This window comes from Capnocytophaga felis (genome assembly GCF_009684755.1).
In the GTDB taxonomy this organism is placed as follows: Bacteria; Bacteroidota; Bacteroidia; order Flavobacteriales; family Flavobacteriaceae; genus Capnocytophaga; species Capnocytophaga felis.
Genome location: NZ_BLBC01000005.1, coordinates 403,701 through 519,043, shown reverse-complemented (window position 1 = coordinate 519,043; position 115,343 = coordinate 403,701). Strand labels below are relative to the sequence as shown.

Here is a 115,343-nt window from a genome sequence, read left to right as displayed (position 1 = left end):
ATTAGACTTTTCAGCTTCATTTCTGGCTTTCTGCATATATTCTTTAGCCGAATTGGAGTTCTTTATGGCGAAAAAATACTTCACATATTCCGAGTAAACCTGCGGTAAATAATCTCTATGTTTGTTTTTAGCCTTTGATTCGGCTTTTTTAAGGGCATTGTAAACTTCTTTTAGCTTTCCTTCTCCTCGGAATGTTTCACTATCTTCCAGATAACTCTCAATTTCTTTCGAGAAATCTTGTCCGTAAATAGGTTCAGCCAAAAAAAGTATCAATAATGCGATAACTTTATATAAAACAGCTATTCGGAGTCTCTTTTTCATTTCTTTTTAAATTTGTAATGGCAAATATAGTAATTTGAAATGTAGAAATAATTTCAAGAGTAGCTTTTTTACTTCTTTTTTGGTAATAAATCAAATGAAAAGATGATAAAAAGTAATCTTTTATGGGATAAACAAAATCAATTCAGCTTAAAAAGAAAACAAGATTTCCTGAATTATTTTCCTTTTGCCATTCTGAGGAGCCTAAAATTAATGAAAGCAAGTGCCAAATAGTACAAAAACCCGAAAATAATAGCTTCGTGAGGTGTATCGACGAAAGCTCCCTTCATTTTTTTCACGTTTTGATATGCATCGGAGTTGAAAAAGAACTCATCTAAGGAAAAATAAGGTAAAATGGGAGAAAAAATGAGACTAAAAAACGTCAAAATAAAGTAAGCCAAAGCACCAAGCACAGAAAATAGTATCAATCTGTTTTTGATGTCCTTATCTGTATTGAAAAAAGCAAATCGCATTCTGTGAAAGACGGTCACTAAGTACAAAATCAGTATCTGATTATCTCCCAAATTCAAAGAAAGATTAAAAACTAATGCAAAAATTCCATAAAAGGGAAAGAAAATCAGTAAAGAATACTTGGCAGGAATTATAGCCATAAAAATTCCCGAATGCACCATAATAAATTCAAATATGATAAGCATAGCCAAGCTATATACTTTGTACGCATCGGAAATATCGGCGAAAAGCCAGAAGTACAAGTACGTCCCTGCAAAAACCAGATACTGAAAAATGCTGAAATATTCTAACGGTTTGTCAAATTGCTCTATTACCGGAATGCTTTTTTGTGTCTTTGTTTTTCTCTTTGCCATTTCGGACAACTTTTCTGCAAATATATTCATTTAAAAATACATAGAATAAAAACATTATCCTTTTCTTATGAAAATATTTTTATGAAAATACCACTACGCAAGGTTGTTTTCATTTTGTTTCTCATAAAAATACTACTCCGCAACGTTGTTTTCATTTTGTTTATCATAAAAATACCACTACGCAAGGTTGTTTTCATTTTGTTTCTCATAAAAATACTACTCCGCAAGGTTGTTTTCATTTGGTTTCTTACAAAAATACAACTACGCAAGGTTGTTTCCATTTTGTTTCTCATAAAAATACCACTCCGCAAGGTTGTTTTCATTTGGTTTCTTATAAAAATACCACTCCGAAAGATTATTTCCATTTGGTTTTATGTAAAAATACATCTCCGACGGGTTGTTTCTATTTTACTTCAAATAAAAATACTCCTCCGATGAGGAGTATTAATTTTATTTTTATCTGAAATATTACTACGATAGGTATTTTTAAAATAAATAGACTCTTTATAGCCTGTCAGCTTCCTCCAAATCACTTTGGTGAGCGGTTTTAGAGCTTTGTTTTCCAAGTTTGTAAGTTACATAGAACTTAACTTGACGCGATTCGGCATATCCCCAGATGTAATTATCCAAATTGGGCAAGTGACTTTCTGAATCCCAACGACGTGTATGGAAAATGTCAGTGAAAGAAAAGGCTACACTAAGTTGATTCTCCCAAAAACTGCGTTGTAATCCAATGTCAATACCTCCCGAAGGTTTAGAAATTTCATTAACATTGGCGATTTGTTTTGTGGTATAGTCAGCATTGATTTCGCCGGTAAGTTTCCAAGGAAGTTGAAACTGATGTTGTGAGTTGCAGGAGAAAGTCCATTTGCTGGGACTGAAAGAGGCATAATTTTCTATCTGAAATGAATTTCGGACATAGAATAAGGAAGGATTTATGTGCATTTTGTACCACGAAGACCATCGGATTTCTTGCAGAATGCTTGCCGAGAAATGATTTTGGTATCCAATGTTACGCGGAATCATTATCACACGTTCATTTGGCTGTTTCTCGGTAATTTGTCCGCTGAAATCATTTGTATAGGCGTAAGAAAGTATTGCAGTAGTATTCCCCCAAGTTCCGGAACCGCTGATTTTATATGTTTTTTGGGGTTCCAAAAACGGATTTCCCACCCAGTCCGAAAGTCCGTCGAGAGCCAAAATAAAGGGACTCAAATCCTGATATGCAGGACGGGCAATTCGGCTGCTGTAATTCAAACTGTATGCTATTTTTTCATCTTTTTGATACGTGAGGCTCGCGGAAGGGAAGAAGTTAATGTAATTTCGTTTGTTTTCTTGATATTTTTGATTGCTTCCTTGGCGTGGGAATAATTTCCCGAGAGAAAAAGTATATTCACTACGGATTCCTACTTCTGCGGAAAGCTTTTCGTTTATCCGGATAGCGTATTGCAAATATCCGGCAAGTAAACGTTCTTTATAATCGAAAGTATTGGAACGATTTACATTCAGCAGGTTGCCCGATGGTAATACGGTGAAAAAATCGGATATGTTGTTGGAAGAAACTTGTGAGAATTTAATTCCGGACAACCAATTTCCTTTCCATAACGGGAATTTTTGATGAAAGGCGATGGCAAAAATATGTACTTTTCGGTTGCTGTCAGCCAAAAATACATCATTAGCGATACGATTTCCTCCCAAATCTTTGTGCCAATTCGGTTGGTTTACTCCTGATAAGCCGTCGAAAAACACATAATCAATATCAAGATTGTATTTTTCATTCTCCGAAGGTTCAAAGGCGTAAAAAGTACTCAACGCATAGCGTGCATTTCTTTGTTTGAAGTAATTGCTTTGCCCGTAAAGGGTCTTTTCATAGTTGAAATTCTTATCGAAGATATCATTTTGTGTGTCGATGCCTCCTTTACCGAAATGTGAGTTTACGGAAAGGTTCATCCCGATTGTATTTTTCTTATTCAGAAGATAATCCAGCCCGAAATTACCTGAAACGGAACTGCGTCGGTCTGTATCTGCCGACGAACTGATGTACCACTTATCATCTAACTTTCTTTCCGAGCCGTAATCATAATTTATATACCCAAAATGGTGGCTATATGAGGCGTTTATGTTTAGTTTCTCGGTATTGTGTTGCAGAGAAACGTCCGTTGCATTTCGCAGATGATTCCAATAAGATATGCCACTACCTGCGGAAATGTACGTACCTTCAATGTTGTGTTTGGAAAGCACGATGTTGATTATTCCGGCTCCTCCTTCGGCATCATATTGTGCGGACGGATTTAGCATAACCTCAATGTTTTTAATTTGTGATACCGAAACGGATTTAAGGAAGTTTGCCAAGTCCTCCGATTGCATATATGTAGATTTCCCATTGATAAAAACCATTGCTCCTTTCTTCCCGAGAATTGAAATTGCGTAAGAATTGTCTATCAATACGCCGGGTGTTTTTCGCAAGGCTTCAAGAGCGTTTCCTCCTGAGGTTATACTGCTTTCTTTGGGCGAAAAAATGATTTTGCCTTCCTCCAACTTAATGGCAGGTTTCTTTCTGTCTGCCGACACAACCACGCCACTTAATTCAGTAATCAAAGGTTTTAGCTTTATGACGCTCAGCGAGATGTTTTTATCCCATTTTAGAGGTGTTTTTTCCTCGTAGGTTTCAAATCCGGTGGCAAAAACTATTAATTTTATGGTTTCAGCATTTCCTTTCAGGGTGAAATTTCCCTCCGAATCGGTGCTTGTTTGTGAAATCATCACAGATTTGTCATACGATAACGCCGAAACAATTGCATAAGGCACTGCTTCGTTGTATTCATCAATCACACGCCCTGAAATAGTGTAAGAATTTTGTGAAAAAACGTTGCCGGAAATTAAAAAGAACAAAAGTTGGATGATTTTTTTCATCTTTTAAAGTATTTTGATTGTTTTGAAGTTGTAGTATTGCGAAAAATGAATAAAAATGATTCAAATTTTGTACAAAATTAAAAATTAAAAATTAAAAATTAAAAATTAAAAATTTTATTCTTAAATGTAAATTTAGAATTAATGTAAAATAGTTTCGATGTTTAAGTGTGGAAAAAATGTCGCAATAAAGTCAAAATCAATAAACTTGGATATATATTTGCGTTTTAGTTGATTTTTTCAATATATTTGCATAGCACTAAAAATAAAAGAAACAATGATTCTATCCGATTTAAGTCAAAGTGGTCGTTATGAGGGTTTGCATCCTGCCTTCCCGAAAGTTTTCGAGTATGTAAAAAGTCATAATTTACTAAATGCCGAACTGGGAAAAATAGAAATTGACGGTGAAGATGTATTTATAATTAATTCAGAACCTGAATGCTTAACAAAAGAAAATCAGGTACTTGAGTATCATCAAAAATACTTGGACATTCATATTCTTCTTGAAGGTCAAGAAACCATTGGTTGGAAAAATCTGTCCGATTGCAAGCAAGAAAAGAAACCTTTTGATGCGGAGAATGATTTCGGGCTTTATGACGATGTGCCAACGAGTTACGTTACACTACATCCCAATGAATTTGCGATTGTTTTTCCGGAAGATGCACACGCCCCGATTATCGGTGAGGGAAAAATACGTAAGTTGGTGGTGAAAATCAAGGTGGATGAGTCTGTTTTTAAGGGATAGAACGTTATGAAAGTAATTTCACAAATCAAGGAACCCATTCGTGATGAAATGGAGCTTTTTGAACAGAAGTTCCGAGATTCGATGTCGTCCAAGGTGGCGTTGCTCAACCGCATTACGTACTATATTGTAAACCGAAAAGGCAAGCAAATGCGTCCGATGTTCGTGTTTCTGGTCGCGAAAATGGTTTCAGGTGGCAGGGTAGAGGAACGTACTTATCGAGGAGCTTCCGTTATTGAACTTATCCATACGGCAACTTTGGTTCACGATGATGTGGTTGATGACAGTAACAAACGTCGCGGTTTTTTTTCAATAAATGCCTTGTGGAAGAACAAAATAGCTGTTTTGGTGGGAGATTATCTGCTTTCCAAAGGATTGTTGCTTTCCATTGATAATTCGGATTTTGATTTGCTGCGGATTATTTCGGTGGCGGTGCGTGAAATGAGCGAAGGAGAGCTTCTTCAAATCGAAAAAGCCCGACGATTGGATATTGTTGAAGCGGTTTATTATGAAATTATCCGTCAGAAAACAGCTACGCTCATTGCTGCTTGTTGTGCTATGGGAGCTTGCTCGGTAGTCCCCGATGCCGAGGAGATTATTGAAAAAATGCGTCTTTTTGGGGAATATATCGGGATGGCTTTTCAGATAAAAGATGATTTGTTCGACTATACGGAAGAAAGCATCGGGAAGCCAACCGGAATTGATATTAAGGAGCAAAAAATGACTCTTCCGCTGATTTATACACTGAATAATTGTACTGAGAAAGAGAAAAAATGGATTATCAATTCCGTTAAAAATCACAATAGGGACAAGAAACGCGTAAAAGAAGTTATCAATTTTGTTAAACAGAGTGGAGGGCTTTCGTATGCTGAGCAGAAGATGCGTGAATTTCAGCATAAAGCATTGGAAATTCTTTCTACTTTTCCTGATTCAGAGTATAAAACAGCATTAACCTTGATGGTAAATTACGTTATTGACCGAAAAATTTGATTCTCATACATATAAAAAAAGAGCCTATATTAGGCTCTTTTTTTATCTTTAAATCTGATTGATTATTCTCCAAGAATTCTGAATTCTGTTCTACGGTTTTTGTGGTGTTCTTCTTCTGAACATTGAACGCCATTAGCACATCTGTTGATAAGGCGACTTTCCCCGTATCCTTTGGCAATCATTCTTGAACGTTGAATTCCTTTGTTTGCCAAGTAATTAACTACCGCATTGGCTCTTTGTTGAGAAAGAGACATATTGTATTGGTCGTTTCCTCTTGAATCAGTGTGCGACATAATTTCCACGCTTGTGTTTTTACCTCTTAGTAAAGGTAATAACATTTCGTCGATAACTTTTTCAGAAGCTTTTGTTAATTTAGCACTGTTGTACTCATAAAGAATAGGCAATAAAGTAGGTTCTAATAATTTACAATCAACCTCTTCCCAAACGGTAACTCCTCCTTTTTTGGCAAGTACTTGCTTTGTAACAGTTTTGTACTCGGCAGGTACTTCCACTTTGCGGGTTGTTGCCGGAGTGTCAATCACTTCACGCTTGATGGTGGCGTACTCAGCAGGGATTTCAATTTCATCAACACGGGCAGGAGTTTTGATTACCTGACGTTTGAAATTTGCCGATACAGCAGGGATTTCAGTTTCAGTCGTGTGAGCATCTTTTGTTAAAGTAACGATGTTAACACTCTCAAAACGAGCCGGTCTTTCAACAAAACACGCAGTAACACAAGCATCTTTATTAATTGAAGGGCAGTTGTCAAGATGTTTATATTCCCATCCGGATGTTTTAGGGAATACTTCAATCGTTTTTACATCATTTCCAAAAGCAGCAGGAACGACTTTCAGAACGGTACCTTGTTCTTTTTTCTCATAAGGAACATCAACTGTTTCAAAAACAGCAGGTACGTAAACCAACTTTTTGCTTGCTTCTTTTACAAGAACACGCTCTTCGATGGTTTTGTACTTAGCAGGAACTACCTCTAATTTGCTGTACGCAGGAGAAATTTGGATAGTTTCTGTCTCTTCACGGAATTCGTCCTTAGTGATACATTTCACGTAACATTTCCCTGGAGCAGGATTTGCCGGTAAATCTTGGGCAGATACATATCCCCCAACCGATAAAATAGCTACTAAGCTTAGGGTTGTTTTTTTCATATGAAAAATAATTATTGGTTTAAAACAGTAGCAAAGGTACAAATTAATACTACATTTCAAAAAAATTAACAATACTTTGGGATTTAATTTGATTTAAAACCCGATTATGTTAAGGATTTATTTACAAAAGCTATATAAAAAGATGAGAATTTTCTTTTTTAAAGTAAAAAATGGGGCTATTATTAATTATTTTCTACCTTTGCCCCTATGCAAGAAAAGAAAGACATACGAGCGTTAAGCAAAGAAGAATTACGTCAGTTTTTTGAGACGAACGGAGATAAAGCATTTCGTGGGAATCAGGTATATGATTGGCTTTGGGGCAAAGGATTACATTCTTTTGAAGAGATGACTAATTTGCCTAAAAGAACGAGGGAAATACTTGATAATAATTTCGTTATCAATCATATTGAGGTTGATGTAATGCAACGCAGTTCGGACGGAACAATCAAAAACGCAGTTCGGTTGCACGATGGTTTATTGGTAGAATCTGTTTTGATTCCAACCGAGACAAGAACAACTGCCTGTGTTTCAAGCCAAGTTGGGTGCAGTTTGAACTGTACTTTTTGTGCTACGGCTCGTTTGAAACGTATGCGAAATTTGCTCCCTGATGAAATTTTTGATCAAGTAAAGGTTGTTGATAATCAGAGTCGTATGTTTTTTAACAGACCGCTTTCAAATATCGTTTTTATGGGGATGGGAGAGCCTTTGATGAATTACAACAATGTGCTGGCTGCCATTGAAAAAATTACTTCAGAAGAAGGTTTGGGAATGTCCCCAAAACGTATAACAGTTTCAACCTCAGGTATCCCGAAGCTTATAAAGAAGATGGCAGATGATGAAGTTAAATTTAAACTTGCCGTGTCATTGCATTCAGCCATAGATGAAGTGCGAACTTCTATTATGCCTTTTAATGAAAAATTTCCATTATCTGAACTTCGTGAAGCGTTGGAATATTGGTATAAAAAGACAAAAAATAAAATTACTTATGAATACGTAGTTTGGAAAAATATCAATGATAAGAAAAAGGATGTAGAAGCATTGATAAAATTTTGTCGTTTTGCTCCCTCAAAAGTAAATCTTATAGAATACAACCCAATTGATGGTGGAGGTTTTGCTCAGGCAGATAGTGCAGCAATTGATATGTATCAAAAAATGCTTGAAGAAGCAGGAATTACCGTAACGGTCAGAAGGTCAAGAGGAAAAGATATTGATGCTGCGTGTGGGCAATTGGCAAATAAAGAGGCGAAAAATTAGAAAATATTGTAATTATTTCAGATAATTTGGTTCGAAATAAGCAATATCTTCAAAATTTCTATTCTTAAACTTCTCAAAAGCGTGTGGAATCATATCTTTTGCTTGAGGATAAGCATTTTTAACAAAAAAAGCATTTGGATGACGACAAATCTCTGAGAATTTATCCACTCCATCGCCTAAAAAAACTACTTTTCCTTTGGAAAGCCATTCCGTGTAACTATTTTCGTCTAAAATTTTAGCTTCGGTTTTCTCAATTTCGTTGAAACTCTTATCGAAAACTGCACTGTACACTTCCATACGCCGAGCATCTAACATCGGGATAATGAATTCATTCTCTGTTATTTGTGATGCTAAGATTTGAAGTGTAGAAATGGCAATTAACGGTTTGTTTAAAGCAAAACACAAGCCTTTAGCCGTTGAAACTCCAATTCGCAAACCTGTGTAAGAACCAGGTCCGCCACTCACGGCAATAGCGTCAAGTTCATTGATAGAAATGTTTGCTAAATCAAGGACTTCATTTATGAAAACGTGCAGGCTTTCCGCGTGTGTGAATTTTCCTTTGTTTTCAGCTTTTTCAGCCAGAAGAGAATTTTCTTCCGAAATTGCTACGGAACAGTTTATACCAGAGGTTTCTATGCAAAGAATTTTTGTCATAAAATCAATTTGAGAATGTTTTTTGAGGAGATTACTCTTTTGAAATTTCTCTTTTTTCCTTTGTTGTTTTTCCTTCAACAATCATCACAATTTCTCCTTTTGGAGCCTTTTTTTCATAATACTGTAATAATTCTTCAAGAGTTCCTCGTTGTGTTTCTTCGTGTAATTTAGTGATTTCCCGAGAAATAGAAGCTCTTCTCTCCTTTCCGAAAATGTGAATAAAGTCCGAAATAGTTTTGATTAGCTTGTGGGGAGAAACGTAAAAAATCATCGTTTTTTTCTCGTCAGTAAGTAAAGATAAGCGAGTTTGTCTCCCTTTTTTATCCGGCAGAAAGCCTTCAAAAACAAAACGGTCATTGGGCAAAGCACTATTAACCAATGCCGGTACAAAAGCTGTAGCTCCCGGAAGGCATTCTACTTCAACTCCTTGTTCAACACATTCCCTAACAAGCAAAAAACCGGGGTCGGAAATGGCGGGAGTTCCTGCATCTGTGATTAAACCCACGTTTTCTCCGTTTTTGATTCGTTGTACCCAATGCCCAACTACTTGATGCTCATTATGCATATGATAACTTTGCATCGGGGTGAAAATTTCGTAATGTTTCAGAAGTTTACTGCTTGTTCGGGTATCTTCTGCCAAGATAAAATCAACTTCTTTTAGAACTCGTAAAGCTCTGAGAGTGATGTCTTCCAGATTTCCAATAGGAGTGGGGATAAGGTAAAGTTTACCCATTAAATTTCAAATCGCTTAAGCATTAAACCTAAAAATCGTTCTTCATAATCTTCTTTTCCTCTCCAATGGTTGTAGATAGGTTTTATTTCTTGCTCTATGTAGAGGGCGATTTCTTCTACACTTTGAAGGTCATTAATGTGTTGAACCACAGTGTTATATTCGCTTTCGCTTCCGAAGAATAATTGACGGATAAATGCAAGCCTATCGTTTAATCCAATTTGAGCAGTTTTTCCGAGGCGGTCATTTAAAGATGGAGTTTTTGCAGGTTCGTTTTCCTCTTTTTTCTCAAACACAGGATGTTGCGTTTGAGAAATGAAATCTTCTAAAGACTGCTTTTGCGTTACTTGCTTTGTTTCTGTTGTTTTACTTTGTTCTTCAGCAAGATGCTCGTTATGAGTGTGTTGTTTCTCTATCTCTTGGTGAGTATGTGCTTTTTGAACAATATCCTGATATGCCTTGTAAGCAGATGTTTTATGTGATTCGGCAGAGGTATGGTTTGTTTTTGCTACCTGACTTTCTTCATTTTTAGAAGGAGTTTTTTCCGTTTGAGACAGAACAATTTTCTGAACCTTAGTGGTTTCTACAGGAAGGTTAAAGATGTCATTTTCATCTTGTTCCTCTTCGATGAAATCTGCAACCTTTTTCATTGTGTATTGTAAACGATCTTCTGATGAACCAACAGAATTGTAATATTTCTCTACAAAATTTAAAATAGACACCTTTTCAAGTAACTTCTCAAGTTCTTTTTTTAATTCGGGTAAATCTAAATTGTCCTTTGTCGAGATGATATTTTGTGCTAATTCCTGTAATTCTTTTTCAAGTTGCTTTTTCATAATTTCAAAACATTAATTTAATGTGACACAAATGGGCTTCAAAGGTATAAAATATTATTCTAAAAATAAAAAATGATTCGAAAAAAATATATAAAAAAGTTAGAAGGACAAGAATGTTAATAGGGGGTTAAGTTCTGTTCAGAAAAAAATGTTTATTATTTTTGTTTATTCTAAATAAAAATAATACTTTTGCATCTGTTATTTTAAATTTTATATTGTATGAATAGAGGTATTTTATCCGCTCTTTTGGTAGGAGCGTTAGTATTAGGGGCTTGTAAAAAAGAAGATAATAGCCCGGAACCACCAGTTATAGATAAAGGTTACAAGGAAATTAGCGACTTAGATGCAAGTAAAACAGGTGCTTGGGTGTATTTTTCTTTTTCACAAGGAAAAGAAGTTTCTGTTACTGAACCTGCAACAGACCTTTCGTGGGACATCGCTTTCAGTCGTTATAATGTCAAAACCAACGGAGGAACTTCAGGTAAAGGGCAAGCAGGAGTCATAAATACAAACAATAAGGAATTTGATTCGGTGAAAGAATCGCCGGCAGACGGTTATGTGGCAGATACAGAGGTAACAAGCTCTCCACGACCGGGGCAAGAATCCGTTTCTATTTCAGTAAATACTGCTATCACAGGAACTGTAATGGTTAAAGAATCAAAAGGTTGGTGGAATTATGCTCCGCCCACTCCGCCGGAAACAACTCCAAAACAAGAAATTACAAAATGGGTATATGTAGTTAAAACTGCTGATGGGAAGTTTGCTAAAATTCAGCTTACAGGATATAACCATAGTAAAACTGATAAGTCCGGATTCTTGACATTTAAATATAAATACAGTACTAATGGGAAATTTTAATCATAAAATGATAATGCAATGAAAAGAATTTTTATTACAGCTATTTTGGTAGCAGCCGGAGTATTAATGTCTTGTAAAAAAGATGAAATCAAAAAAGATGACGAAAAACCAACTGCAGAAGCCAAGGAGGTGAAAAATTTGGATGTTACCACATCTAAAGATTGGGTGTATTTCTCTTTTGAGAAAGGAGAAAAGATTGAGGTTACAAATCCGAAAGAAAGCACCGATTGGGATATTGCTTTTTCTGAATTTTACGTAAAAACCAACGGAGGCGAGTCCGGAGGTGGAAAAGCAGAAGTAGTAAGGGCTGAAAGCAAAGAATTTGATGCTGTAAAAGAAGCTCCTTCAGAAGGATACGTAAAAGATACGGAAGGAGATATGATGTATGGCTATCCGCCGACCACCAAAAAAGGCACGTTTTCTTCCTTAATGTCAGGCGGGTTTGAATCAAAAACGGGGCATATAAGCCTTTCTCCTAAAAATATGAATACTTGGCCAAGTGTGTACGCTCCTACCAAATGGGTGTACGTGCTGAAAACAGCCAAGGGAAAATTCGTAAAAATCCAAGTTACTGATTTTTACAACGAGAAATCGAAACCGGGATATTTGACATTCAAGTACATAACAAGCCAAGACGGGAAATTCTAACTCAAAATTATGAGATAAGAGTCTGCGTAAGGGTGGGAGCATTTTTCCGCCCTTACAATTTATAGCTAATACAATGAAACGAGTTTATTTATCATTTCTATTTTCTTTATTTATTGCCAATTTGTTTGGGCAATATTCTATTTCAGGAAAAATAATTGACTGCCAAACAAATAAAAGTATTTCAAATGCTTCCGTAGAAATACAAGGCATTGAAAAACAAGTCTTTTCTGATAAAGACGGAAACTTTATTTTTCATAATATGCCCAAAGGCAAGTACATTCTTTACTTAACTAAAGATGGCTTTAAGGGAACTTTTACTGCAATTCGTCTGACAGAAAAAACAAACACGCTAACCCTTGCCATTTGCAGAGATAAAGATATTGAAATTGAAGAGGTTATCGTTACCGCTACTCGTACGCCTAAAAACCTTAAAAATGTTCCTATTACGGTTCAGGTAATTACTTCTGAGGAAATCAGAAAATCGCAGGCAACTGATTTTCAGAACTTTTTGGAAACCGAATTTTCAGGAATTAATTTTACTTATCACGGCGGAATGCCTAACATTAATATGATGGGATTTGGCGGGAAGTACGTTCTTTTCCTGATGAACGGAGAGCGAATGGCTGGCGAAACATTCGATAATGTTGATTATGACCGTATTGACCTTGATAATATTGAACGAATTGAAATTATTAAAGGAGCTTCATCGTCTTTGTACGGCTCAAATGCCTTGGGAGGAGTTATAAATATCATTACCAAAGACGCACAAAACCCAATTGATATCACGGCAAGTTATCTTTATGATACAAATCAAGACCATAAAATTAATCTTTCGTTAGGGACAAGGCAAAATTGGGGAAGTTTGGGCGTGGCTTCTTTTTACAAACAGCGAGAGCCTTATATGCTGACAGATACAAGCCCTTTGCAAAGAATTTATGCTGACGGAACTGTCAAGGAAACAGAATTATCTCAAATGAACGTAGCCGGATTTACCAATTACGGTGCCTCTCCGAAGCTGAAATTCAATATTATTCCGCAGAAAATGAGTCTTGAACTTACGCCAAGTTACTACTTTAGTGAAAGAAATAGCGGAACGCAAGCAGCCGAAAAAGTGCGAGACCATTATCACAATTACACAATGGGGGCAAAAACGGATTTTTCTTTTGGCGAAAACAAAACGCTCAGTTTGTCAGGGGCTTTTGACCAATATAATAAATCTAATTACTACAGACTACTCAATGAAAGAGAGAAAAATTACGAAAATATCATTTGGCGAGTTGCGGCTCAATACAATCAAATCATAAATAAAAAGCATACATTTGTTGCTGGTAGTGAGGTTTTTATGGATAAATTGCTCAGTTTCCGATTTAACAGCAAAGGAACAGAAACTACCGAAAGTGCCAAGAATTACACTTTGTTTGCACAGCAAGATTGGGTTTTGAGCCCGAGTTTTACGTTAGTTACAGGGATTCGTATGGACTATCATTCTTTCTTTAAGGAGCATTTCACGTATCGTCTTTCGGGAATGTACAAAGTAAACGATTTAACTTTTAGGCTGGGCTACTCTACCGGATTTCGTTCGCCTACACTTAAGGAGTTGTATACCAATTGGTTTCATCCGTGGGGAGGAGGTTTTCAGATAATGGGAAATAAAAAACTAAAACCCGAAAGTAACAACAATATCAATTTTTCAGTGGATTACAACACGAAAAAATGGAACGTAACCGCAATGACGCAAGTTTCCGTGATGAAAGATAAAATTGATAATGATTGGAACAATTCCCGAGACACAATTCAATATACCAACTTTGACGGTAAAACCCGCATTATAGGGTCAGAGCTTTCGGCAACATATCGATTGAGTAAATCTTTCCGAATCAAAGGTTCATATTCTTACTACAATGCCGAGAAAAGAAAATCCACTAACCGACCACACACATTTACTTTCAAAGCAGAATATATACCAAAACCGGACGTGAAATACATTCCCAATGTTATCCTGAGCGGAAAACACGTTAGCTCTTCCGAATTATTCGGGCTTGACAATGATGACCAAGAATTTTATATTCCTTACGAAGGTTACACAATATGGCGACTGCAAACCTCCATACGATTACCGTACTATTTGACGCTCAATGCAGGAATAAACAACTTATTTGATTATACCACCAAAACGACAAGTTTTTATTCGAGTATTTCGCCAGGGAGGACGTATTTTGTTGGGCTGAGATGGTCGCTTTATTAGGTTGAAAATCAGATAATCAAGAAAATATATTAATATGAAAACTAAAAAAATCTTTTTACTCAGTTTTGTATTGTTGCTGTTGGTAGCGATAGGGATTTTTGGCTGGAAAAAATGGGTGGCACCCACTCGTATTGCTTTGGTGAATTTTCCGTCGTTTCAGGCATCAAACATCGCTCTGTCCAATACAGATGATTTTATCACTTACGAAGCCGTTTCGGTTGACGAAATGGACAAACTCAAAAATTATGATTTTATCCTGACTTGGGCTATGGGTTTGAAAATCAATGAAGAACAACGAAGTAAATTCATTGAAATATCGCAGAAAGTACCCACACATTTTTTTGTGGTTACATCGCCTGAAAATAAAATAAGCAGTTTGGATTCGTTGCATCTTAAAAATATAACGGATTATTTGGATAGCGGAGATAAGAAAAATTATCAGAATTTAGGGAGATACGTCCGTCAGTCGATAGACAAGAAAAAGCTGTTCGTTACAACGCCCGAAGCTCCTTCCGTAAGCAAAAAAGATGTGCTTTTTCACATTGATGAAAATGTGGATTTTCCTGATGTTTCTTCATTTGAAAAATATTTAAAAGAAAATAATTGTTACAAGGAAAACGCTCCGAAAATTGCCATAATTTCTGGAATACATTCTCCTTTTGGCGGTAATCGGGAATATATTGATAATGTCATACGTTCGTTTGAAAGCCAAGGAAATAATGTATATCCTATTTTTTCTTTCGATAAGAGGCTGGAATTTTTGCAAGAAATTAATCCTGATGCGGTTGTTTATTTTCCGCACGGAAGGCTTTCTATGATGAACGGAGATGTATTTGTTGAATATTTGAAGCAGAGGAACATCCCTATTTTTGCCCCGATTTCGATATTGCAATTGGAAGAAGATTGGCTTAAAGACAAAATGGGAATGTTCGGAGGATTTATGGGGCAGACCATAGTGATGCCAGAGCTTGACGGAGCCATCTATCCGCACGTAATTATCGCTCAGGAAAAGAACGACAAGGGATTTTTCGCTTTCAAAACCATTCCGAATCGGCTTGATAAGTTTACCCAAATTGTGCAGAATTTCATCCAATTAAAACATATCCCAACTTCTGAAAAAAAGGTGGCGATTTATTATTTTAAAGGTATAGGTTCGCACGCTTTGGCAGGACAGGGTTTGGAAGCAGGGGCATCGCTTTATAATTTGCTCAAACGTATGAAAGCGGAAGGTTTCAAAGTAGAAAATCTTCCTGAAAATGTGAGAGAATTTGAAGCGTTATTGGACAGAAGCGGTAGCGTTATTCCTGATAAAGCCTTTGGTGTGTTTGATAAATTCATCAAAGAAGGTAATCCTGCACTTGTTGAAACTTCTCAGTACAAACAATGGATGGAAAAATCTTTGACAAAATCAGCTTATGACAATGTGATTAACACTTACGGAGCTCCCGAAGGCGGATATATGTCAGTAAATCAAAACGGGAAAGATTATCTGGCGGTAGCTCAAATCACATTTGGCAATGTGGTAATATTGCCTCAGCCTGCTGTTGCTTTGGGAGAAGATGATTTTACAATGGCTCACGGAGTTGAAGAACCGCCCACACACGCTTATTTGGGAAGTTATTTTTGGGTTCGGAATACTTTTAAAGCCGATGCCTTGTTGCATTTCGGTACACACGGAAGCCTTGAGTTTACGCCCGGAAAGCAAGTTGCATTGTGTAGCGATGATTGGAGTGATGCTTTGGTGGGAGCCATACCGCATTTCTATTATTACACCATTGCAAATATCGGAGAGAGTATGATGGCGAAACGGCGTTCGTATGCCACAACACTGTCGTATCTGACGCCTGCTTTTGAGGAAACGGATATGCGTAATACTTTTAACAGATTACAAGATTATATTCGCAACTATCTGAAAGCTCCTGATAACCAGAAAAGAGAGGCTTCTTTGTTGGTAAAAAAAGTTGCGGTTGATATGGGCTTGCATCGTGATTTGCGTCTGGATAGCATTCGTTCAGTTCCATACAGTGAGGAAGATATAATGAAGTTGGATAATTTCGCTGAGGAGATTTCCACCGAGAAAATCAACGGAACGCTTTACATTACAGGAGAACCATATACGACCGACCAGATGCTTTCTACCGTATTGGCTATGGGAGCTGATCCCATTGCGTATAGCTTGGCAGCTCTTGATAAGCAAGAAGGAAAAGTATCGGATAAAGAACTTAAAAGTCAAGTTTTTTTTACGCAGAAATATTTGAATCCTGCTAAGCAATTAATTCGTCAGATTTTGGCAGGGAAGGAAACTTCTTCTGAATTAACAGCTTCATTTGCCAAAATTTCTGTGGAAGAAATTGAAAAATCAAAACAAATGCTTACTCCAATGCGAATGCCTTTTGTGATGGATTCATCGGGTAGTTCGGACAAAAAAAACGATGAAAAAATAACCTCTCAAGGAAAACCTGATAAAGAAAACCAATCAAAAGGGGATTTTACAGGCAAAAAATCATCTATTCCGGATAGTGTAAAAAATAAAATGCCTTCTATGACAAATATGGGAGGAATGCCACAAAAGGGTAAAAAGCCTGTTTACACAAAAGCTGAAAAAGAACGGGCAAGGGCTATTGTTGAAATTGACAAAACCATTAACAATATTGTCAAATATCGGAAAGCTTTGCAGGAAAGTCCTGATTTGGAGATGCAAACGCTTTTTAATGCAATGAAAGGTGGATATGTAGCACCTTCATCGGGAGGAGACCTTATTGCCAATCCGCGTTCCATACCCACAGGACGTAATTTGTATTCCATCAATGCAGAAATCACGCCCACCGAAGTAGCTTGGGACAGAGGAGTCGCTTTGGCACAAAATACCATAGATACCTATTTCAAACAACACGGTAAATATCCGCAGAAGATAGCCTATACTTTTTGGAGCAGTGAATTTATTGAAACTGAAGGCGTGTCAATTGCTCAAGCATTGTATATGTTGGGCGTGGAGCCTATGCGTGATAGTTTTGGTAGAATTACTGACCTTCAGCTTATTCCGTCAGAAAAACTTAACCGACCTCGTATCGATATAGTGGTGCAAACTTCGGGGCAATTCCGCGATTTGGCAGCCTCACGATTGTTCTTGCTCACGCGAGCCATTGAATTGGCATCTTCGGCTTCCGATGATGAAGAATATGAAAATTATATCAATAAAGGAAACCAAGATATAGAAAAAACACTTGTCGATAAAGGAATTTCGCCCAAAGAAGCTCGTGAACTCTCAAAACAACGCATTTTCGGAGGGCTTGGAGGTGGTTACAGCACAGGAACCAAAGATTTGATGCTTTCAGGAGATAAATGGGAAACACAAAATGACATTGCCCAAGTGTATATCAACAATATGGGGGCGGTTTATGGTCTTGAAAAAGAGTGGGGTGAACATAGAGCAGCTCTGTTTGAGGCTTCCTTACAAAATACCGATGTGCTTATACAACCTCGACAAAGCAATGTTTGGGGAGCTTTGAGCCTCGACCACGTTTTTGAGTTTATGGGAGGAATGAACACGGCAATTAAAAAAGTTACCGGCAAAGACCCTGATGCTTATTTAGCGGATTATCGCAACCACAATCGTATGCGTATGCAGGAACTTAAAGAAGCTGTGGGAGTTGAGTCGCGGGCAACGATTTTCAATCCAAAATATGTTAAAGATGTTTTGAAAGGAGGTAAAACCAGTGCTGAAGGAATTACGGAATTGGTAACCAACGCTTTTGGTTGGGAGGCTACTCGTCCTGAAGTGATTGATGATGCTTTTTGGAATCAAGTACACGATTTGTATGTTCTTGATAAAGAGAACTTAGGCATACGAACTTTCTTTGAAAGAGAAAATCCGGCTGCAATGCAGGAAATTACGGCAGTAATGATAGAAACCGTTCGTAAAGGACTTTGGAAAGCTACTGACAGTCAGCTTAAAGCCTTGACCGATTTACATTTGCAGTTTGTAGAGCGTTTTGGATTGGAACCTTCCGGATTCAGCGGTAATAATGCTAAGTTGCAGGAATATATAGAAAAACAAGTTTCTCCGCAGCAAGCTGCCACGTATCGTCAGAGAATTGCAGAAGCCAAGAACAGCTCAACCGATACAGAACGCAAAGACAGTAAAGTGTTACGCAAGGAAGAGTTATCACAAGAGAAAGAAAAAGTAATACTTGACGGGCTTTGGATAGGCATTGGCGTTGTTGCTGTATTTGTCGCGATTGTTATTTTTGTCAGAATAAGAAAACGAAGCCGATAAAAATGAATGAGATTGCTTTGTTTTATAATTCTTTGATTGGAAGACAAACGCTGACAAAAAATCCGTAAGACAAGCAAAAGGGTTAAAAATAGTTATTTGATTTACAAACAAATGTAATAATTGTAATGGAGGTTCTCATTTCTATTTTATTGGCAGGCATTGTTCTGAATACTGTGTTGAAAATCAGCTTTTGGCAAGCCAAATATCGTTTGCTTTTTTCCGTACTTGTTGGTCTTTTTGTAATGTATGTATATCCCATCGCTACTGAGCAATCGCAAACCGAGTTGAAATGGTGGCTTGAGGATACACACATTCTTAGCACAATCGCCGTAATAGTAACAATAGAGTCAATGTTGTACATAGGTTTTTGCTTTCTTTCGCTTAAAGACTTGTACATTCCTCAGAAAAGCAAACGCTTTGCAATGCTGAAGGCTTATTCGGGATTGTTAATCTTCCCGATGGTGTTTTATGTTACAGCACAATCGATGTTTTACTTTACGGGTATCGACTTTTTCATACTTGCCGTTCTGATAGCTTTGGGAGTAACTTTGGGGATTTTTATAATGAGTTATTTTGTACGATGGCTGTTGCCTGAAAAAGACATTCGTTTGGAGATGTTGTTTTTAGCAAGCCTGTTGGTTACGGGATTGGGACTGATAAGTACGGCTAACGGAAATATTGTGTATGTTCCTAAAAATCAGTCTGTAAATTACAAAGAACATTTGTTTACATTTTTGCTTTTCATTGTTGTTTTTGCAATCGGATTTGTCGTAAACCGAATTAAATGGAAATATTTTCGCAATCGGAAAAACCTGAAAAAAGTGTAATAATAAAAAGAAATAATCAATACATAAAGGAAGATGGAAACCATTTCTAAAATATTATTCTGGGTAGCCAATAGCTTACTCATACCCGATATTATTGTGTTATTGTACCTATTTGTAAAATCTTTGCTGATGGTGGGAAGTTCCTACAATCGGTTTATCAACAAGCAAAAGAATGACAAATTATTGAATGAAACCATTAAAAACAGCTCTCCCGATACCGTAGAAAGCATCAAGGAAATACTCCCTGAGAGAGATAATTCGCTGTACATAAAATATTTGAGAGATATGCTGTTACATAAACCCGACATCGCTTATGCTGAGTATCTTATTACCAATTTTGAAATTGATGCTGATAAGGACATCGCTGCTTCGAAACTTTTAGCGAAGATAGGTCCTGTGCTGGGACTTATCGGAACGCTTATTGCGATGAGTCCTGCTTTGGTGGGGCTGTCATCGGGAGACATTTCAGGTATGGCTTATAATATGCAGATTGTATTTGCTACAACTGTTGTGGGATTGGTCATTAGTATGGTGGGGCTTGTTACACAACAAATTAAGCAAAGATGGTACACGCAAGAATCAAATAACCTATATTATATTTCACAAGTTCGTAATCAAAAAATTGACCAATGAAGTCCAAAAAACGAATATCTCTTCTGTTGAGTAGTAAGGAAGAAAGCGACCCGCTGAGTGTTGTGGTCAATCTTTTTGATGTGGCAATGGTTTTTGCTGTGGCATTGATGGTTGCGATGGTAATGAATATGAATATGACGGAAATGTTTACCAATGAGGATTTTACTATTGTTAAAAATCCGGGTAAGGATAATATGGAAATCATTACCAGAGAAGGAAAAAAAATTAATAAATACGTACCTTCAAATACCAATGGTGATTCTCAAAAGCGTGGCAAACGCATCGGGACGGCTTACCAATTGGAAAACGGAGATATCATCTACTTGCCAGAGTAGTTTGCTAAGGTACGAAAAACAAAAAAGGCTTGGAGAAATTTTACCCAAGCCTTTTGATGTTATTTTCAAATAATAATTATGCTTCAAAAGGAACTACTGAAACATACGATTTATTATTTTTCTTTTTCTCGAACTTAACAACACCGTCAATTTTTGCGTGTAGTGTATGGTCTTTACCTATGTACACGTTTTCACCTGCATTATGTTGAGTTCCTCTTTGTCTTACGATGATATTACCTGCAACAGCAGCTTGTCCACCGTAAATTTTCACTCCCAATCGTTTTGAGTGAGATTCTCTTCCGTTCTTCGAACTACCGACACCTTTCTTGTGAGCCATTTTCTTTAATTTTTAAGTTTTAAAATTATTTTACAATACCACCATTAAGCTCGTCTTGCCATTTTTTCAACTCATCCCATTTACCGTCAGCGGCTAATTGAGCTTGTGCAGCCCAAGTTTGAGGATCTAAGTGAGCCAATGTTGAACTTGCTTCTGTCAGAATGGTTTTGATTTCGTCTGCTGATTTTTTGGCTAATTTAGCAAACGTGTCCACACCAGCAGCTACAAGAGCCTCTGATGCTTTTGGTCCAATTCCTTCAATTTTTTTCAAATCGTCAGCTTTTCCTGACTTTGTCGAAGGTTTTTCTTCTTTTTTCTCAGTTTTTGCTGGTTTTGCAGCTCCTGATGCGATGATGTTTTCAATAAGGATTTCTGTTAAATATTGTCTGTGACCATTTTTAACTTTGTATCCTTTACGTCTTTTCTTTTTGAAAACAATGACTTTGTCTCCTTTAAGATGTTTTACCACTTTGGCTTCAACTGAAGCTCCGTCTATAGCTGGGGCGCCTATGGTGATTGCACCGTTGTTATCCAAAAGAAGAACATTGTTGAACGCAACTTTCTCTCCTTCTTCATTTTGCAAACGATGAACAAACACTTTTTGGTCTTTTGAAACTTTAAATTGTTGCCCTGCTATCTCTACAATTGCATACATAGCTTGTTGTTTAAAATGTTAAAATTGGGTGCAAAAGTAAGCTTTTTTTTTCAAATGACAAAGTTATTTTCAGGAATTTTGTAGTTTCAAAAAAAATAACTACCTTGCGAAACTTATTTTTGGGCTTTTATGAAGAGATTTTATTTTTTGTTAATACTTGTAATGATAACAGGTTGTGGTGTTTATAACTTTACGGGAGGAAGCACAGGAGAAGCAAAAACATTTCAGGTGAACTTTTTTCGTAATGATGCCGCTTTAGTGGAGCCGGGTTTAGATAGGGATTTTACCATTGCATTGCAAGATTTGATTAATAATCAAACGAATCTTTCTTTAACCGATAGAAACGGAGATTTGGTGTATGAAGGTGAAATAGTGGAGTTTAACATTGCTCCAATGACGGCAACAGCACAGCAAACGGCTGCTCAGAACCGGCTTACAATAGCTGTGAATGTACGTTTTACTAATAATGTAGAAGAAAATAAGGACTTTGAAAAACGTTTTTCTTTTTATTATGATTATCCCGGGTCTTCCCAGTTGAGTTCGGTGAAAGGCACGGCAATCCCTGAAATTTTTGAACGAATTACTCAAGATATTTTTAACGCATCGTTGGCTGATTGGTAAAAGAATGACAGTAAAAGAGTTTGTTGAAATATTAAAGAATCCTTACGCAATTGGGGAAGAACAAGCACACGAATTAGATCATATCGTGAAGGAATATCCTTATTTTCAGGCTGCTCGTGTGTTACAACTTAAGGTGCTTCATTCTGAGGGGAATTATCGTTACAATAAGGCTTTAAAGCTTGCTGCGGTTCACGTTTTGGATCGTTCGGTTTTGTATGAATTCATACATTCCAAAGCTGTTGTGCCTGATGTTTCGGCGTTAAAGCAGGATTTGAACGAGATAAAAAAAGCGGTACAACGACAGGAAGCGAAAGAAAATACCGAAGTTGTTAGCGTGAATTATCAATCTTCGGAAACATTTACAACGCCTCAAGTGCCAAAATCTATTTTTGATGAAGATATTTTTTCAGAAAAATTTATTCGCCAAGGAGATATAGAGTCTATCCTCGTTTATAAGGAAGAAATGAATGACTTAGTTCCTGAAAAGGCAGCAGAAAAAGAAGGTGCTGTTTTGGGTAATAAAGTGGATTCTATCTCGGAGTGGTTGAAAAATATTTCAGAGGATAAAGAAGTGCAATCTTCTGAATATAAGGATGATAATGTAGCTAAAAAATTCCATTTGATAGATAAATTTCTGGAGACAAACCCTAAGATTGAACCCACGAAAGATTATTCTTCAAACGTGAATTTGGCAAACGAAGTTAAGACTGACCCACGCCAGTTAATGACCGAAACATTGGCCCAGGTTTACGTAAATCAGAAAAAATACAAGCAGGCAATTCAAGCTTATGAAATATTAATTTTGAAAAATCCAGAAAAAAGTGCTTACTTTGCATCCCAAATACAAGAAATTAAAAATTTACAACAACAAAAATAATTTATTTAAATGACAACATTCAACATTTTTTTAATCCTTATTGTGGTAGTATGCTTGCTCCTTGCATTGGTTATTATGGTTCAAAATCCTAAAGGAGGAGGACTTTCTTCTTCTTTTGGCGGAAATACGCAAGTCGTAGGAGGAGTTAAAAAGACAGGAGACTTTTTGGAGCGTAGCACTTGGACGTTTGCAACTCTTTTGGCAGTGTTGATTTTGGTGGCTAATACGTTATTGCAATCAAGTGCAACAACGGGTTCTGATTCAAAATTATTAGATGGAGGAGCTCCTGTGCAAAATAACATTTTGAATACACCGGCTTCTACAAACGGAGCACAACAACCAGGAACAACTTCAAATACAGCACAATAATAACTGAGAAATTAGGATTAAAAAATTGAGAATTGAGTATCGAGGGATTGTCAATTCTCAATTTTTGTTTAGAAATGAAGTGTGACATAATGTCAGTTTTCTTTATTTGGCATACTTTCTGAATTGTTTGAATGAAAAAATATAAAAGAAGTTTTTTAGATAACTTCTTAATTGGTTTATCAAGTTTTTGAAACTGAATTATAAATTTAATAAAGACATAAAATATGGCAAAAGTGAAAATTAAGCCTTTGGCTGACAGAGTATTAATAGAGCCTGCAGTAGCTGAGACTACTACGGCATCGGGTATTATCATTCCTGATACTGCAAAAGAAAAACCACAAAAAGGAACTGTAGTTGCCGTAGGTGCGGGAACAAAAGACAATCCGATTACTTTGAAAGTTGGAGATGTAGTTCTTTACGGAAAATATGCAGGAACCGAACTTAAATTAGAAGGAAGGGATTATCTCATTATGAGAGAGAATGATGTTTTGGCAGTAATTTAAACATTGCTGTTAGCTGTTGGCTTTTAGCTATTAGCAAGAACCAAAATAAAATGAGAGATTTCAAAAAATTTGTAGTTTGGCAGTTTAAGCCACAGCTTGGTTTTAAATATTTATCAAGTAACTAAAAACTTTCCAAAAGAAGAAATTTTTGGACTCACTTCACAAATAAGAAGAGCTTTTGCATCCATTTCGTATAACATATCGGAAGGAGCGGGCAGAGTTTCCGAAAAAGAATTCGCAAATTTTATCAACATTGCTCTTGGTTCATCAAATGAAGCTGAAAATCAATTATTATTAGCAAAGGATTTGGGTTACATCAGCCAAGATAATTTTGAAATCTTGAATAATGACTTAATCTTAATCAAAAAACAATTAGTATCATTACGTAATAAATTAATAAAATAATCTGCGGAAAGCTAATGACCAAAAGCTAACCGCTAAAAGCAAAGAAATAAAAAATGGCAAAAGAAATTAAATTTGATATAGAAGCACGCGAAGGTTTAAAGCGTGGTGTTGATGCGTTAGCAAACGCAGTAAAAGTAACTTTAGGACCCAAAGGACGTAACGTAATTATCAGTAAATCATTTGGCTCTCCTCATATTACCAAAGATGGTGTAACCGTTGCAAAAGAGGTTGAATTAGAAGACGCTCTTGAAAATATGGGAGCTCAAATGGTAAAAGAAGTTGCTTCAAAAACCAATGATTTGGCTGGTGACGGAACAACCACAGCGACCGTTTTGGCTCAAGCTATCGTTAAGGAAGGCTTGAAAAACGTAGCGGCTGGTGCAAATCCGATGGATTTAAAACGAGGAATTGATAAAGCTGTTAGCAAAATTGTTGAAAATTTAGCAAAACAAGCCAAAGAAGTAGGTTCTTCTTCTGAAAAAATCCGTCAAGTAGCTTCAATTTCAGCAAATAATGACGATACTATCGGTGAATTGATTGCAGCTGCTTTCGAAAAAGTAGGAAAAGAAGGTGTTATCACTGTTGAAGAAGCTAAAGGTACTGACACTTATGTAGATGTAGTGGAGGGAATGCAATTTGACAGAGGATATCTTTCTCCATATTTTGTAACCGATTCAGAAAAAATGGTTGCTGAGTTAGACCGTCCGTATATTTTACTTTACGATAAGAAAATTTCCACAATGAAAGATTTATTGCCTGTGTTAGAGCCAGTTGCCCAATCAGGTAAACCGTTATTAATCATTGCGGAAGATATTGACGGAGAGGCATTAGCTACTTTGGTTGTCAATAAATTACGTGGAACGCTTCGCATTGCTGCTGTAAAAGCTCCAGGATTTGGTGACAGAAGAAAAGCAATGTTGGAAGATATTGCCATTTTGACAGGTGGAACTGTAATCGCTGAAGAGCGTGGCTTTACGCTTGAAAATGCCACTATCGAAATGTTGGGTACAGCTGAAAAAGTTTCTATCGACAAAGATAACACTACAATTGTAAATGGAGCAGGCGATGCTGAGCAAATTCAAGCACGTGTAAACCAAATTAAGGCTCAAATTGAAGTGACAACCTCTGATTATGACCGTGAGAAACTGCAAGAGCGTTTGGCGAAATTGTCAGGTGGTGTGGCGGTTCTTTACGTAGGAGCTGCTTCGGAAGTGGAAATGAAAGAGAAAAAAGACCGTGTTGATGATGCTCTTCACGCAACTCGTGCTGCTGTTGAAGAAGGAATTGTTGCCGGAGGAGGGATTGCACTTATCCGTACCAAACCTGTTTTAGCGAAAATTAAACCTGTAAACGCCGATGAAGCAACAGGAGTTCAAATTGTTGCAAAAGCATTGGAAGCTCCTCTACGCACTATCGTTGAAAATGCAGGTGTGGAAGGTTCTGTTGTAGTGGCTCGTGTACAAGATGCAGCACGTGATACGTTTGGTTACAATGCTAAAACTGGTCAGTATATTGATATGTTTAAAGCAGGAATCATTGACCCTAAGAAAGTTACACGTGTAGCTTTGGAAAATGCAGCTTCAGTGGCAGGAATGATTTTGACTACTGAATGTGCTTTGGTTGATATCAAAGAAGAAAAAGGAGCAGGAATGCCTCCGATGGGTGGCGGAATGCCAGGAATGATGTAATATCACGAAAGTATAAATATTTCTTGAAGAAAGGCTACCAACTTAAAAAGGTAGCTTTTCTGTTTTATATACAAATTTTATGGCAAAAGAGAGAAACACAGAATGGAAGAGTACACTAATTTATAAAAAAATTAAGCAAGAAAATTACATCACAAAACTTACCTATCCAAAATTTGTTGAAGTTTGTTTGGATTTTGTGTCCTATGTTGTGTTACCTTCTTCTGAGAAGGAAATTTTTCATACCGATTTGCAATATGCTCGTGATTTTTTACGGGGGAAAATCAATAATGTTGCCCGATTTGAACAAGAAAAGAAAGCATATCAAAATCTTTCGCAGTTGCACGGTTTGGATAAAGAAATCCAATGCCTTACAAAATTTTGTTTAACATATAATTTCCTGACAATTGAATACTTGGAAACTTCTGAAAAATCGAAGAGTAAACTGGGCTTCAAGCGTGTTGTTCATTCGGTTTTTAATAGCCCTCTGATTTTTTTACAATGTTTGGAAGAAATTGACGCCAAGTACTGCGATCAATTTTATGAATATCTTCAAGAGTGTATTTAGAAGTTAAAGTTGCGAAAACTTCATAAAAGATTGATTTTTGAAATAATATTTGTATTTTTGGAAAGATATTTTTTGATTCGTGAAGTTATGAAATACGTAAAGAAAATTTTCATAGGATTGGTTATTCTGCTTTTACTGGTGGTAGCGGGAATGTATGCAAGCGGATACGGATATATTATTAAGGCTGTTTGTATTATTTATGGTTCGGGACATAAAACGGCTTTTTTGTCTGATTACGAGAAGTTTGATAATAGAACTGTCAGTAAAGGAACAGAATCCCAACCTTGGGCATTGCACAAAAGCTACAACAGAGTAAAGCCTACAAAAGATTTGGAGCGTTTGCACGAAAAATATAAATCCGTAGCTTTTCTTATCTTTAAAAATGACAGTATTTGGCACGAACAGTATTTCGATGGATATTCTGAAAAATCGAAAAGTAATTCATTCTCTATGGCGAAGTCGTATGTTTCTGCTTTGCTCGGAAAGGCTATTCTTGACGGATATATTAAAAGTTTAAACCAACCTGTGGCGGAATTTCTCCCTGAATTTTCGGAAGGATTGGCATCAAAACTTACTGTGGGTGATTTGGCTTCAATGGCTTCAGGTTCTGATTGGGATGAGTCGTATTACAGTCCGTTTTCAATTACCACGCAGGCTTATTTTGATACGGATTTGAGAGAGGTGATGCAACGAGTGAAAATTATTGAAGAGCCGGGAAAAAAATATGTGTATCAAAGTGGAAATACACAGTTATTGGCAATGATACTTGAGAAAGCCACAAGTAAAACACTTTCCGATTATTTGTCAGAATCGATTTGGAAGCCATTAGGGGCGGAAAGCGATGCTCTTTGGCAGGTTGATAGTGATACGAATGGAATGGAAAAAGCCTACTGTTGCATAGCTTCTAATGCCCGTGATTTTGCCCGACTTGGCAAACTTTATCATAACTATGGAAAATGGAACGGACGACAGGTTTTGGATTCTGTCTTTGTAGCTAAATCAATTCAGTCGCGATTTCCTGAAAGTCCGGAATATGGTTACGGAATGTGGCTTTTAACCCATAATGGCAGAAAGTTTTTTATGATGCGGGGACATTTAGGGCAATACGTTATCGTTCAGCCAGAAGATAACATAATGATTGCCAGACTTGGGCATTTGAAAGGAATAGAAGAGGAGGGAGGAGACCCTTTTACTGAGGACATCTACGGATATATTGATGAAACTTATAAAATGTTAGAAAATAATGCTCAATAAAATCAATTTAGAGGATATTCTTTTTCTGGATATTGAAACAGTTCCTCTTTTTGAAGATTATGAGGAACTTTCACAAATTGAACAAGAATTGTGGGAAGAAAAAACAAAGTATCAACGAAAAGATGACTTTACTGCCGAAGAATTTTATGAACGAGCCGGAATTTGGGCAGAGTTTGGTAAAATTGTTTGTATATCAGTTGGTTATTTTTCTTTCCGAAACGAACAACGCACCTTTAGAGTTACTTCCTTTTTTGGTGATGAAATAAAGATTTTAAAGGGATTTTCTCAACTTATAGACCAGCATTTTTCTCGCCCCAATAAATTACTTTGTGCACATAATGGCAAGGAGTTTGATTTTCCGTATATTACAAGACGTATGATAATCAATAAGATACGTGTTCCTCAAAAAATGCAATTGTTCGGGAAAAAACCTTGGGAAGTTCCACACTTGGATACGTTAGAAATGTGGAAGTTTGGTGATTATAAGCATTTTACTTCATTGAAGTTATTAACACACGTTTTGGGGATTCCTTCGCCGAAAGATGATATTGATGGAAGCCAAGTTCGAGATGTGTATTATAATGAGAAAGATATCGACCGTATTGTTACTTATTGTGAAAAAGACACGGTAACAGTAGCACAAGTGCTGCTGCGTTTTCGAGGTGAAGAATTACTGACAGAGGATGAGATTTTATTCGTCTGAAAGAAAAAACGTTGCAAACACATAAGGGTTCGCAACGTTTTTTTGTTTTATATTTATGAAATTTTTTTGCTTTGCTCGTTGTTTCGGTCTAAAATCTCGAAAATTGAATTATTACTCTTAAATTCCTTAACAATTTCTTTCAAGATACGAACTACTTCAATCTTATCGCCTAACTTAGCAGCCGCACTGATTTTATCCGATAAGGCATCAATTTCATTAAAAGGCATTGTTGGGTCTTTGGAAACCATTATCTTTTCGTGGTGAGTAGGAAGCGTTCTCGTATCATCACTTAAAAGTTCTTCATAAAGTTTCTCACCCGGTCTTAAACCTGTGTAAACAATTTTTATATCTACATTTGGCTCGTATCCAGATAGTTTAATCATTCGGGTAGCCAAGTTCAAGATTTTAACAGGTTCTCCCATATCAAATACGAAGATTTCTCCTCCTTTACCCATAGTTCCTGCTTGAAGAACCAGTTCGCAAGCTTCAGGAATAGTCATAAAGTAGCGAACAATATCGGGGTGTGTAATGGTAACAGGACCGCCTTTTTCTATCTGTTTTCTAAAATGAGGAATTACAGAACCGTTAGAACCTAACACGTTTCCGAAACGCGTTGTGATGAATTTGGTTGTGTTACCTTCTTCATTCTGAAGTGCTTGTACGAAAAGCTCTGCAGCCCTTTTGGAAGCTCCCATAACGTTAGTTGGGTTTACCGCCTTGTCTGTGGAAACCATCACAAATCGGTTTATTTTATACTTGCTTGATAGTAATGCTAAGTTCTTACTTCCTTGGATGTTTACCAAAATAGCTTCGTGTGGGTTTTCTTCTATCAAAGGCACGTGCTTGTAGGCAGCAGCGTGGTAAACCATAGAAAAGTTATATTCCATAAATACACTCTCTATTCGCTCTTTGTTGGAAATATCCGCCAAAACAAATTTAAAATTAGTATTGGGGAACTTTTCTCTCATTTCAAGCTCAATATCGTATAATGGTGTTTCGGCTTGGTCTAAAACCACGATTAACGATGGATTGAATGAAGCTACTTGACGAACAATTTCACTTCCGATGGAACCGGCACCTCCTGTAACCAATACATTTTTCTGGAAGTGACGTTTTTTAACCTCATCGTTTTGGATTACAATAGGCTTTCTGTTGAGTAAGTCCTCAATTTGTACTTGGTGAATTTTGATATTTTCATCAGGACGCAGCTTTTGCAATGATGGAGTTTTAAGAATCATCAATCCTCTCTCCAAGAAGAAGTTTACCCATTGGTTTAATTCTTCTTTGGAAAAATTATTTTTATTGATAAGCACCCCGTGTATGTTCAGATATTCCTTACGATATTTCATAAGTTTATCTTTACTGTAGATGGTTTTGCCTAAAAGTACAGCGTGGTTGGAGTCAGTTCTTTGAGTCAAGAAACCGGCCACATCATAAGGTAGTTTCGGGTTGCCCATAATCGCTTTTGCCATTGATATGGATTCCTCATCAATTCCCAAGATAAGAATACGTTTTTTCAATGCACTTCTTCGGAATTCTTTCAATTGCTCAAAAATTTCTTTAACGAACAATCGGAAGAAAGACATCAACACGAATGAAATAGCAAAATAAAGTATTAAAGGAATGTTCAGTAACAGCTTGTCTCCCACAGCAATAATATTAGCTATGTTAAAGAGCCAAAGTATAAATACCGTGCAGATGTTAGCTAATAGGATTTTAATCAAATCAGTAAATGTAGAGTGGCGAATAATACCGGAATAGGTACGAAACACCAACATAAAAATGATATTTACTCCAATGATTAACAGGTACTTCTGGTAAAGAAGTAGATTGTCATTATCTTTTACCTCCAGTCCATTTAAAAGATAAAAGGAAATGAACAGAGAAAAAATAGATAGGCAAATGTCAATAATCAGAACAATCCATCTGGGTAGGTATCTTAGAGTTGAGAGGTCAATGGTATTACGCTCATTGTATGTTCTTTTATTCATTATCAATCATTATTTTACTCCACAAGGAATACTTGTGCGAAAGTTCGACAATTAAGTTAGATAGTAATATTTATATTTTTGTAAATTATTTAGAAAAAATTTTCACGATTCGTTCTCTATCTTCACTAGTCATATTAGAACCGGAAGGAAGACAAAGTCCTTTATCAAACAGAGTTTCAGAAACATTTCCTCCGTAGTAAGGAGCGTTAGCAAATACAGGTTGCAGATGCATCGGTTTCCAAAGCGGACGAGTTTCAATATTATCCTCAAGGAATTTCAATCGCAAGTCTTCTCTGTCAAATCCTGTTTTTTGGCTGTCAATTGTGATTGCAGAAAGCCAATGATTTGAGAAGAAGTCAGAATTCGGTTCCGTAAACAGAGTTATTCCATCAAAATTTTTGAATAATTCTTGATAGAAAAAGTGGTTTTGGCGTCTTTGAGCGATTCTTTCATCAAGTACTTCCATTTGTCCACGACCAATTCCAGCTGTTATGTTGCTCATTCGGTAATTGTATCCAATGTGAGAGTGTTGGTAATGAGGTGCGTTGTCTCTCGCTTGAGTTGAAAGAAACACAACTTTTTCCTTTTGTTCAGCTTTTTTACAAACTAAAGCCCCTCCTCCTGAGGTAGTTATGATTTTATTACCATTAAAGCTAAGTACTGACATTTCGCCAAAAGTACCACATTTTTGTCCCTTAAAAGTACTTCCTAAAGCCTCTGCAGCATCCTCAACTACAGGGATTTCATATCGGTTTGCTATTTGAAGTATTTCGTCCATTTTTGCCGGCATTCCGTAAAGATGCACAACAATGATGGCTTTTGGTTTTTTCCCTTTTGCTATACGAGCTTTTATTGCATCTTCCAACGCTTGTGGACAGATGTTCCAAGTTTGTGGTTCACTGTCAACAAAAATAGGTGTAGCTCCTTGATAAACAATAGGATTCGCTGAGGCTGAAAAAGTAAAACTCTGACAGATAACCTCGTCTCCTGATTTTATGTCAAGAGCGACCAAAGCCAAATGCAAAGCCGCAGTTCCGGCAGACAGTGCAGCTACTTTCACATTCTGCCCCAAATATTTTTCTAAATCCTCTTCAAATCCATTTACGTTAGGACCAAGTGGAGCAACCCAATTTTGATCAAATGCTTCGTGGATATACTTAAGTTCACCTCCTCCCATATGAGGGGATGATAACCATACTTTTGAATTCATTTTTATTCTTTTATTTTTATTATTCTTCCTGGATTTCCTACGACCGTTGTAAAATCAGGGACATCTCTAATTATTACAGCACCTGCTCCTACAATAGCCCATTTTCCTATTTTTACTCCCTGAATTACACAAGCTCCAATACCTATGTGTGTTCCTTCTCCCACTTCAACATTTCCTGCTAATGAAGCATTTGGAGAGATGTGTACAAAATCTGATATTTTACACTCGTGTTCCACCACAGCACTCGTGTTGATAATACAATGTTTGCCTATTTCAGAGCTTGAATTGATTACTGCATTCGCCATTACAACTGTTCCTTCTCCGATTTTTGAGAAATCAGAAATAACAGCCGTAGGGTGGATAGCTGTTTGGTAATCAAAAGTATATTTTTCTGATATGCTTTTTCTAATTTCGTTACTTCCTATTGAAATTATCATTTTCTCACTACTGTCTTCTTTTGAAAGGAAAGCTTTTTCGACAGGAATGTTGAAAATTTCAATATTTTTGGGACTATCGTCAAGTATTCTATTCACTTCTACACCGTTTTTGAGTAGAATGTCAATAATCACCTTTGCGTGCCCACTTGCTCCATATAAAATCATCTCTCTTTTAGTTTTTTTATAATTTAATTCTTAAAAGGCTTGTTTTTTGAAAGCCGATTATATGTCTATGGGATTTTGTGCTTTGGGTTTATGTTCAATAATCTATCACATTTAGAAAACATTACACCTTCTTTATAATTGCAAAATTGCGAAATGTCATTCTTTCCTTTTAGCCATTCGATATAAATTGCAGCTGTATTAATCCCTGCTTCGTGTGAGAAAGGATAACCTCCCCCGAAACGTGGGTTCAATTCCAAAACATATAACTCTCCATTGCTTTCAAAAACATCACAATCTAAATTCCCTATGTGCTTGAGATTTTCTCCTATGATTTTCCCAATACGATTAAATTTTTCATCTATTACAGAAATGGCTTTATCTGTTTCGCCAGCTCTCATAGATAATTTCTCACGAACAAACGTATCCACATAGTTTCCGTCAAAATCATTCAAAACGTCCATTCCATATTCTGTTCCTGATACTTTTTCTTGAATGATAATGGCACTGCTAAGACATTTTTCACTGATTATTTCCGCAAGAATACTTCTTTTCAAACGAATCATTTGCAACCGATAAGCTAAATCTAATTCTTCAACAGATTCTATAAAATCAATACCTACAGAAGCACTGCCCCATCTGGGTTTTAACACTAAAGGAAAATTTAATTTTCCCTCTTGAATAGCTTTTTTAACTTCGACCAGTGATATAAAAGTTTTTGGAGATTTTAGCCCGATTTTATTTAAGAATTTTACAGTTTCCCATTTGTCAAATGAAATGTCGATAACATTCTCATTGGAAACAATTACCTTTGTGCCATATTTTTCTATCTTGTCCTTTTTTGCGGAAAGTATAGGTAATTCCAAGTCATTCAAAGAAATAATGGCTTTAATGCTGTGTTTTTTTACGATATCAATTATTGTTGGGATGTAATTTTTGTCATATATGTTCGGAACCTGAATCGCTACATCAGCATCAACCAATGCGGGAGCGTTTGGTTGCTTATCAGTAGCAAAGACTTTTCCCATACCCTGTAAAGCCTCTTTAAAGTAGTTAATGAGGTAGTTTCTTCGTCCTGCACAAGTGAAAAGAATATTCATATCATTGTGTTTTAAGTATTATTATTTTGACTGCTTCTCAAAATATCTAAATCATTACTTTCACAACTAGCTACGATTATATCTTTTTGAGAAACAACATTTTGTATTGTTTTTAGTAGTATTTTCAAGTCATTGACGAAAGAAATTTCTTCAACATATTTTACATCCATTTCCAACTTGTCATCCCAGCTAACATTGTTTCTCCCGTTCACTTGTGCAAGTCCCGTAATGCCAGGTCTTACAGTGTGTCTTAGTTTTTCTCTTTCAGTATAATAGGGTAAATATTTCACCAAAAGGGGTCTAGGACCTATTAGCGACATATCTCCTTTTAAAACGTTAATCAATTGAGGTATTTCATCTAAAGATGTTTTTCTTACAAAAGAACCTATTGTGGTAAGTCTTTCAACATCAGGAAGTAACTTTCCGTTTTGGTCTTTTTTGTCATTCATTGTTTTGAATTTGATAATCTCAAATATTCGATTGTTTAAACCCGGTCTTTTTTGAAAGAAAAAAGGCTTACCTTGATTGGCAAAGAACAATCCAATCATTACTATGATGAATATTGGAGATAGAAGAATCAGTCCGAATAATGCTGCAAAGAAATCAATTAAACGTTTTATATAATTTTTATACATATTGTAATTTTATTTTGTCAAACTTTTGAAATTATGAACTTTCTTTTTCCGGTTTTTTCCACAGGAATTTCAGAAACTTCTTCTATTTTTATAGTTGTTTGATTTCCAAAAACATCAAGTAACCTGTTTTCAATTTGTTTGAAGATTTCATTTTTATTTTCAAACTTATGTACTAATTTCAGATGTACCAGATGTAAATTTTCTTGTATCAATTGAAATTGAACGATGCTCTTAAAGTGCCATAGGACATATATTATAAGATAAGGAGGTAATAATTCTCCATTATTATTTTTTAAGAGGTCATTGGCTCTTCCTTGTATTGTTTTGATGTATTTTCTGTTGTTTTTTATTCCAAATGTACACAAATCTCCAGTTTCATAACGAATCAAAGGCACAGCTTTGTTGAATAAATCCGTGATTACAATGCGTGCAAGTTCATCTTCTTGTGCCTCCTCATCGCTGTCTAATTTTAGAAATTCAAAATGATAACTCGCTTCATTGGTTAAGAAATAATCCTCTCCGGAGGCAGGTTGTTGAGCAAACATTCCCATTTCTTGATTAGAGTAACGGGAAACGACAGGGCATTTGAATATGTCAATTAATTCCTTTTTAGTGTGTAAAAGCAATTCTTCAGCCATTGATATTATGGATTTTATTTTCCATTTTTTTGCTCCTGAACGGCTTTTTTTATCCATATTATTTACTAATTCCGCAAAAGAAGAAGCATAGCCTGATAACACTTTAACACCTTTGTCTTGTTTCATTATTTTTTCAAGAGAAAGAATGCCTTCTTTACTTAAATTAGAAGTATCATACATTCTGAAATTTTCCTTAAATAACGAAAACCAATTTTTACGATTGATATTCGTCCATATTCGTAGGGAATACATTCTGTCCCCGATATCATAATTAGCAATATGGTAGAAAAACAATATGTCCATTTTGTTTCTCAAAACCTTTTCGGGATTTTGATATATTCTGAAAGTGATTCCTGTAGAACCACTCGTTGTCATTACTCGAAGAGAATCTTTTTTATCGGCATAATCTTCAGAGAAAAAACTATCATAATTTTCGTTAACGTCCTTTTTGCTTATTATAGGGAAACTTTTTAGGTTATTAGGATTAAAACTCTTATAAAAAGATGTTTTTTTACAAGCATAAGTCAAAATTTCACTTAGCCTTTTAGCTTTGATTGCTTCATAATCTCCTTTTTGATTATAAATTTTTGCAATCTCATTATAGTGTTTTCTCTTGCTTCCTCCTGTTAGATAATCTATCCCCCAATAGAGGTAATATCGAACGTTTTTCATATGGTTGGTAGAAAGTATATTTGCTTTTCTTTCAGTTAGTTTTTGTAGTAATTTGAGCTAAATCAAATTTCCTGCAAAGGTAGAAAATTATTTAATACAGGTTAGCGTGAAAATCAATTTTATGATATTTTTCACATTATTATGTCGATTAGATTTGTTAGGTTTTCAATCCTATACTTTGGAAGGAAATCCTCTTCGAGATTGAAATTTTGAGGGTGGATATTCCAGCCTCTATCAAGTAGACATACGGATGTCCAATTCAACTTATTAGGAATTATAAAATCCTTTTTGGGATTGTCCGCAATATAGAAATATTTATCAATGTCTTCTTCTTGAAAGGTTGTGAAATTTCTCCGGTTTGGTTTGGTAGAGCCAAATTCTTCTGAAATAATAATTTTGTCAAAAATATTTTCAATGTCCAAGGCTTTGAGCTTGTTCCTTTGAGTTACTGAACGTCCGTCGGTAATCAATCCTAATTTGTAATTTTTTGATTTGCAGAAATTTAAAATAGATTTGACGTCTTCACTTAATTTCAGATTAGGAAAATGATTTCTGTATATTTCCAACAACTTTTCCTTGGTAAGATGTGGAAATTTGTTCGTTAAAAAAGAAAATGTATCCTCTCCTTGATGATAAATTTCAAGCATTTTGTTGTGAAGAGGCTTGTAATTTTCGGAATTGGATACAAACTGAGCAATCTCTTTATATGCTGATTTTAAGAAGTCTATTTCATAAATCAGCGTATCGTCTAAATCAAAAATGACATATTTATTCCTCATAATTGCGTACTAAAACTTCATTATCATAACGAAGCATTAATAAATTATCTTCCCAATTATCAAAAGGTTGGACTTCTTTGTTTAAAATGTATTCGTCAATAATGAACTTAGGGAAATTAGCACCCGCCAAATAGCTTAGGGGATAACCGCCTCCAAATCGTGGGTTAATTTCGATGCCAATAACGTGTTTGGTTTCAGGATTGAAAAAGAATTGCATTGTAAGGCAACCAACGGCTCCGTCAATTTTGCCTAATCTGTCTTTAATGAAATTGATGAGTTCATTTTTTCGGGTAACGCCTTTGCTGATTTCTCCCGCACGAACAAAAATTCTTTTACGAGGAACTAAGCACTTTAATGTATTGTGTTTGTCATAATAAGCATCAATGGTGAATTCTTCATACAATGTTCGGTCGATGTACTCCATAAATATTAATTTCGGGTCATTCAAGTAATGTTCTGTAAGTTCCGAAGCATTGTTGATTAGAAATGAGCCTTTACTGGCTGAGCCATCATAAGGTTTTACAAATAGAGGAAATTGTGGATTATTTTTGTCAATAATTTTTGGAATATTAATTCTGTTATTGATAAAAAATTGATTGATTTCGCGTTTGTCCCTGCATTTTTTTATGAAATCTAATGATGAAATTACGGGTGTAATTCTGTGATTTATAAATAATTCCTTGTTTTTTGACAAGATATAAAGTTCCGTATCAATGGTGGGGATAATTATTTTGATATTCCATTCCAAGCAGATTTTTAGCAAATTATCAATGTATTGGCTGTCAGTAACTTTTTCAACTTGTTTGTATCCATCGGAGACAATACACGCGGGAGCCAATACGGGATTCAAATCAACCGTATATACTTTGTTTTTCGGATTTAGTTTTTTTATCTCTTTTTGGAAAGCTTTCACTAAAGAAACTCGTTGTCCGGCAGAGGTAATAAGAATATTGTTCATTGTGAATGTAAAAGTAGTAGTTGAAATTTTTTTATTTAATAAGTCCTAAAATGTGATTAATGTTAATAATGGTTTGCAAAAGTAATCTATTATTGAAACATTTTATCAATAATTTATCTCTTTTGTTATATCCTTTGAAATTATGAATGGGATATGCCGGAAATCTGCCCTTTTCTAAGTTAAGTAAAATAGTAGCTAATTCAGAGTATTTTCTTTTACTTCTGATAAATCGAACGATAGCAAAGTAAACGTATGATTCTTGCCGAGCTTTCAAACGCGAAAAGGCTTTTGGATTTTTTTCAAAGTTAGCTTTACATATAATTTCACCGAGTCGTTCAGAGGTATAAAACATATCGTTGTTTATCTTTCTTAAACGTTCAGGATTCTTGGTTTTAATTGTTGAATCATTGTTTGTGAAATACCCATAAATACGATTTTTATAAACTCTTCCTTTCTTTACTTTTAATAGTAATTCTGTTGTAAATATGACATCTTCACACACTCGTCCTTCTTCAAAAGAGAGATTTTCAGCGATAGCTTTTTCAAAAATGAACCAACAAGACCCGTTATAATAATTGTGATTGTCGATGATATTCATACCATCACCCTCAACCTCAATTTTCAGTACTTCTGTTTTGATATAGGGAGTGTATCTTTCAGATGTGTGGTATAATTGAAATCCTAAAAAATCTAAATTATTATCATCTATGATTTTTAAAAAATCTCCTAAATATCCTGAATTCAAATAATCATCAGAGTCGATGAAGTAAATATACTTGCCCTTTGCTTGTTTTAATCCCACATTCCGAGCAACACTTTGTCCTTTGTTTTCTTGGTCTATGACACAGATGTTTTCGTGTTTTTCAGATAATTGATTGCAAATTTGTAAGCTGCCGTCTGTTGAGCCATCATTAATAAGAATAATCTCAAAATCACCTTGAGGGATATGTTGGTCAAAAAGGCTTGATACACAATCTTCAAGATATTTTTCAGTATTATATACAGGAATGATAATAGATAGTTTCATAAGTGTGAATATGTGAGTAAATAGTAATCAAAGTTTATTCCGTGTTATGAAGAGCTGTTAATTTTTTGTACTCTTCCAAAAGAGCTTCCCAAACCACTGATTGTTCGTAGCGATTGGCAATCATTTTTTTGCTATTCTCCTTTAATTTGTTGTAACGTACTTTGTCGGTGGATAGAGATTCCATTTGCTTTTTTAATTCTTCCACATTTTTTGCCGGAATGATTGTTCCGTTTTCTCCTTCGATGATAATTTCATTACACCCGTTAATATTTGTTACAATACTCGGTAATCCCATCGCTCCTGCTTGCATTACTACGTTGGGAAAGCCTTCCCGATAACTTGGGAAAGCCAAACAATCTGAAATCGCAAAATAAGGACGAACATCTTTTTGGTAACCAACTGATATGATAGAATGATTTTTTTCGATTTCGTGTAAAGTTTTTTCTTTTAGAGGGTCTAACTCTTTCTCCATAGGACCAACTAACAAAAGTTTTACATTGTCAATGTTTAGAGAAGAAAAAGCTTCAACTAATTCGTTAACTCCTTTGTCGCCAACCAGTCTCCCAACGAATATAAAAACAAAATCATTTGGCTTTATTCCTAATAGTTGCTTTAATTCTTTTTGTTGTTCTTCTGAAACTTGGGAGGAAGAGAAATATTCTAAATCAATACCATTAACATTTCCATTTGCGATAACTTTTAATGGTTTGGAAGTAATTTTGTATTTTATTAAATCATTTTTGACTCCCTGCCCTTCAGGGTATATATTGGTTGCAGCCCAGCACAAAACTCTATCCATTTGGATTAAGAGCTTTTGCATAAGACCTGTTTTGGTAGGAAAAATTAAGCCTGTAAATGTGTGCATTCTGATGGGTACACCAGCCAGTTTTCCTGCCAACATTGTAAGTAGCCCTGCTTTTGGAGTAATAGAATGGACAATTGTAGGTTTTTCTTTCCTGAAATACAAAAACAATTTTATGAGAGAAACAAAGTCTTTTATTGGGGAAATGTGTCGTTGCATTGTTATGGGGTAGACTTTTACTTTCTCTCTATTTTGCACATTTTCTAAACTACGCCCATTTCCTGAGATAGCGGTAATATTGAAATGTTGGTTTAGAAAACTTAATTGTCCTTTCAAAAGTACGTCTAATGAAACGGGAACCGTAGAAGTGCGGAAAAGTTTATGCTTCATTTTGATTTATCGTATAATTCTTAATAATTACAGAAATGAGTAAGGTTATCAATAGAATAAAGTTGTTCGAAATATTAGACGTTTTTCATATATTTATTCATATGAATTTTTTCCCTATATACGACTTCATTTCTTCTGTTTACCAAAGTTTGTTCCAATCCGAGTAAATTGAACAATTTGTAAATGTTTCCCTTTATGATGTTAGATAAAAAAAAGCGTTTCCAAAAAGAGTTATTCTGATATTTTGACAGGATATATTCCTTGCAGGTATTTGCTAAAAAGTACTTTTTATAATAATTATTTCCGATATCTCTATAAAAGTACAGAGGGTCACAAAGCATTACAAAGTTGTATTTTCCTGAGGTGCGATACCACAGTTCCGTATCTTCTATCCTTACGGCTTGCACATCATAAGGATTATTTTTAAACCACTCCGTTTTGGCAACGATAGTTGCGTGAATAAAGCCATTTACTTTTCGAAGTTTGTTTGGGTCGCTAAATTTATGTCTTAAGGCAATAACATTATCGTTTTCATCAATTATGTAGGCGTTTGTGCCTAAGACATCAATTGAAGGGTCGGTTTCCAAAATTCTCATTTGTTTTGCAATCCGTTCGGGGTGTATGATATCGTCTGCGTCCATTCGAGCGAGATATTTGGTATCAACCAGATTTATAATTTGATTTAGTCGAAATCCTAAATTTTTATTTTCTCCATCGGAGATTACTTCTATTCTATCATCTTTTTGAGCATACCTGTTGGCTATGTCCAACGAATTGTCAGTGGAACCATCATTCACTAAAAGTAATTTCCAATCAGTGTACGTCTGAGCAATAACAGATTCTATAGATGCACTCAGGAATTGTTCTGCATTATAAAAAGGAATCGCTATTGTTATCATAATATTTTTGCTCATATCGGATAAATTTTTTTTATATTTTCAAATTGATTATTATCTAAATAGTTTTGTTTTATTAACTGCCTTGCTGCTCTGCTATGTAAAGCATAAATTTCAGGGTTTTCAATATATTGTTTGATATATTCAACATACTGTTCTTCTGCGTTAAAGTCAGTGATAAATCCTGTGAGATTGTGGATGACTATATCTGTTATACCTCCAACAGGATTTGCGATTACTGGTTTTCCGAAAGCCAAAGCTTCCAGTCCTACGCGAGGAAGTCCTTCTGTGTGAGAGGGATGTATAAGTACATCAGTGTTCCTAAAATAATCCATTATGTTAGGAGGGTTTAAAGCAATCTCTACTGAATCTTCCAAGTTATTTTCAGAAATCAGCTTCAATATATGATAATAATATTCCTCAGATGTTCCTCCTTTGTAAATGATTCCTGTAAGGGTCATTTTAAAAGGAATGCTCTCTTGTCTTAATTTCTTTGCAATAGCAATACAAGAATGTTGTCCTTTGGTATTTAAAAAGCCTCCTGAAAATAAAATGTTGATAGGTTTGGTTGTTCCAACTCCGTTGCAATTTGGTTGGTATGCATCAAAAACCTTGCTTTCAATGACACTTGTTAAAACCTTTATATTTTCTAACTTTGCAATTCCTCCACTAAATAGAGCCTGCCTTGTTGCTTGAGAAACTGCCAAAAATCTGGGATTATATTTTCTTATTCTTTTTTTGCTAAATGAGGAGATGCTTCTATAATCAAACCAACCCCTTGCGAAAAAATCTATTTTGTAACGAGCCTTTGGATTTAATAAGCTTAATGCTTTTATGTTATGAGTAACAACAATATCGGGCAGAAAATCATCAGCCAACTTGGCAAATATACGTTTATATTTCCGTTCGAGGAAAAAATATAAAATAATATTTTTTAAAAGTTTAATTTTTGAACTGTGATCTATGATAAAAGGTTCTTCTCTATGTGATAATATGTTTAATTTTAACTCAGCTGTACGGACGGCACTAATAAAGGATTTTGAGCATCCCCAAAGGTCAACAATTAACACCTGATGTCCTAAAACTTTGAGTCGCTTTGCTAACTCAATAGTGCTTTTTTGTGCCCCACCAAAGTTTTGAGAAACTTCTAGAAAAATTATTTTCATAACAGTAAAATTTGATAACGTTTTATACAAAGGTGAGTTTGAAAAAGGACTTTGTTGTTAATTTTTAATTTCTTTTTAATTAAAATCCATCAATGGTCAAAACAATTTTCCCTTGTGAGAATATGTTTGTTCTATGGATATAAAGGAATCTCTCTTTTGGAGAATATGGTGAAAAATAATTGTAATTCGATGATTTTTATTCATTAAGATGCTTTGATGAAAGGCTATAGCCGTCAATCTACTTATTTGAAGGATAGATTTTCTCAATGCTTTCAAACTGATTTGCGTCTAAGTAGTTTTGTTTTATCAATTGCCTTGCTGTCATACTGTGTAGTTTATATAGTTCAGGATTTTCAACATAACGCGTGATATATTCTACATATTGCTCAACGGCATTAAAATCTGTGATAAACCCGGTGAAGTTATGTATCACAATGTCGGTAACTCCTCCTACAGGATTCGCTATGATAGGTTTTCCAAATGTTAATGCCTCCAAGCCGACACGAGGAAGTCCTTCTGTCCAAGAGGGATGTATCAATATGTCAGTATTTTTGAAATATTCCATTATGTTTGGAGGAGACAAAACGATTTTTACCTGTTCTTCCAATTCATATTTAGATATTAATTTAGAGATGAAATGATGGTATCTTTTGGATATTTCTCCTTTATAGATGATTCCCGTAAGAGTCATCTTGAAAGGAATTTTATTGTCCTTTAGTTTTTTTGCAACAGCAATGCAAGTATGTTGTCCTTTGGTTTTTAAGAACCCTCCTGAGAATAAAATTTTTATTGGATTTGTTTCGTTAAATTTTTTATAATTAGGAGTGTAAGATTCAAAAACTTTGTCTTCTGCAACGCTTGTCAGTACTTTTATATCCTTCAATTCCGCAATTCCACCGGTAAATATGGCTTGTCGTGTAGCTTGTGAAACTGTTAAAAATCGAGGTTTGTATGTTTTTAATTTTTTTTTTGTCAGGTAGGGGATGCTTCTGAAATCAAACCACGTTCTTGCAAAGAAATCTATTTTATACGATGCTTTTGGGTTTGCCAAGCTTAGTGCTTTGGTGTTGTGTGTAACTACCACATTGGGTTGAAATTCATTGGTGACTTTATCAAAAAGAGCTCTGTATTCTTTTTGGAGAAAAAAATAGTTGATAATATTTTTGATATATTTAACTTTTGAGCTATTGGCTATGATAAAAGGCTCTTTTCTAGGAGATAATATAATCCATTGCAAATGAGCTTTATTGAGAGCATCAATGAAAGATTGAGAGCATCCCCAAAGGTCGACAATCAAAACTTGGTGTCCTAACGTTTTAAGACGCTTGGCTAACTCAATAGTGCTTTTTTGTGCTCCGCCAAAATTTTGGGTAACTTCTAAGAATATTATTTTCATTCGTGGTGGATTATTTTATTTTGTTTAAAAATCTCATTACAGCAAAGGGCAAATATACAAAAATAAGAGTTCGGAAAATAGAAGCCATCATTGAACCTATATTTAGCATAAAAATCATTGAAAGCGTTATGGACAAACTGTAGAAAGCATACTTATACGGGAGGTACTCTTCTTGTTTGGCTTTTCTTTCAAGTTGTAGCGATAAAAATAAACATAAAACAGCATAGAATCCGACTCCATAAATATTAAAATGGAATAGTCCCGAAATACTTAAAGGAACTATTTGAGTTTGCCATAAAGAATGACCAAAAATTTCTTTATTGAAAGCCATATTTGTTTTGTAAGTGTCATCTGTTATTTTTGACAATAAAGGAATGTTTTGTAAGAGGTCATTAAAAAGTGATGGCAAGTACGTTTTATTTTCTTGTTTTTCAAAGGTATCAACCCCAACGGCTATATTTCCCGGTCCGGCAAAATAGGCATTCAAACTACTTGCGTTTAGGATACTTTCTGTAGAGGCTACATTGTCGCCTCTGGTAAATTTTGCCAAGGACGCAAATAGTAATACAGGCACCATCAAACTCAATAAACTTGCTCCCACAATTTTTTTTGAGCGTTTATCTAGGATTGTATTTAAGGTTAGGTAGAAAGGTAAAATAAAAAGAAGGATACTCAACCGGCTTGCTCCAACAATGAAAGAGGACATCCCTCCCATTAATAAAACCAACAAAAAAAGCTTTTGGAACTGCCTTAACTTTTTTGAGCCCAAAATGAAACTGGCAAAAATCAATAATAAAATAATCCTAAAAGGACCAAAAAGCACGCCCCCAATACTATCAAATTCTACTTCTTCACCCGTTCCTTCGTACTTTTCAACATAATTGGCAAAATCCCAAAGAAAATTCACTTTATTGAGAAATCCTGATGATGCAATTACCAAAAACATTGCACCAGCAAACAGATATATCCAATAGTTTTTTGAAATCAAGATTACATTTTGAGAATTTTTATTTTGTTGTTTTGAATTTTGATGCATAAACAGAAGGAAAATAGCCAACAGCTCAAATCCCATAATGAAAATGGCTGTGGTTCCGTTAAAAGAATTTCTCCCAACTCCAATAGAATCACCTAAAGATACTCCCATCGGAATGATACAATACCTGATAACAGCTTGAAAGTAAAAGGCATAGTAAACGATACTTTCTTTCATCTTTGGAAACGCCCATTTCCCCAATATGGTGAAAATCAACAGAAAAAATGGGAGAAATGTAATGTGTTCATAGTTCTGATTTTCGTTAAATCCTATGCAACAACCGATAGCGATTAAACAAATGATTGATATAATGATTCTCATCGTGTTAGGTAATTTTTTAACAGTGTTTTAATTTTTTGCACAGCAAGCCATAGCTCTTGAATGTTAAATATTAAACATTGGATTACAAAAATGAACAACATTAATATGATGTGTACTAATAAGTTGATTTTTTCATTGTTTGTACCTAATGTTTTTACTATTGTGAATGCCAATATATTAGCAATAGTAGCAATAACTAATGGTATAGTAATGTCCTTGAGTTGATGTTTGGCACTATAAAGCGTGGTTTGATCTACGTAATAAATCGCCATAAATGAAGTAATCAAATTTGTAAAGATAATTCCATATAGCAATATTTCTATGGGAAAAAGTATGGTACAGGCCAATACGGAAAGACCTATGATGGCTTTCGTAGTGCCAATACTTAGCAGTGCCTTAACTTCTCCTGATGATTTCAAAACACTAAATATTGCAATGTTTATCAATGAGGCAACAACACCAATGCTCAAAATTGTAAAAATATCACTTGCACCAACCCATTGCCTGCCTAAAACAATAGATATGATTTCTTTTGAATAAAAGGGGATAACCAATAGAAGTGGAAAAGCTATGAAATAGATATTCCGATTAATCCGAGAGCAGATACTTTTAAATTCTCTCTTGTTGTTTGTTTTCGATAGAATCGGAAAGGCTGCCACATCAAACAAGGAACGAAAAATATATGTCGGGAAATTTATTAACTTCTCCGATTGAACATAAAATCCTGTTGTTTGCAAATTATAAACTTTAGCAATAATGGATGACACGATGTCGTTATAACCCACTTGAATAGCTGATGATAATATGATGGGACCACCAAAGTTTAGTAATTCCTTGAAGGAAGTGAGTGAAAATTGTAATTTTGGAATATATCTTATTGTGAAAAATATAGCTATGGAAAACAAAACTGAATACAAAACCAAATTGATTACAATCGCCCATACTCCCCAACCATTATAGGCTGCAAAAATTGCGAAAGTTACAGATATAGTAAGAGATAGGATTGATATAAAAGACTGCTTCTTGAAAAGTAAGTTCTTAATCAGTATTATCCTTTGTATCGTAGTAAGAGCATTGAAAAACAGAGTGATAGATAAAACTCTCACAAGATTCTTCAATATCGGACTACCAAAATATTCAGCAATATAAGGGGCAGAGAAAAAGATTATTGTGCATAGTAAAATACTCATAAACAAATTGAAGGTAAACACCGTGTTATAGTCCACAGGTTTCGGATTTTTCTTACTAACCAATGCCGCACCCATACCTGATTCCACAATCATATTGGATATGGATATGATAATGGCTACGGCTCCTACCAAACCAAACTCGTATGGAGTTAAGAGCCTTGCCAAAACAAGTGTACTAAATAAATTAATGCCACTATACCCAAATTTTTCAATCAAAACCCATAAAAAGCTTGAAAAAATTTTAGAATTTGATATGTTGTGACTGTCTTCCATTTTCTCTTTTTGTAGTATATACTGCTAAATGTGAATGTTGTCGTATATCGTTATAAAAATAAAATGATTTCTTATTTGGAAGCATAAGAATATTCTTCGATAACATATTCCATTACTAGTTCGTGTATCCAAAATTTCCCTGATTTAAATTTAAACTCATTTGTACTCAAATCATAATATCCAGGTACTCCGTTGATTACCAGCTGTTCAGGTGTATCAATTTGGTTAAATAAAGACGTTTCAATTATTCTATATTGATTACTTTTATTACAGAAAAGTAGGTCAACACCCATTAATCTTGAATTTAATTTAGTCTTTATATCCAGAGCAATTTTTAATGCTTCTTTCGGGATTTCTTTTTTCTCATATATTCCGGCTCCTGAGGCTTTAAAATCATTTTTTTTAGGATATCTGTAGTATCCAAAAGCCTTATTGCCAATCATCATTATTCGTAAATCATATCCGGCATCAGGGATGAATTCCTGAAATAGTATGGTGTCTTTTTGTCTGAAATATGGATAAATGGTTTCAAGTCCTTTGTGTGAGAAAATTTTGTTAATAATACTCTTAGCTTTGGAAAATGTATTCACTTTAACAACTCCTCTTGAACTAGAACCTATATAAGTTTTATAAATCATAGGAAAGCTTAGCTTTCTTGCTAATGATAAAGCATCGGTTTTTGAGTTTGAAATAACGGTTGGAATTAAAGGCAGATTTAAAGCCTTATACAAATAAGTGGCTCTGTTTTTGTCTTCGTATTGCCACACTTCGTGAAAAGAAGGGAAGCAAGTTTTTCCTAATACTTTCTCCAACACATAAATTTTCGACTCGGCGATGTACATATCACTTGGCGAAGAATAAGTATGCCACATAATGATATCAAGCTCAGAGGCTACTTCAAGCCAGTCGTGTCTGTATATATCATAAAACTGATAATCAATCTGATTGTTTTTTAGGAATTTTTCATAAAAAATCCACGAACTGTTGCGGTGAGCATAGCCTTCAATATTTATCACGCCGTCCTTTACGATACCTACTTTTATTTTTTTTGCAGGCGGATTCTTTAATATTATTGCAGGGGCCTCGTTTATTCTTTTTTCTATTTTTTCAGCATCTAAAATTACTCCCCTTTTCAGATAAAAATTTTTAGCAAAATTTGTTTGGAGAAATTTATGATACAATCCTGTTTGTTTGATTCGGTCAGCAAGTTTCATAGTTTACAAGTTGTTTACAAGATTTTTGAACTCTGTAAAATTCAAATTATCAATACCAAAATCTTTTTTACTTCTTTTTAAAGAATGAAAATCTTTATTTACCAAGTATGAAGCTATAGTAATTAAAGAATCCGTTACCGGTGTATTTACGCCACATTCTTTTCCTAACATAGATAATAATCCCAAACCAACGATAACATCTTCGTGAAGATAACGGGTATCTAAGCTGTCAGGTCCTTTTGGTCCTCCCTTTTCAGCGTATGATTGAAATACTTTTAATGAGTCTTGGTTTAAATCTTTTTCATTACGATACTTGCAAGCGTCTAAATAAGAAATCGCTTTCCCTGAGAATTTTTCGATAACATCGTTTTTTTCTTTGTCTAATTGATGTATCAGGTTCCAAATTGAAGGAGTAAAAGACTCTTTATACATCCAAAATTCGCCTTTCATTCGCTCAATTCTGTTAGCAGACATAATGACTCCGATGGTATGAACCACCAAGTTAGGGTTATGTAAGGCTGATTCTATGATGTTCGTTCTAAAATCACCATAAGAATCCACAAGTTGAGAGATATATTTCATTCCTTCTGTACGTTTTGAATTTGGTAAAAAAGCAACAGCATTACGTACATTTTTGAATAAAATATTTACAACACCCGGTTCAATAATGCGAGCATCGTAGGGAGTGGATTCGCCTTCGGCAAAAATGATATTCGTTTCGCCTAATTCTTTTTTAAAGAAAAGTGAGCCTAAATTACCCGGAACACAAAATAAAACTTTTGTAGTATTTCTGTCTATGAAAGGTGTAATCTGTTTTGCTACTTTTGGATGATATAGACTTTGGCTTAGAACAAAAACCAAATCAACTTCCTTTAGTCCTTTTTCTATATCACGAGTGATAAGATTTAATCTTTGAAATGTTTTTTGCCCTCCTTGTGTATTGTCAATCCCGAAAATTCCCTCTTGTTTTACAATTTTATCAAAATTTTCTTCGTGTAGCGAGTTTGAAGTTTTTATCAAATTTACCGTATGCCCGGATTCACTTAATTTAAATGCGTGTGCACATCCTGCATTTCCGGAACCAATGATTGCTATTTTCATTGTATTTTTTATTTTTTCGTTATATGATTATTTGTGATAAAATTCCGCTCGTATAAGTATATTAATATTAATGAGATCAGAATTATTAGAACATCCTATTCAATATTTCCCTTCGAAATGATGGCAACTTTTGTGTCATAAGGAAATAATTTGTGAAGAGTGTACGTGTGAATGATAGCTACCTCCTCACCTGCTATTTCGTTGTTTTTCCAAAAAGTATGTCGCTATCTTCAAACATGTCTTTCCAAGCATAGGTTGTGTTATTAATTAAAATGTCTGTAACATTTCTGTTTTGTATGACATGTATCCATCTGTACATGGTTTGGCTTTTTAGGTTGCCTAAATAAGCAGTGTCACCTGTCTCTCCCATCACATATTGGTGTCTTTGTTTAAAACTTCATTTTGAGAAACAACATTCACGCCTTCCTTTTGGTAACTCTTATCTGAATATCCCAAAACATTATCGTAACCTTTCTCTATAAAGATTTTGGACTTGTTTTTTATATCAGAAGGAATTAAACATCTCCTTTTTTCATTTTTTTCGGACTAATTGAAAATCCTACTGTTTTCATTAGTATGTTATTTTTTGTTAAAACTATATTTTGGCTTTATGTAACGAGCTTATTTATAGGTGAATTTCTCTTAAAACCTCTTCTGTGTACTTTCCGAAAAATGGTTCTCCTGCATATTGAGCGAAACGTATCGTCTGTCCCAAAATGTTAACTTCTATACATCTCCATTGATTTTTATTGTCTAAGCACATATCTAGGCTAGATAAATTAGCTCCTACAATCTTTGCCGCAATGGATTTTGAGACGCTTAATAGTTCATTGTAGTTAGGTAAATTTTGACCTTCAAAAACAAATTTTGAATTTGGATGTGAGAAAAACTTATTGGCATACTTGTCCACCGCATATTTATTAAAAGCCCCTCCTTCCTTGATGTTACAAACAATCCCTCCCGCAGTTTCATTGTCTAAGCTACCGTCTTTACCCATTCTAATAGAGGTGTTTAAAACAACCACTTCTCCATTTGAAGGTCTTCTTAGTAAGCACACTCTCACCGTGTTAATGCTACCCGTGTTGATGACATTAATTAAATCGCTTTGAACAATCTTTTCTTGAACTACAAAATTAGGATACTTATCTAACAATGAAAGCAATTCCTTATGGTTATTGACGAAGCAAACTCCTACACCCCCATATGAGTCACAACTCGGTTTATAAACCAAAGGAAATGATATTTTCGTTAAATTGATATGCTTTTCAATGTTATCAATTATTTCAAAATTAGAAGTGTAAAATTTACCACCTATTTTATGAAAATAATCAATAGGAAAAATACCACTGCCAAACCATTTATTGTATATATTTTTATTTTCCAAAAAAACAACTTCTCTCCTGGGGTTAAAGAAGGGTTCGATTTTTAGGCTATAGACCTCTTCAGGAACAATTAATTTATTGTAAACTCCTGTTAAGGACTTTGTTAGTTCTACGGTATCCGTTTTTACCTTTATCCCTAACTTTTTCCAAAATTTAACATATTCTTCTTTTTCTTCTACGCTCAATTTATTTCGCTTGAAACCTTTTTGAGAGAATACTATTTTATGTCTTTTTTTCCAAGCTATAAAGGTTACAAACGACCTATACAGAAATAAAATTTTATGAGCAATTTTCCTTACCATCTTATTTATTTTTTAAATTTTAAATAATAAAAAAAACTTCCTAATCCCATAATCGTTTGGCTAGTTGAAATTACAATGGCTCCTCCGTTTATACCAAAATATTTGATAAGAGGATACAGCATTAAAAAACCAATTATTGATGCGATAAGTGTAATTTTCATTGCCTCTTTATCCTTTCTAAGAGGCAATAGAAAGTTGGTTGAAAATATTCTTTCAATGCAAATATAAAACAATCCTACGAGCAATATATAATACATAAAATCATATTCACTTGATTGCAAATTTATGTACCAATATATCAATGGTTTGGCAATAACGCTTCCTACTATCATTGATAAGACTAGGACGATTGCAATCTTTAGGAAAAGATTGAATCTGTGCTTTTCTCTGACAATAAAAGGGAAAAAAGCAGTTGTTAGTGATCCCAAAATAGAATATTGCATTGTGTTGATAGATCGTATGGAATTAAATACTCCTAAAGAAGCTTTATCTACAAAAAAACCTAATGTAAACACAGTAGTATTAAGGTATAGAGTAGGCACAAACCTGCTTATGAATATAGAGGTGTTACTCTTAACTGTACTTATAAGTGATTTGAATGAAACTCTTACAAATTTGAGATTGTATTTTGTCACTAGTAAGTACTGCCCTACAATTCCCGCACCGATAAATCCCATACTTTGTAGTAATGGATATATCCAATAATCACTTTCCTTTTTTATGAATAGGAAAATACAGAGTGTAAAGAACAATTTTATTCCCAAATTTAGATATGTAATGTATCGCATTTTTTCAATTCCTTGAAAAAACCATTCAGGAAAAAGAACTTGTCCTAACAGAGATATTCCTGTATATAAATAAATGTACCAATACTCATAAAAAGAAGGTACTAAACAAACAATAGTTCCAATAATTCCCCAAGAAATTAGTAAAAAAAATACCTTAATAATAAGTACTTTACTATATATGATGTCTAATTTCTTTGGACTATTCCTAAAAACAGCAACATCTCGGGTTGCTGTTACCTGAAAACTAAAGTCAGTTAAGGACGTGAAATAGGTGACTAATGAAGCTGAAAAAACTATTAAACCATATTTGTCAAACCCAATTGTCCTTAAGACATAGGGTAATGTTATCAACGGAAGAAGTATTCCCGCTAACTGCAATGCAGATAGGGAAATGAAATTTTCTAATAATACCTTTCCATTAGAGCTTTTCAGCTTATTCAAATATTTTTTTAACAACGCACCTTATTTTAGAAATTACAACCTTCCATCAACTTTTTTTAATATTCCTTTCACGTCATATACCACCCCATTTTCTTTTTTCAAATTTTCTATATTAAGATTCTGGAACTCTTTATGAGCTACGCCAAGAACTACGGCATCAAATTTTGCAGAAGGTAGCTTTTGTGTACTTTCAACGCCATATTCGTGTTGTACTTCCTCCGGATTTGCCCAAGGGTCGAAAATGGTTACTTTTACGCCAAAATCTTCCAAAGCAGCAATCACATCTACAATTTTTGTGTTGCGTACGTCAGGGCAATTTTCCTTGAAAGTAACTCCTAACATCAGTACTTCAGCTCCGTTTACATTGATGTTCTTTTTAATCATCGCTTTTACGACTTGCTCAGCTACATATTTGCCCATCGAATCGTTTAGTCTTCTTCCCGCTAAAATAATTTCGGGGTGATAGCCGTATTCTTGTGCTTTTTGAGCCAAATAGAAAGGGTCAACGCCGATGCAATGTCCGCCCACTAAGCCTGGTTTGAAAGGTAAGAAGTTCCACTTCGTGCCAGCCGCAGCTAATACCGCGTGGGTATCGATATCCATCAAATTGAAGATTTTTGCCAACTCATTAACGAAAGCAATGTTGATGTCTCGTTGTGAATTTTCAATTACTTTAGCCGCCTCAGCCACTTTTATGGTCGGAGCCAAGTGTGTGCCAGCAGTAATTACCGATTTGTAAACTTCATCTACTACTTTTCCGATTTCTGGTGTAGATCCTGAAGTAACTTTTAAAATCTTTTCTACAGTATGCTCCTTGTCTCCCGGATTAATTCTTTCAGGAGAATAACCTGCAAAGAAATCTACATTGTATTTCATTCCCGAAGTTTTTTCCACCACTGGGATACAATCTTCCTCGGTAGCTCCCGGATAAACGGTTGATTCATAAACTACAATATCTCCTTTTTTCAGAACTTTTCCAACAGTTTCGCTGGCTTTCACCAAAGGTGTTAGTACAGGTCGGTTATTTTTGTCCACCGGAGTAGGTACGGTAATTACGTAGATGTTAGCATCTTCAATGTCTTTCAATTCGGCAGAGCAAAGCAACCCATTTGAGTTGGTTTTAAACGGATTTTCTTTAACCAAAGCCGATTGTAGTAATTCGTCAGAAACCTCCAACGTATCGTCGTGACCGGTGTTTAATTTTTCTACTCTTTCTTTGTTAATGTCAAATCCCACTACCGGATATTTTGTGGCAAAAAGTCTTGCCAAAGGTAATCCAACGTAACCCAAACCGATAACTGCTATTTTGTGTTTCATTTTTTGTTTATTAATGAATGTATTTTTATGAATATTTTTTTCTATTTTAAATTTTTCCAATACCAATCCACAGCCTCTTTCAGTCCTTCTGCGAATTTGTGAGTAGGCTGATAACCCAAATTTTTCTGTGCTTTTTCAATGGAAGCCAACGAGTGCGGTACATCGCCCAATCGGTTAGGCCCATTCAGGATTTCTACTTCGGCAATTTTCGGGTCATACTGTGCAAGAAATTCCCTCAATAATTCTGCCATATCCTTGATTGTGGTTCTGTCTCCCACCGCGGTATTATACACTTGATTTACGGCATCGGGATTTTCCGAAGTCATTGCCAAAATGTTCATTTGAATGACGTTGTCGATGTAAGTAAAGTCGCGCGAGTAGGTTCCGTCTCCGTTAATCGTAGGCGATTGGTAATTCATCAGCTGAATCACAAATTTCGGAATTACTGCGGCATACGCTCCGCTTGGGTCTTGTCTTCTTCCAAATACATTAAAATATCTCAGTCCGATGGTGTCAAAGTCATAAGTTCTTTTGAAAACATCGGCGTATAGTTCGTTGACGTATTTTGTAATTGCATATGGAGAAAGTGGTTTTCCGATTACATCTTCCACTTTTGGCAGTGATTTGGAATCGCCGTAAGTGGAAGAACTTGCAGCATAGACCAAGCGTTTTACACCGGCATCTCTCGCTGCTACAAGCATATTAAGAAAACCACCCACATTGACATCGTTGCTGGTAATCGGATCGTTGATGGAGCGAGGAACGGAACCCAAAGCTGCCTGATGCAGAACGAACTCCTGTCCTTCGCAGGCTTTTCTGCAAGTGTCTAAATCGCGGATGTCGCCTTCAATTAGGGTGAAGTTTTTATTTGACAAAAAAGGCTCTATGTTGTGTCTGTGTCCTGTGGCAAAATTATCCAAAACGGTAACTACAGCACCTAATTCCAAGAGTTTTTCAGATAGATTGGAACCGATGAAGCCTGCTCCACCGGTTACTAATATTTTTTTGTTTTTTAATTTGTTTGAAAACATTTTTTACGTGTTATTATGTGTTTAGTTTCTCCTGTTTCTTATGGTTTCAAAAATATGAGCTGTTGTGCATAGTTCAATGTCTCCTTTTTCTCGTAATTCTACCAAATAATCGCACAATTTGACAAATTTCTCATTACTCCAACTCCAACTATCTGAATCTTCATCAATACTATGAAACATTAATGTCAAAGCTCCCTTTTGTCGTACACATTCATCTACTAAGGAAGCGACCTGTTTCCAAGTAACATCATTAACAATAGGAACGGAGTAGATTACACGGTCGTTACACTCCTTCATAATGGTATCTTGATATGCCCATTTATAAAAGATTGGAAGATGCCAAAATCGTCCAAGTTTGCGAAAAAAAGTTCGTAAGAATCTCATCCGCTGTATTCGCAGAGAGGTTCTTACATAGCTAATCTTTTTTGTGAAAAGATCTTTTTTTGACTTTTTGAAATTTTCTATATTCAGCCCGGAATTCGGACTGGCAAAACCTATGGTTGTGTTTGTAGGTAAGTTTAGCCATTCAATTACTTTGTCGTAAGAAGCACTAATGTCCTCCTCAGTGTTTAAGTGCTTGTCTCCGTGAAGAGCTATTTCAAAACCGTTTTCTTTGTTGAAGCGAACAACATCGCAAGCCAGCATTGGTTTTCCATAGTGAGGGAATCGTTCCTTAGGTGCGGTGCCGTCAATATATCCGGTTGTAACATTAAGGGTTGCTGGTATATTTCTTGGAATCAGTATGTTGTCAAATGCGGTTGTGTTGTCTCCTCTGGCATCATCAAAAGAAAAACTAATTAAAGCTCTGTTCATACATATAATATTTTTTATCTTTTTTGTGAAATTGATATTCTAAAATAATTTATTGCCATAAATATGCCTAGCTGATGACATTATCTAATTGTATTCATACGGCACATAATTTTTAATTTTTCCCTCAAAATAAAAGGGCTAATAAATTAAGCACAAATGTACATATTTTTTTTATTTTTGTTATGGTAACATATTTTTTTAGGAAAAAAATAACAAAAAGGATAGTGTGGTTTTGTTATTCCTCTCCTTTGGATAACGGTAAATGTTTTAGTTAATTCCTCTTACATTATCTGACGCTTTGGTTACAGTCCAATGTTGGATACCTTCGTTGTCAACATAACTTTTTGTCATTTTTATATAGCCTCCATACGGAATTTCGATGCCGTTCAACCTGCCTTTATTGTATAATTTGGCTATGTAAGCTTTGGAGGGTTGCTTTTTCGTTCCAAATAATATCTTTAATGGAGATTTATCCTTAGAATTATTTGTATAGTAAAATTCAAAATTAGAAATAGGAATGTCGTTATCCAAATAGATAGTTGATTGGGAATTGTTTAAAGTGTAGTTTATTGCACCTCCGTCAAACATTTTTGAAACGGTATTGCCATAAGTTAGAGGCAGACTCGGAAGTTCTCCTTTTTCACTAAAGGTCAAAGAAAAACTTGAGTGGGGGTGAGAGTTGGTAGAAGGAGAACCGGTATAGTTGAAAAAAGGGATTTCATAACCTTTTGATAATACATTTGTTATTGTTACATTTTTTAAATCATCTTTAAAGAAATTTGTTGTACTATTTCTGATAGCTGCCACCTTGTATTTGGCTTTGCTACTTGCTTCAAATACGGGGTTCATTATCGTTATGTTTCTGTTGCCTACATCCCTATGGCTTAAATGTTTAAAACAAGTTATAGTAATGGGGGCTAGGTAAACGGAATGCCTATTTGCAGGGGCTTCAACACAATCAATGAATTTTGGATTGATTATTTCAGTTTTGAAGAAGTCGGATTGATGGTTGTTGATGTACACGGCACTCTTTTTTGATCTATAAAATGTAGGATTATGAATCTTTATTGATCCTTTCACATAGTTCGTGGGAGCCGACACTATAAGTGCATCTCCTTCAAAAACCGGATCAAAAATCTCAATATCGTAGTTGGCATCTACGAGCCTGGTGTCCTGAGGATGAATTAGATGAGACATATGGGCAGAAAATGAAAATCCTGCTGTATAGGACGAAACTCCCTTGCCGTTATTTCTGAGTATAGGTTTGTATATGCGTAACTTGGTTACGTTGTCCCTATTCCAATTAGGCTCTATATCTATTCCGTATCCCGGATCATGCCCTCCTGTGCTTTCTGCAATTAAGTTGTGTATTTCTATATTATGTCCGGAAGTTATGGATATCCCCTGTCTTCTATTGTCCGGAAGGTTGGCATTATGAATTTTGATGTTTTCACAATTCCTCATATAAATACCATCTCCCCAAAACTTGGTTGCATAAGCATTGTGTATGGTAATGTTGCTACAATCAACTATGTTTATGCCGTGTCCCCATTGGCCTGTGGAACCTAAGTGGGTGTATTTGTCCCCTTCCAGATTTGGGTTCTTGATAGTGATGTTTTTCTTTCCGCTTAAGTCTATTACGTTGTAAAAAGATAGATTGTTTGGTTTTACCTTTATTTTAGCATTTTTTTCGAAAGTGATAGTACTCCCATCTTTTGGTTTTACCCCATCGCCGTTTACTAGTTCAATGTCATATGTGCCGTCCTTAATCAGAATGTTTGAGTGTTTATCCGCAATGCTCTGAAAGAATTTTCTAAAATCCCCTGTTACATTTTGAGGAGTAATTACAAAATCATAGTTTTCTTCTCGAATTTCTCCCCCATCATTGTTTTTGCCTTTATCAAGCTTCTTTTGTTCTTCTGTGACATGATCAAAAATGTCTTCAAATGTGCAGGAAGTAGTTGCAAAGAATGTACAGGGAGTAATTATCAAAATAGAAAATAATGTAATAATTCTTTTTTTCATTTGCTATTTATTTAGATTTTAAAAAATTAATTTGTGGGGCAAAACTATGCAAAATTATCTAATAAACAAAATGTGTGACATATAGCATTGATGAAATCTCAACTTTTTAGAAACTTCTTTTTTTGCAATATTGAGTATTATCGGCAGATTTCACTTACCTTTTTCGGCTGTTTAAATCTTTCTTTGTATTTTCGCCCGAAAAATTGAAAATAAGGATTTATGAATGTTCAATTTAATATCAATGAAGATTTTAACAAACTTGAGCTGAGTGAATTACGTCGAAGATTAGCCAAAGTGAAGGAGGGCGGAGGCAAAAAGCGTCTTGAGAAATTACACAGTCAAGGTAAACTTTCGGCTCGTGAACGCATTGAATATCTTTTAGATAAAGACAAAGAATATATCGAAATTGGGGCGTTTGCTGGCGAAGGAATGTATCCCGAACACGGTGGCTGTCCATCTGCTGGTGTTGTGGTTGTAATTGGCTATGTTTCAGGGAAACAATGTGTTGTGGTGGCTAATGATGCGACTGTAAAGGCGGGAGCTTGGTTTCCTATTACGGGCAAGAAAAATATTCGAGCTCAGGAAATTGCCATCGAAAATCGCTTGCCTATCATTTATTTGGTGGACAGTGCGGGCGTGTATTTGCCAATGCAGGACGAAATTTTTCCAGACAAGGAGCATTTCGGTAAAATTTTTCGTAACAATGCGATAATGAGCAGTATGGGAATCACGCAAATCGCTGCCGTTATGGGAAGTTGCGTTGCCGGAGGGGCGTATTTGCCCATTATGAGCGATGAGGCTCTGATTGTAGACAAAACAGGAAGCATCTTTCTGGCAGGAAGCTATTTGGTAAAAGCTGCAATTGGTGAAGATGTTGATAATGAATTGCTTGGTGGAGCAACTACACATTGTGAAATCAGTGGAGTAACTGATTTTAAAGCCAAAGACGACAAAGATGCTTTAGACAGAATCAAACGAACGATGGCGAAAATCGGGACGTATGAAAAAGCAGGATTCAATCGTGTTGAAGCTCAAAAACCGCTGAAAAACCCCGAAGAAATTTACGGAATTCTGCCTAAATCAAGAGCAGAACAATTTGATATGATGGAAATTATTCTTCGTTTGGTGGACAATTCCGAGTTTGATGAATACAAAGCAGGCTACGGACAAACACTCATCACCGGATACGCCCGAATTGATGGCTGGGCGGTGGGGATAGTCGCTAATCAACGTAAAGTATTGAAAACCAAGAAGGGAGAAATGCAGTTTGGAGGAGTAATTTATTCCGATAGTGCCGATAAAGCAACCCGATTTATTGCCAATTGCAATCAGAAAAAAATTCCGTTGGTATTTCTGCAAGACGTTACAGGCTTTATGGTAGGCTCAAAATCCGAACACGGAGGCATTATTAAAGACGGAGCTAAAATGGTAAATGCTGTGGCAAATTCGGTAGTTCCGAAGTTCACGATTGTAGTGGGAAATTCTTATGGAGCAGGTAATTACGCAATGTGCGGGAAGGCGTATGACCCGCGTTTAATCGTTTCGTGGCATAGTGGGAATATTGCCGTGATGGGTGGAGCTCAAGCCGCAAAAGTGTTGTTGCAAATCGAAACCGCTTCACTTAAAAGCAAAGGACAAGAAATTACCAAAGAAAAAGAACAAGAGTTGTACGATAAGATAAAATCGAAGTACGATGAGCAGATTTCGCCTTATTACGCCGCTGCCCGATTGTGGACAGATGCCGTTATCGATCCGCTTGAAACCCGCAAATGGATTTCGATAGGTATTGAAGCTGCTAATCACGCTCCTATCGAAAAGCCGTTTAATTTAGGAGTTTTACAAGTTTAATGAATTAATTTTTTTAAATATATAGTACAAATGAGAGTAAAAAAAATGTTTTTAGGATTTTTCCTTTTATTATCAGTTACTTTACAAGCACAAGACGTGTCCAAAGCGTTGAAAGTGGGGGATAAAGCTGTCGACTTTACTTTAAAAAATGCTAAAGGAGAAGATGTTACTTTGTATTCGTTATTGGAAAAAGGAAATGTAGTTATTACTTGGTACAGAGGAGGTTGGTGCCCGTATTGCAATGTAGCTTTAAGTCAATTACAGGAAAAATTACCTGAGTTTAAATCGCTGAATACTAATTTAGTAGCTTTAACTCCTGAACTGCCCGATCACAGTCTTTCAACTCAAGAAAAGAACAAACTTGAATTTGAGGTGCTTACAGATTTAAATAATGAAGTGGCAAGGTTATATGGTGTCGTTTTTAAATTGGATGATAAAACGGCACAACGTTATGAACAAGCTTTGCATTTGAGTAGCCGAAATGGGACTAATTCTTCAGAATTACCTGTTCCTGCTACATATATTATTGATAAAAAAGGAAAAATACGTTATGCTTTCGTAAATCCAAATTATAAAGAGCGTGCCAACCCCGAAGTAATTATTCAGGAACTCAGAAAAATTCATTAAGAAAGCAAAAGAGAGTGGCAGCAAAATGTTGAGTTTAGCTTTAATTTTTAGTAACAAAATCAGTAGTGATTTGAAGATTGTAAAATCAACTGTTTTAATTGATGTGGAACGTTATTTATTTAGAATTCATATAAATTAACTTGAAAAGAAATAAGTTTTTTTGTATATTCCTGAGATGTTCTATTTTTGTCACTTGAATAGATGAGATTGTCAGAGAGTTCAATAGAAAATAGTAGATAACATACTTTAATATGAAAAAGGTTAAAAACCATAAATTGTTAAATTTCAGTATTTTTAGCTTTTTGCTGATGTTGTTGTTTTCAACTTCAGTTTTGGCTCAGGAAGATGCAGCTAAAGGAGATCCTGTAAAAGGGGAGACTTTGTTTAAAACCAACTGTATGGCTTGTCACCAGTTGGATAAACGTGCTGTTGGTCCTGCATTGGGAGGTGTAACTGAGAGAAGAACGAACGAATGGCTTCATAAATGGATTAACAATAGTGCAGCATTGATAGCTTCGGGTGATGCAGATGCAAAGGCTATTTTTGAGGAATTTAATCAAGTTCCGATGGCTCCTTATGAAGGAATTCTTTCTCATCAAGATATAGAAGACATTCTGGCATATACGGCAAATCCTCCGGCTGTACAAGAAGTTCCTGAAGAGGAAGTTCCGCAAATTATTGTGGAAGATCCAGAGGTGGCAAGAGAAAGATCAGTGACGTATGTTACTGCTATTTTAGGAGTTACAGTGCTTTTAATAGCGTTGTTTGTTGTTTTATTCGCATTAGGAAATGCTTCAAGAGTTATAGCAAATGGGGATATTTCAGCAGAAGAATTTGCAAAACGTAAAGAAGGACTATTGTCAAAAGCATTTGCAGACAATCCGTTTTTAGTGATAACAACTGTTTTGGTATTATTGTTTGGCTCAACGTACGCTATTTTTGGATATTTAATGCAGATTGATGTTAATCAAGGATATGAGCCTATTCAGCCTATTCATTATTCGCATAAAATCCACGCGGGAGATAATCAAATTGATTGTAAATTCTGTCACTCGGCTGCACGCGTGTCAAAAACAGCAGGAATTCCGTCCCTGAATGTGTGTATGAATTGTCACGAAACGATTTCAGAATACAAAGGTGCTGAAGATTTGGCAAATGGCTATACACGTGAGTTTTATACCAATGAAATTAAAAAGTTATATGACGCGGTAGGGTGGGACGAAAAAACGTTTACCTATACAGGAAAGACTAAACCGGTTCGTTGGGTTCGTATTCACAATTTACCTGACTTCGCGTACTTCAATCACTCACAACACGTAACGGTTGCAGGTTTGGAATGCCAGCAGTGCCACGGAAAGGTTGAAGAAATGGAAATCGTTCATCAGCACGCACCCCTTACAATGGGTTGGTGTGTGGATTGCCACAGAAAAACGGAAGTCAATACCGAAAACGGATACTACCAAAACTACAAAGAGGTTCACGCAGAACTTGCTAAGAAACTTAATGTTGAAAAGCTTACCATTGCTCAGTTAGGTGGTTTGGAATGTGGTAAATGTCACTACTAATTTACAATTATTATTTTAAAGAGTTAATATTCAGATTATAACTATGGCATCAAACAAAAAATACTGGAAAAGTGTAGAAGAACTTAATGAAAATTCGGTATTTGATACACTGAAACAGAATGAGTTTGTAGAAGAAATACCTGTTGATGAGTTTTTGGGCGATAAGGCAACTCTTGAATCGTCATCAACTTCACGCCGTGATTTCTTAAAATATGTAGGTTTTACTACGGCTGCTGCCACGTTGGCTGCTTGTGAAGGTCCTGTTCATAAGGCAGTTCCTTATGTGGTTCTTCCTGAGCAAATTCGTCCCGGAGTAGCTGATTATTATGCTACAACCATTGCCGATGGTTTTGATTTTGCAAGTATTCTTGTGAAAACCCGTGAAGGACGTCCAATTTTGATAGAACATAATCGTGAGGCTCAAACACACTCTGATGTAAATGCCAGAGTAATGGCTTCTGTATTAGGATTATATGATAATCTTAGGGTGAAAAATCCTATGGTCAAGGGTGGAGCTTCTGTTTCTTGGGCTGATTTGGATTCGCAAGCAGTGAAAGCTTTGGAAAAGGCTGCACAAAATGGAAAACAAATAGTGATTTTAAGTCATACACTGGCAAGCCCTTCTTCATATAAACTTATAGAAGGATTGAAGGAGAAGTTTCCTACTTTGAAATTAGTTGAGTATGATGCTATTTCGGAAGAAGCTACATTAACGGCATTTGCTAAAAAATACGGTGTGCGTGCGATGGCAGATTACGATTTTGCTAAGGCTGATGTAATCGTTTCATTTGGTGCGGATTTCATAGCTGATTGGCAAGGTGGAGGTTTTGAGGGAGGATACGCTAAAGGGCGTATTCCTGTGAAAGGGAAAATGTCACGACACATTCAGTTTGAGGCAAATATGACCTTGTCGGGAGCTAATGCTGATAAACGAGTTCCGGTTACTCCATCGCAACAGAAAGTAGCTTTGGCTAAATTTTACGGTTACTTAAATGGCGTTTCTGTGAGTGGAAATCTTCCTGAAAATGTTGAAGAAACTGTGAAGAAAGCAGTTGCTCAAGTAAAGAAAGCAGGTAAAAAAGCTGTTGTGGTAACAGGAATTCAGGATGAAAACGCTCAGTTATTGGTACTGGATATCAATGAGAAATTAGAAAGTGAGGCTTTCAATCCTCAAACTGCTATTTTAACACGAAAAGGAAATGTTTCAGAGTTGAGACAACTTATTTCCGATATGAATAATGGAAATGTAGGTGTCTTGATAATCAACAATCTGAACCCATTATATACACTATCTAACGCAGATGAGTTTGCGAAGGCTTTGGAGAAAGTAGATTTTTCAGTTTCTTTTTCAATGAAAGCCGATGAAACTGCTATCAAGACAAATTATATTGCTGCTACACCACACTATTTGGAGTCTTGGGGCGATGTAGAGTTAAAAAGAGGTCATTACGCATTGACTCAGCCTACTATTCGTCCGTTGTTTGATACTCGTCAGTTGCAAGATGCATTGTTGAAGTGGTCTGGCTCTGAAAAAACATATTATGATTTCATAAAGGAAAATTGGGCAACAGATATTCTCGGCTTAGCAAAATGGAATCAAGCATTACACGATGGTTCTTTCGTGAAAGAAGAGTTAAATAATACACTTTCTTCGTTAGAAGTATCTGTTAATGATGCGATTCAAAGTTTATCGAAAGCAACTTCTAACGGCTTTGAATTAACATTATATTCTAAAACAGGGATTGGTGATGGACAACAAGCCAATAACCCTTGGTTGCAAGAACTTCCTGACCCGATTACCAGAACTACTTGGGATAATTACATCACAATGTCAGCGGCTGATGCTAAGCAATTAGGCATTAAAAACTGGCACGTAGCCACAGGTGCTTTAGATGGAAATTATGTTAAGGTTACCGTAAATGGAGTTAGTTTAACAGCTCCTGTGCTTATTCAGCCTGGTCAGGCTAAAGGTTCAATAGGTTTGGCATTTGGTTATGGTAGGGTAGAAGGTATGAAAAAAGAAATGCAGGTAGGTGTAAATGCTTATCCGCTTTATCATAACTTCGATAATGTACAAAATGTTGAGAGCCTGACAAAAGCAGATGGAACACACGAGTTTGCTTGCATTCAGTTACATAATACCTTGATGGGACGTGGCGACATTTTGAAAGAAACCACTCTTGAAGAATTCAATTCAAAACCGGCTGAACAGTGGAATAAAAAACCAGTTGTTTCATTGGATCACAAAGAGGTGTTAGCTTCAAGTGTTTCACTTTGGGAATCTTTTGATCGCTCATCAGGGCATCATTTTAACTTGTCGATTGACCTTAATGCTTGTACAGGTTGTGGAGCTTGTGTGATTGCTTGTCACGCAGAAAATAACGTACCTGTAGTAGGAAAAGAAGAAGTGCGTCGTTCAAGAGATATGCATTGGTTACGTATTGATCGTTATTATTCTTCAGATGATACTTTTGTAGGAGATTTGAAAACGAAGGAAGGCATTAAAGGATTGAGTGCTGCCCTTTCTACTTACGGAGAAATGGAAGTTGCTTCCGAGAATCCGCAGGTGGCATTCCAACCGGTTATGTGTCAGCATTGTAATAATGCACCTTGTGAAACAGTTTGTCCGGTAGCGGCAACTTCACACGGTCGTCAAGGTCAAAACCATATGGCTTATAACCGTTGCGTAGGAACACGTTATTGTGCAAATAACTGTCCATATAAAGTACGTCGTTTCAACTGGTTCTTGTACAATAATAATGACGAGTTTGACTTCCATATGAATAACGACTTGGGTAAAATGGTGCTTAATCCGGATGTGGTTGTTCGTTCGCGTGGGGTAATGGAAAAATGTTCTTTCTGTATTCAACAGACACAAGCAGTTATCCTTAAAGCTAAAAATGAAGGACGTGAAGTACGTGAGGGTGAGTTTAATAATGCTTGTGCTTGCTCGGCAGCTTGTGGTACTGGAGCTATGGTGTTTGGGGATATCAATGAGAAAAACAGTGAAATTGCCAAGTTAGTTGCAGATGACAGAGCTTATCATTTGTTGGAGCATATTGGAACAAGACCGAACGTCGTTTATCAAGTTAAGGTTAGAAATACGCAAGAAGTTTAGTTGAGGCAAAATATGAAGAAATATATTTTTATATTAATTTTAGGAGCGTTGGTTTCTTGTGGAGGTACTAAGTCACCCGAGTTACGACGTTTGAAAGCTAAAGAAGAAATTTTAGCGTTGAATACAGAACTTAACAGCCTGAAAATAGAACTTGAGAAAGAACGCATAGAGAATGAAAGTTTAAAATCTGAAGTAGAGAAAGTGAATTCTAAGGCAGATAAGAAAACATCTGATTTTACTTCTGCAGAAGCAGGTTCTTCTTCTGCTAAAGATGCTAAACAGGCAAGAAGGGCTTTAAAGAGAGCAGAAAAAAGAAATCGAAGTTTAGCAAAGAGCAATAGAAAAATGCAGAAACTTGAGAGAAAGATTGAAAAAGTTCAGAAAAAAATAGAAGGACTCAACAAAAAAGTGGAATTTGTAGATAATAAAGAAAAATGATCTACATTTTAAGGAATCTTTATAATAAAAAGTTTAATTTTTTTAATATTTAAAAACAAAATATGGCATCGCATTACGAAGCACCTATACGAAAACCCTTAGTGACGGGCGACAAGTCCTATCACGATGTTACGGTTGATATTGCTCGTCCTGTGGAAGGAAAAGCCAACAAAATGTGGTGGACGGTGTTTTCCATCTCATTGGTCGCTTTTCTTTGGGGGTTGGGTTGTATGATTTACACTATATCGGAAGGTATTGGTACTTGGGGGTTAAATAAAACAGTCGGTTGGGCTTGGGATATTACTAACTTCGTTTGGTGGGTTGGTATTGGTCACGCAGGAACGTTAATTTCTGCCGTACTTTTATTATTCCGACAAAAATGGAGAATGGCAATTAACCGTTCGGCTGAGGCTATGACAATCTTCTCAGTTGTTCAAGCCGGTTTGTTTCCGCTTATCCATATGGGACGCCCTTGGCTGGGATATTGGGTTATGCCTATCCCGAATCAATTCGGTTCGTTGTGGGTAAACTTTAACTCTCCTCTATTATGGGACGTATTTGCGATTTCAACATATCTTTCTGTGTCGTTAGTGTTCTGGTGGACAGGACTTCTTCCTGATTTCGCAATGCTTCGAGACAGAGCTGTGAAGCCTTTCCAAAAGAAAATTTATAGTTTGGTAAGTTTTGGCTGGAGTGGACGTGCAAAAGATTGGCAACGTTTTGAAGAAGTTTCACTTGTTCTTGCAGGTTTGGCAACGCCTTTGGTACTTTCGGTACACACTATCGTATCATTTGACTTTGCTACATCCGTAATTCCGGGTTGGCATACGACCATTTTCCCACCTTACTTCGTTGCGGGGGCGATTTTCTCAGGGTTTGCGATGGTAAACACACTTTTGATTATTATGAGAAAGGTATGTAATTTTGAGGATTATATTACCATTCAGCATATTGAACTTATGAACATCGTAATTATGATTACGGGTTCTATCGTAGGATGTGCCTATATCACAGAGTTGTTTGTGGCTTGGTATTCAGGTGTTGAGTATGAGCAATATGCTTTCTTGAACCGTGCAACAGGTCCTTACGCTTGGGCATATTGGATGATGATGACTTGTAATGTGTTCTCACCTCAATTTATGTGGTTCAAAAAACTACGCAGAAGCATTATGTTCTCATTTATCATTTCTTTAGTGGTAAACGTGGGAATGTGGTTTGAGCGGTTCGTAATTATCGTTACATCACTTCACAGAGATTATCTTCCTTCTTCTTGGACAATGTTCTCACCAACGTTTGTTGATATAGGAATTTACATCGGAACAATCGGATTCTTCTTTGTGTTATTCTTGTTGTATGCACGTACATTCCCTGTAATTGCACAAGCGGAAGTGAAATCAATCTTGAAATCATCAGGAGAGAAATATAAAAAATTAAGAGATAATAATCCTAATCACGACCACAATGAGTAAGAAAGTAATACAAGCATTATATAACGATGATGATATTCTGATGGCTGCAGTAAAAAAAGTCCGTGCAAAGAATCATCATATTGCAGAGATATATACTCCTTTTCCCGTTCACGGATTGGATAAGGCTATGGGATTAAAGCCTACACGTATTGCCATTGCAGCATTCATTTATGGGTGTATAGGGCTTACGGTAGCAACTTTGATGGTTAATTACATTATGATTGAAGACTGGCCACAAGATATCGGTGGAAAGCCAAGTATGACTTTCTTGCAGAATATGCCTGCTTTTGTGCCTGTAATGTTCGAGATGACAGTGTTTTTTGCTGCTCACCTTATGGTTATTACTTTTTATATGAGAAGTAAACTATGGCCTTTTAAGCAAGCTGAAAATCCGGACGTGCGAACTACCGATGACCATTTTTTAATGGAAGTTCCTGTAATGGAGAATAATATTGGAGAAGTAACAACACTTTTGAAAGAAACAGGAGCTGTTGAAATTAAAATAGCAGAAAAATAGGAGATATGAAAAATATAGTGAAAGTAGCTTTATTCAGCAGTGTATCTTTACTTTTAGTATCTTGCTTTAACAAACGTGAGCCGAACTATCAGTTTATGCCCAATATGTATGAAAGTGTTGGGTATGAGACATATCAGCAATCGGGTGCCTTTAAAGATAGTATGCAAGCTCAATTGCCTGTTTTGGGAAGCATCAAACGCGGGTGGCAACCTTACGAATATCCTGATACACCGGCAGGTTTACTTCTCGCAAAAGAAGAATTGAAGAATCCTTTATTTGCTGATTCTTTGAATGTTGCGTCAAATACTGAGGCAGGAAAAGCGTTATACGATATTTATTGTGCTGTTTGTCACGGAGAGAAAGGTGACGGAAAAGGCATCTTAGTAGAGCGAGGAAAATTTGCGGGAGTTCCAAGTTATGCAGATAAAAATCGAGTTATCACACAAGGAGGTATTTATCACGTGATTTACTATGGATTAAATGCAATGGGTTCGTATGCTTCACAAATTAATGAGAAAGAGCGTTGGCAAGTGGCTTTGTATGTAGAAAAACTACGTGACGAGCTAGTAAAATAATTCCCTAAAAGAAAGATATTTAGATTATGTACACATTTTCAAATAAATTAAAAATTACCTCTATAATTCTTATGGTTATCGGGATTATAGGAGTTGTTGTTGGTTTTTTAACAGTTCCGCATACTGCCGAAGACGAGCACGTGCTACATATGTTGCATAATAAGCCTTGGGCAGCGGTGTATGTTGCAGCACTCTTTTTTATGTTGATTTCTTTAGGGGTATTGGCTTTTTACGCTATCAACAGAGCAGCTCAAGCGGGTTGGTCGCCAGTACTTTTCCGTGTTATGGAAGCAATTACGGCTTATTTATTTCCGGGTGTGCTGGTAGTTTTTACGCTATTGGTACTTTCAGGAATGCATTTGAATCACCTTTTTGTCTGGATGGATGAAAGTGTAGTTGCTCACGATACGTTGTTACAAGGAAAACAAGGTTATTTGAATGTACCTTTCTTTTTAGGACGTGCTGCATTTTATATGTTTGGTTGGGTTTTGTACCGCCATTTTTCCAGAAAGTTTTCTATTGCACAAGATACGGCTACCGATGACAGCAATTTTGTGAAAAACTTTAAAATATCTGCCGGATTTTTAGTGTTTTTCTTGGTTACAGAATCGATGATGTCTTGGGATTGGATTATGAGTGTTGATCCGCATTGGTTTAGTACATTGTTTGGATGGTATGTGTTTTCGAGTTTCTTCGTTTCAGGAATTACAGTTATTGCTTTAATTACTATCTATTTAAAAAGTAGAGGGTATTTGGAATATGTAAATAGTAGCCATCTGCACGATTTGGCAAAATTTATGTTTGGTATTTCAATTTTCTGGACGTATTTGTGGTTTTCTCAGTTTTTATTGATTTGGTATTCAAATATTTCTGAAGAGACGGTTTACTATGTAGCTCGGATTAGAGATTATGCTCCGCTATTTTTTGGTATGTTGTTGCTTAATTTCATATTCCCATTATTGGTATTGATTAATACGGATTACAAACGCATTAGTTGGTTAGTATTTGCGTCAGGTGTTATAATTTTGATAGGTCATTATATTGACTTTTATGTTATGATTATGCCTGCTACGGTAGGGGATCAATGGAGTATCGGAATTACTGAAATTTCATCGGTGCTACTTTTCTTAGGGTTGTTTATTTTTGTAGTTTTTACGGCTCTTACAAAGGCTCCGTTACTTCCAAAACGTCATCCGCTTATTGAGGAAAGTAAACATTTCCATTATTAGGATTAGATTGAAAAAATAGAAGAAAATAAAAAACCATAGTTAAAAACTATGGTTTTTTTGTTAGATAGTCAGATTTCTAAGTGAATTTATTTCTTCTTTAAAAATTCAATTAATAAAAATGCCCATCCCAGCATCAAAAGTAATCCCCCTAAAGGTGTTATCAAAGCAAATGACCTAATATTTATGGAAGTTATACTTTCTGTGGAAAGTAGGTAAATAGAACCTGAGAAAAATAGAACTCCAAAAACTACCGATATAAAAGTTGCTTTTCTGATTTTTTCCGAAATGTTGTCCAAATTTGATAAAAGTAATAAGAACAAAGCGTGATACATTTGGTAGCGAACTCCCACTTCAAAACTAGAAAGAGCTTCTTCAGTAAGATGTTTCTTTAGCGAATGCGCACCAAAAGCTCCTAAAATTATAGATGTCAATCCGAATACAAGAGCTACAATAATAATCTTTTTTTTCATTTTACACAGAATTTATAATTTACAGATAATTTTTTGTAAACCACAAAATTATGGTATTTTTTTGAATGATTATAATTAATCTGTATTTTAAAACTGTTTAAGAGAGAATTGTTGATGAACATTTTTTATTAAAATAGATATATGAAAAAGAATTTTGCATACTTTTGTAATTCTGAAAATGATATTGTTTAGGAAATAATCTCAAGAAAATGAATTTCTTAAATTTTATGTTTAGCTTTTATCAATTATGAGAATATTCAAATTTGGCGGGGCATCGGTAAAAGATGCCGAAGGTGTAAAAAATGTAGCAAGAATATTGGAAATGGTTGGGCATTCCGATACATTGATTATAATTTCAGCGATGGGGAAAACCACAAACGCTTTAGAAGTAGTTGTTCGTAATTATTTTGAGAAGAAAAACTTTCAGGAAAGCATCGATGTCGTTAAAAATTTTCATTATGAGATTATTCGTGATTTATTTTCTAACGAAAATCATCCGGTTTATTGGAAAGTAGATGGTTTGTTTGCTGAATTGATATCTTTTTTGGAGCGGAATAAATCTCCGAAACACAGTTTTGTGTATGACCAAGTAGTTAGTTTCGGCGAATTGATTTCAACTACAATTATTAGCCAATATTTGAATGATTGTGGAATCAAAAACACGTGGCTTGACGTTCGAAATTTGATAAAAACCGACAGTAACTTCCGTGATGCAGCCGTTAATTGGGAGGATACGCAGGAGAATATTGTAAATAATGTAAATAAATCGCTTTTGAATATAACTCAAGGTTTTATGGGAAGTGATTCTAATTTTTTTACAACAACTTTAGGCAGAGAAGGTTCGGATTATACAGCAGCCATTTTTGCGTATTGTTTGGATGCCGAAAGCGTAACCATTTGGAAAGACGTTCCCGGAGTGCTTAACGCAGACCCTCGCTACTTTGAAAAAACAGAATTATTACATAAAATTCCTTATACAGAAGCCATTGAGCTTGCTTTTTATGGAGCTTCGGTGATTCATCCAAAAACGCTTCAACCATTGCAACGTAAGGAAATTCCTTTATTTGTGAAATCATTTATAAATCCTACATCATCAGGAAGTTCGGTTTGTAATGTAACAGAGTTGGAGCCTAAAGTTTCCTGCTTTATTTTGAAAAAAGGACAAGTTTTAATTTCGTTATCATCGCTTGATTTTTCTTTCATTGTTGAGGAAAATATTAGCTATATTTTCAAGCTCCTGCACGATGCGAAAATGAAAGTAAGTGTGATTCAGAACTCGGCTATTAGTTTTTCGGTTTGTGTTGATAATAAGTTTGATACTCTTTCGGATTTATTGGAGAAATTGAAAGCAAGATTCAAAGTTTCTGTATTTGAAAATGTAGATTTGTACACAGTTCGTCACGCAACAGAACAATCTATTAAAGAAATTGAATCAAATAAAGAAGTTTTGCTGAAACAAGTGCTTCAAAATACGGTTCAACTGGTAGTTTTAGGATAAAAAGGAACTTTAAAACAACCGCAAAAGCAATTATAGCATAGTAATTTATGGAAAATCGCTTCAGAGAACATATTGAAAGAGTATTTAATCTTGAAAATAAGCGAATTTTGGTTGCTATTAGTGGCGGAGTGGATAGTGTTGTGCTTGCTTATTTACTGCATCAGTTGAAGATTGAAATTGTTTTGGGGCATTGTAATTTTCAGTTGCGAGATGATGAAAGCAATGAAGATGAGGCTCTTGTAAAAGAATTTGGAAAGGGACTGAACGTAAAAACTTTTGCTAAACGTTTTGATACTCAAAAATTTTCTTCTGAAAATCAGTTGAATACACAACTTGCAGCTCGTAAATTACGTTATGATTGGTTTGAAGAGGTCGCCTTGGAGAATGAATGCGATTTCATAGCCACCGCCCATCACGCTGATGACAACATAGAGACCTTTATTATAAATCTTTCCAGAGGAACGGGATTAGATGGCTTATTGGGGATTCCGCAGAGAAATGGAAAAATTATTCGTCCGTTGTTGCCATTTTCTCGGGAAGAAATTCTTCAATTCGCCCAAAAAAATCAACTTTTATGGCGAGAAGATAGCTCTAATGCGAGTGATAAATATGTTAGAAATAAAATTCGGCATAATATTGTTCCTTTTTTGAAGGAAATACATCCTACCTTTCTTAAAAATTTTGAAAGAACACAGCTCTTTCTTACTCAATCTGCTCATTTTATTGATTTTTTTGTTGAAAATATTAGGAAAGAGTGCTTTATAGAGGAGGAAAGTCAGATTAAAATTAATATTGAATCGTTAAAACGAAATTATCAATCCGATTTTGTGTTGTACAAGTTGTTATATCCGTATAACTTTAATAATATCCGAGATTTAAGGCAAATTTTGGAAGCAGAAACCGGGAAAAAACTTTTTTCGACTACGCATATTCTTTTAAAAGATAGAAATTTCCTCATTTTAAAGGAAAAACTAGAAAATATTGAAAAAATATACGAGATAAATAAAGAGACAACTGAAATAAATTCACCTATTTCATTGAAATTTCAAGTGATTGATAATAAAGGGGTTGATGTGTTTGATGAAGAGAAAATTTTTATTAATGCCGATTTGCTAAAATTTCCAATGTTATTGCGACATAAACAGGAAGGAGATTTTTTCTATCCTTTTGGAATGAATCAGAAAAAGAAATTAACTAAGTTTTTTAAAGACGAAAAATATTCTATTTTTGAGAAAGAACAGCAATGGCTGCTTTGCTCTGGTAGTGATGTTGTTTGGGTGGTTGGGAAACGTTTGGATAATCGCTTTAGAGTTACAGAAAAAACTCGAAAAGTTTTGATAATCAGTTATGATAAATAATTAAAATGAACAGAATTCCTAAACATATAATTCGAAAACTTGCTGAGAGAAAAGAAAAAAATGCTTTCCGAATGCTGAAAATCAATCAATTTCAGGTTGATTTTTGTTCGAATGATTACATAGGATTTTCAAAGTCGGAGGAAATAAAAATTGAAGTGGAACGTATTTTATCTACTACCGATTTTCAGCACGGAGCTACGGGTTCACGTTTGATTTCTGGAAATTTTCCATTATTTGAAATGGCAGAAAATGAAATAAAAAAGTTTCATAATTCAGCTTCTGCATTGCTTTTTAATTCAGGATATGACGCCAATGTAGGTTTTTTTTCCTGCGTTCCGCAACGTGGAGATGTAGTTTTGTATGATAATTACATTCACGCTTCAATTCGTGATGGTATTTCAATGAGTTTGGCTAAATCTTACAAATTTAGGCATAATGATTTGGAAGATTTGAAAAAAATGCTGGAAAGATTCTCAAATGGTGAAAATTCTGTATTTGTTGTTACAGAATCCGTTTTTTCTATGGATGGTGATTCTCCTGATTTGTTGAAAATGAATGAATTAGTGAAAGAATATAATGCTTTCCTGATTGTTGATGAAGCACACGCATTGGGAGTTTTCGGAAATCAAGGCTGCGGATTGGTGCAAAATTTGGGATTGGAAAATGATATTTTTGCCAGAATTGTTACTTATGGCAAAGCATTGGGATGCCACGGAGCGTCAGTTTTGGGAAGTGAAATTTTGAGAGATTATTTGATAAATTTTGCTCGTTCATTTATATACACTACTGCAATGTCACCTCATAATGTTGCTACAATTTTAGCGGGTTATAGGCAGTTACAGACTACAAAATCTATTGGCTTATTGCATCAAAACATTACTTTTTTTAAAAGAAAAATTAAAGAATTTCACGAAAAAACATCAGAAAAATATCCATTCATCTCGTCCGATTCGGCGATACAAGCAGTTGTTTTGTCTGGAAATGATTTTGTGAAAAGAATAGCTCAAAATATTCAAAAAGAAGGTTTTGGCGTGATTCCGATTCTTTCGCCAACGGTTCCGAAAGGGCAAGAACGATTGCGAATATGTCTGCATAGTTTTAACACAGAAGAAGAAATTTCAAATTTTTTCGATGTTTTTTATAATCAGTTTCTTACACAAAATATTTAATCGATGAAGAATACTTATTTCATTACAGGAATATCAACCGATGTGGGAAAAACAATTGTTTCCGCTATCATTACTGAAGCCTTGCACGCCGATTATTGGAAACCTATCCAAGCAGGAGATTTGGAAAATTCAGATACATACAAAGTTAGTAGGTTGATTTCCAATAACAAAACAGTTTTTCATAGTAGTTCTTACGCTTTAAATACGCCTGCGAGTCCGCATCTTTCTGCTGAATTGGACGGCATTTCAATTGACATAAAAAAAATAAAACGTCCCGATACTGATAATCAATTGGTTATAGAAGGGGCAGGAGGGCTTTTGGTTCCTATAAATCAGACGGATACTATAGCTGATTTGATTTTGCCTTCGGATAAAATTATCATAGTTTCTCGGCATTATTTAGGGAGTATTAATCATACCTTGCTTACTTATGAGGCTCTAAAACAAAGGAATTTGTCTGTTTACGGAATTATTTTCAGCGGGAAGGAAAATGAATCTTCCGAAAGTATTATCTTGAAAAAAACAGGAATGAAATTCCTCGGGCGGATAGATGAAGAACCGTATTTTGACAAAAATGTGATTTTGTATTACGCTGATAAATTAAAATTAACTTTGGAAGAATAAACATAAAAAGAAAATCTCTGAATAATCCTATTCAGAGATTTTTAATATTTTAAAACTGGTAAACCACTTCTATTTTGTGTCCGGATAATGTTTTCTTTGCCTTTTCCAAGTCTTCGGTGAATCCTAAAATGTAGCCTCCACCTCCTGAACCACAAAGTTTTAGGAAGTAATCTCCTGTGTCAATACCTTTTTTCCAAAGTGTATGAAACTCAGCCGGAATCATTGGTTTGAAGTTATTCAAAACCACTTTGGAAAGTTTTTTTACATTTTTGAAGAGTGATTTAACATTTCCTTTCAGGAAGTCATCAATACAAGCATCTGTGTACTTGATGAATTGCGTTTTTAACATACTTTGGAAAGCCTCATTCTTCATATTTTCCATAAAAATTCTAACCATCGGAGCAGTTTCTCCCACAACACCGCTGTCAAGCAAAAACACGGCTCCTTTACCGTTTACGGCTTGTGAAGGAATTCCGGTGGCTTCAATATTGTCTTTGGAATTGATGAGTATCGGCAGACTTAAATAACTGTTCAAAGGGTCTAATCCTGAGGAAGTTCCGTGGAAAAAGCTTTCCATTTTTCCGAAAATATTCTTCAATTGCAAAAGCTTCTCTCGGGTTAAGTTTTCCAAAACCGTGATTTTATTATGTGCATATTGGTCGTAAATGGCTGCTACCAACGCCCCGCTACTTCCCACGCCATACCCTTGAGGAATGCTACTGTCAAAAAACATTCCATCTTTGATATCTTTCTTTAGTTGTTTGATGTCAAAACTAACAATTTCAGGATTTTCTGAGGATAATTTTTCCAAATGGAGAGCAAATTTAGCCAAAGCCTGATTTGATTTTTCGGCTTCATCTTTTTTGTCTTCACGCATTTGGTCAGGCATTTTCAAAGCTCCGTTGTAAAAATTATACGGTATGGCTAACCCTTTGGAATCCTTGATGATACCATATTCTCCGAAAAGCAATATTTTTGAGTAAAACAGAGGTCTTTTCATATTCAGATTTAGTAGTTTGAGTTTAATCGGTCGCAAATATACTGATTGTTTTCACAAAATGCAATCAATTCATCTTTAATAAATTGCAAAACCTCATTTTTGTACGAATCGGGGTACAAAACGTGTACGTTGGCTCCTGCATCTAACGTAAAGCAAACGGGAGTTTTGGTTTCTTGGCGGAACTTCCAAATGCGTTGAATGACTTCCAAAGTGTTGGGCTTCATTAGTATAAAATACGGAAGGCTGGTCATCATCATTGCGTGTAGGGTTAGTGCTTCACTTTCAATAACTTCGATGAATTGTTCCAAATCTCCCTGAGCAAAAGCACTGATAAGGTGGTCAATATTTGTGTGAGCCTGCTCGAAGCGTTTTTCGGCAAAAGGATGGTTGTGCATCAAATCGTGCCCAACAGAACTGCTCACCTGTTTTTGCCCTTTATCAATAAGTAAAACCGTATCTTGATAATTTTTAAAAATATCGTGAATTTCAAACGGATACGTTATTCCGTAAAAATTGGAACTGTTCGGAATAGATTGATGTTCTCCCCAAACAACAACGCTTCCTTGTACGCTTCGGCAAGCACTTCCTGAGCCTAATCGTGCTAAAAATGAGGCTTTTTGCCAAAAATCTTTTTCTGAAATGTTCGGATTCAATTGTTTTTCAATCTGCATCAAACACACCGATAATGCCGCCATAGCACTCGCCGAAGAAGCGATTCCGCTGCTGTGGGGGAAAGAATTTTCCGAGTAAATCTCGAACCGATAGTCTTTCAAAAAAGGCAAATATTTGTAAATCCGATTGAAAAAGGTAACTATTTTCGGGTGAAAAGATGGTTTGGGTTGTTTTTCAAAAAAGAAATCGAACTGAAAATCATCAGAAGGATTCTCTAATTTTTTTAAATGAACTGAAGTTTCTGTATAACAGGTTGTTAGTGTAAAGCTGATGGAAGGATTCGCCGGAATTTGCCCTTCAAGTTTTCCCCAATATTTGACCAAAGCAATATTGCTCGGTGCTTTCCAAGAAACAAAATTTTTGTTGTTCATTTATTTTTCTTTTTTATCGTATTGGGCGATTCATTACCAAATCAATATACAGATTTACCTTATCTTTCAGTTGTTTACGATTCACAATAAAATCTAAAAAGCCGTGTTCCAAAACGAATTCCGCAGTTTGGAATCCTTCTGGTAAATCTTGTCCTGTGGTATCTTTTACTACTCGCGGACCTGCAAAGCCAATTAACGCTCCGGGCTCGGCAATGTTGATATCACCAAGCATTGCGTACGAGGCAGTTGTTCCTCCAGTGGTGGGGTCGGTACAAAGTGAGATATAAGGCAATTTAGCTTCGTCTAACTGGGCTAACTTTACAGAAGTTTTAGCCATTTGCATTAACGAAAGTGCTGCTTCCATCATTCTGGCTCCTCCTGATTTTGAAATCATTAGGAAAGGTAATTTGTGTTTGATGGCGTATTCGATTGCTCGCGAAATTTTCTCGCCTACCACGCTTCCCATTGAGCCACCGATGAAAGCAAAATCCATACAAGCAATTACAATCTTTTCCCCTTTTGATTTGCCGACAGCAGTACGAACGGCATCTTTTAATCCCGTTTTTTGTTCAGCTTCTTTTAGGCGTGTTGCATATGATTTTGTATCAACGAATTCCAGAGGGTCTTTGGAAGATAAATTGGCATCAAGTTCTTTGAATTCGTTGTTGTCAAACAGAATTTGAAAGTATTCTTTACTTCCTATCCTTACGTGGTAATCATCTTCAGGGCTTACAAAGTAATTGGTTTCAAGTGCTTCATTATCAACAATGTTTCCGCTTGGGGACTTGTACCATAATCCTTTGGGTATATCTTTCTTTTCCTCAGTAGAGGTCTGTATTCCTTTTGCTGTTCTTTTAAACCAAGACATAATTTCTCTGTATTTATCGGACAAAAATATGAAAAAAAAATAAATTTGAAAATAGAATTAACATTTGGGAATTATAATCCTCTGTAATGTTAAAATTTTGAAAATGTATTATTGGGTTGATTTTAAGTTTTTTAAAATGTTTCTTCTAAATTAATTGATTTTTTAGGAAGATATATTTGTTTGTTTTATTAATTTTTAATTTTTGGGTGTTAAAATTAGTGAAATTTTATAGATTTATTTCTTTTGAGGGTAAAAATGAATTTTTTTATTCGTTTATATTTTCTACTTTTGCAATATCAAAAGAATGAAATGTAGGAGAGGTTGAAATTGCTGATTTTCTTATGGTTGAGTGATTAAGATGGCTTTGGAATTTTGTGAATCAAGTGTTTTTGAGCAAAAGTTATTCTGGCAGAAGAAAGATAAAGAATAGTAAAATTTCAACTTTAATTAAGAAATAAATGAAACTACGAACATATATAAAAGCCGCTCGATTGCGGACATTGCCTCTTTCTGTTTCGGGGATTATTATGGGGAGTGCTTTGGCGTTTCGTGTGGGTTATTTCCGGCAGGAAATTTTTTTGTTGGCACTTTTAACAACGATTCTTTTTCAGGTACTTTCTAATTTTGCAAATGATTATGGTGATGGAGTAAAGGGTACGGATAACGAAAATCGTGTTGGTCCTGAGAGGGCTTTACAAAGTGGAAAAGTAACTCGGAAACAAATGAAGTTTGTCGTTGTGGTAACGGCTTTGTTGTCAGTACTTTCAGCAATTGCATTGATTTATGTTTCCTTTGGAGAGGAAAATCTTTTATATACGCTGATTTTCTTTCTTTTAGGAGTGCTTTGTGTGGTGGCAGCAATCAAATACACGGTGGGAAAATCAGCTTATGGTTACAGAGGATTGGGAGATGTGTTTGTCTTTATTTTCTTTGGATTGGTAAGTGTGGTTGGTTCGTATTTTTTGTATGTGCATCAGTTGAATTGGAAAATATTTTTACCCGCTACGGCAGTTGGGCTGTTAAGTGTTGCTGTTCTGAATCTTAATAATATGCGTGATTATGAAAATGATAAGGCTGTAGGCAAGAATACGTTGGTGGTAAAAATGGGAATTGATTTGGCTAAATATTACCATTATTATTTGGTAGTTTTGGCTATGTTGTGTATGATGGCTTTTTCGATTTTGAACTTTCAGGTGCGTTGGCAGTTGCTTTATATGATAGCTTTTTTTCCGTTGGTGATTCATTTACTGTCTGTTAAGCGGAATAAAAACTTAAAAGATTTGGACAAAGAACTGAAAATTGTGGCATTGAGTACTTTTTTTTTAACAATATTGTTTTTCATTGCACAAATTTTGTAATTTCGCCAGCAAAGATATTTTAACTTGATATTTTATATTTAATCACTCAAATACATTTACTTTTATCTCATAGATGTTAAAAATACTATGGAAATAACTTTTTACGGACATTCTTGTATTGGAATAAAAACAGAGGATATAAATCTTTTGGTTGACCCCTTCATTTCAGGAAACCCTTTCGCAAAACACATTAACGTTGATCAAATAAAAGCTGATTACATCCTGATAACCAATGCTCATCAAGATCATACAATGGATGTTGAAGCCATCGCAAGCAGAACCAGAGCAAAAATTATTTCAAACTTTGAAATAGTTGAAAATTATTACAATTTGGGATTTGATGGACATCCTATGAATTTGGGCGGTTCGTTTGATTTTCCGTTTGGGCATTTGAAATTTGTACAAGCTTTGCATTCTTCAACATTTCCTGACGGAAAAACGGGAGGTTGTGCGGGAGGTTTTGTTTTGAAAACACCTGAAAAAACTGTTTACATAGCCGGAAATACGGCGTTACACTTTGATATGCAGCTTATTCCGGTGCGTCATAAGATAGATTTTGCTGTGTTGCCAATCGGTGGTAACTTCACAATGGACATAGAAGACGCTGTTATGGCTTCTGATTTTGTAAAATGTAATAGGGTGCTGGGCGTAAACTACGACACTTTCAGCTACATTAAGCTTGACCACGAATTGGCAAAACGCAGTTTTAAAGCCAAAGGAAAGGAGCTTTTGTTGCTTGAAATAGGCAGAACTATTACAATTTAATGAAGTATCTTTCTTATTTTTTATTCAGAATTACTTTGCAATTAATTTAAAATGAATTACTTTTCATCAGATTTTACTTTGGGCATATTAGGAGGAGGGCAATTGGGTAAGATGCTACTTTCCGAAACCCGAAAGTATGATATTAAAACGCACGTGCTAGATTCCAGTGCCGATGCTCCGAGTCGTTTGGCTTGTAATGAGTTCTTTCAAGGGGATTTGAATGATTATGAAGCGGTTTACAAATTCGGTAAAAATGTGGATGTTCTTACCATTGAAATTGAAAATGTGAATGTTGATGCTCTTGAGCAGTTAGAGAAAGAGGGGATAAAAGTATATCCTTCAGCAGAGAGTTTGAGAATCATTCAAAATAAAGGATTTCAGAAAAAATTTTATAAAAAAAACAACATCCCGACAGCAAGTTTCGAAACTTTTGCTTCGAAAGAAGAATTAAATCAGGCAGTTACAGAAGGCAAAGTTCAGTTTCCTTTTGTTTGGAAAAGTACTCGTTTTGGTTACGATGGAAATGGAGTAAAGGTTGTCCGTACAACGGAAGATTTAGCGAACATTGCTGATACAGAATGTATTGCTGAAGTGATGATTCCTTTCAAAAATGAATTGGCTGTAATAGTGGCTCGCAACCCGAAAGGAGAGATAAAAACATATCCTGTTGTAGAAATGGAATTCCATCCTGAAGCCAATCAGGTTGAATATGTGATTTGCCCGGCTCGGATTGCGAACGAAGTAGCTGAAAAGGCTCGGAAAGTAGCTCTTCAAGTGGCTGATGCTCTCAAAATTACGGGTCTTTTGGCTGTGGAAATGTTTCAAACTCAAGATGATGAAATTTTGGTCAATGAAGTGGCTCCGCGTCCTCACAATTCGGGTCATTACAGCATTGAAGCTTCCTACACAAGCCAGTTTGAACAACATTTGCGTGCTATTTTGAATCTTCCATTGGGCAGAACTGATAGCAAAGTAGCTGGAGTTATGGTGAATTTGGTTGGAGCAGAAGGCTATAAAGGTAACGTAGTTTATAAGAATATTGAAAAAATTATGGCTATGGACGGCGTTACACCACATATTTACGGAAAACGAGAGACGAGACCTTTCCGAAAGATGGGACACGTTACTATTATTGACGAAAATATTTCCAAAGCACGGGAAACAGCTCAAAAAGTAAAGGAAACTATTTTGGTAATCAGTAAATAAAGTAAAAACAGTTACAAACGTTTTTTATATATCATCAAATGAGAATATTTTTAGTTTTTCTAATTTCAACGATTGCTTTTGGACAAAATCTCAAAACAGATTGGCAAAAGGAAAATCTGAAAGGAAAAGTAAAATTTGTGGAAAGCATTGCGTATCGCTATGTTGGCAGTGAAGGTAAAAAGGAATCTCTGTCAAACTTCAATACACAAGAAAAATACAACAATCAAGGATTTAAAATTTCTGGTAGAAGATTTACAAATGAAGGGAAAACTTCTGCAAGCTGGCGATATTTTTATGATGATAAAAACCACTTGACGAAAGTCGAAATTCTGAATGAAAAAAATCAAATTGAAGAAGTTTTAAACTACACTTACGAAGCTGAGGTTCAGAAAGAGGAGGTTTTAGGATATGATGCATCAGGAAAACTCACTGGAAAGCAAGTTGCTTCGTATGACGAAAAAGGAAACAAAATCAATGAGTTGTCCTTAACTGCTGACGGTGCTTTTTTACTAAGGCAAGAAATTATTTATGATGCTAAAAACAACGTTTCGGAGAAAAGGTTTGAGGACAAGCAAGGAAAGAAAGTGCTTTTAAAGTATGTTTATGACGATAAAAATAATATCATAGAAGAAAATTACTACGGAGAAGGGAATCAGCTTTATGGACAGAAAATTTTCTCCTATAAATATGATTCAAAAGGCAACTGGACGCAACGCACTGAGCGTATTTATGAGGTTGAAAAGGTTGTTACGGAAAGAAAAATACAATATTTTTAAAAAGAAAGATTATGTCGATGAATAAAAATACCGTTTTAGGATATGCCACGCTTATAATGATAGTTGTGGGAGTAGGACTTATAGCCTTGGGAGCCTTCCGATATGATGATATTGCTGGGTTTGGCTTTGCTGCCGTAGGGATTGGTTTTTTTGCTATTGCGTGGGTATTCAACGCTTTAAAGGGAAGGGTTTAACTTTAAAGATAAAAAAATATCATTGTTTTTTGTATTTTTCAATGTGTTTTCATAACTTTAGCACATCAAAATAGATAATTTTAAATAAAAAAACAATGAAAATAGGAATTCCAAAAGAAATTAAAAACAACGAAAACCGTGTTGGAGCTACACCAAGTGGTGTGAGCGAATTAGTTAAAAACGGTCATACTGTCTATGTTCAAAAAACAGCAGGGCAGGGAAGTGGTTTCTCCGATGAGGAGTACGTAAAAGCTGGTGCAATTATTTTACCAACAATTGAGGAAGTTTATGCAACAGCTGATATGATATATAAAGTGAAAGAACCTATTGCTTCTGAATATGAATTGGTGCGTGAAAATCAGTTGGTTTTCACGTATTTTCATTTTGCTTCGGAAGAAGCTCTAACGCACGCGATGATAAAGCGAAAAGCTGTTTGTTTGGCTTACGAAACGGTTACTGCTTACAATTCGCTTCCTTTATTGACTCCAATGTCGGAAGTTGCGGGGCGTATGGCTGCCCAGCAAGGAGCCCGATTCTTGGAAAAACCTCAAGGAGGAAGAGGAGTACTGATGGGAGGAGTACCTGGAGTGAAGCCGGCAAAAGTGTTAGTGCTTGGAGGCGGGATTGTAGGTTATAATGCCGCAATTATGGCTGCCGGATTGGGGGCTGATGTAGTCATTGCAGATATTTCATTACCAAGATTACGAGTTCTAGATACCATCCTTCCAAAAAATATTGATACTTTGTTTGCTTCAACTTACAACATTCAAAATGAATTACCTTCGTGTGATTTGATTATCGGTGCCGTACTGATTCCGGGGGCAAAGGCTCCTCATCTTCTTACCAGAGAAATGCTCAAACTGATGAAAAAAGGTTCTGTATTGGTGGACGTAGCTATCGACCAAGGAGGTTGTTTTGAAACATCAAGAGTAACTACACATAGTGAGCCGGTTTACGAAGTTGATGGCATTCTGCATTACTGTGTGGCGAACATTCCGGGAGCTGTGCCGTACACCTCTACATTGGCATTGACCAACGCTACTTTGCCATACGCTATTGAACTTGCCAACAAAGGCTGGAAACAAGCTTGTCAGGACGATAAAGGACTTGAAGAAGGCTTGAATGTTGTTCAAGGAAAAGTAGTTTACAAAGCTGTGGCAGATACCTTTGGATTGCAATATACGCCCGTTTGTGAGGTGTATTAATACGAAATTATCAAAAAGGCAGGCAGTAGTTTTCTATTGCCTGTTTTTTATTTCACCGAATATCCCTCACTTTAAGTTGCAGGGAAGTGTTTCCATTCCAATGGTTTTCTTCGATGGAATAAACAATTTCAAAAGGTTTGCCCGATTTTACGAGCTCCAGCTTATGTCCTAAATTAAATCCTACTGCAGGAAAGAAATTTTTACCGTTGAAATCCTTTAAAGTAAGTCGCAGATGGCTATTATCTTTCCCGATTTGCTTTGCAAAGCCTGTATCAATCACGTTTTTGGCATAAAATATCGGAGGCATATTCTGCGGACCAAAAGGCTCGAATTGTTTTAAAATGTTGAACATTTTTTGATTGATTTTTTCCAGCGGAAGTTTGGTATCAATGGTGATTTTAGGTGATTTTAATTCCTTAGGAAGGGTTTTGGCAATCACTTCTTCAAATTTTTGTTTAAAAAGTGAATATTTTTCGGGAAGAATGGTCAGTCCGGCGGCATATTTGTGTCCTCCGAACTGTTCAATGTGTTCACTACATTGCTCCAAAGCCTCATAAATATCAAATCCTTGCACGGAACGAGCCGATGCAGCATATTTTTCACCACTTTTTGTAAAAACTACCGTTGGGCGATAGTAAGTTTCAATCAGTCGGGAAGCAACAATACCAATAACGCCCTTATGCCAATGCGGAGCATATACCACAGTAGCCGATTTTTCTTCTTCCCCATTGGCTTGTATCTGATTTAGTGCCTCTTGCTCAATGGTGGCATCCAATTCTTTACGCTCACCGTTAAAGGTTTCAATCTGCTTGGCTTTGGCAATAGCTTGGCTATAAGAACTTTCTGTTAGAAGTTTGACAGCAAACATTCCGTGTTCAATTCTTCCAGCTGAATTGATTTTGGGAGCCAATCCGAAAACAATATCCATCATTTGAACCGGTTTCCCTTCCATTCCCAATAAAACGGTAAGCCCTACCGACGGATTTTTGTTCAGTATTTCTAAACCGTAATGTAACATTACCCGATTTTCCCCCGTTACAGGAACAATGTCAGCTCCTATGGCAACTGCAACCAAATCCAACAAGGGTTGTATCTGTTCGAATGGGTTTTTTAGTGTTTTGTTTATCGCTTGTACTAATTTGAAGCCTACGCCACATCCGCAAAGCTCTTTGTATGGATAATTACAGTCGGTTTGCTTGGGATTTAAGACAGCTATTGCTTTGGGAATCACTTGTGAAGGGCGATGATGGTCGCAAATGATGAAATCAATGCCTTTTTCGCTGGCGTATTGTACCTTTTCGATGTCTTTTATGCCACAATCCAAAGCGATGATGAGCGAAAATCCGTTTTCTGAGGCATAATCAACTCCTTGAAAGGAAACGCCGTAGCCTTCGGTGTATCGGTCGGGGATATAGGCGGCGAGTTTGTGCGTAAACTGCTTTAAGTACAAATACATAAGCGAAACGGCAGTGGTTCCGTCCACATCATAATCGCCATAAATAAGAATTTTTTCCTGTTTTTCAAAGGCTCGTAACACTCTTTGCACTGCTTTTTCCATATCTTTCATCAAAAACGGATTGTGCAAGTCAGAAAGTGACGGACGAAAGAAGGTTTTTGCCTGTTCAAAATCGAAAATGCCTCGCTGGGCCAGCAAAGTGGCAGGAATTTCGCTGAGGTTTAGTTCCTTCTGAAGCTTTTTTACGATTTCTGATGGTGGTTGGGGCTTAAATATCCAATGATGAATCATATTGTTAAGGATTAGTGAACTTTTCGGATTACTTTTTGTGAAAAAAGACTTTCGTTTCTATTTTTGCAAACTGTTTGAACATCTGCATAACGCCACAATATTTTTCAACGGACAAATCTACGGTTCTTTTCAGTTTTTCCTCATTAAGATTGGTACCCGAAAAGTGATATTCCACTCGCACAGTGTGATACACTTGCGGATGTCCTTCCGTTAGTTCGCCAAAGGTTTCAATTTTGAACTCATCGACTTCTAATTTCATTTTTCGTATGAGTGATGCTATGTCCAAGCCCGAGCATCCTGCCAAAGCAGAAAGCATTAACGCCTTGGGGCGGAGTCCTTGTCCTTTTCCGCCGTTTTCTATTCCGGCATCAATTAAAATTTCTCCTCCCGGATTGTTCGACGAGAAGAGCATATCGCCTTTCCAAACAGTGGTTATTTGATGCATATCGTTATTTTTTTGGTTAATATCCTACTTTTTGGCGTACTCTTTTCAGGACTTCGTTGGCTGTTTTTTGAGCTTTGGCAGCTCCTTCTTGCAATATTTTCTCCAACTCATCGAGGTTGTCCATATAATAGTTGAACTTTTGACGCGGTTCGGCAAATTTTTCAAGCAAGAGTTCGTAAAGGGCTTGTTTGGCGTGTCCGTAGCCGTAGTTCCCCCCCAAATAATTGGCTCGCATTTGCTCGGCTTGCTCCTCTGAAGCCATCAATCGGTATAAAGCGAACACGTTGCAGGCGTCGGGGTTTTTCGGAGCTTCAAGCGGTGTGCTATCGGTTTGGATATTCATCACTTGCTTCCGAAGTTGTTTCTCTGGAAGGAAAATATTGATAAAATTGTTACGCGATTTGCTCATCTTTTCGCCGTCTGTTCCGGGGATTATCATAATTCTTTCCTCGATTTTCGCTTGCGGAAGCACGAAAGTTTCTCCCATTTGATGATTAAAACGCGAAGCGACATCTCTGGTAATTTCCAAGTGTTGCAATTGGTCTTTTCCAACGGGAACTATCTCAGCATCATAGAGTAAAATATCGGCTGCCATCAGCATTGGGTAAGTGAAAAGCCCTGCATTGACGTCTTCGAGACGGTCTGCTTTATCTTTGAACGAATGGGCAAGGGTAAGACGCTGATACGGGAAAAAGCAACTCAAGTACCACGAAAGTTCGGTAGTTTGCGGAACATCACTTTGGCGGTAGAAAACCACTTTTTCGGTATCTAACCCGAAGGCGAGCCACGTGGCAGCCACGCTGTAAGTGTTGGAGCGAAGTTCTTCTCCGTTTTTGATTTGTGTGAGCGAGTGCATATCCGCGATGAATAAAAAGGATTCGTTTTTAGGGTCTTGTGCCATTTGCATTGCCGGAAGGATAGCCCCCAAAATGTTTCCCAAATGCGGAGTTCCTGTACTTTGTATGCCTGTTAGTATTCTTGCCATATTTCTGTGAATTTTCAAATTATTAAACCCGACAAAATTACAAAAACATTTTCAAATTTTTTATACCTTTGTAGCTCAATCAAAATTAAAGTTATATATGCGACCTTACATTTTAGCTGAAACCAATTGGAAAGCAATTCAAGAAACGCAATTTTCCGTTGCCATACTTCCGTGGGGAGCTACCGAAGCTCATAATTATCATCTTCCGTATGCTACTGATGTTATTGAATCGGAGTGTATTGCTGCCGAAGCGGCTCGCATTGCTTGGGAACAAGGCAGCAAGGTGATTGTTCTGCCGGCTATTCCTTTTGGAGTAAACACAGGGCAGGCGGACATTACGCTTGACATCAACATCAATCCCAGCACAGAGCTTATCTTACTGACAGATATTGTTGAAACACTCAACCGGCAAGGGATTTACAAATTGGTGATTCTCAACAGCCACGGAGGGAATGATTTCAAACCGATTGTTCGTGAATTAGGGCTAAAATTCCCCAAAATGTATATTTCACTATGCAATTGGTTTCAAAATCCGGAGAAGAAAAACTATTTTGATAACGTAGGAGACCACGCCGATGAGATGGAAACCAGTCTGTTGATGTATTTGCGTCCTGATTTGGTGCTTCCGATAGCAAAAGCCGGAAATGGAGCCGAAAAAAAGCATAAAATAACCGAATTCACGCAAGGTTGGATGTGGGCAGAGCGTCAGTGGAGTAAAGTTACGGCTGATACGGGCATTGGCGACCCCAAACTTGCCACCGCCGAAAAAGGAGAGCGTTATTTTAAGTACATTACGGAAAAAATAGGCAATGTTTTGGTTCAGTTGGATAAATTAGATACAGAAAGTCCTTATCGGTAGCATTTTATTTGTATAAAACAAATTATTTTGTATATTGCGGAACTTTTAATAACTATTTTCTAAACAAAAATATATATGACAATAGAAGGATTATCATCTAAACAAGCAATGGAGCTTGAGGACAAACACGGAGCACATAATTATCATCCACTTCCTGTGGTTTTGAGTAAAGGCGAAGGAGTTTACGTGTGGGATTTGGAAGGAAAAAAGTATTTTGACTTCTTGTCGGCTTACTCGGCTGTAAATCAGGGGCACTGTCATCCCAGAATTATCGGAGCGATGACAAAACAAGCCCAGACGCTTACGCTCACATCGCGAGCCTTCTATAATGACAAATTAGGAGTTTACGAAAAATATATAACGGAATACTTCGGCTTTGACCGAATGTTGCCAATGAACACGGGGGCAGAGGCGGTTGAAACTGCCATTAAAATATGCCGAAAATGGGCGTACGAGAGCAAAGGTGTGCCTGAAAGCCAAGCCATCATCATAGTTTGTGAGCAGAATTTCCACGGGAGAACTACCACAGTGGTTTCGTTTTCGTCGGATAAGAATGCTCGAAAAAATTTCGGACCATACACCCCCGGATTTATTACCATTCCGTATGACGACCTCAAAGCATTGGAGAAAACATTGGCAGAAAACCCGAACGTAGCCGGATTTTTAGTGGAACCCATTCAAGGAGAAGCAGGTGTGTATGTTCCGTCAGACGGATTCCTCAGCGGAGCAAAAAAACTCTGTGAAAAACACAACGTACTGTTTATCGCCGATGAGGTACAAACAGGAATTGCCCGCACCGGAAAGCGTCTGGCTGTTGACCACGAAAATGTAAAGCCCGATATGTTGGTTCTGGGTAAAGCACTCAGTGGTGGGGCTTATCCGGTAAGTGCCGTACTTGCCGACAGCCATATTATGGAGGTGATTAAGCCGGGACAACACGGAAGCACCTTCGGAGGGAATCCCGTAGCGGCTGCCGTTGCGATTGAAGCCTTACAAGTTGCCGAAGACGAAAACTTAGCCGAAAATGCTCAAAAATTGGGTGAAATCTTCCGTAGGGAAATCGGAGAGTATATCAAAAACTCAAATATTGCATCGCTGGTACGCGGAAAGGGACTGTTGAATGCGGTAGTTATCAACGATACGGAAGAAAGCGACACGGCGTGGAACATTTGTTTGCGTATGCGAGATAAAGGACTGCTGGCAAAGCCTACACACGGTAATATTATTCGTTTTGCACCACCTTTGGTAATGAGCGAAAGCCAGTTAAAAGAATGTATTGACATTATCATAAGCACATTAAAGGAGTTCGAAAAATAATTTAAAGCGTACATATATGGAAAATCAATTAAATTCATCTTGGGGCGATAATAAAAAGTTAGAAGTTACGCCGTTTATTAAAGATATTCTTTCAGAAACAGCAAAATGGGCGAAGTTTCTGGCTATCGTAGGCTTTGTAGGGATTGGATTTTTATGTTTGGTAGGTATTTTTACACTTGTTATAGGGGTATTTCATTCATTCGGTTTGCTTACGATTTATTTAGTTCCTGTAGGATTAATGAGCTTCATAATTGCTTTCATTTACTTCTTTCCAATAAGATATCTGTACAATTTTTCGATAAAGATGAAAAACGCTTTGACTCTTACAGATGATCAAGCTTTTTCGGAGAGTTTTTCTGCTTTAAAATCACATTATAAGTTTGTAGGAATCCTTATGATTATTGTTGTTTTAATATATCTCATAAACTTTTTTATGTTTTTTTTGGAAGCAATATTCGGGGAGACGGTATTGTTGTAAATTTTTAAGTTAAACAACTTTTTTTTGATTTTGACCTTGCAGAGATGTAAGGTCAAATTTTTTTAAGAGGAAGCAAACTTTTTTCTGATGCCTTACCATTTTAAAACAACTCGGTGAAGGAGATATTTATAAGATAGCTAAATTCCCTTGACAGAAAAATTTTCTTTGTTTGCTTGAAATCAAAATGCGTACTGCTTACAAATTAGTTTTTTTAAGATAATAGAAAATTATAACTGTGATAATAATTTTTTGAAAATAGGTTTTTATCCTTATTGGAAGAATATAATACATATGATTATAAGAAATTATTTCGATTACATCTGTAAAATGTTTCCGAAAATGAAAATCTGTTTGGAAAGTAAGAATCGGAGTGCTTTTCTTAACAAAATCCAAACAGAAAGTTATCAGCAAAAAGTTTTCTTGTGTAAATCTAAATAGAAAGTTATCAGCAAAAAGTTTTTTTTAAAAAATCCGAATGGAAAACTATCAGAGAAAAGTTTTTCTGCTGTGCGAAAAATAATTCCGAGAAAACTTTTCTTTTGACAGATGTAAATTCAACCTAAATGTAAAAAACAATCTTTTGCAAATTTCAATCCGAACAAAATCATTCAAGAAAGTTACTAAATGATTGTTAAATAATTTGTTATTTACAAAAAAGTGAATTATCTTTGAGGCATATTTGATTCTTAAAAAGAAAACACGTATGAAAACAACAAAACTAATTTTCAGTTTCTCAAAACTAAGGAATAGCGAGTATCCGTTAGTTGTAGAACGTATTTTGGAGATTGTTGCAAAGCACAATCTGGAAGAATTAGCTTTGAAAAAGGCGTATGACAGGGTTGCACTACTTCAACCGGAATTGGAAAAAATCAAAATTCAGGAAAAAGCAAGTGGTTTTACAACTGAAATAGCTGCGGCGAATAAGTTGCGGGATAAAATAACGATAGTTATTTTCAATTTGGTGAATAATTTCAAACAATTAGGGATTTCGCCTTACTCCGATAATGCGAAAGTACTTCATTTGTGGCTGTCAAAGTATGGAAAAGGCATTGTTAAGGAAAATAATACCTCGCAAACAGAGAAAACAAACCAGTTAATTGCTGAGATGGAAGCAGATGAAGCTATTAAAAAGGCACTTTCTCAGTTGCATCTTACGGATTTACTCAACCGATTAAAGAAAGCCAATGAGGATTTTGAAAGACTTTTCCGCTCTCGTACTTCTGAAATTGCCGGTATACCCGAAGTAAATGCAAAAGCAATCAGGCAACAGGCAGATAAGGAATTGAATAAACTTTTTGTGGCTATTGATTTCTGTGTATCGGAATACGAGGATAAAGATTACAAACCACTAATTAACGAGCTGCAAGAATTGCTTAATTATCATAAAACGCAAATTAAATCAAGAAAGAACAAGAAAACACTTCCTGAAGTTGCATAGATTGCAATAAAAAGCGTGTTAGTTTAATAACTTGATAAATGAATTCAGATAAGAAAAGGAGTTGAGGTCTTATTTTTTAAAAGACTTTGGCTCTTTTTGTTTAATGTACGTATAAAATTTACTCGGATTACAATAATATTATACTAATAATGGAAGATATATTGTAATTTTGTTGCGGTAAAAGTGATTTTATAGCTTGTTGTTACTTCGAATGATTTGCGGGAACGCAGTGGAGCAAATCGTATCGAGAAGTTTTCATTTAGTTCTCGATATGATTTTTACTTTCGCTTTGCTACACTAAAATTCACTCGAACTGACGAGCAGATATTTTTTGAATGTTCTTGGGAAAATAGTTTTATAGCTTGCTGTCACTTCGAGTGATTTGCGTGAACGCAGTGGAGCAAATCGTATCAAGAAGTTTATTATTTAGTTCTCGATACGAATTTTACTTTCGCTTTGCTACACTAAAATTCACTCGAACTGACGAGTAAACATATTTTGAATGTTCTTGATAAAAACGATTTTATAGCTTGCTGTCACTTCGAGTGATTTGCATAAACGCAGTGGAGCAAATCGTATCGAGAAGTTTTCATTTAGTTCTCGATACGAATTTTACTTTCGCTTTGCTACACTAAAATTCACTCGAACTGACGAGCAGATATTTTTTATATAATCAAGATAAAACCTGATGTAATACTACTTTATTTTTCGATTTTATGAAAGTTAGAAAGAAAAAAATAGTAAAATTTTTAATTTGGAAATCCAAACACCTTACTAATCATCAATTCATATTGATTTTGTGTGCTATAATAGGTATGGTTTCAGGAATTATGGCAGTTTTTATCAAAAAACTCACTTCACTGATTCAATATCTGCTTCAAAATGGTTTGGTAGCATCATATCATACGGCTTTCTACTTTTTTTTCCCTACGATAGGCTTTTTGATAGTATATTTCATTATAAAATACATCATTAAAAAACGTCCCGAACCTGGAATTCCATATACATTATATGCCATTTCACGACTGAAAGGACTAATCCCTTCCAAACAGATGTATGCAAGCCTTATTACAGCTCCATTCACAGTAGGTTTCGGCGGGTCGGCAGGTTTGGAAGGTCCTATGGTAATTTCCGGAGCAAGTTTCAGTTCTTATTTAAGTAAATTGTTTCACATTAATCAATCGGAACGTATGTTACTCATTGCTTGTGCTTGTTCTGCTACAATGGCGGCAATGTTTAAAGCTCCCGTAGCTGCCATAATCTTTGCCATTGAGGTTTTTAGTTTGGATTTAACTTTAGTATCATTACTTCCGCTAATTTCTTCATCTTTGCTGGCTGTTTTGACCTCATATTTTTTCTTGGGAAATGAAATTCTGATTCCGATTAACTTAGACGGAGAGTTTACACTAAAAGATGTACCTTATTACATACTTTTGGGGGGATTGACAGGCTTAATTTCAATCTATTTCTGTACGATATATCAGCAGATTTTATCCTATTTTGATAAAATGGACTCCTATATGAAGCGTTTGTTCTTCGGCGGATTGATGTTGGGGCTTCTTATCTTTTTTATACCTCCGCTTTATGGAGAAGGGTTTGAGGTTATGAATACGCTCATTAGTGGAAATCCGAAAGACGTGCTTCGGAATGCTTTTAATTGGGAAGCCGAAAATGCGTGGTCTATTATTGTGATGATGACGGGATTAGTTCTTTTCAAAGTGGTAGCAATGGCAACTACGGTAGGAGCAGGCGGAATAGGAGGGGTATTTTCTCCGGCTCTTTTTACGGGTGGCATACTTGGAAATCTGTTTGCAAGAGTCGCCAATCAGTTTGGGTTGTTCGGACACTCGTTACCGTTGGCAAGTTTTACCTTAGTGGCAATGGCAGGACTTGTAGCGGGGGTATTGCACGCACCACTGACGGCTATCTTCCTCATAGCAGAACTTACGGGAGGATATACGCTGTTTATCCCGCTGATGATTGTAGCTTCTGTTTCATTCGCTCTGTCTAAATATTATATAAAACATTCGCTTTATACGAAACAGTTGGCTCAGGAGGGTAATCTCATCACGCACGATAAAGACCAGAAAATTCTCACGCTGATGAATATTGATTCGGTTATTGAAAAAAATCTTATTCCTGTTACGGCGGATATGACTTTAGGAGAGTTGATACATAACGCAGTGATAAAATCGAACAGAAATGTATTTCCTGTAATTCACTCGGAGACAAAAATGTTTGAGGGTATCATTCTGCTGGATAACATTCGTACAATAATGTTCAAACAAGAGTTATATCAAACTGTAAAGGTGAAAGACGTGATGCAATCCCCTCCTGGTATAATCCGATTGGAGAAAGACAAGATGGCTGACATAATGGATAAATTTCAAAAGACCAATGCGTGGAATTTGCCCGTAGTAAAAGAAGGTGTTTACATAGGATTTGTATCTAAATCGAAGCTCTTGACAGCCTACCGTAAGAATTTAATTTACTTTTCTACCTAAAATTCATTAAGAAACATATCATAAAACAAAAAATCGACAAGCATTCCGTTTGGAAAGTTGTCGCTTTTTTTATTGCTATAACCAATTTATATAAATTCAATAGTTTTTTCTTTTTTATAATAATTGTTTTACATCCCCCTGCCCCCTTAAAAGGGGAATTTGAGATTTATATTTTTAAATTATATAAGATTTGTACGTCAGTAATAGTTTTTTATTCCCCCTTTCAAGGGGGTAGGGGGATGTTACTTATTATTTATTTGACTTGATACATATGTACTGTTTTGTCAGGCTGAGCGTAGTCGAAGCCTTGTGAGTAAAAGCTTCGACTTCGCTCAGCTTGACATTCTGGTATTATAAAAATGTTTTCAGATAGTATTTCAGTTTGAAAATTGTATTAAAATAAAAAGCGACATTCATTCCGTTTGGAAAGTTGTCGCTTTCTGTATTTTTTTGATATTATTATTTGACTTGATAGCTATGTACTATTTTGTCAGGCTGAGCGGAGTCGAAGCCTTGCAAGTAAAAGCTTCGACTTCGCTCAGCTTGACACTCTGGTATTGTCAAAGTGTTTTCAGATAGTATTTCAGTCTGAAAAATGTATTAAAATAAAAAAGCGACATTAATTCCGTTTGGAAAGTTGTCGCTTTTTTTATTGCTATAACTAATTTATATAAATTCAATAGTTTTTCTTTTTTATAATAATTGTTTTACATCCCCCTGCCCCCTTAAAAGGGGGATTTGAGATTTATATTTTTAAATTATATAAGATTTGTACATCAGTAGTAGTTTTTTTATTCCCCCTTTTAAGGGGGTAGGGGGATGTTACTTATTATTATTTGACTTGATAGCTATGTACTCTTTTGTCAGGCTGAGCATAGTCGAAGCCTTGCAAGTAAAAACTTCGACTTCGCTCAGCTTGACATTTTGGTGTTGTAAAAGTGTTTTCGGATAGTATTTCAGTCTGAAAAATATTACCCTATCGGTTTTTGTACATCTGGTCATAATATTTTTGGTAGTCGCCACTTGTGATAGTATCTAACCATTCTTGATTTTGCAGATACCAAGCTACGGTACGGCGAATTCCTTCTTCGAACTGTAAGGAAGGCTCCCATCCGAGTTCATTTTTAATTTTTGTGGCGTCGATAGCATAGCGAAGGTCGTGTCCTGCCCGGTCAGTAACAAACGTAATGAGTTTTTCAGAGGTTCCTGCGGGGCGACCCAGCTGCTTATCCACTTCCTTGATGATGACGCGTATCAAGTCGATGTTTTTCCACTCGTTAAAGCCCCCGATGTTATACGTGTCGCCAATTTTACCCTTGTGGAATATCACGTCAATTGCTCTGGCGTGGTCTTCAACGAAGAGCCAATCTCGCACGTTTTCGCCTTTGCCGTAAACGGGTAGGGGCTTATTATTGCGAATGTTATTGATGAATAGGGGGATTAATTTCTCGGGAAACTGATAGCTTCCGTAGTTGTTGGAGCAGTTGGAAATAACAGTCGGAAGTCCGTACGTGTCTTGATAGGCTCGAACGAAGTGGTCGGACGAGGCTTTCGATGCCGAATAGGGCGAATGCGGGTCGTATTTCGTATTTTCAGTAAAAAGCGTATTGTCCATCTGCAAAGCACCGTACACCTCATCGGTGGAGACGTGGTAGAAGAGCTTTCCGTTCCAATTATCGTTCCAAACCTCGCGTGCTGCCTGCAAGAGAGATAGCGTACCCATAACGTTGGTTTTGGCAAAGGTGAAAGGATCTTTAATGCTTCTGTCCACGTGGCTTTCTGCTGCCAAGTGAATGATTCCGGTGATGTTTTTACGCTCGATGAGTTGTTTCATCGCCTGAAAGTCGCAGATATCAGCCTTTACAAACTCGTAGTTGGGTGATTTTTCTACGTCTTTTAGGTTTTCCAGATTGCCGGCGTACGTCAGCAAGTCCAAATTAATGATGTGGTATTCAGGATATTTGTTTACAAACAATCGAACCACGTGCGAGCCTATAAATCCGACTCCTCCTGTTATTAAAATGTTTTTTTTCATTTGATGTAAATTATTTTGTTAAGGATAAAGGATAAAGTGTAAAGGATAAAAAAGCTAAGTTTATTTTTTTCTCATTTTTGAATGAATTGCACCTATAATATTCATCAACTCTTTGCTTTCTTGTTCCAAATCTTTCCAATTGCTATTATTGTCATAAATTCTGATAAGTATTCGTATCCAATAATTCGTTTCTCTGATTTCTTTCAAACATATTCCGATTTTATTGGTAAAATCGGCTTGAGAGACAGCTCCTTGTGATTCTTCATAATTAGCTCCTACTGAAGTTGCTGCTCTTATCAGTTGATAGGCAATCAATTTGTATTCGGTATTGATAGGAAGTTTTCTGACTTCGTGAATAACTGAAATAGAAAATTCAAACAGCCGGTTTTGTAGGTTTATACTTTTCACTTTATCCTTTGTACTTTATCTTTTATCCTTTTTTTAACGCTTCTTTCCAGTGTGAAATGGTATAATTAAAATCTTTTTTCAGCTTTGATTTGTCCAAAACGGAATAACTCGGACGTTTCACTTTGCTCGGAAATTCGTTTGACAAACAAGGTTTTACAATGCAACTGCTTCCCGACATACGAACGATTTCGATTGCAAAGTCATACCACGAACATACGCCTTCATTCGAGAAGTGATACACCTCGCGTTTGCCTCTGTATAAATCTTTCTCAATGACATAAATGATAAATTCGGCTAAATCACGAGCATTCGTAGGCGTTCCAACTTGGTCGAAAACTACTTTTAGTTCATTCCGTTCGCAACTGAGTCGCTGAATGGTTTTGACGAAATTATTCCCAAAGGAAAGTGAATACAACCACGAAGTTCGGATAATAAGATGGTCAATATCAGCATTGCGAATGGCTTTTTCGCCGTCTAATTTAGTTCTTCCGTAAACGCCTAAGGCTTTGGTAGGGTCAGTTTCGGTGTAAGGTGTGTTTTTGTCGCCTCCGAAAACATAATCTGTTGATATATGGATAAGTACGATGTTGTTTTCTTTGCAAATTTCAGCGAGATTACGCACCGCAATGTGGTTTATTAAATCGGCGGTTTCAGCATCGTCTTCGGCTTTATCCACATTGGTGTATGCCGCACAATTTATGATGATTTGAATGTTGTTTTTCTTTACGAAATCGGAAACGGCTCTTTTGTCGGTAATATTTAACTCCGAAGCATCTGTATAGAAATAATTTCCTACGTTGTTTTTTATGTTTCTATTTTGAATTTCAGAGCCTAATTGTCCGTTTGCCCCTGTTATTAAAATATTTTTCATAGGTGAGACTAAAATTTTGTCGAGTGATTTCTAATTCGCAGAATTGCTTGCCTCCCGTTGAAGATAAGCAGTAATAACAGCGGTAAATATATTGTAAATAAGATGATGATTGTCAGACGTATTCCTCCCGTAAGTGCGAATGCGATTCCCATAGGAAACGTGAGGAAATTCACACCGAAGAAAACAGCAAACAACAGATGATAGCCTGCTTCAAGCCATTTTTTCTTTGAAACGAATACTAATAGAGACAATCCAATTCCCGCAAGCCCCATTCCGATTGAAAACGAGCCGAAATAGTCAGGTTTTATCATCAATATTTCGTTAGTGATAACTAAAATTGCTATCAGATTGAACAAATGGAGTATTTTAGTAGTAAAATCACTCGATTTCATATAGGTTCATATTAAAATTGAAGTGATAAGCGTCTTTCAAAAGCGGACTTTCTTTGTCTTTTTCAGAAAGGATAATGTCATCGTGAGGGATTTTCCAGTCAATTTGCAATTCGGGGTCGTTCCACGATATGCTCCCTTCGTGTTCGGGATTGTAATAATTGTCGCATTTATATTGAAAAATGACTTCATCACTGAGAACTGCAAATCCGTGAGCAAATCCTCTGGGGACGAACAATTGTCGCTTATTTTCAGCAGAAAGTTCAACGGCAACGTGCTTTCCGAAAGTAGGTGAGCCTTTGCGAATATCGACCGCAACGTCTAAGACCTTTCCGACTACCACACGCACTAATTTTGACTGACAAAAAGGCGGTTTTTGGAAATGAAGTCCGCGTAAAACTCCGTATCGTGATTTTGATTCGTTATCCTGCACGAAAGTAGTATTACAAATCTGTTCCATAAATTTTTGCTGTGAAAACGACTCAAAGAAATATCCTCGCTCGTCGCCAAAAATTTTCGGTTCGATGATAATGACGTCTTTTATTTCTGTTTGTGTTATGTTCATAAACTGTTTATAATCAATATTTTATTTTGAAATAATGTCTTTTTAACCATTCTCGATACAGCGGGTCTTGGAAAGTAAGTTTCCCGGCAATATCATCTAAAATATCCGGTCGTGTTATAGAAAGTATGATGATAGTTTCGATTGTCAGGCTGAGCGAAGTCGAAGCCCTATTATTACAAGGCTTCGACTTCGCTCAGCCTGACAGAAATATACTCTTTTTTAGAGTATCATACTTTTTACACCACTACCAAATATCCTTATCTACCAAAGCTCTTTTTAGCTTGACTACATTGGCAGAGGAATTTTGTAACTTACTAAAAGGCAACAAAATTTTATTTCAATAAATCAATCAGATATTGCCCGTATTGGTTTTTGAGCATTGGTTGGGCTAATTCTTGTATTTTTTCGGCGGAAATCCAGCCTTTTTTATAAGCGATTTCTTCTAAACAAGAAATTTTAAGCCCTTGACGTTTTTCGATAGTTTCCACGAAATTGGAGGCTTCAGACAGCGAGTCGTGTGTGCCTGTATCGAGCCAAGCAAAACCTCGTCCTAATAGTTGGACTTTCAGTTCGTTATCTTTTAAAAACTCTTGATTTACAGTGGTGATTTCCAATTCTCCACGTGCCGAAGGCTTTATATGTTTGGCAATGTTCACGACTTTATTAGGATAGAAATACAGCCCAACGACAGCATAATGTGATTTGGGTTTTTCGGGTTTTTCTTCGATGGAAAGTACGTTTCCTTCCGAATCGAATTCGGCGACTCCATATCGTTCAGGGTCTTTTACCCAATAGCCGAAAACGGTTGCTTTACGCTCTTTTTCAGCAGTTTCAACGGATTGTAGAAGCATTTTGGTAAAGCTTTGTCCGTAAAAAATGTTGTCGCCCAGAACCAAGCAAACATCGTCATTTCCAATGAATTGCTCTCCGATAATAAAAGCTTGTGCCAGTCCGTCGGGCGAGGGTTGTTCGGCATAACTAATTGAAATTCCGTAATCGCTCCCGTTGCCTAAAAGACGTTGAAAACCAGGTAAATCCTGTGGAGTGGAAATGACCAAAATCTCCCGAATACCCGCTAACATCAACACCGAAAGCGGATAATAAATCATCGGTTTGTCATAAATGGGTAATAGTTGCTTTGAAATACCTTTTGTAATAGGATAAAGCCTTGTCCCTGAGCCTCCTGCGAGAATGATTCCTTTCATAATATTAATTTATTTCGTGTAAAAAATTTGTTCCATTGTGTGCCACCATTCTCCTTCTTTAAGCTCCAAAGGTTGCTGGCAAGGATCAGTCTCTGCCCACCAACGTTGTGTTTCGGGGTCGGCAGCCATTTTTTGCATATCTTCTTCAAAATTGTCGCCAATATATTCAAAATAAGCAAAAAGAAGCTCATCATTTAATAAAAAAATGGAATAATTTCGAATATTACATTCGCGGATTTTATCCAAAACGGATTTCCACGGATTGGCGTGCAATTCCCGATAATAAGCCAATTTTTCAGGTTTTATTTTAATAACTTGTCCAAATCGTTTCATAAATTTATTGTCTTCTTATTCTAATTTTTAATGCCTTTTCAATAGGAATATCCGACAAAACCACCAAATAACCTCCTCCTCCTGCACCACTAAGTTTATAACCAACTACTGTTTCTGGTAAAGAGGCAATTTCCTTGCGAATTTCATCATTTAACATATTAGGATATAAAGCAACTTGTGCATCAAAAGAAGAGGTCATCGCTTTTCCTGTGGCTTTTAAATCTTTTTGAAGTAAGGATACCCAGAATTGTTGTGCCGCCTCGGATAGTTTTTTTACTTTTTCGGGTGTAACATTCGCTCCTTCTGTTACGTGAAGACCACTATGTCGAGGCTGTAAAGGCAATAAGTACAAATGTCGTTCTATCCAAGAAAGCAAGTCACTTGATAAATTTTTCTCAATTTTTTCTGGCCAAAAACCTCCTTCATACCAATAATAGTTAAGTCCCGGAAGTACTATTCCAAGTGCATCTTGCGAGCCACTGATGTAATCTTCTCCTGGAAAATTTTCGTAGGAAAACAAAACCTTAGCTAAATGCTCTTTGTCTCCTTCGGGAATATCAGTATGCCAAAGCTCAATAGCTTTTTTGCGTGTGCTTGTTGACATCCCACTACGGTCATTAAAATCATAATCCGGTTCAATACAAATAGTTATGACAGGACCTGCACAGAATTTAGACACTGTCGGCTGATCAAGCCAGCCACCAGCCAAATCAATCCGATAGGGAATAAGACATTCCTTACGTAAAGCCGTTGTGCTACGAGCAGGCAAATTTCCGTGCGGAATTCGCTTGCTTACGTAGTATTCCACTCCTAACTCTTTGCACAAAGCTTCCTTAGCTGGCGAATGTCCATCTTCATTAACAAAAAGGATATCTGGTTTTAGTTGTATCATATCCTCTTTAAAATCCAAAATCCCTGAACCTGAATTGACCCAAGCATCTTTTACAAACCGTAATGCTTTTACCATATACAAACGTTCTTGTTCTGGATTGATGGTTTTTCTGGCTTTGAGTTCTTGAATGGTTTTATCTGAACCAATGCCTACATACAAATCTCCCAACTGTGATGCTTCTTCAAAAAAAGCAACGTGCCCTGAATGTAACATATCGTAGCATCCTGAAACAAATATTTTTTTTCTATTCATACATTTTCAATAACTGTGGCTTTTTAGAATTTGTATTATTATGCTAATTTTGACTCACTTTCATTTTCTTGACACAATTCTATTGCTTCAATGATGTTGTCTTCAATGGAACAATAAGTCCAACTGCCATAACGACCAATGGAATATATATTATGTTGGGCTAATTGTTTTTTGAAATCCTTAACCATTTGTACACTTTTTTGATTAATATGCACATAGGCTGGATTCATCACTACACTGTGGTAATCCACCAATTGTTCATCAGTAACAACACCTATTTTCTTTAAGTCAGAAAGTACTTTAGCTAAAACATCTTCTGTGTTTCCAATATCAGCGTCTTTCGGAAAACCAAGCTCCACGTATAAAGACATTCTATCTGACTTTATGATATTATCATAATACCCTAAACGATAAAAACAAATATCTTTATCGGGAACATACACCCAGCTACTTTCTTCGTCTTTTCCTTTTTTATCAAATCCCAAGTTAAATACCATTACTTTATTCCAAGTAAAGGCAGATTTATCAAAAGGAATATTACATAGTTCAAGTAATTTTGGAAAAGGCATTGTTGAGATAAGCCTATCAAAATGAATTTCTCTTTTATTAGTATATGCTACTTTATTAATTATATCAATGTTTTGTAATTCTTCGTTCAAGAAAACCTTATTTTCATCAACATTTCTGAACAAAGATTTGACGTATTCTATTGCACCTTGTGATGAATAAACAAAATAATCATTGTAAGAACTATTATTTTCTTTTTTAAAATTTAAAATAATTTCTTCTTTGTTTGCTTTTGGGAAAAATCGTCCCATAGCCTCTGCGTCTAGGTGATTTAAATCGCAGGCGTACAGTTTTTCGTTGTATGGAATTAAAAATTTATCGGATATACTTTTGCCTAAATTGGCATATACCATATCTTTAAATGTTTTTACTTGAATACTTTCGGTATTAAATAGGTCGTATAAACATTCTATGAACTCTTGTTTGTCAAGTTGATGAATGTTTTTTTGAAAAGGAAAATCAATGTATTCACCCTTGTAGTATATTTTTGTTACTTTTTTTACTGTTTTGAGAGTATCTGGTTCTATGTGTTTACAGACTAATTCTTTTAATTTTTCGTCTCTGAAATGAAAAAAATGTCCAGAATAATCCCATACATATCCATTTCTTTTAATGGTTTTGCAATATCCACCAATTTCTTGGTCTTTGTCAATCATCAAATAATCATTGTTAGTGAAAGTTGCATATGCAATTCCTGAAATACCCGCTCCTACGATTAAATCCATATTTCTCTATTTATTGTATTTTAAAAAACCATTGATTGCCCAATGAGTTAGGTAGTATAAACTTTTAAAAAAACCTAATTTTTCTACTTTGTAATACACGAGGAATTGAGGTTTTATAACCTTTTTCTTATTACCCGTGGTACTGCTTGCAAAAACTCGATAAGAGGCTAATACTTCTTGATTTCCGTAAGCAACATTTATTTTTTTTAATATTTGAAGCCAAAAAACAAAATCATCTCGAAGGCTTTTTAATTCTTCTTTGAAAAAAAAGTCTCCTACTTTTTCTCTGTCATATAATGCCGTTAAGCAGGATATCGAACAAGTTTTTAACAATTCATTATAAGTTACTGATTTAGGAACGATAAAAGGTTTTAATTTTTCATTATCATTTTCATCAATTCGCTTGTAAGAAGCAAATACTAAGGCTGCATTTTTTTGTTTTAAAAAAGCTATTTGTTTCATAAAAAAATTAGGTTCCAGCAAATCATCTGCATCTAAAAAACAGATATATTGCCCTTGTGCATTGCTTAGGGCATTATTTCGGGCTGTTGCTGAACCTGCATTCTCCTGCTTTAAAAGTTTTATTCTGCTATCTCTTTTAGTGTATTCTACAACTATGTCTGCTGAGTTGTCTTTTGAGCCATCATCGACAATAATCATTTCCCAATTTGAATATGTCTGTGCTAATACTGATTCGATGGTTTTGCCTACATATTTTGCACCATTATACATTGGGGTTATTATTGATACTAAATTATTTTTCATTTTTGTAAAATTTAATATTTTGTTTTTATCCAGCGGTATGTTTTGTAAATCACTCTTGTAATAAAAGGCATTCGAATAAGCATAAAACTTATTGTTATTTTCTGTAAAAGACCATAATTATTACTACTAAATACATACTTAAATTTATTAGCTTCAGGGTGAATTTCATAGAAGTAATGCGTATATTTTTCGTCTAAAGTAAACATTTTTTTCCAAAAAACAAGCATAGTTCGAAATTCTTCTGTATATTCGTTCTGTGCTGGCTTCAATATCTCCTCAAATATTTCAATTGAACGAATTGTATCATCAATGTATGATTGATTCATTGTTTTGGTGATAGAATTTGTATTGTATTGAGTATAATGAAGAAAAGCTTGTGGAACATATGAGACCTTGTTTGTAGTCAGAAAAACTTTGAACATTGTTTCAAAATCTTCTCCCAAATTAACCTTACCTGTGGGCATTAAATCATTTTTCAAATAAAATTCCCGACGTATCAAAGTGTTGCATAAACTTGGATGAACTCGCCCTAGCATAATACCTTTTATGTTATGGCTGATATCTGTTTTATACTCTTCTTTTCGGTATTTTTTTTTACCATTTAAAAAACTAATGTAATAATCACAAGTAACTACATCGCTTTTTTCTTCTTCAGCTTTTTTGTACAAAGTACTTAACATATTAGGTTCTATCCAATCATCTGAGTCTATTTGTATGACATATTTTCCAGAAGCAGCGAGCATTCCCTTTCTTCGAGTTTTGCCAACGCCTAAGTTAGTTTCGTTTTCAATGAATTTTATGTCGTCTTTTCTTTCAGACTTATTAGCTTTTTGCTTGGCAATTTCAAAGCTTTTATCAGGAGTACAGTCATTTATCATAATGTATTCAACATCGTCTAAATCCTGATCAAATACTGAATTTAAACATCTTTCAATGAAAACTTCGGCTTTGTATATAGGGATAATAACTGTTGTTTTGTATTTTTTACTTGCTTTCATAAGCTAAAAATTAAGTTCATAATGGTATTTGTTTTCTTCAACGAGAAGAAACGTATAGAAAGAATATGTTGAAGGAATTAAGAAAATAAATAATAGAGTTAATCTGGTTTCGACGTTTTTTGTTTTTTCAAGTAACATTGGTACTAAAATAATTTCTAACAGCCTAAAAAACATATTAAATCGTGTTGCTAACAAATTATATTGAAAAAGAGAGATATAAATAAAAAAACCTACCAAGTACATAATAAATAATTTGTCGAAGACAGGATTTTTAATCATTTTTCCAAAATAATACAAGACAAACGATAGCAATACCCTTGTTGTTATTTGAAACATTGAGGTCGATTCAGAAAAAAGTGTCATATAGACATTACTAACACCCAAAACATCAAATAAAAGCTTTCCTAATAAGTCCAATTTGAGACATACCATAGAAAGCAAAAAACCTACTAAAAAGAACTGCTTTATATTTATTTTATATATAGTTACCAGATAGGCTATAATTATAAGAAAACCTGTCAAATGAACTAGACCAGCAACGGTGCTCAATAAAATTACATAAAATAACTTCTTTTTAAAAATGAAAGGTAAAGAAAAGATGAAAATACCCATTGCTATTCCCTGTCGCATACCATTAAAAGGATAGGTAAGGTAAAATACCAACAGATAAATAAAAAATGATATAAACATATATTTTATATCCATTTTTTTTAATCCTAAGTACACTGGGAAAATAGATAAAAAAGCACAAACAAGGAAAAAATAGAGGGATTTTGCTGTGAACAATTTTATAAATGAAACAAGAAAAACAAATCCAGGCTCTACTGCAATCATTTGAAAAGTAGAGGTCCTAGAAATAGGAGATATTGCTTTCCAAATATCTAAATAAGCAAGATAGTCTATTCCTGTATTGACTCTAATGCCTGCCAAAAATATAAGTAATAGCATTGAGAAAATTGTTATAATTTTAAATGCTTGCTTATAAATTAACTGAATAACAGAGAGATAAAAAAAGTATAAATATAAAATGAAATATATCATTATATGTATTTTCTGTAAATTTCATAAAACCGACCCAACAATAATTCTTTCAAGAACTTGTTGAGAAAATATCTGTTATGTTTTTTTCCTGAAATATGTCTTTCTTCTATCAACAAATCTAAGGCAGAAGATGATGATAGTCCCCCATACAGAAATTTTGACACAATGACGTCTTTGTATTTGAACTTTGCACCTTTATTATATATATCAAAAAAGAATTTATAATCAGCACATATTTTATAAGTTGTGTTGAACAAATGCTTTTTGTGGAGGTTGCTTTTAATGAAAGTACTTTGGTGACAAAAAGGCATTCCTTTCTCTAGATGATTTATTGGTAAAGGTTTTTTTAAAGAGGTCTTTTTAGGAAAAAGAACAATCATATTTCCGTATATTACATCAACTTCTTTTAGATTATTTGCTGTGAAAAATTTATTCAAAACATCATTGTTGTAAAATTCATCTCCTGCATTCATAAAGTTTATCCATTCCCCAGTCACTTTGTTTATACCTTTATTCATAGCATCATAAATTCCCTTATCTGGTTCACTAACCCAATAGGCAATTTTATCTTCGTATTTTTTGATAATATCAACTGTACCATCGGTACTTCCTCCATCAATGATGATGTATTCAACATTGTTGTAATTTTGATGAATTACAGAAAGTATTGTTTTCTCAATTGTTTCTACTGCATTAAACGAAACAGTAATGACAGAAATGGCAGGCTTTTGCATTATTAATTTCCTTTTAACATATTTCCTAATTCAATCAAGGAGATATATTGTATCTTGTTATCGGTGAATTCATCTAAATATTTTATATATGAATCCTTTTGTTCGGGATTTTTAAATTCTAAATCTTTAACTATTGAAAAAGCTTTTACACTGACATTTGTGTTTATGGGATATACTACAGCAGCACTTCCCACCCCTAAAACTATGTCAACGTCGTTATAATCTAAAAATTCGGAAGGTACATAATTTGGCACCACAAAATGAAAAAAAGACCTTATTGTTTCTGGATTCCCAATACGTGGATGCCCTTTTAGGCATATAAACCAATCCGATGTCTGTGCTTTGTTTAGAAAATTTTTAAGTTTGTTGTTAGATTTTTCAGTAATAAAATCTATATCTTCTTGCGACACAAAAAATATCACCGTTGTATTACCCTTTTTAGGTATTTTATATAAATACTTTTTACTAACATTAATTTGCTCTTTGCTTTGATCAATTTCTTTCACTGAATATTTCCAAAAAGCAAATTCAAGCGCCTTTCCAAAATATCTAGATACAAAATAAACACTAGTAATGTTAGACACGATTTTTCGAATCCAAAAATACCTCCAATATGCAAATGATAACCTGCTCATTTTTACGAGTCCAAGGTCATCATAATGTTTGTAATAATAAAAATTAGCTTGAGTTTTCTTAGTTAATCTCCCTACAATACCACAAGTAATCCAATCATCTATCCTTGAGAAAAAATAGACATCATTAAAAGATAAGCGATCTATTTGCTTATATATTAAATTGAATTCTTTTCGTTTTCTATGAAAATTCCAGATTTTCCAAGAGCTAAAATATATATACTCAATAAAAATAACTTCGGTATTTTGAATGGATAATTCTTTCACAAACCTATAAACCGACTGAACATTAACTACGCATAGTAAAATCTGTTTACCTTCATTTTTCTCGCAAATGGAAAGTGCGTACCGTAAATCGGCGGGAGCTTGCACAAAAATTAAAATATCGTATGTGTCTTTGCTAGTAAAACTTTCCTTGTTTTTTAAGTTCATAAAATAAATCTTTATTTCTGTATTTCAAAATTTTAGCGGGGTTACCACCTACAACAGCACAATCAGGAATATTCTTGGTTACTACAGATCCCGCTCCTACAACTGCCCCCTCTCCGATGGTTACACCTGGAACAATAGTTACGTTAGAACCTATCCATACAAAATCTTTTATAGTTACTGATTTTATTATATCTTCTTCATCATAGGGGATACTACTGTTAGACTCGTAATTGTGGTTTGTTGAAAAAATAGTCAACCCTCTTCCGGTGTGAAAATATGCCCCAATTTCAACTCCACCTGAACATTCAATAAGAGTATCTGACTTTAAATGACTTGTCGCGTCTATTTTGAATTTTTTCAAATCTCCCAATAGATGCAAAGTATATCCACCCTGCGAAATGAAATTAATTTTTTGTCCACTTTCAAGCTGATACTTTTTCAGCTTCAGCAAAAAAGGCAAGTATTCATATAAGACAAAAAATATTTTATGTATTTTCAGTTTCAATAAAAAAATCATCAACTTATCTTTCATTTTTTTCAAAATTTTAATCTCCATTTTTTATAGCAAAAATATCCTAACCCCATCATTAAAAGAATTATTTTTATTCCGAACAAATGCCACGAGGTTTCCATGACACTACTGAAATAACTTACCCCTATAGTTATTACTGATAGGATTAACAAATTATTGTATCTTAACGGAATATAGTAATTTTTTTTTGCATAAACTATGGATACAATAAGTACGATGAGCGCCGTTACCACTGTTGCCCATGAAGCGCCATACGCTCCGTATTGAGATACTAAAAGCCAATTCGATAAAAGATTAATAATTGCACTAAAAACATAAATCCACATCATTGTGTCCGAGCGTTTATTCTGATAAATCATCAAACTGAAAATTCCTGCCAAAAAATTCAATATCACAGACAACACCAACATAGGAACGTAGTTCACAGAAACATAGTAGCGTTCATTTAAAATCAGTATCACATCCTTTGCAAAAAGTGTTGTAAAAATCCCTACACTGAAAATAACCAAAACCAACATGTTATTGTTTTTTTGTATCTTATGTTTAGCCCCCTCACTTGCTAAGCGGTAAAACATCGGATTATAAGCGGTAAACATTGCTCCTAATAAAATCGTTGCCACACTACTGATCTTGAATGCCACCGAAAATAATCCAACCTCTTCTAAGGTAAAATAGTTTTCTATAAAAATCCGATTCGACATATTCATTACCCAAGACATTAATAACGAAGGTAGCATTGGCAATGAAAAAAGCAAAATATTACGAATAATAGTTCTGTCAATACTAAAAATAGATTTTTTCTTTGTTATGTAAATATATACGGGTAACATAATAAAATGACCTATCAATTTTCCTTTTAACAAACCTTCGGCTCCTTGTTTTTCCAAAATCACAAAGTAAACGATAAATCCTATTTCAGCCAAGAAAGAGGCAACCGAAACGATAAAAAAACTCATCGCATCTTCTTGTACCTGAAGCAACGTTTGCGGAACATATGCAAAGGCAGTAACATAGGAAATTGTAATTGCATATACAAAATATGGGTTAAATGGTATTTCGGAATATATTCTAGAAATAAAACTACCCAACAAAAAAGCCAATATCAGGAAAAAAGTCGCATTAACTGCTATCATAATAGCGGTATTACCAACAAATTTTTTCTTTTCCTCTTCATTACGATAATCATAATATACTCTAAACATAGAACGTTCTGTCCCCATCGAAAAGATAATAGACAAAACAGCGCATAAAACAAGCATTGACTCTACTATACCATATTCCGTAGGCGACAAATAATCGGTATAGAATGGTAGCAACACAAAATTTACCGCCTGTGGCAAAATCCTGCCTAATGCATAAATTATTGTATTTTTTACTATTTTCGACAAAACTATTATATTTTTAAAATACATCCATAAACGCCTTTTTTAATTTTTCGTATACCAACACGTTGCCTTCTGCATTAGGATGATATCCATCTTCATAAATTGGGTAGTTATATTTCCTGGCATCTAAAACATCGATAATCTCAACAAAACTATATTTTTTTGATACTTGATCTATTATCTTATTATATGTTTCTACATTCCCTTCTATCATAGCATTTTTTTCAACTAGTCTACAGTCAGGGTAAGGTATTGATATAAAAAATACTTTTTCTACACCATTGATCTGACACCTTGATAAATAATTTTCAATATTATCCTGGAATTTATCTTTTTTTACACGGGTATTTGTTTTTTTCCTTGTTCTAAATTTTTTAACGAGTCTTAAATAAAACTGATACTTATTTTGGGGTAACAACTTAATTATAATCTTATCGAAATTTGTTAGCAAACGTGGGGCGCAATCTACAATTCCCAATTGTAGGACAACAATATTTGGATTGTAAAACTCTAAACAATCGGCTCCTTTAGGTAGATTATCAACCTTGTCTCCCCCTCCTTCCGTAACCAAAATATCAGTAGTTATAGCTCTTCTAAAAATACTGACAAATCTTAAATTATCAAAGGACTCACTTAATTTGTAAAACCACGTATCTTCAAATGTATTAGTATGTCCAGGTAACGAAGTAGAGTCTCCTACACATACTACTATTTTTTTTGCCATAATTAATTAATGATATTTACATATTTTTAGATATACATCTTCTATCATTTTTTTCTGGTCTTCTACTGAATAAAACCGTGACAGGTCGTTTTCTAAAAATGCTTTAGTTTGTAAATAAAGTCCTGGCTTGTATTTTTTATCTAAAAGATCGTCTATTTCTACTGGATTTACAGCCACTGAGCCTATATTTTGTATTTGTAAAGTTTCCATAGGTTTAAAATACAGCCTATGTTTGGGAGTACAAATCTCAACAAACCATCTTCCTGGCGAATTCCAATTGGCGTGATATGAGAATAGTACTTCTTTATCTGTCATACCTGCCCCAGAATAAATGGCTCCTTTTGGGTGCCAATTAGTTCCCCCTTTTTGAAAAGAGGACATTGAGGTTGGTTTTCCTGCTAAGAAGAAAGCTAAATCGACAACATGTGATGAGTTACCCAAAAACCAATAGTTAAATCTTTTTCCCCCATCATACAATTTTTCGATTTCGTGTCCCCACTCGGTAAATTCAAAAATAAGAGAGGTTATTCCTCCATCATTTTTTATCATCTCTTCTGCTTTGAATATCGAAGCATAAAATCTGCGGTTATATGCCAACAAAACATTAGCATCCATTTTTTTTGTCAGATCTACTAATTTATCTATCTCATTTGGAGTACAAATGCCTGGTTTTTCGAGTAGTATGTTCTTAATTCCAAAATTCAAAAGAATCTCAGTTGTTGCTGCTAATGCTTCAACATTGACCGCTACGATAGCGTGAGATGGTTTTTCGGGCTCTAACGCTATATAATTTTCAATTCCTCCCTCTATTACAGTGTGTTCAGTGGCTAATTCAAATTTTCTTACATTTTCTCTTCCCCTACCTATGGCAATATAATCAATGTTTAATCCTTTTAAAACTTTTGCATAATCAACTGCAATATTTCCAGTTCCTATCAACCAAATTTTTTCCATTGTTATTTTTTTATGTGATTGGACAACTATTACCTTCCTCTCCCGTAGTATCATTATAAAACTCTAATAGTGATTTAACGAAAGGCAAATGTAGTTCCATTGATTCTTTATATGATGTTAATTCAATTTCATTGTTAATCAAATCTTTTATAATTCTACCTGTGAGTTGACTTTGAAAAGGCACTTCAATTTCTTGGATTTCCAAATTACCAGTAGAGGACAAAATCATTTTTCTATTTATTTCGTCAATTATAAATTTATTACTACCTGATAGAATGGTCACAATGGGTGCTTCATTCATTTTTTCTAGTGAACTAAGTACAAGAACGTCCCCTCTTTCTGTTTTCCCAGTTAGAGTTCCCGAAAACTCGTAATAGCCCTCCCGTTTGCTTGAATGTATTTTGTTATCAAGTCCATTTGTAGTAATTGTAATTTCTCTTTGTCCTGAAAGATAAGCTAAACAATCAATGAAATGAATCCCGTTGCATCCTAACCCCCAATCTCCTCCAACAACCTGAAAAATTATTTTGTCATTTTGAATACTATCCTTAATGTTTTTATAATAGCTAAACATCCTACGTGGACAATTAACCCAAACATTTATAGCGTATTTTTCAAAAAGTTTTTCAGCCTCATAATACTCTTCTTTGGTTTGAAATAAAACCTTTTCTAAAATCATATTCTTTACTTTCTTGCTTGAAAGCAAATCTTTAATTACTGAAAGTCTGTTTTTTGAGCTAGTCGCAATAATGACCAAATCTAACTCACCACTCATTTGAGAGATGCTATTTAAATAGCATACCTTTTTTAGAAAATTATTCTCAGGAATTTCTTCGTACCTTTGTTTCGCTATTCTCAAAGATTCTTCACTGGGATCTACAACATCTATGTTTATAGTTTCCTCCGCAATTTTAACTCCTTGCAGGTGCCTACTTCCTAGCTGACCAGCCCCTATAATACCTATTTTCATATTTTTTATTTACTTTTACCAAACAAAAATTCTCTTCACAATGTAAAACCATCATCTACAACAATATTTTGCCCATTAACAAATTCTGAAAGATCAGAAAGCAGATAGACTAACGTTCCTGAAACATCCTTAGCATTAAGCATTCCTTTGTTTAAGCATAAGTTACCATAGGCTTTTAAAAAACTTTGAGGTTGTTTATCCTCTAATCCTCCAAGGGAAATAGCATTAACCCGAATGTTCTTACCCTTAAAATATTTTGCCATATATTTGGTCAGGTGCAGTAAACCCGATTTAATGGCAGCGTATTCCACAGGAGTTGTCATTGGGGTATTGTTATAAATTTCAAATCGAGGAGCAATTACTCCATAAATTGAGGAAATATTAATAATATTTCCGTATCCTTGCTCATAGAAAAACTTGGCAAAACATTGTGAGGTCAAAAAATATCCTCCCAAATTCATTCCAACATTTTCACAGAAATCATCATAATTGACGTCAAAGAAATGCCCTCCATAATTTTTATTCCGAGGATAAGCACTATTAACAAGTCCGTCTATTTTTCCAAATTTGGCAGAAACATTGCCAATAAGTTGCTCAATTGAGTTCTTATCCGTAATGTTTATTTTTTCGATAAAAATATCTTCAGAGCCGATTTCTACTTTAACTTTTTCAGCTAATTCAAGATTATACTCTGCCATAATGGCAACGCCTCCATTGTTAGCAATCGACTTACAAAAATCACGCCCCAAGAGTCCCGCTCCCCCTGTAACTACAATTACTTTTCCATCAAGCAATTTACTCATAATATATTTTTATACAATTCTATTTTTCTATCATTTTTCACGGGAAAATCTTGTCGATACCTATCTACTTCAGATATACTTATATCATATATGTCAATTTGTTCCGACAAACTTTCTCCTTTGAGTTCCTCTCCTATGGGAGAAAATATCTGACTCGATTTTTTGTAAGTCAGCCCATTTGCATCTCGCCCAATTCGATTGACCCCAATCATAAAAACTTGGTTTTCTATCGCTCGTGCATTAAGCAACGTGTTCCAGTGTGTTACCCTACGTTCAGGCCAATTGGCTATGTTGATAATTACTTTATTTTTCTTTGATAACCCTTGGTACAGTTCAGGAAAACGCAAGTCGTAACAAATAGTCAAACCTATTGGAATTTCTTGAATTTGGCAAGAAACCAAATCGTTGCCACTCACATAATGCTCATTTTCATTGGCGTATGAAAATGGGTGTATTTTTGCGTAGTTAGCTAATATTTCTCCTTTTGAACTAACAACAATTAAACAATTCATTGCCTTTTGCTCCCTTTCTATAACAACTCCGAATGCAATGTTTGTTTGATAATCCAAAGCACATTTTTTGAAAAATTCAATTGTTTGAGAATCTGGCAGTCGTTCCTTAACAACATTACTATTCATTGTAAATCCTGTTAGGGTCATTTCAGGGAAAATAACCAAATCAACATGCTGTTTCTTCAGTCGAAAAATCAATTCAAAAACGTCAAGGATTTTGCTTTGATTTTCCGACTTATTTTCCCAACTCTGGTTGAGTGATATTAAGCTAACTTTCATTAATTGTACTTTCTAAATACAGGTTTTATAACAGCTCCTTGCAAATGTTTTTCTACGCCATCATTCAATGCTTTTGAGTACACCTTCAATGCTTCTCGAGTTACTTCAAGTGTTTTTTCTAATTCAACGTCAGTGTGTGAATACGAAACTGCAATCCAAGGCATCAAGACTCCATTTCTAATCATTTCTTGAGAAAATAACGTTCTAAAAGCAAGAGAAATATTTTTGTTAGCGTCTCTAGTTATATAATTTGGGGAACATTCTATTCCTCCCACTTCAAAGCATTCGCTAATACTAAACTCTTTAGCTATTTCATTCATTCCTCGTATGAGTTTTCTTCCATAATTCCACATATGTTCAACAACATTATTTTCTTTATAGAATTGAATAGTTCGTATCAATGCTCCAAGCCCACACATTTCTGCTCCATGCGTAGTAGAGGTTAGGAAAACTCTTTCAGATCCTTCTTCCTTAATTCCTCCTATCCTCATAAACTCACGTTTTCCCGCAAGTGCTGCTACAGAGAATCCATTCGCCATTCCCTTTCCGAAGGTACACAAATCAGGATCAACATCATAATAAACCTGTGCTCCTTGCAAATGCCAACGGAAACCAGTTATCATTTCATCAAGAATGAATAAAGCCCCATTTTTATGACATAATTCTTTTACTTTATGTAAAAAATTATCTATTGGATGTGAAGAGGTCGCAGGTTCAAGTATAACTCCCGCAATTTGATTGGGATATTTTTCGAACAAACCCTTGAGCGATGTAATATCATTATACTTAAAGTTCAATGTCAAAGCATAATGCTCTTGGGGTATTCCACGCGTTAAAGGTGTATCTCCGATAAACCAATCATCATACGAAAAGAAAGGATGGTCGAAACAACGAACGATATACTTTCTTCCTGTATAAGCCCTTGCCATCTTTATGGCTGCTGAAGTTACCGTGGAGCCGTTCTTAGCAAATTTAACCATATCAATGGAAGGAATTAAATCAACAAAGGCTTCGGCAGCTTCTAACTCTACTAAAGAAGCCCGAGTAAGATTATTACCTTTCCAAATTTGCTCAATAGCTGCATTAGCAACGTTTTCCTCACCGTAGCCTAAAGTAACAGCTCTTAAAGCCATTCCATAATCCAAAAACTTTTCTCCTTTAGGAGTGTAAAGATAAGCTCCCTTCCCTTTTTCAAAAATTTGCGGTGCATTTGAAGGGTACTGATCATCACCTCGGCTATATGTGTGACATCCCCCTGGAATCACATCATTTAAACGCTCACTATAATTCATCAGTTTATTTTGTTTTTAATTTTTAATTCCATGATTCTTTCAATAATCTGAAAATCTAACAAATCATCTACCTCAAAAGACTTATATTTTGGCATCAAATAAGGTAATGTCAATTCGTGGTAAAAAGTCTTTTCTTGCATATAATACTCTATACTTGACAAATACAAAGATCCTTCAAAGAAATACAAATCGTCAATATCTTGTCTTCGTAGGGTTTTCATTTGATTTACATAAGATTTCAAAAGTCCTTCTTCGGATATCTTAACCAAAAAAGCAGGATGACAAGCCTCTATTTTAGAAATTCCTACAATGCTTTTTGCATAAGAGTGGTTGAGTAACATTTCTATGCACTTGTCGATATCTTGTGTATCCCTTAAAGGAGAAGTAGGTTCTACCAGTAATATATAATCAAAATTATTGTTCTTTTTCTGGTAGTATTCAATGGTATGGATTATGAATTCGGAAGAGGGAGAGGTGTCTGATGCTAATTCTTTTGGACGCAAGAAAGGTATCAAAACTCCAAAACTTTCGGCCACGTCGGCTATTTCACGGCTGTCAGTTGACACAAATATTTCATCTACATACTTACTTGCTTGTGCTTGCTCAATTGACCAACCTATGAGGGGCTTCCCACATAATGGTTTTATATTTTTACCAGGAAGTCCTTTACTACCTCCACGAGCAGGGATAATTGCTAATATTCTCTTTCCGTTGTACATAATATATTTATAAATGTTTTACAAATTCTTGGGCTTGATAATAGTCCACAGGCTTACCTATATCTACCCAATATCCGATGATGGGGTCATACACTAATTTTCCTCCCTCATTGACTAATTGTTCCATAACATCAGTAATATCGCAGTATTCTCCTTTTTTTATTTTCTCAATAAGAGTTTTTTTCAAAATGTAAATTCCTGCATTTGAATAATATATAAAACTTGGTTTTTCTTTGAAATTCAATACTTTATTTCCATCAGTTTCAAAAACGGCATAAGGTACATCTACCTTATACTCAGTGGAAGCCACCGACATATCGGCATTTTCCTGAATAAGTTTTAAATATAGTGATTCAAAATTCACATTGGTGAATAGGTCGCTATTCATCAGCAAAACATGTTCGGAGGTTAAATTTTCTATCAGAGCCAAAGCTCCTGCTGTTCCCAAGGGTTTATCCTCCCAAACATATTCAATTTCAATACCCTTAGAACTTCCGTTTCCAAAATAATCAACAATTTGATTCCCTAAATATTTTACAGAAATGTATATTTTTCTTATACCAAAAGAAATAAGCCTATCTATATTATGTTCAATTATTGGTTTTCCTCCCAAAGGCAACATCGGTTTGGGTACAGTGTCTGTCAGTGGGCTGAGCCGTTTTCCACGTCCACCTGCCATAACCATGGCTTCCAAAGGAAGCTTTGCGTGTGTTTTGGCTAAATCTACCAAATCTACCATTTTACCGCTTTCGTCCAAAACAGGCAAGATTTTAATGTCTGCCTTACGGAATTCTTCAAAACTTTGGTATTTTCCATTCTTGGTCAAATGTTTAAATTCTCTGTTACATATTTGTCCAAGAGGTTTTTCTAAATTTTGGTTGTAAGCTATTGACCTTCGGATGTCTCCATCAGTTACTGAACCTAAAACTCGTCCTTCATTATCTACGACAAACAGAATTAACCTACTCAAATGCTTGATTTTGTTCAATTTTTTGAGTCCTTCAACTAAAGTACTGTTTTCGTTGATTAATATGTTTTTCATCCGTTTAGTATTTAAAATTAACATCATAAAAAGACTTCTTCAAGTTTATCTTTTTATTTTTTCTAATTATGCTAATTATTTGTTCAGCGGCATTGCCTTCCCCATACAATTGTGGTTGATGTTTTATTTTTTGTTTGAAGTCATTACTAAAAGCCATTTCAATAGCTTGGTATATTTGTTCAGCACTACCATTTGTATGGATGACACTTTCGTTGCTCACTCGTCCTTTTTGCCTATCTCCAATGTTAATTGTGGGGACACCAAATACCGGAACTTCCAAAATGCCGCTTGACGAGTTACCCACAACAGCATCTACATATTGCAAAGCTGATAGATACCGCAATTGTCCTAATGACTTAAATTCTACTGCTTTGTTTCTGTTGTTGGTTACATAATCAGTTATCATTTTGTTAATTATACGTCCGTTTTTATCGGAATTGGCGTGAGTGAAAATAATACCCACTTCTGGTAATTTATCCAAGATGTTCAATATATTTTCAAAAGTTTCTGTTAGGCTTTCTTTTTCGAGTGTTACGGGATGATATGTAACCAATATATTTTTCTCTTTTAATTGAAAATTAATAGATTTTTCAAATTCCTCTTTACTTAGAAGGTTTAAATTCTTAATAGAATCCAATCCAATAGCCCCTACATTAAAAACAGTGTCAGGGTGTTCTCCCAATTGTATTACTCGCTTTCGATAAACTTCTGTCGAAGTAAGATGCAAATGACTAAACTTAGTTATGCTATGACGAATAGCTTCGTCATATGCTCCCTCTGTTGTTTCTCCTCCGTGGATGTGGGCGATGGGTATATTTGCCATTGAAGCTGCAATTACTGCTGCCAAAATTTCGGTTCTGTCTCCTAAAACTACTACCAAATCGGGTGTCAAATCTCGATAGACATCAGCGAATCCGATTATCGCTAAACCTATTGATTTTGAAATTCCTATTGATGAATCAGATGATAAGATGCACTCTACCTGTTTATCAACTTCAAATCCCGATTTTGTAATTTCATCAATGGTATAACCAAATTCGAGAGAAAGATGCATACCTGTAGCTACTAATTGCAATTGTAACTCTGAATCATTCTTGATGAGTTCCAATAGCGGACGTAGCAAGCCAAATTCCGCACGTGTTCCTGTAACTACACAAATCTTTCTCATAATTCAATCAATTCATCTTCCTGAAAATCTCGTACAGCCTTCTGTCCCAAAGCAGAATCCCATAACATAGGTGAAATTCCTGTTCCAGGGCGTTTTACTGAAATATTTTCCTCTGTAAATACTTCTCCTTTTTTGATGTATTTAATTGCTACAATGCTTTTTCGAGCAATAGGTTTGTTTTTTATTTCGGAAGGGGAAGGCTCTTTCACTCCCGAACCGCCAACTGCCTTTTCAATGTTACGAATCGCCTCAACCATCGCTTTTAATTCATTGGGTTCCAATGATGCTTTATGATCAGGTCCGGGCAGATTTTTATCCAACGTGAAATGTTTTTCGATGACTGTTGCCCCCAAAGCAACCGCAGCCACAGGTACTTCAATACCTAATGTATGATCGGAATAACCTACTTTTACTCTCAATTCGTTTTGGATATGTAACATTGCCTTTAAATTTACATCTTCCATTGGAGTAGGATATTCCGTGTTACAGTGCAATACAGTAATTTTATCCTTTGCTATTCCGTTTTTAATCAACACGCTTACAGCATTTTTAATTTCCTGTATATCAGCCATTCCTGTAGAAAGAATAACTTCTTCAAAAAGCTGAGCTGATTTGCGTAAATATGGTAAGTTTGTGAGTTCTCCTGAAGGGATTTTGGCAATTTTTATACCTAATTTACGTAATAATTCTAATGATTCTGAATCAAAACCCGTAGATAAAAACTGAATGCCTTTTTGGTTACAGTATGCAATCAATTCATTATGCATATTTTCTGATAGCTCCAACTTTTTGAGCATTTCAAACTGAGAATCATTGTCTCCTGTGTTTTTGTCTTGATAATCAGCTCGTTGGGTAGATTTTGTTACTAATTTTTCAGCTTTAAATGTTTGGAATTTGACATAGTCCACGCCAGCCTCGAAGGCAATATCAACAAGTTTTTTAGCTTTCTTAATATCACCGTTGTGGTTAACTCCTACCTCTGCTATAATTAGTATTTTGTTCATCTTTTTATAAAATTTCCTGCACTAATGACACTATTCGCCATAACTTTAATCCCATTTGAAATAGTTGCATTACTCCCCACAAACGTCCCCCTACAAATGACACTATCCCCATTTACAACGCTACAAGTGGAGATATGGCAAAAATCTTCAATTTGCACACCGTGTTCAATGTTGGCCTTAGTGTTGATAATGCAATGCCTCCCTATATGAACCCCTGCATTAATTATAGCTCCGTGCATTACTACTGTTCCTTCTTCGATCACAGCGTGTTTAGACACATATGCCATAGGAGAAATCACCGTTGCTAATTTCACTTTATTTGCCTTTAAAAAGTTTGCTATCTTTTCTCTGATGGTGAACAACTTTATTTGTCCAACTGTTATTAAAAAGAATGTATTATCGTCAGATAATACGGGAATTAAATCATCACCTCCTAATACGGGATATCCTAAAACATCTCTCTGAGAAATATTATCTAATATACCTTTTATTTTATATTTGTTTTGTTGCTCAATAACATCAATAACTGATAAACAATGTCCACCACCACCTACTAACACTATATTTGGTTTTTTGCTATTCATAAGTACCTTAACGTTTACTATGTGTTGTGTTCTGAATTTTACATTTTAGAATCTAAATATTTACCAGTCTCCTGATGGTCAAAATTCACCAAAAAATCTTTCATCGCTTGTGTAATATCCGATTTTTC

General features: G+C 35.5%; 111 protein-coding genes (2 of these 111 cut by a window edge). 44 read left to right on the top strand and 67 right to left on the bottom strand.

Going from position 1 to position 115,343, the window contains the following annotated elements; genetic code table 11:
- The 3 genes from GN105_RS03585 to GN105_RS03575 all read right to left on the bottom strand — a co-directional run.
- Positions 1–321, bottom strand: the 5' end (the start) of a protein-coding gene (locus GN105_RS03585; RefSeq protein ID WP_155284061.1) for a hypothetical protein. 1,581 nt of this gene lie to the left of the window's left edge; only the first 321 of its 1,902 coding nucleotides appear in the window; its start codon is at positions 319–321; its stop codon lies off the left edge, out of view.
- Between the two features lie 173 nt (positions 322–494).
- Positions 495–1,142 (bottom strand): hypothetical protein, encoded by a 648-nt coding sequence (locus tag GN105_RS03580; protein ID WP_155284060.1) that lies wholly within the window; start codon positions 1,140–1,142, stop codon positions 495–497.
- Between the two features lie 504 nt (positions 1,143–1,646).
- On the bottom strand, positions 1,647–4,055 hold the full coding sequence (locus GN105_RS03575; protein ID WP_155284059.1) for a TonB-dependent receptor: 2,409 nt from the start codon (positions 4,053–4,055) through the stop codon (positions 1,647–1,649).
- 274 nt (positions 4,056–4,329) lie between these two features.
- Between GN105_RS03575 and GN105_RS03570 the strand changes: the two genes are divergently transcribed.
- Entirely contained in the window at positions 4,330–4,797 is a 468-nt protein-coding gene (locus GN105_RS03570; protein ID WP_155284058.1) for a NanQ anomerase/TabA/YiaL family protein, read from the top strand.
- Between the two features lie 6 nt (positions 4,798–4,803).
- On the top strand, positions 4,804–5,784 hold the full coding sequence (locus GN105_RS03565; protein WP_155284057.1) for a polyprenyl synthetase family protein: 981 nt from the start codon (positions 4,804–4,806) through the stop codon (positions 5,782–5,784).
- A gap of 62 nt (positions 5,785–5,846) precedes the next feature.
- On the opposite strand, the gene GN105_RS03560 is transcribed toward GN105_RS03565, so the two are convergent.
- A complete protein-coding gene (locus GN105_RS03560) occupies positions 5,847–6,947 on the bottom strand; it encodes an OmpA family protein (protein ID WP_155284056.1) in 1,101 nt (366 codons plus the stop codon).
- Positions 6,948–7,154: 207 nt separating this feature from the next.
- On the opposite strand from GN105_RS03560, the gene rlmN reads away from it, so the two are divergent.
- Positions 7,155–8,201 carry a dual-specificity RNA methyltransferase RlmN gene (gene rlmN, locus GN105_RS03555; RefSeq protein WP_155284055.1) on the top strand — a complete coding sequence of 349 codons (1,047 nt, stop codon included), beginning with the start codon at positions 7,155–7,157 and terminating at the stop codon, positions 8,199–8,201.
- A gap of 12 nt (positions 8,202–8,213) precedes the next feature.
- Here the strand turns inward: rlmN and tsaB are convergent, their stop codons facing one another.
- From tsaB to GN105_RS03540, 3 genes are read right to left on the bottom strand one after another with little or no spacing between them, the layout of a single operon-like run.
- Entirely contained in the window at positions 8,214–8,855 is a 642-nt protein-coding gene (gene tsaB, locus GN105_RS03550; RefSeq protein ID WP_155284054.1) for a tRNA (adenosine(37)-N6)-threonylcarbamoyltransferase complex dimerization subunit type 1 TsaB, read from the bottom strand.
- Positions 8,856–8,886: 31 nt separating this feature from the next.
- A complete protein-coding gene (gene rsmI / locus GN105_RS03545; RefSeq protein WP_155284053.1) occupies positions 8,887–9,588 on the bottom strand; it encodes a 16S rRNA (cytidine(1402)-2'-O)-methyltransferase in 702 nt (233 codons plus the stop codon).
- The gene (locus tag GN105_RS03540) at positions 9,588–10,421 is read right to left on the bottom strand and encodes a DUF8457 domain-containing protein (RefSeq protein ID WP_155284052.1); all 834 of its coding nucleotides are present in this window, start codon (positions 10,419–10,421) and stop codon (positions 9,588–9,590) included. The genes rsmI and GN105_RS03540 overlap by 1 nt, the downstream gene beginning before the upstream one ends.
- A 219-nt stretch (positions 10,422–10,640) precedes the next feature.
- Between GN105_RS03540 and GN105_RS03535 the strand changes: the two genes are divergently transcribed.
- From GN105_RS03535 to GN105_RS03505, 7 genes are all read left to right on the top strand, one after another.
- The gene (locus GN105_RS03535; protein ID WP_155284051.1) at positions 10,641–11,279 is read left to right on the top strand and encodes an HmuY family protein; all 639 of its coding nucleotides are present in this window, start codon (positions 10,641–10,643) and stop codon (positions 11,277–11,279) included.
- Positions 11,280–11,297: 18 nt separating this feature from the next.
- Positions 11,298–11,927, top strand: coding sequence for an HmuY family protein (locus GN105_RS03530; RefSeq protein ID WP_155284050.1), 630 nt, complete (start codon positions 11,298–11,300; stop codon positions 11,925–11,927).
- Between the two features lie 73 nt (positions 11,928–12,000).
- Positions 12,001–14,172 carry a TonB-dependent receptor gene (locus tag GN105_RS03525; protein ID WP_155284049.1) on the top strand — a complete coding sequence of 724 codons (2,172 nt, stop codon included), beginning with the start codon at positions 12,001–12,003 and terminating at the stop codon, positions 14,170–14,172.
- 34 nt (positions 14,173–14,206) lie between these two features.
- Complete coding sequence (locus GN105_RS03520; protein ID WP_155284048.1) at positions 14,207–18,448, top strand: cobaltochelatase subunit CobN; 4,242 nt, start codon at positions 14,207–14,209, stop codon at positions 18,446–18,448.
- Positions 18,449–18,573: 125 nt separating this feature from the next.
- Positions 18,574–19,275: a hypothetical protein gene (locus tag GN105_RS03515; protein WP_155284047.1), complete on the top strand. Its 702-nt coding sequence runs from the start codon at positions 18,574–18,576 to the stop codon at positions 19,273–19,275.
- 33 nt (positions 19,276–19,308) lie between these two features.
- Positions 19,309–19,908 (top strand): MotA/TolQ/ExbB proton channel family protein, encoded by a 600-nt coding sequence (locus GN105_RS03510; RefSeq protein ID WP_155284046.1) that lies wholly within the window; start codon positions 19,309–19,311, stop codon positions 19,906–19,908.
- A complete protein-coding gene (locus GN105_RS03505; protein ID WP_155284045.1) occupies positions 19,905–20,243 on the top strand; it encodes a DUF2149 domain-containing protein in 339 nt (112 codons plus the stop codon). Before GN105_RS03510 ends, GN105_RS03505 begins: the two co-directional genes overlap by 4 nt.
- Before the next feature lie 76 nt (positions 20,244–20,319).
- On the opposite strand, the gene rpmA is transcribed toward GN105_RS03505, so the two are convergent.
- Both rpmA and rplU read right to left on the bottom strand, forming a co-directional pair.
- Positions 20,320–20,580: a 50S ribosomal protein L27 gene (rpmA, locus tag GN105_RS03500; RefSeq protein ID WP_155284044.1), complete on the bottom strand. Its 261-nt coding sequence runs from the start codon at positions 20,578–20,580 to the stop codon at positions 20,320–20,322.
- Between the two features lie 25 nt (positions 20,581–20,605).
- The gene (gene rplU, locus GN105_RS03495) at positions 20,606–21,235 is read right to left on the bottom strand and encodes a 50S ribosomal protein L21 (RefSeq protein ID WP_155284043.1); all 630 of its coding nucleotides are present in this window, start codon (positions 21,233–21,235) and stop codon (positions 20,606–20,608) included.
- A 129-nt stretch (positions 21,236–21,364) separates the two neighbouring features.
- On the opposite strand from rplU, the gene GN105_RS03490 reads away from it, so the two are divergent.
- From GN105_RS03490 to GN105_RS03450, 9 genes are all read left to right on the top strand, one after another.
- Positions 21,365–21,856, top strand: coding sequence for an LptE family protein (locus tag GN105_RS03490; protein WP_155284042.1), 492 nt, complete (start codon positions 21,365–21,367; stop codon positions 21,854–21,856).
- Between the two features lie 4 nt (positions 21,857–21,860).
- Complete coding sequence (locus GN105_RS03485) at positions 21,861–22,733, top strand: DUF8458 domain-containing protein (protein WP_155284041.1); 873 nt, start codon at positions 21,861–21,863, stop codon at positions 22,731–22,733.
- Between the two features lie 9 nt (positions 22,734–22,742).
- Entirely contained in the window at positions 22,743–23,102 is a 360-nt protein-coding gene (gene secG, locus GN105_RS03480) for a preprotein translocase subunit SecG (protein ID WP_155284040.1), read from the top strand.
- Between the two features lie 224 nt (positions 23,103–23,326).
- On the top strand, positions 23,327–23,605 hold the full coding sequence (locus GN105_RS03475) for a co-chaperone GroES (protein ID WP_155284039.1): 279 nt from the start codon (positions 23,327–23,329) through the stop codon (positions 23,603–23,605).
- Positions 23,606–23,701: 96 nt separating this feature from the next.
- Complete coding sequence (locus GN105_RS03470; protein WP_306452382.1) at positions 23,702–24,010, top strand: four helix bundle protein; 309 nt, start codon at positions 23,702–23,704, stop codon at positions 24,008–24,010.
- Between the two features lie 53 nt (positions 24,011–24,063).
- Positions 24,064–25,698: a chaperonin GroEL gene (groL, locus tag GN105_RS03465; protein ID WP_155284038.1), complete on the top strand. Its 1,635-nt coding sequence runs from the start codon at positions 24,064–24,066 to the stop codon at positions 25,696–25,698.
- A gap of 79 nt (positions 25,699–25,777) precedes the next feature.
- On the top strand, positions 25,778–26,263 hold the full coding sequence (locus tag GN105_RS03460; protein WP_155284037.1) for a hypothetical protein: 486 nt from the start codon (positions 25,778–25,780) through the stop codon (positions 26,261–26,263).
- 87 nt (positions 26,264–26,350) lie between these two features.
- Positions 26,351–27,517 (top strand): serine hydrolase domain-containing protein, encoded by a 1,167-nt coding sequence (locus GN105_RS03455; protein ID WP_155284319.1) that lies wholly within the window; start codon positions 26,351–26,353, stop codon positions 27,515–27,517.
- Positions 27,507–28,220 (top strand): 3'-5' exonuclease, encoded by a 714-nt coding sequence (locus GN105_RS03450; protein ID WP_155284036.1) that lies wholly within the window; start codon positions 27,507–27,509, stop codon positions 28,218–28,220. Before GN105_RS03455 ends, GN105_RS03450 begins: the two co-directional genes overlap by 11 nt.
- A gap of 53 nt (positions 28,221–28,273) precedes the next feature.
- Here GN105_RS03450 and GN105_RS03445 read toward each other — a convergent pair whose 3' ends face one another.
- From GN105_RS03445 to GN105_RS03335, 23 genes are all read right to left on the bottom strand, one after another.
- Positions 28,274–30,211, bottom strand: a complete 1,938-nt coding sequence (locus GN105_RS03445) for a nucleoside-diphosphate sugar epimerase/dehydratase (RefSeq protein ID WP_155284035.1) — start codon at positions 30,209–30,211, stop codon at positions 28,274–28,276.
- A gap of 85 nt (positions 30,212–30,296) precedes the next feature.
- On the bottom strand, positions 30,297–31,421 hold the full coding sequence (locus GN105_RS03440) for a DegT/DnrJ/EryC1/StrS family aminotransferase (protein WP_155284034.1): 1,125 nt from the start codon (positions 31,419–31,421) through the stop codon (positions 30,297–30,299).
- Between the two features lie 2 nt (positions 31,422–31,423).
- Positions 31,424–32,023: an acetyltransferase gene (locus GN105_RS03435; RefSeq protein WP_155284033.1), complete on the bottom strand. Its 600-nt coding sequence runs from the start codon at positions 32,021–32,023 to the stop codon at positions 31,424–31,426.
- Positions 32,024–32,088: 65 nt separating this feature from the next.
- On the bottom strand, positions 32,089–33,120 hold the full coding sequence (locus tag GN105_RS03430) for an ATP-grasp domain-containing protein (protein ID WP_155284032.1): 1,032 nt from the start codon (positions 33,118–33,120) through the stop codon (positions 32,089–32,091).
- Between the two features lie 11 nt (positions 33,121–33,131).
- The gene (locus GN105_RS03425) at positions 33,132–33,755 is read right to left on the bottom strand and encodes a sugar transferase (RefSeq protein WP_155284031.1); all 624 of its coding nucleotides are present in this window, start codon (positions 33,753–33,755) and stop codon (positions 33,132–33,134) included.
- A gap of 17 nt (positions 33,756–33,772) precedes the next feature.
- Complete coding sequence (locus GN105_RS03420) at positions 33,773–35,065, bottom strand: phenylacetate--CoA ligase family protein (RefSeq protein ID WP_155284030.1); 1,293 nt, start codon at positions 35,063–35,065, stop codon at positions 33,773–33,775.
- A 131-nt stretch (positions 35,066–35,196) separates the two neighbouring features.
- Positions 35,197–35,844, bottom strand: coding sequence for an HAD family hydrolase (locus GN105_RS03415; RefSeq protein ID WP_155284029.1), 648 nt, complete (start codon positions 35,842–35,844; stop codon positions 35,197–35,199).
- Positions 35,834–36,802: an ATP-grasp domain-containing protein gene (locus GN105_RS03410; protein ID WP_155284028.1), complete on the bottom strand. Its 969-nt coding sequence runs from the start codon at positions 36,800–36,802 to the stop codon at positions 35,834–35,836. Before GN105_RS03410 ends, GN105_RS03415 begins: the two co-directional genes overlap by 11 nt.
- A gap of 31 nt (positions 36,803–36,833) precedes the next feature.
- The gene (locus tag GN105_RS03405; protein WP_155284027.1) at positions 36,834–37,829 is read right to left on the bottom strand and encodes a glycosyltransferase family 2 protein; all 996 of its coding nucleotides are present in this window, start codon (positions 37,827–37,829) and stop codon (positions 36,834–36,836) included.
- Between the two features lie 34 nt (positions 37,830–37,863).
- Positions 37,864–39,021 (bottom strand): glycosyltransferase family 4 protein, encoded by a 1,158-nt coding sequence (locus GN105_RS03400; protein ID WP_155284026.1) that lies wholly within the window; start codon positions 39,019–39,021, stop codon positions 37,864–37,866.
- A gap of 74 nt (positions 39,022–39,095) precedes the next feature.
- A complete protein-coding gene (locus tag GN105_RS03395; RefSeq protein WP_227977326.1) occupies positions 39,096–39,935 on the bottom strand; it encodes a glycosyltransferase family 2 protein in 840 nt (279 codons plus the stop codon).
- Positions 39,932–41,083 carry a glycosyltransferase family 4 protein gene (locus GN105_RS03390; RefSeq protein ID WP_155284025.1) on the bottom strand — a complete coding sequence of 384 codons (1,152 nt, stop codon included), beginning with the start codon at positions 41,081–41,083 and terminating at the stop codon, positions 39,932–39,934. Before GN105_RS03390 ends, GN105_RS03395 begins: the two co-directional genes overlap by 4 nt.
- 238 nt (positions 41,084–41,321) lie before the next feature.
- Positions 41,322–42,479, bottom strand: a complete 1,158-nt coding sequence (locus GN105_RS03385; RefSeq protein WP_155284024.1) for a glycosyltransferase family 4 protein — start codon at positions 42,477–42,479, stop codon at positions 41,322–41,324.
- 10 nt (positions 42,480–42,489) lie between these two features.
- Positions 42,490–43,833 (bottom strand): hypothetical protein, encoded by a 1,344-nt coding sequence (locus tag GN105_RS03380; RefSeq protein ID WP_155284023.1) that lies wholly within the window; start codon positions 43,831–43,833, stop codon positions 42,490–42,492.
- Positions 43,830–45,296 (bottom strand): lipopolysaccharide biosynthesis protein, encoded by a 1,467-nt coding sequence (locus GN105_RS03375; RefSeq protein ID WP_155284022.1) that lies wholly within the window; start codon positions 45,294–45,296, stop codon positions 43,830–43,832. Before GN105_RS03375 ends, GN105_RS03380 begins: the two co-directional genes overlap by 4 nt.
- A gap of 71 nt (positions 45,297–45,367) precedes the next feature.
- Positions 45,368–46,510 carry an ATP-grasp domain-containing protein gene (locus GN105_RS03370; RefSeq protein WP_155284021.1) on the bottom strand — a complete coding sequence of 381 codons (1,143 nt, stop codon included), beginning with the start codon at positions 46,508–46,510 and terminating at the stop codon, positions 45,368–45,370.
- Positions 46,511–46,513: 3 nt separating this feature from the next.
- Positions 46,514–47,611 (bottom strand): NAD/NADP octopine/nopaline dehydrogenase family protein, encoded by a 1,098-nt coding sequence (locus GN105_RS03365; protein WP_155284020.1) that lies wholly within the window; start codon positions 47,609–47,611, stop codon positions 46,514–46,516.
- 625 nt (positions 47,612–48,236) lie between these two features.
- The gene (locus tag GN105_RS03360; protein WP_155284019.1) at positions 48,237–49,295 is read right to left on the bottom strand and encodes a sugar-transfer associated ATP-grasp domain-containing protein; all 1,059 of its coding nucleotides are present in this window, start codon (positions 49,293–49,295) and stop codon (positions 48,237–48,239) included.
- A 5-nt stretch (positions 49,296–49,300) separates the two neighbouring features.
- Positions 49,301–50,524: an oligosaccharide flippase family protein gene (locus tag GN105_RS03355; protein ID WP_173014958.1), complete on the bottom strand. Its 1,224-nt coding sequence runs from the start codon at positions 50,522–50,524 to the stop codon at positions 49,301–49,303.
- 33 nt (positions 50,525–50,557) lie between these two features.
- The gene (locus tag GN105_RS03350) at positions 50,558–51,841 is read right to left on the bottom strand and encodes a nucleotide sugar dehydrogenase (protein WP_155284017.1); all 1,284 of its coding nucleotides are present in this window, start codon (positions 51,839–51,841) and stop codon (positions 50,558–50,560) included.
- A 41-nt stretch (positions 51,842–51,882) separates the two neighbouring features.
- Positions 51,883–52,872 (bottom strand): SDR family oxidoreductase, encoded by a 990-nt coding sequence (locus GN105_RS03345; RefSeq protein ID WP_155284016.1) that lies wholly within the window; start codon positions 52,870–52,872, stop codon positions 51,883–51,885.
- Between the two features lie 21 nt (positions 52,873–52,893).
- Positions 52,894–53,685 (bottom strand): polysaccharide deacetylase family protein, encoded by a 792-nt coding sequence (locus GN105_RS03340; RefSeq protein WP_155284015.1) that lies wholly within the window; start codon positions 53,683–53,685, stop codon positions 52,894–52,896.
- 267 nt (positions 53,686–53,952) lie between these two features.
- Positions 53,953–55,710, bottom strand: a complete 1,758-nt coding sequence (locus GN105_RS03335) for a right-handed parallel beta-helix repeat-containing protein (RefSeq protein WP_155284014.1) — start codon at positions 55,708–55,710, stop codon at positions 53,953–53,955.
- Positions 55,711–55,929: 219 nt separating this feature from the next.
- Here GN105_RS03335 and GN105_RS03330 point away from each other — a divergent pair, with 219 nt between their 5' ends.
- From GN105_RS03330 to GN105_RS03290, 9 genes are all read left to right on the top strand, one after another.
- Positions 55,930–57,558, top strand: a complete 1,629-nt coding sequence (locus tag GN105_RS03330) for an acyl-CoA carboxylase subunit beta (protein ID WP_155284013.1) — start codon at positions 55,930–55,932, stop codon at positions 57,556–57,558.
- A 30-nt stretch (positions 57,559–57,588) separates the two neighbouring features.
- On the top strand, positions 57,589–58,185 hold the full coding sequence (locus GN105_RS03325; RefSeq protein WP_155284012.1) for a peroxiredoxin-like family protein: 597 nt from the start codon (positions 57,589–57,591) through the stop codon (positions 58,183–58,185).
- Positions 58,186–58,436: 251 nt separating this feature from the next.
- Positions 58,437–59,750 (top strand): c-type cytochrome, encoded by a 1,314-nt coding sequence (locus tag GN105_RS03320; RefSeq protein WP_155284011.1) that lies wholly within the window; start codon positions 58,437–58,439, stop codon positions 59,748–59,750.
- A 43-nt stretch (positions 59,751–59,793) separates the two neighbouring features.
- Entirely contained in the window at positions 59,794–62,868 is a 3,075-nt protein-coding gene (locus tag GN105_RS03315; protein WP_155284010.1) for a TAT-variant-translocated molybdopterin oxidoreductase, read from the top strand.
- A 12-nt stretch (positions 62,869–62,880) separates the two neighbouring features.
- Positions 62,881–63,306: a SlyB protein gene (locus GN105_RS03310; protein WP_155284009.1), complete on the top strand. Its 426-nt coding sequence runs from the start codon at positions 62,881–62,883 to the stop codon at positions 63,304–63,306.
- Between the two features lie 62 nt (positions 63,307–63,368).
- Positions 63,369–64,775, top strand: coding sequence for an NrfD/PsrC family molybdoenzyme membrane anchor subunit (gene nrfD, locus GN105_RS03305; RefSeq protein ID WP_095895456.1), 1,407 nt, complete (start codon positions 63,369–63,371; stop codon positions 64,773–64,775).
- Positions 64,768–65,292 (top strand): DUF3341 domain-containing protein, encoded by a 525-nt coding sequence (locus tag GN105_RS03300; RefSeq protein ID WP_155284008.1) that lies wholly within the window; start codon positions 64,768–64,770, stop codon positions 65,290–65,292. Before nrfD ends, GN105_RS03300 begins: the two co-directional genes overlap by 8 nt.
- 5 nt (positions 65,293–65,297) lie before the next feature.
- Positions 65,298–65,867, top strand: coding sequence for a c-type cytochrome (locus GN105_RS03295; RefSeq protein ID WP_155284007.1), 570 nt, complete (start codon positions 65,298–65,300; stop codon positions 65,865–65,867).
- A 26-nt stretch (positions 65,868–65,893) separates the two neighbouring features.
- Positions 65,894–67,096: a quinol:cytochrome C oxidoreductase gene (locus tag GN105_RS03290; RefSeq protein WP_155284006.1), complete on the top strand. Its 1,203-nt coding sequence runs from the start codon at positions 65,894–65,896 to the stop codon at positions 67,094–67,096.
- Positions 67,097–67,182: 86 nt separating this feature from the next.
- On the opposite strand, the gene GN105_RS03285 is transcribed toward GN105_RS03290, so the two are convergent.
- Positions 67,183–67,566: a DUF423 domain-containing protein gene (locus GN105_RS03285; RefSeq protein WP_155284005.1), complete on the bottom strand. Its 384-nt coding sequence runs from the start codon at positions 67,564–67,566 to the stop codon at positions 67,183–67,185.
- A 247-nt stretch (positions 67,567–67,813) separates the two neighbouring features.
- Here GN105_RS03285 and GN105_RS03280 point away from each other — a divergent pair, with 247 nt between their 5' ends.
- The 4 genes from GN105_RS03280 to bioD are packed head-to-tail and all read left to right on the top strand — an operon-like array spanning position 67,814 to position 72,215.
- Complete coding sequence (locus GN105_RS03280) at positions 67,814–69,064, top strand: aspartate kinase (protein WP_155284004.1); 1,251 nt, start codon at positions 67,814–67,816, stop codon at positions 69,062–69,064.
- Positions 69,065–69,111: 47 nt separating this feature from the next.
- The gene (gene tilS, locus GN105_RS03275) at positions 69,112–70,422 is read left to right on the top strand and encodes a tRNA lysidine(34) synthetase TilS (protein WP_155284003.1); all 1,311 of its coding nucleotides are present in this window, start codon (positions 69,112–69,114) and stop codon (positions 70,420–70,422) included.
- A gap of 5 nt (positions 70,423–70,427) precedes the next feature.
- The gene (locus GN105_RS03270; RefSeq protein ID WP_155284002.1) at positions 70,428–71,591 is read left to right on the top strand and encodes an aminotransferase class I/II-fold pyridoxal phosphate-dependent enzyme; all 1,164 of its coding nucleotides are present in this window, start codon (positions 70,428–70,430) and stop codon (positions 71,589–71,591) included.
- A gap of 3 nt (positions 71,592–71,594) precedes the next feature.
- The gene (gene bioD, locus GN105_RS03265) at positions 71,595–72,215 is read left to right on the top strand and encodes a dethiobiotin synthase (protein WP_155284001.1); all 621 of its coding nucleotides are present in this window, start codon (positions 71,595–71,597) and stop codon (positions 72,213–72,215) included.
- A 49-nt stretch (positions 72,216–72,264) separates the two neighbouring features.
- Here bioD and GN105_RS03260 read toward each other — a convergent pair whose 3' ends face one another.
- From GN105_RS03260 to accD, 3 genes are read right to left on the bottom strand one after another with little or no spacing between them, the layout of a single operon-like run.
- Entirely contained in the window at positions 72,265–73,215 is a 951-nt protein-coding gene (locus GN105_RS03260) for a mevalonate kinase family protein (RefSeq protein WP_155284000.1), read from the bottom strand.
- 8 nt (positions 73,216–73,223) lie between these two features.
- Positions 73,224–74,258 (bottom strand): diphosphomevalonate decarboxylase, encoded by a 1,035-nt coding sequence (locus tag GN105_RS03255; protein ID WP_155283999.1) that lies wholly within the window; start codon positions 74,256–74,258, stop codon positions 73,224–73,226.
- Positions 74,259–74,271: 13 nt separating this feature from the next.
- Entirely contained in the window at positions 74,272–75,126 is an 855-nt protein-coding gene (gene accD, locus GN105_RS03250) for an acetyl-CoA carboxylase, carboxyltransferase subunit beta (protein ID WP_155283998.1), read from the bottom strand.
- Positions 75,127–75,584: 458 nt separating this feature from the next.
- Here accD and GN105_RS03245 point away from each other — a divergent pair, with 458 nt between their 5' ends.
- From GN105_RS03245 to ald, 6 genes are all read left to right on the top strand, one after another.
- A complete protein-coding gene (locus GN105_RS03245; protein WP_155283997.1) occupies positions 75,585–76,484 on the top strand; it encodes a 1,4-dihydroxy-2-naphthoate polyprenyltransferase in 900 nt (299 codons plus the stop codon).
- Positions 76,485–76,571: 87 nt separating this feature from the next.
- Positions 76,572–77,249: a metal-dependent hydrolase gene (locus tag GN105_RS03240; RefSeq protein ID WP_155283996.1), complete on the top strand. Its 678-nt coding sequence runs from the start codon at positions 76,572–76,574 to the stop codon at positions 77,247–77,249.
- A gap of 51 nt (positions 77,250–77,300) precedes the next feature.
- The gene (locus GN105_RS03235; protein ID WP_155283995.1) at positions 77,301–78,455 is read left to right on the top strand and encodes a 5-(carboxyamino)imidazole ribonucleotide synthase; all 1,155 of its coding nucleotides are present in this window, start codon (positions 77,301–77,303) and stop codon (positions 78,453–78,455) included.
- A gap of 38 nt (positions 78,456–78,493) precedes the next feature.
- The gene (locus GN105_RS03230; RefSeq protein WP_155283994.1) at positions 78,494–79,231 is read left to right on the top strand and encodes a hypothetical protein; all 738 of its coding nucleotides are present in this window, start codon (positions 78,494–78,496) and stop codon (positions 79,229–79,231) included.
- Between the two features lie 11 nt (positions 79,232–79,242).
- Positions 79,243–79,425: a CAL67264 family membrane protein gene (locus GN105_RS03225; RefSeq protein WP_155283993.1), complete on the top strand. Its 183-nt coding sequence runs from the start codon at positions 79,243–79,245 to the stop codon at positions 79,423–79,425.
- Between the two features lie 95 nt (positions 79,426–79,520).
- Positions 79,521–80,630 (top strand): alanine dehydrogenase, encoded by a 1,110-nt coding sequence (gene ald, locus GN105_RS03220; RefSeq protein ID WP_155283992.1) that lies wholly within the window; start codon positions 79,521–79,523, stop codon positions 80,628–80,630.
- Between the two features lie 52 nt (positions 80,631–80,682).
- Here ald and recJ read toward each other — a convergent pair whose 3' ends face one another.
- From recJ to trpS, 3 genes are read right to left on the bottom strand one after another with little or no spacing between them, the layout of a single operon-like run.
- The gene (gene recJ, locus GN105_RS03215) at positions 80,683–82,377 is read right to left on the bottom strand and encodes a single-stranded-DNA-specific exonuclease RecJ (protein ID WP_155283991.1); all 1,695 of its coding nucleotides are present in this window, start codon (positions 82,375–82,377) and stop codon (positions 80,683–80,685) included.
- 28 nt (positions 82,378–82,405) lie between these two features.
- Positions 82,406–82,822 (bottom strand): OsmC family protein, encoded by a 417-nt coding sequence (locus GN105_RS03210; protein ID WP_155283990.1) that lies wholly within the window; start codon positions 82,820–82,822, stop codon positions 82,406–82,408.
- A 16-nt stretch (positions 82,823–82,838) separates the two neighbouring features.
- Positions 82,839–83,807 carry a tryptophan--tRNA ligase gene (gene trpS, locus GN105_RS03205; protein ID WP_155283989.1) on the bottom strand — a complete coding sequence of 323 codons (969 nt, stop codon included), beginning with the start codon at positions 83,805–83,807 and terminating at the stop codon, positions 82,839–82,841.
- A 97-nt stretch (positions 83,808–83,904) separates the two neighbouring features.
- Between trpS and GN105_RS03200 the strand changes: the two genes are divergently transcribed.
- From GN105_RS03200 to GN105_RS03180, 5 genes are all read left to right on the top strand, one after another.
- Positions 83,905–84,666, top strand: a complete 762-nt coding sequence (locus GN105_RS03200; RefSeq protein ID WP_155283988.1) for a creatininase family protein — start codon at positions 83,905–83,907, stop codon at positions 84,664–84,666.
- A gap of 75 nt (positions 84,667–84,741) precedes the next feature.
- Complete coding sequence (rocD, locus tag GN105_RS03195) at positions 84,742–85,983, top strand: ornithine--oxo-acid transaminase (protein ID WP_155283987.1); 1,242 nt, start codon at positions 84,742–84,744, stop codon at positions 85,981–85,983.
- Positions 85,984–85,999: 16 nt separating this feature from the next.
- Positions 86,000–86,461, top strand: coding sequence for a hypothetical protein (locus tag GN105_RS03190; RefSeq protein ID WP_155283986.1), 462 nt, complete (start codon positions 86,000–86,002; stop codon positions 86,459–86,461).
- A 703-nt stretch (positions 86,462–87,164) separates the two neighbouring features.
- Positions 87,165–87,899, top strand: a complete 735-nt coding sequence (locus GN105_RS03185; RefSeq protein ID WP_155283985.1) for a DUF6261 family protein — start codon at positions 87,165–87,167, stop codon at positions 87,897–87,899.
- Between the two features lie 716 nt (positions 87,900–88,615).
- Positions 88,616–90,403 (top strand): chloride channel protein, encoded by a 1,788-nt coding sequence (locus tag GN105_RS03180; RefSeq protein WP_155283984.1) that lies wholly within the window; start codon positions 88,616–88,618, stop codon positions 90,401–90,403.
- A gap of 976 nt (positions 90,404–91,379) precedes the next feature.
- Here GN105_RS03180 and rfbB read toward each other — a convergent pair.
- From rfbB to rfbC, 5 genes are read right to left on the bottom strand one after another with little or no spacing between them, the layout of a single operon-like run.
- On the bottom strand, positions 91,380–92,438 hold the full coding sequence (gene rfbB, locus GN105_RS03175; RefSeq protein ID WP_155283983.1) for a dTDP-glucose 4,6-dehydratase: 1,059 nt from the start codon (positions 92,436–92,438) through the stop codon (positions 91,380–91,382).
- 60 nt (positions 92,439–92,498) lie between these two features.
- Positions 92,499–92,846, bottom strand: coding sequence for a four helix bundle protein (locus tag GN105_RS03170; RefSeq protein ID WP_227977327.1), 348 nt, complete (start codon positions 92,844–92,846; stop codon positions 92,499–92,501).
- Between the two features lie 22 nt (positions 92,847–92,868).
- Complete coding sequence (rfbD, locus tag GN105_RS03165) at positions 92,869–93,717, bottom strand: dTDP-4-dehydrorhamnose reductase (RefSeq protein WP_155283982.1); 849 nt, start codon at positions 93,715–93,717, stop codon at positions 92,869–92,871.
- An 8-nt stretch (positions 93,718–93,725) separates the two neighbouring features.
- Positions 93,726–94,109, bottom strand: a complete 384-nt coding sequence (locus GN105_RS03160; protein WP_155283981.1) for a hypothetical protein — start codon at positions 94,107–94,109, stop codon at positions 93,726–93,728.
- Complete coding sequence (gene rfbC, locus GN105_RS03155) at positions 94,096–94,671, bottom strand: dTDP-4-dehydrorhamnose 3,5-epimerase (RefSeq protein WP_155283980.1); 576 nt, start codon at positions 94,669–94,671, stop codon at positions 94,096–94,098. Before rfbC ends, GN105_RS03160 begins: the two co-directional genes overlap by 14 nt.
- 125 nt (positions 94,672–94,796) lie before the next feature.
- Between rfbC and GN105_RS03150 the strand changes: the two genes are divergently transcribed.
- Positions 94,797–95,015, top strand: a complete 219-nt coding sequence (locus GN105_RS03150) for a hypothetical protein (RefSeq protein WP_155283979.1) — start codon at positions 94,797–94,799, stop codon at positions 95,013–95,015.
- Here GN105_RS03150 and rfbA read toward each other — a convergent pair.
- The 23 genes in view from rfbA to GN105_RS03035 are tightly spaced (at most 38 nt apart) and all read right to left on the bottom strand, a layout consistent with a single transcriptional unit that may run on beyond the window.
- A complete protein-coding gene (gene rfbA, locus GN105_RS03145; protein ID WP_155283978.1) occupies positions 95,004–95,876 on the bottom strand; it encodes a glucose-1-phosphate thymidylyltransferase RfbA in 873 nt (290 codons plus the stop codon). The genes GN105_RS03150 and rfbA overlap by 12 nt on opposite strands.
- 9 nt (positions 95,877–95,885) lie before the next feature.
- Positions 95,886–96,209, bottom strand: coding sequence for an L-rhamnose mutarotase (locus GN105_RS03140; RefSeq protein WP_155283977.1), 324 nt, complete (start codon positions 96,207–96,209; stop codon positions 95,886–95,888).
- 4 nt (positions 96,210–96,213) lie between these two features.
- The gene (locus tag GN105_RS03135; protein ID WP_155283976.1) at positions 96,214–97,353 is read right to left on the bottom strand and encodes an adenylyltransferase/cytidyltransferase family protein; all 1,140 of its coding nucleotides are present in this window, start codon (positions 97,351–97,353) and stop codon (positions 96,214–96,216) included.
- A gap of 38 nt (positions 97,354–97,391) precedes the next feature.
- Positions 97,392–98,645 (bottom strand): protoporphyrinogen/coproporphyrinogen oxidase, encoded by a 1,254-nt coding sequence (locus tag GN105_RS03130; RefSeq protein ID WP_155283975.1) that lies wholly within the window; start codon positions 98,643–98,645, stop codon positions 97,392–97,394.
- Between the two features lie 6 nt (positions 98,646–98,651).
- Positions 98,652–99,410, bottom strand: coding sequence for a glycosyltransferase family 2 protein (locus GN105_RS03125; protein WP_155283974.1), 759 nt, complete (start codon positions 99,408–99,410; stop codon positions 98,652–98,654).
- Between the two features lie 11 nt (positions 99,411–99,421).
- Positions 99,422–100,408, bottom strand: a complete 987-nt coding sequence (locus GN105_RS03120; protein WP_155283973.1) for a glycosyltransferase family 2 protein — start codon at positions 100,406–100,408, stop codon at positions 99,422–99,424.
- Positions 100,409–100,411: 3 nt separating this feature from the next.
- Complete coding sequence (locus tag GN105_RS03115) at positions 100,412–101,449, bottom strand: EpsG family protein (protein WP_155283972.1); 1,038 nt, start codon at positions 101,447–101,449, stop codon at positions 100,412–100,414.
- Positions 101,449–102,183 (bottom strand): glycosyltransferase family 2 protein, encoded by a 735-nt coding sequence (locus GN105_RS03110; protein ID WP_155283971.1) that lies wholly within the window; start codon positions 102,181–102,183, stop codon positions 101,449–101,451. Before GN105_RS03110 ends, GN105_RS03115 begins: the two co-directional genes overlap by 1 nt.
- Positions 102,184–102,185: 2 nt before the next feature.
- Positions 102,186–103,247 carry a hypothetical protein gene (locus tag GN105_RS03105; RefSeq protein WP_155283970.1) on the bottom strand — a complete coding sequence of 354 codons (1,062 nt, stop codon included), beginning with the start codon at positions 103,245–103,247 and terminating at the stop codon, positions 102,186–102,188.
- On the bottom strand, positions 103,216–103,803 hold the full coding sequence (locus GN105_RS13110) for an acyltransferase (RefSeq protein ID WP_173014956.1): 588 nt from the start codon (positions 103,801–103,803) through the stop codon (positions 103,216–103,218). Before GN105_RS13110 ends, GN105_RS03105 begins: the two co-directional genes overlap by 32 nt.
- Positions 103,785–105,167, bottom strand: a complete 1,383-nt coding sequence (locus GN105_RS03095; RefSeq protein ID WP_173014955.1) for a lipopolysaccharide biosynthesis protein — start codon at positions 105,165–105,167, stop codon at positions 103,785–103,787. The genes GN105_RS13110 and GN105_RS03095 overlap by 19 nt, the downstream gene beginning before the upstream one ends.
- A gap of 13 nt (positions 105,168–105,180) precedes the next feature.
- The gene (locus GN105_RS03090; RefSeq protein WP_155283968.1) at positions 105,181–105,888 is read right to left on the bottom strand and encodes an SGNH/GDSL hydrolase family protein; all 708 of its coding nucleotides are present in this window, start codon (positions 105,886–105,888) and stop codon (positions 105,181–105,183) included.
- Between the two features lie 6 nt (positions 105,889–105,894).
- A complete protein-coding gene (locus GN105_RS03085; RefSeq protein WP_155283967.1) occupies positions 105,895–106,842 on the bottom strand; it encodes a Gfo/Idh/MocA family oxidoreductase in 948 nt (315 codons plus the stop codon).
- Positions 106,843–106,852: 10 nt separating this feature from the next.
- Positions 106,853–107,812: a Gfo/Idh/MocA family oxidoreductase gene (locus tag GN105_RS03080; RefSeq protein WP_155283966.1), complete on the bottom strand. Its 960-nt coding sequence runs from the start codon at positions 107,810–107,812 to the stop codon at positions 106,853–106,855.
- A 35-nt stretch (positions 107,813–107,847) separates the two neighbouring features.
- Complete coding sequence (locus tag GN105_RS03075) at positions 107,848–108,615, bottom strand: oxidoreductase (RefSeq protein WP_155283965.1); 768 nt, start codon at positions 108,613–108,615, stop codon at positions 107,848–107,850.
- Positions 108,612–109,406 carry a nitrilase-related carbon-nitrogen hydrolase gene (locus tag GN105_RS03070; protein WP_155283964.1) on the bottom strand — a complete coding sequence of 265 codons (795 nt, stop codon included), beginning with the start codon at positions 109,404–109,406 and terminating at the stop codon, positions 108,612–108,614. The genes GN105_RS03075 and GN105_RS03070 overlap by 4 nt, the downstream gene beginning before the upstream one ends.
- Positions 109,406–110,698: a glutamate-1-semialdehyde 2,1-aminomutase gene (locus tag GN105_RS03065; protein ID WP_155283963.1), complete on the bottom strand. Its 1,293-nt coding sequence runs from the start codon at positions 110,696–110,698 to the stop codon at positions 109,406–109,408. Before GN105_RS03065 ends, GN105_RS03070 begins: the two co-directional genes overlap by 1 nt.
- Positions 110,698–111,417, bottom strand: a complete 720-nt coding sequence (locus tag GN105_RS03060) for an acylneuraminate cytidylyltransferase family protein (protein ID WP_155283962.1) — start codon at positions 111,415–111,417, stop codon at positions 110,698–110,700. Before GN105_RS03060 ends, GN105_RS03065 begins: the two co-directional genes overlap by 1 nt.
- A 7-nt stretch (positions 111,418–111,424) precedes the next feature.
- Positions 111,425–112,459, bottom strand: a complete 1,035-nt coding sequence (locus GN105_RS03055) for a nucleotidyltransferase family protein (protein WP_155283961.1) — start codon at positions 112,457–112,459, stop codon at positions 111,425–111,427.
- 4 nt (positions 112,460–112,463) lie between these two features.
- Positions 112,464–113,627, bottom strand: a complete 1,164-nt coding sequence (gene neuC / locus GN105_RS03050) for a UDP-N-acetylglucosamine 2-epimerase (RefSeq protein WP_155283960.1) — start codon at positions 113,625–113,627, stop codon at positions 112,464–112,466.
- The gene (neuB, locus tag GN105_RS03045) at positions 113,624–114,631 is read right to left on the bottom strand and encodes an N-acetylneuraminate synthase (protein ID WP_155283959.1); all 1,008 of its coding nucleotides are present in this window, start codon (positions 114,629–114,631) and stop codon (positions 113,624–113,626) included. Before neuB ends, neuC begins: the two co-directional genes overlap by 4 nt.
- A complete protein-coding gene (locus GN105_RS03040) occupies positions 114,628–115,215 on the bottom strand; it encodes a NeuD/PglB/VioB family sugar acetyltransferase (RefSeq protein WP_155283958.1) in 588 nt (195 codons plus the stop codon). The genes neuB and GN105_RS03040 overlap by 4 nt, the downstream gene beginning before the upstream one ends.
- A gap of 38 nt (positions 115,216–115,253) precedes the next feature.
- Positions 115,254–115,343 carry the 3' end of a UDP-N-acetylglucosamine 4,6-dehydratase gene (locus GN105_RS03035; RefSeq protein WP_155283957.1) on the bottom strand. 1,119 nt of this gene lie beyond the right edge of the window, so 90 of the gene's 1,209 nt are visible here — the last part of the coding sequence; its start codon lies off the right edge, out of view — the gene reads right to left on this strand; the stop codon is at positions 115,254–115,256.

Bases quoted from the DNA above. Each gene is read 5' to 3' on its own strand.
- GN105_RS03185 (WP_155283985.1), top strand. From the start codon at position 87,165: ATGAAAACAACAAAACTAATTTTCAGTTTCTCAAAACTAAGGAATAGC.
- GN105_RS03410 (WP_155284028.1), bottom strand. From the start codon at position 36,802: ATGAACAATATTCTTATTACCTCTGCCGGACAACGAGTTTCTTTAGTG.
- GN105_RS03395 (WP_227977326.1), bottom strand. From the start codon at position 39,935: ATGAGCAAAAATATTATGATAACAATAGCGATTCCTTTTTATAATGCA.
- GN105_RS03150 (WP_155283979.1), top strand. From the start codon at position 94,797: ATGATGATAGTTTCGATTGTCAGGCTGAGCGAAGTCGAAGCCCTATTA.
- GN105_RS03105 (WP_155283970.1), bottom strand. From the start codon at position 103,247: ATGAACTTAAAAAACAAGGAAAGTTTTACTAGCAAAGACACATACGAT.
- GN105_RS03350 (WP_155284017.1), bottom strand. From the start codon at position 51,841: ATGAAACACAAAATAGCAGTTATCGGTTTGGGTTACGTTGGATTACCT.
- GN105_RS03325 (WP_155284012.1), top strand. From the start codon at position 57,589: ATGAGAGTAAAAAAAATGTTTTTAGGATTTTTCCTTTTATTATCAGTT.
- GN105_RS03560 (WP_155284056.1), bottom strand. From the start codon at position 6,947: ATGAAAAAAACAACCCTAAGCTTAGTAGCTATTTTATCGGTTGGGGGA.
- GN105_RS03400 (WP_155284026.1), bottom strand. From the start codon at position 39,021: ATGAAGCATAAACTTTTCCGCACTTCTACGGTTCCCGTTTCATTAGAC.
- GN105_RS03565 (WP_155284057.1), top strand. From the start codon at position 4,804: ATGAAAGTAATTTCACAAATCAAGGAACCCATTCGTGATGAAATGGAG.
- GN105_RS03330 (WP_155284013.1), top strand. From the start codon at position 55,930: ATGAATGTTCAATTTAATATCAATGAAGATTTTAACAAACTTGAGCTG.
- GN105_RS03180 (WP_155283984.1), top strand. From the start codon at position 88,616: ATGAAAGTTAGAAAGAAAAAAATAGTAAAATTTTTAATTTGGAAATCC.
- GN105_RS03225 (WP_155283993.1), top strand. From the start codon at position 79,243: ATGTCGATGAATAAAAATACCGTTTTAGGATATGCCACGCTTATAATG.
- GN105_RS03415 (WP_155284029.1), bottom strand. From the start codon at position 35,844: ATGAGGAATAAATATGTCATTTTTGATTTAGACGATACGCTGATTTAT.
- GN105_RS03370 (WP_155284021.1), bottom strand. From the start codon at position 46,510: ATGAAACTTGCTGACCGAATCAAACAAACAGGATTGTATCATAAATTT.
- GN105_RS03580 (WP_155284060.1), bottom strand. From the start codon at position 1,142: ATGGCAAAGAGAAAAACAAAGACACAAAAAAGCATTCCGGTAATAGAG.
- rpmA (WP_155284044.1), bottom strand. From the start codon at position 20,580: ATGGCTCACAAGAAAGGTGTCGGTAGTTCGAAGAACGGAAGAGAATCT.
- GN105_RS03505 (WP_155284045.1), top strand. From the start codon at position 19,905: ATGAAGTCCAAAAAACGAATATCTCTTCTGTTGAGTAGTAAGGAAGAA.
- GN105_RS03055 (WP_155283961.1), bottom strand. From the start codon at position 112,459: ATGAAAAACATATTAATCAACGAAAACAGTACTTTAGTTGAAGGACTC.
- GN105_RS03245 (WP_155283997.1), top strand. From the start codon at position 75,585: ATGAAACTACGAACATATATAAAAGCCGCTCGATTGCGGACATTGCCT.
- GN105_RS03530 (WP_155284050.1), top strand. From the start codon at position 11,298: ATGAAAAGAATTTTTATTACAGCTATTTTGGTAGCAGCCGGAGTATTA.
- GN105_RS03435 (WP_155284033.1), bottom strand. From the start codon at position 32,023: ATGATTTTATATGGAGCAAGTGGGCACGCAAAGGTGATTATTGACATT.
- GN105_RS03260 (WP_155284000.1), bottom strand. From the start codon at position 73,215: ATGAAAAGACCTCTGTTTTACTCAAAAATATTGCTTTTCGGAGAATAT.
- GN105_RS03490 (WP_155284042.1), top strand. From the start codon at position 21,365: ATGAAGAGATTTTATTTTTTGTTAATACTTGTAATGATAACAGGTTGT.
- GN105_RS03190 (WP_155283986.1), top strand. From the start codon at position 86,000: ATGGAAAATCAATTAAATTCATCTTGGGGCGATAATAAAAAGTTAGAA.
- GN105_RS13110 (WP_173014956.1), bottom strand. From the start codon at position 103,803: ATGGAGATTAAAATTTTGAAAAAAATGAAAGATAAGTTGATGATTTTT.
- GN105_RS03090 (WP_155283968.1), bottom strand. From the start codon at position 105,888: ATGGCAAAAAAAATAGTAGTATGTGTAGGAGACTCTACTTCGTTACCT.
- GN105_RS03065 (WP_155283963.1), bottom strand. From the start codon at position 110,698: ATGAATTATAGTGAGCGTTTAAATGATGTGATTCCAGGGGGATGTCAC.
- GN105_RS03445 (WP_155284035.1), bottom strand. From the start codon at position 30,211: ATGAATAAAAGAACATACAATGAGCGTAATACCATTGACCTCTCAACT.
- GN105_RS03315 (WP_155284010.1), top strand. From the start codon at position 59,794: ATGGCATCAAACAAAAAATACTGGAAAAGTGTAGAAGAACTTAATGAA.
- GN105_RS03430 (WP_155284032.1), bottom strand. From the start codon at position 33,120: ATGAATATTCTTTTCACTTGTGCAGGACGAAGAAACTACCTCATTAAC.
- tsaB (WP_155284054.1), bottom strand. From the start codon at position 8,855: ATGACAAAAATTCTTTGCATAGAAACCTCTGGTATAAACTGTTCCGTA.
- GN105_RS03310 (WP_155284009.1), top strand. From the start codon at position 62,881: ATGAAGAAATATATTTTTATATTAATTTTAGGAGCGTTGGTTTCTTGT.
- GN105_RS03140 (WP_155283977.1), bottom strand. From the start codon at position 96,209: ATGAAACGATTTGGACAAGTTATTAAAATAAAACCTGAAAAATTGGCT.
- GN105_RS03385 (WP_155284024.1), bottom strand. From the start codon at position 42,479: ATGAAAATAATATTCTTAGAAGTTACCCAAAATTTTGGCGGAGCACAA.
- GN105_RS03345 (WP_155284016.1), bottom strand. From the start codon at position 52,872: ATGTTTTCAAACAAATTAAAAAACAAAAAAATATTAGTAACCGGTGGA.
- GN105_RS03380 (WP_155284023.1), bottom strand. From the start codon at position 43,833: ATGAGAATCATTATATCAATCATTTGTTTAATCGCTATCGGTTGTTGC.
- GN105_RS03365 (WP_155284020.1), bottom strand. From the start codon at position 47,611: ATGAAAATAGCAATCATTGGTTCCGGAAATGCAGGATGTGCACACGCA.
- secG (WP_155284040.1), top strand. From the start codon at position 22,743: ATGACAACATTCAACATTTTTTTAATCCTTATTGTGGTAGTATGCTTG.
- GN105_RS03085 (WP_155283967.1), bottom strand. From the start codon at position 106,842: ATGGAAAAAATTTGGTTGATAGGAACTGGAAATATTGCAGTTGATTAT.
- GN105_RS03295 (WP_155284007.1), top strand. From the start codon at position 65,298: ATGAAAAATATAGTGAAAGTAGCTTTATTCAGCAGTGTATCTTTACTT.
- rplU (WP_155284043.1), bottom strand. From the start codon at position 21,235: ATGTATGCAATTGTAGAGATAGCAGGGCAACAATTTAAAGTTTCAAAA.
- GN105_RS03040 (WP_155283958.1), bottom strand. From the start codon at position 115,215: ATGAATAGCAAAAAACCAAATATAGTGTTAGTAGGTGGTGGTGGACAT.
- groL (WP_155284038.1), top strand. From the start codon at position 24,064: ATGGCAAAAGAAATTAAATTTGATATAGAAGCACGCGAAGGTTTAAAG.
- tilS (WP_155284003.1), top strand. From the start codon at position 69,112: ATGGAAAATCGCTTCAGAGAACATATTGAAAGAGTATTTAATCTTGAA.
- rfbB (WP_155283983.1), bottom strand. From the start codon at position 92,438: ATGAAAAAAAACATTTTAATAACAGGAGGAGTCGGATTTATAGGCTCG.
- GN105_RS03390 (WP_155284025.1), bottom strand. From the start codon at position 41,083: ATGAAAATAATTTTTCTAGAAGTTTCTCAAAACTTTGGTGGGGCACAA.
- rfbC (WP_155283980.1), bottom strand. From the start codon at position 94,671: ATGAACATAACACAAACAGAAATAAAAGACGTCATTATCATCGAACCG.
- accD (WP_155283998.1), bottom strand. From the start codon at position 75,126: ATGTCTTGGTTTAAAAGAACAGCAAAAGGAATACAGACCTCTACTGAG.
- GN105_RS03475 (WP_155284039.1), top strand. From the start codon at position 23,327: ATGGCAAAAGTGAAAATTAAGCCTTTGGCTGACAGAGTATTAATAGAG.
- GN105_RS03405 (WP_155284027.1), bottom strand. From the start codon at position 37,829: ATGAAACTATCTATTATCATTCCTGTATATAATACTGAAAAATATCTT.
- GN105_RS03070 (WP_155283964.1), bottom strand. From the start codon at position 109,406: ATGAAAGTTAGCTTAATATCACTCAACCAGAGTTGGGAAAATAAGTCG.
- GN105_RS03060 (WP_155283962.1), bottom strand. From the start codon at position 111,417: ATGTACAACGGAAAGAGAATATTAGCAATTATCCCTGCTCGTGGAGGT.
- GN105_RS03570 (WP_155284058.1), top strand. From the start codon at position 4,330: ATGATTCTATCCGATTTAAGTCAAAGTGGTCGTTATGAGGGTTTGCAT.
- nrfD (WP_095895456.1), top strand. From the start codon at position 63,369: ATGGCATCGCATTACGAAGCACCTATACGAAAACCCTTAGTGACGGGC.
- neuC (WP_155283960.1), bottom strand. From the start codon at position 113,627: ATGAGAAAGATTTGTGTAGTTACAGGAACACGTGCGGAATTTGGCTTG.
- GN105_RS03270 (WP_155284002.1), top strand. From the start codon at position 70,428: ATGAACAGAATTCCTAAACATATAATTCGAAAACTTGCTGAGAGAAAA.
- GN105_RS03235 (WP_155283995.1), top strand. From the start codon at position 77,301: ATGAATTACTTTTCATCAGATTTTACTTTGGGCATATTAGGAGGAGGG.
- GN105_RS03280 (WP_155284004.1), top strand. From the start codon at position 67,814: ATGAGAATATTCAAATTTGGCGGGGCATCGGTAAAAGATGCCGAAGGT.
- rocD (WP_155283987.1), top strand. From the start codon at position 84,742: ATGACAATAGAAGGATTATCATCTAAACAAGCAATGGAGCTTGAGGAC.
- GN105_RS03120 (WP_155283973.1), bottom strand. From the start codon at position 100,408: ATGAAAGCAAGTAAAAAATACAAAACAACAGTTATTATCCCTATATAC.
- GN105_RS03080 (WP_155283966.1), bottom strand. From the start codon at position 107,812: ATGAAAATAGGTATTATAGGGGCTGGTCAGCTAGGAAGTAGGCACCTG.
- neuB (WP_155283959.1), bottom strand. From the start codon at position 114,631: ATGAACAAAATACTAATTATAGCAGAGGTAGGAGTTAACCACAACGGT.
- GN105_RS03440 (WP_155284034.1), bottom strand. From the start codon at position 31,421: ATGAATTCAAAAGTATGGTTATCATCCCCTCATATGGGAGGAGGTGAA.
- GN105_RS03375 (WP_155284022.1), bottom strand. From the start codon at position 45,296: ATGGAAGACAGTCACAACATATCAAATTCTAAAATTTTTTCAAGCTTT.
- GN105_RS03525 (WP_155284049.1), top strand. From the start codon at position 12,001: ATGAAACGAGTTTATTTATCATTTCTATTTTCTTTATTTATTGCCAAT.
- GN105_RS03125 (WP_155283974.1), bottom strand. From the start codon at position 99,410: ATGAAAAATAATTTAGTATCAATAATAACCCCAATGTATAATGGTGCA.
- GN105_RS03420 (WP_155284030.1), bottom strand. From the start codon at position 35,065: ATGAAAAACGTTCGATATTACCTCTATTGGGGGATAGATTATCTAACA.
- recJ (WP_155283991.1), bottom strand. From the start codon at position 82,377: ATGATTCATCATTGGATATTTAAGCCCCAACCACCATCAGAAATCGTA.
- GN105_RS03515 (WP_155284047.1), top strand. From the start codon at position 18,574: ATGGAGGTTCTCATTTCTATTTTATTGGCAGGCATTGTTCTGAATACT.
- rsmI (WP_155284053.1), bottom strand. From the start codon at position 9,588: ATGGGTAAACTTTACCTTATCCCCACTCCTATTGGAAATCTGGAAGAC.
- GN105_RS03130 (WP_155283975.1), bottom strand. From the start codon at position 98,645: ATGGATTTAATCGTAGGAGCGGGTATTTCAGGAATTGCATATGCAACT.
- GN105_RS03115 (WP_155283972.1), bottom strand. From the start codon at position 101,449: ATGATATATTTCATTTTATATTTATACTTTTTTTATCTCTCTGTTATT.
- GN105_RS03520 (WP_155284048.1), top strand. From the start codon at position 14,207: ATGAAAACTAAAAAAATCTTTTTACTCAGTTTTGTATTGTTGCTGTTG.
- GN105_RS03240 (WP_155283996.1), top strand. From the start codon at position 76,572: ATGGAAATAACTTTTTACGGACATTCTTGTATTGGAATAAAAACAGAG.
- GN105_RS03455 (WP_155284319.1), top strand. From the start codon at position 26,351: ATGAAATACGTAAAGAAAATTTTCATAGGATTGGTTATTCTGCTTTTA.
- GN105_RS03450 (WP_155284036.1), top strand. From the start codon at position 27,507: ATGCTCAATAAAATCAATTTAGAGGATATTCTTTTTCTGGATATTGAA.
- GN105_RS03285 (WP_155284005.1), bottom strand. From the start codon at position 67,566: ATGAAAAAAAAGATTATTATTGTAGCTCTTGTATTCGGATTGACATCT.
- GN105_RS03360 (WP_155284019.1), bottom strand. From the start codon at position 49,295: ATGGTAAGGAAAATTGCTCATAAAATTTTATTTCTGTATAGGTCGTTT.
- GN105_RS03300 (WP_155284008.1), top strand. From the start codon at position 64,768: ATGAGTAAGAAAGTAATACAAGCATTATATAACGATGATGATATTCTG.
- bioD (WP_155284001.1), top strand. From the start codon at position 71,595: ATGAAGAATACTTATTTCATTACAGGAATATCAACCGATGTGGGAAAA.
- GN105_RS03540 (WP_155284052.1), bottom strand. From the start codon at position 10,421: ATGAAAAAGCAACTTGAAAAAGAATTACAGGAATTAGCACAAAATATC.
- rfbD (WP_155283982.1), bottom strand. From the start codon at position 93,717: ATGAAAAATATTTTAATAACAGGGGCAAACGGACAATTAGGCTCTGAA.
- GN105_RS03535 (WP_155284051.1), top strand. From the start codon at position 10,641: ATGAATAGAGGTATTTTATCCGCTCTTTTGGTAGGAGCGTTAGTATTA.
- GN105_RS03110 (WP_155283971.1), bottom strand. From the start codon at position 102,183: ATGCAAAAGCCTGCCATTTCTGTCATTACTGTTTCGTTTAATGCAGTA.
- GN105_RS03340 (WP_155284015.1), bottom strand. From the start codon at position 53,685: ATGAACAGAGCTTTAATTAGTTTTTCTTTTGATGATGCCAGAGGAGAC.
- GN105_RS03320 (WP_155284011.1), top strand. From the start codon at position 58,437: ATGAAAAAGGTTAAAAACCATAAATTGTTAAATTTCAGTATTTTTAGC.
- GN105_RS03290 (WP_155284006.1), top strand. From the start codon at position 65,894: ATGTACACATTTTCAAATAAATTAAAAATTACCTCTATAATTCTTATG.
- GN105_RS03135 (WP_155283976.1), bottom strand. From the start codon at position 97,353: ATGAATAGAAAAAAAATATTTGTTTCAGGATGCTACGATATGTTACAT.
- GN105_RS03575 (WP_155284059.1), bottom strand. From the start codon at position 4,055: ATGAAAAAAATCATCCAACTTTTGTTCTTTTTAATTTCCGGCAACGTT.
- GN105_RS03075 (WP_155283965.1), bottom strand. From the start codon at position 108,615: ATGAGTAAATTGCTTGATGGAAAAGTAATTGTAGTTACAGGGGGAGCG.
- GN105_RS03200 (WP_155283988.1), top strand. From the start codon at position 83,905: ATGCGACCTTACATTTTAGCTGAAACCAATTGGAAAGCAATTCAAGAA.
- trpS (WP_155283989.1), bottom strand. From the start codon at position 83,807: ATGGCAAGAATACTAACAGGCATACAAAGTACAGGAACTCCGCATTTG.
- GN105_RS03160 (WP_155283981.1), bottom strand. From the start codon at position 94,109: ATGAAATCGAGTGATTTTACTACTAAAATACTCCATTTGTTCAATCTG.
- GN105_RS03335 (WP_155284014.1), bottom strand. From the start codon at position 55,710: ATGAAAAAAAGAATTATTACATTATTTTCTATTTTGATAATTACTCCC.
- GN105_RS03425 (WP_155284031.1), bottom strand. From the start codon at position 33,755: ATGTATAAAAATTATATAAAACGTTTAATTGATTTCTTTGCAGCATTA.
- GN105_RS03510 (WP_155284046.1), top strand. From the start codon at position 19,309: ATGGAAACCATTTCTAAAATATTATTCTGGGTAGCCAATAGCTTACTC.
- GN105_RS03485 (WP_155284041.1), top strand. From the start codon at position 21,861: ATGACAGTAAAAGAGTTTGTTGAAATATTAAAGAATCCTTACGCAATT.
- GN105_RS03230 (WP_155283994.1), top strand. From the start codon at position 78,494: ATGAGAATATTTTTAGTTTTTCTAATTTCAACGATTGCTTTTGGACAA.
- rlmN (WP_155284055.1), top strand. From the start codon at position 7,155: ATGCAAGAAAAGAAAGACATACGAGCGTTAAGCAAAGAAGAATTACGT.
- ald (WP_155283992.1), top strand. From the start codon at position 79,521: ATGAAAATAGGAATTCCAAAAGAAATTAAAAACAACGAAAACCGTGTT.
- GN105_RS03460 (WP_155284037.1), top strand. From the start codon at position 25,778: ATGGCAAAAGAGAGAAACACAGAATGGAAGAGTACACTAATTTATAAA.
- GN105_RS03255 (WP_155283999.1), bottom strand. From the start codon at position 74,258: ATGAACAACAAAAATTTTGTTTCTTGGAAAGCACCGAGCAATATTGCT.
- GN105_RS03210 (WP_155283990.1), bottom strand. From the start codon at position 82,822: ATGCATCAAATAACCACTGTTTGGAAAGGCGATATGCTCTTCTCGTCG.
- rfbA (WP_155283978.1), bottom strand. From the start codon at position 95,876: ATGAAAGGAATCATTCTCGCAGGAGGCTCAGGGACAAGGCTTTATCCT.